Annotated in this window: 115 protein-coding genes, 2 tRNA genes and 1 pseudogene (1 of these 118 running past the window's edge); 61 read left to right on the top strand and 57 right to left on the bottom strand. The window is 71.5% G+C overall.

Annotation, left to right across the window (positions count from 1 at the left end):
• The 7 genes from ABZT18_RS08610 to ABZT18_RS08580 form a co-directional block, all read right to left on the bottom strand.
• Positions 1–208: the 5' portion of a YciI family protein gene (locus tag ABZT18_RS08610; RefSeq protein ID WP_354996680.1), read on the bottom strand. Its footprint begins 173 nt before the window's first position; 208 of the gene's 381 nt are visible here — the first part of the coding sequence; it begins with the start codon at positions 206–208; the stop codon falls past the left edge of the window.
• 185 nt (positions 209–393) lie between these two features.
• Positions 394–699 (bottom strand): AzlD domain-containing protein, encoded by a 306-nt coding sequence (locus ABZT18_RS08605; RefSeq protein ID WP_354996681.1) that lies wholly within the window; start codon positions 697–699, stop codon positions 394–396.
• Positions 696–1,451 carry an AzlC family ABC transporter permease gene (locus ABZT18_RS08600; protein ID WP_354996682.1) on the bottom strand — a complete coding sequence of 252 codons (756 nt, stop codon included), beginning with the start codon at positions 1,449–1,451 and terminating at the stop codon, positions 696–698. Before ABZT18_RS08600 ends, ABZT18_RS08605 begins: the two co-directional genes overlap by 4 nt.
• A complete protein-coding gene (locus ABZT18_RS08595) occupies positions 1,448–2,047 on the bottom strand; it encodes a histidine phosphatase family protein (protein ID WP_354996683.1) in 600 nt (199 codons plus the stop codon). Before ABZT18_RS08595 ends, ABZT18_RS08600 begins: the two co-directional genes overlap by 4 nt.
• A gap of 11 nt (positions 2,048–2,058) precedes the next feature.
• Entirely contained in the window at positions 2,059–3,570 is a 1,512-nt protein-coding gene (locus ABZT18_RS08590) for an NERD domain-containing protein kinase family protein (RefSeq protein ID WP_354996684.1), read from the bottom strand.
• Positions 3,571–3,657: 87 nt separating this feature from the next.
• A complete protein-coding gene (locus tag ABZT18_RS08585) occupies positions 3,658–3,789 on the bottom strand; it encodes a hypothetical protein (RefSeq protein ID WP_354996685.1) in 132 nt (43 codons plus the stop codon).
• Positions 3,790–3,909: 120 nt separating this feature from the next.
• Positions 3,910–4,266 carry a DoxX family protein gene (locus ABZT18_RS08580; RefSeq protein ID WP_354996731.1) on the bottom strand — a complete coding sequence of 119 codons (357 nt, stop codon included), beginning with the start codon at positions 4,264–4,266 and terminating at the stop codon, positions 3,910–3,912.
• 541 nt (positions 4,267–4,807) lie between these two features.
• Here ABZT18_RS08580 and ABZT18_RS08575 point away from each other — a divergent pair.
• Complete coding sequence (locus ABZT18_RS08575) at positions 4,808–5,710, top strand: hypothetical protein (protein ID WP_354996686.1); 903 nt, start codon at positions 4,808–4,810, stop codon at positions 5,708–5,710.
• A 24-nt stretch (positions 5,711–5,734) separates the two neighbouring features.
• On the opposite strand, the gene ABZT18_RS08570 is transcribed toward ABZT18_RS08575, so the two are convergent.
• From ABZT18_RS08570 to ABZT18_RS08550, 5 genes are all read right to left on the bottom strand, one after another.
• Positions 5,735–6,781, bottom strand: a complete 1,047-nt coding sequence (locus ABZT18_RS08570) for an NlpC/P60 family protein (protein WP_354996687.1) — start codon at positions 6,779–6,781, stop codon at positions 5,735–5,737.
• Between the two features lie 25 nt (positions 6,782–6,806).
• Positions 6,807–7,292, bottom strand: a complete 486-nt coding sequence (locus ABZT18_RS08565; RefSeq protein ID WP_354996688.1) for a poly-gamma-glutamate biosynthesis protein PgsC/CapC — start codon at positions 7,290–7,292, stop codon at positions 6,807–6,809.
• A complete protein-coding gene (gene pgsB, locus ABZT18_RS08560) occupies positions 7,289–8,566 on the bottom strand; it encodes a poly-gamma-glutamate synthase PgsB (RefSeq protein WP_354996689.1) in 1,278 nt (425 codons plus the stop codon). The genes ABZT18_RS08565 and pgsB overlap by 4 nt, the downstream gene beginning before the upstream one ends.
• 2 nt (positions 8,567–8,568) lie before the next feature.
• Positions 8,569–10,773: a HAMP domain-containing protein gene (locus ABZT18_RS08555; RefSeq protein WP_354996690.1), complete on the bottom strand. Its 2,205-nt coding sequence runs from the start codon at positions 10,771–10,773 to the stop codon at positions 8,569–8,571.
• Positions 10,774–10,926: 153 nt separating this feature from the next.
• Positions 10,927–11,973 carry a CapA family protein gene (locus tag ABZT18_RS08550; RefSeq protein WP_354996691.1) on the bottom strand — a complete coding sequence of 349 codons (1,047 nt, stop codon included), beginning with the start codon at positions 11,971–11,973 and terminating at the stop codon, positions 10,927–10,929.
• Positions 11,974–12,552: 579 nt separating this feature from the next.
• Here ABZT18_RS08550 and ABZT18_RS08545 point away from each other — a divergent pair.
• The 9 genes from ABZT18_RS08545 to ABZT18_RS08505 all read left to right on the top strand — a co-directional run bounded on the left by ABZT18_RS08545 (position 12,553) and on the right by ABZT18_RS08505 (position 22,198).
• A tRNA-Arg gene (locus tag ABZT18_RS08545) sits at positions 12,553–12,625 on the top strand.
• 508 nt (positions 12,626–13,133) lie between these two features.
• Positions 13,134–13,886, top strand: a complete 753-nt coding sequence (locus ABZT18_RS08540; protein WP_354995597.1) for an MBL fold metallo-hydrolase — start codon at positions 13,134–13,136, stop codon at positions 13,884–13,886.
• A 177-nt stretch (positions 13,887–14,063) separates the two neighbouring features.
• Positions 14,064–14,816, top strand: a complete 753-nt coding sequence (locus ABZT18_RS08535) for an ABC transporter ATP-binding protein (protein ID WP_354995596.1) — start codon at positions 14,064–14,066, stop codon at positions 14,814–14,816.
• On the top strand, positions 14,816–17,350 hold the full coding sequence (locus ABZT18_RS08530; protein ID WP_354995595.1) for an ABC transporter permease: 2,535 nt from the start codon (positions 14,816–14,818) through the stop codon (positions 17,348–17,350). The genes ABZT18_RS08535 and ABZT18_RS08530 overlap by 1 nt, the downstream gene beginning before the upstream one ends.
• 110 nt (positions 17,351–17,460) lie before the next feature.
• Positions 17,461–18,678, top strand: coding sequence for a sensor histidine kinase (locus ABZT18_RS08525; protein ID WP_354995594.1), 1,218 nt, complete (start codon positions 17,461–17,463; stop codon positions 18,676–18,678).
• Positions 18,678–19,322, top strand: coding sequence for a response regulator transcription factor (locus ABZT18_RS08520; RefSeq protein ID WP_354995593.1), 645 nt, complete (start codon positions 18,678–18,680; stop codon positions 19,320–19,322). The genes ABZT18_RS08525 and ABZT18_RS08520 overlap by 1 nt, the downstream gene beginning before the upstream one ends.
• Positions 19,323–19,551: 229 nt before the next feature.
• Positions 19,552–20,388 carry a CPBP family intramembrane glutamic endopeptidase gene (locus tag ABZT18_RS08515; RefSeq protein ID WP_354995592.1) on the top strand — a complete coding sequence of 279 codons (837 nt, stop codon included), beginning with the start codon at positions 19,552–19,554 and terminating at the stop codon, positions 20,386–20,388.
• Positions 20,388–21,542, top strand: coding sequence for a histidine kinase (locus tag ABZT18_RS08510; RefSeq protein WP_354995591.1), 1,155 nt, complete (start codon positions 20,388–20,390; stop codon positions 21,540–21,542). The genes ABZT18_RS08515 and ABZT18_RS08510 overlap by 1 nt, the downstream gene beginning before the upstream one ends.
• Positions 21,539–22,198: a response regulator transcription factor gene (locus ABZT18_RS08505; protein WP_354995590.1), complete on the top strand. Its 660-nt coding sequence runs from the start codon at positions 21,539–21,541 to the stop codon at positions 22,196–22,198. Before ABZT18_RS08510 ends, ABZT18_RS08505 begins: the two co-directional genes overlap by 4 nt.
• Positions 22,199–22,215: 17 nt before the next feature.
• Here the strand turns inward: ABZT18_RS08505 and ABZT18_RS08500 are convergent, their stop codons facing one another.
• From ABZT18_RS08500 to ABZT18_RS08490, 3 genes are all read right to left on the bottom strand, one after another.
• Complete coding sequence (locus ABZT18_RS08500) at positions 22,216–22,815, bottom strand: ATP-dependent Clp protease proteolytic subunit (protein WP_354995589.1); 600 nt, start codon at positions 22,813–22,815, stop codon at positions 22,216–22,218.
• Between the two features lie 135 nt (positions 22,816–22,950).
• On the bottom strand, positions 22,951–23,448 hold the full coding sequence (locus tag ABZT18_RS08495; RefSeq protein WP_354995588.1) for a helix-turn-helix transcriptional regulator: 498 nt from the start codon (positions 23,446–23,448) through the stop codon (positions 22,951–22,953).
• A 291-nt stretch (positions 23,449–23,739) separates the two neighbouring features.
• Positions 23,740–24,087, bottom strand: coding sequence for a hypothetical protein (locus tag ABZT18_RS08490; protein WP_354995587.1), 348 nt, complete (start codon positions 24,085–24,087; stop codon positions 23,740–23,742).
• Positions 24,088–24,273: 186 nt separating this feature from the next.
• Between ABZT18_RS08490 and ABZT18_RS08485 the strand changes: the two genes are divergently transcribed.
• Positions 24,274–25,287, top strand: coding sequence for a potassium channel family protein (locus ABZT18_RS08485; protein ID WP_354995586.1), 1,014 nt, complete (start codon positions 24,274–24,276; stop codon positions 25,285–25,287).
• Between the two features lie 22 nt (positions 25,288–25,309).
• On the opposite strand, the gene ABZT18_RS08480 is transcribed toward ABZT18_RS08485, so the two are convergent.
• Positions 25,310–25,789: a MarR family winged helix-turn-helix transcriptional regulator gene (locus ABZT18_RS08480; protein WP_354995585.1), complete on the bottom strand. Its 480-nt coding sequence runs from the start codon at positions 25,787–25,789 to the stop codon at positions 25,310–25,312.
• 82 nt (positions 25,790–25,871) lie between these two features.
• Here ABZT18_RS08480 and ABZT18_RS08475 point away from each other — a divergent pair, with 82 nt between their 5' ends.
• A complete protein-coding gene (locus tag ABZT18_RS08475) occupies positions 25,872–26,516 on the top strand; it encodes an NAD(P)H-dependent oxidoreductase (RefSeq protein ID WP_354995584.1) in 645 nt (214 codons plus the stop codon).
• Positions 26,517–26,585: 69 nt separating this feature from the next.
• Here ABZT18_RS08475 and ABZT18_RS08470 read toward each other — a convergent pair whose 3' ends face one another.
• The 3 genes from ABZT18_RS08470 to ABZT18_RS08460 form a co-directional block, all read right to left on the bottom strand.
• Positions 26,586–27,620: a 2-oxoacid:ferredoxin oxidoreductase subunit beta gene (locus tag ABZT18_RS08470; protein ID WP_354995583.1), complete on the bottom strand. Its 1,035-nt coding sequence runs from the start codon at positions 27,618–27,620 to the stop codon at positions 26,586–26,588.
• Positions 27,613–29,460 carry a 2-oxoacid:acceptor oxidoreductase subunit alpha gene (locus ABZT18_RS08465; protein WP_354995582.1) on the bottom strand — a complete coding sequence of 616 codons (1,848 nt, stop codon included), beginning with the start codon at positions 29,458–29,460 and terminating at the stop codon, positions 27,613–27,615. The genes ABZT18_RS08470 and ABZT18_RS08465 overlap by 8 nt, the downstream gene beginning before the upstream one ends.
• A gap of 313 nt (positions 29,461–29,773) precedes the next feature.
• Positions 29,774–31,243, bottom strand: coding sequence for a hypothetical protein (locus tag ABZT18_RS08460; RefSeq protein WP_354995581.1), 1,470 nt, complete (start codon positions 31,241–31,243; stop codon positions 29,774–29,776).
• Between the two features lie 130 nt (positions 31,244–31,373).
• On the opposite strand from ABZT18_RS08460, the gene ndhC reads away from it, so the two are divergent.
• The gene (gene ndhC, locus ABZT18_RS08455; RefSeq protein ID WP_354995580.1) at positions 31,374–31,751 is read left to right on the top strand and encodes an NADH-quinone oxidoreductase subunit A; all 378 of its coding nucleotides are present in this window, start codon (positions 31,374–31,376) and stop codon (positions 31,749–31,751) included.
• Positions 31,752–31,818: 67 nt separating this feature from the next.
• On the opposite strand, the gene folP is transcribed toward ndhC, so the two are convergent.
• The gene (folP, locus tag ABZT18_RS08450) at positions 31,819–32,688 is read right to left on the bottom strand and encodes a dihydropteroate synthase (protein ID WP_354995579.1); all 870 of its coding nucleotides are present in this window, start codon (positions 32,686–32,688) and stop codon (positions 31,819–31,821) included.
• 156 nt (positions 32,689–32,844) lie between these two features.
• Between folP and ABZT18_RS08445 the strand changes: the two genes are divergently transcribed.
• Both ABZT18_RS08445 and ABZT18_RS08440 read left to right on the top strand, forming a co-directional pair.
• On the top strand, positions 32,845–33,465 hold the full coding sequence (locus ABZT18_RS08445) for a DivIVA domain-containing protein (protein WP_354995578.1): 621 nt from the start codon (positions 32,845–32,847) through the stop codon (positions 33,463–33,465).
• Entirely contained in the window at positions 33,462–33,959 is a 498-nt protein-coding gene (locus ABZT18_RS08440; protein ID WP_354995577.1) for an SRPBCC family protein, read from the top strand. Before ABZT18_RS08445 ends, ABZT18_RS08440 begins: the two co-directional genes overlap by 4 nt.
• Here ABZT18_RS08440 and ABZT18_RS08435 read toward each other — a convergent pair.
• Positions 33,904–34,797 carry a sterol desaturase family protein gene (locus tag ABZT18_RS08435; protein ID WP_354995576.1) on the bottom strand — a complete coding sequence of 298 codons (894 nt, stop codon included), beginning with the start codon at positions 34,795–34,797 and terminating at the stop codon, positions 33,904–33,906. The two genes, ABZT18_RS08440 and ABZT18_RS08435, sit on opposite strands and share 56 nt — an antisense overlap.
• 137 nt (positions 34,798–34,934) lie before the next feature.
• On the opposite strand from ABZT18_RS08435, the gene ABZT18_RS08430 reads away from it, so the two are divergent.
• Both ABZT18_RS08430 and ABZT18_RS08425 read left to right on the top strand, forming a co-directional pair.
• On the top strand, positions 34,935–35,516 hold the full coding sequence (locus tag ABZT18_RS08430; protein ID WP_354995575.1) for a DNA-3-methyladenine glycosylase I: 582 nt from the start codon (positions 34,935–34,937) through the stop codon (positions 35,514–35,516).
• A gap of 13 nt (positions 35,517–35,529) precedes the next feature.
• Complete coding sequence (locus ABZT18_RS08425; RefSeq protein WP_354995574.1) at positions 35,530–36,153, top strand: hypothetical protein; 624 nt, start codon at positions 35,530–35,532, stop codon at positions 36,151–36,153.
• A gap of 15 nt (positions 36,154–36,168) precedes the next feature.
• Here the strand turns inward: ABZT18_RS08425 and ABZT18_RS08420 are convergent, their stop codons facing one another.
• Both ABZT18_RS08420 and ABZT18_RS08415 read right to left on the bottom strand, forming a co-directional pair.
• Positions 36,169–36,960 (bottom strand): enoyl-CoA hydratase-related protein, encoded by a 792-nt coding sequence (locus tag ABZT18_RS08420; RefSeq protein WP_354995573.1) that lies wholly within the window; start codon positions 36,958–36,960, stop codon positions 36,169–36,171.
• 3 nt (positions 36,961–36,963) lie between these two features.
• Positions 36,964–37,782: a PaaX family transcriptional regulator C-terminal domain-containing protein gene (locus tag ABZT18_RS08415; RefSeq protein WP_354995572.1), complete on the bottom strand. Its 819-nt coding sequence runs from the start codon at positions 37,780–37,782 to the stop codon at positions 36,964–36,966.
• A gap of 189 nt (positions 37,783–37,971) precedes the next feature.
• On the opposite strand from ABZT18_RS08415, the gene ABZT18_RS08410 reads away from it, so the two are divergent.
• Together ABZT18_RS08410 and ABZT18_RS08405 are read left to right on the top strand one after the other, a co-directional pair.
• Positions 37,972–38,139 (top strand): DUF3117 domain-containing protein, encoded by a 168-nt coding sequence (locus tag ABZT18_RS08410; protein WP_007455245.1) that lies wholly within the window; start codon positions 37,972–37,974, stop codon positions 38,137–38,139.
• A gap of 147 nt (positions 38,140–38,286) precedes the next feature.
• Entirely contained in the window at positions 38,287–39,762 is a 1,476-nt protein-coding gene (locus ABZT18_RS08405) for a leucyl aminopeptidase family protein (protein WP_354995571.1), read from the top strand.
• A 6-nt stretch (positions 39,763–39,768) separates the two neighbouring features.
• Here the strand turns inward: ABZT18_RS08405 and ABZT18_RS08400 are convergent, their stop codons facing one another.
• Complete coding sequence (locus tag ABZT18_RS08400; RefSeq protein ID WP_354995615.1) at positions 39,769–40,338, bottom strand: O-methyltransferase; 570 nt, start codon at positions 40,336–40,338, stop codon at positions 39,769–39,771.
• Positions 40,339–40,814: 476 nt separating this feature from the next.
• Here ABZT18_RS08400 and ABZT18_RS08395 point away from each other — a divergent pair, with 476 nt between their 5' ends.
• Positions 40,815–42,095 carry a trypsin-like peptidase domain-containing protein gene (locus ABZT18_RS08395; protein WP_354995570.1) on the top strand — a complete coding sequence of 427 codons (1,281 nt, stop codon included), beginning with the start codon at positions 40,815–40,817 and terminating at the stop codon, positions 42,093–42,095.
• 76 nt (positions 42,096–42,171) lie between these two features.
• Positions 42,172–42,594, top strand: coding sequence for a preprotein translocase subunit TatB (locus ABZT18_RS08390; RefSeq protein WP_354995569.1), 423 nt, complete (start codon positions 42,172–42,174; stop codon positions 42,592–42,594).
• Positions 42,595–42,673: 79 nt separating this feature from the next.
• Here the strand turns inward: ABZT18_RS08390 and ABZT18_RS08385 are convergent, their stop codons facing one another.
• The 3 genes from ABZT18_RS08385 to ABZT18_RS08375 all read right to left on the bottom strand — a co-directional run bounded on the left by ABZT18_RS08385 (position 42,674) and on the right by ABZT18_RS08375 (position 45,838).
• Positions 42,674–43,822 carry an Mrp/NBP35 family ATP-binding protein gene (locus tag ABZT18_RS08385; RefSeq protein ID WP_354995568.1) on the bottom strand — a complete coding sequence of 383 codons (1,149 nt, stop codon included), beginning with the start codon at positions 43,820–43,822 and terminating at the stop codon, positions 42,674–42,676.
• Between the two features lie 86 nt (positions 43,823–43,908).
• Entirely contained in the window at positions 43,909–44,559 is a 651-nt protein-coding gene (locus ABZT18_RS08380; RefSeq protein ID WP_354995567.1) for a DUF1003 domain-containing protein, read from the bottom strand.
• Positions 44,552–45,838 (bottom strand): CBS domain-containing protein, encoded by a 1,287-nt coding sequence (locus tag ABZT18_RS08375; protein WP_354995566.1) that lies wholly within the window; start codon positions 45,836–45,838, stop codon positions 44,552–44,554. Before ABZT18_RS08375 ends, ABZT18_RS08380 begins: the two co-directional genes overlap by 8 nt.
• 33 nt (positions 45,839–45,871) lie before the next feature.
• Between ABZT18_RS08375 and ABZT18_RS08370 the strand changes: the two genes are divergently transcribed.
• Both ABZT18_RS08370 and ABZT18_RS08365 read left to right on the top strand, forming a co-directional pair.
• Positions 45,872–46,741, top strand: a complete 870-nt coding sequence (locus tag ABZT18_RS08370) for a PhzF family phenazine biosynthesis protein (protein WP_354995565.1) — start codon at positions 45,872–45,874, stop codon at positions 46,739–46,741.
• A gap of 12 nt (positions 46,742–46,753) precedes the next feature.
• Positions 46,754–47,284 (top strand): hypothetical protein, encoded by a 531-nt coding sequence (locus ABZT18_RS08365; protein WP_354995564.1) that lies wholly within the window; start codon positions 46,754–46,756, stop codon positions 47,282–47,284.
• A gap of 16 nt (positions 47,285–47,300) precedes the next feature.
• Here the strand turns inward: ABZT18_RS08365 and ABZT18_RS08360 are convergent, their stop codons facing one another.
• On the bottom strand, positions 47,301–48,020 hold the full coding sequence (locus tag ABZT18_RS08360; protein ID WP_354995563.1) for an HAD family hydrolase: 720 nt from the start codon (positions 48,018–48,020) through the stop codon (positions 47,301–47,303).
• A gap of 105 nt (positions 48,021–48,125) precedes the next feature.
• Between ABZT18_RS08360 and ABZT18_RS08355 the strand changes: the two genes are divergently transcribed.
• From ABZT18_RS08355 to ABZT18_RS08345, 3 genes are all read left to right on the top strand, one after another.
• Positions 48,126–49,070 carry a DMT family transporter gene (locus tag ABZT18_RS08355; protein ID WP_354995562.1) on the top strand — a complete coding sequence of 315 codons (945 nt, stop codon included), beginning with the start codon at positions 48,126–48,128 and terminating at the stop codon, positions 49,068–49,070.
• A gap of 96 nt (positions 49,071–49,166) precedes the next feature.
• Complete coding sequence (locus ABZT18_RS08350) at positions 49,167–49,691, top strand: SigE family RNA polymerase sigma factor (protein WP_355250804.1); 525 nt, start codon at positions 49,167–49,169, stop codon at positions 49,689–49,691.
• Entirely contained in the window at positions 49,688–51,088 is a 1,401-nt protein-coding gene (locus tag ABZT18_RS08345) for a hypothetical protein (protein WP_355250801.1), read from the top strand. Before ABZT18_RS08350 ends, ABZT18_RS08345 begins: the two co-directional genes overlap by 4 nt.
• On the opposite strand, the gene ABZT18_RS08340 is transcribed toward ABZT18_RS08345, so the two are convergent.
• Positions 51,085–51,360, bottom strand: coding sequence for a hypothetical protein (locus ABZT18_RS08340; RefSeq protein WP_354995559.1), 276 nt, complete (start codon positions 51,358–51,360; stop codon positions 51,085–51,087). The genes ABZT18_RS08345 and ABZT18_RS08340 overlap by 4 nt on opposite strands.
• 10 nt (positions 51,361–51,370) lie before the next feature.
• Entirely contained in the window at positions 51,371–52,195 is an 825-nt protein-coding gene (locus ABZT18_RS08335; RefSeq protein WP_354995614.1) for an SDR family NAD(P)-dependent oxidoreductase, read from the bottom strand.
• 127 nt (positions 52,196–52,322) lie between these two features.
• On the opposite strand from ABZT18_RS08335, the gene ABZT18_RS08330 reads away from it, so the two are divergent.
• Positions 52,323–53,276, top strand: coding sequence for a CoA ester lyase (locus ABZT18_RS08330; RefSeq protein WP_354995558.1), 954 nt, complete (start codon positions 52,323–52,325; stop codon positions 53,274–53,276).
• A gap of 46 nt (positions 53,277–53,322) precedes the next feature.
• Here the strand turns inward: ABZT18_RS08330 and ABZT18_RS08325 are convergent, their stop codons facing one another.
• Positions 53,323–53,865 carry a DUF4190 domain-containing protein gene (locus tag ABZT18_RS08325; protein ID WP_354995557.1) on the bottom strand — a complete coding sequence of 181 codons (543 nt, stop codon included), beginning with the start codon at positions 53,863–53,865 and terminating at the stop codon, positions 53,323–53,325.
• Positions 53,866–54,050: 185 nt separating this feature from the next.
• Between ABZT18_RS08325 and ABZT18_RS08320 the strand changes: the two genes are divergently transcribed.
• The gene (locus ABZT18_RS08320; protein WP_354995613.1) at positions 54,051–54,887 is read left to right on the top strand and encodes an SDR family NAD(P)-dependent oxidoreductase; all 837 of its coding nucleotides are present in this window, start codon (positions 54,051–54,053) and stop codon (positions 54,885–54,887) included.
• A gap of 28 nt (positions 54,888–54,915) precedes the next feature.
• Here ABZT18_RS08320 and ABZT18_RS08315 read toward each other — a convergent pair whose 3' ends face one another.
• Entirely contained in the window at positions 54,916–55,371 is a 456-nt protein-coding gene (locus ABZT18_RS08315) for a DUF4190 domain-containing protein (protein WP_354995556.1), read from the bottom strand.
• Between the two features lie 177 nt (positions 55,372–55,548).
• Between ABZT18_RS08315 and ABZT18_RS08310 the strand changes: the two genes are divergently transcribed.
• A complete protein-coding gene (locus ABZT18_RS08310; protein ID WP_355250798.1) occupies positions 55,549–56,745 on the top strand; it encodes an acyl-CoA dehydrogenase family protein in 1,197 nt (398 codons plus the stop codon).
• A 159-nt stretch (positions 56,746–56,904) separates the two neighbouring features.
• Here the strand turns inward: ABZT18_RS08310 and ABZT18_RS08305 are convergent, their stop codons facing one another.
• The 3 genes from ABZT18_RS08305 to ABZT18_RS08295 all read right to left on the bottom strand — a co-directional run bounded on the left by ABZT18_RS08305 (position 56,905) and on the right by ABZT18_RS08295 (position 60,132).
• The gene (locus tag ABZT18_RS08305) at positions 56,905–57,129 is read right to left on the bottom strand and encodes a hypothetical protein (RefSeq protein ID WP_354995554.1); all 225 of its coding nucleotides are present in this window, start codon (positions 57,127–57,129) and stop codon (positions 56,905–56,907) included.
• Between the two features lie 502 nt (positions 57,130–57,631).
• Positions 57,632–58,039: a CoA-binding protein gene (locus tag ABZT18_RS08300; protein WP_354995553.1), complete on the bottom strand. Its 408-nt coding sequence runs from the start codon at positions 58,037–58,039 to the stop codon at positions 57,632–57,634.
• 26 nt (positions 58,040–58,065) lie between these two features.
• Complete coding sequence (locus ABZT18_RS08295; protein WP_354995552.1) at positions 58,066–60,132, bottom strand: intein-containing Rv2578c family radical SAM protein; 2,067 nt, start codon at positions 60,130–60,132, stop codon at positions 58,066–58,068.
• A gap of 93 nt (positions 60,133–60,225) precedes the next feature.
• Between ABZT18_RS08295 and ABZT18_RS08290 the strand changes: the two genes are divergently transcribed.
• Positions 60,226–60,645 carry a DUF393 domain-containing protein gene (locus ABZT18_RS08290; protein WP_354995612.1) on the top strand — a complete coding sequence of 140 codons (420 nt, stop codon included), beginning with the start codon at positions 60,226–60,228 and terminating at the stop codon, positions 60,643–60,645.
• On the opposite strand, the gene ABZT18_RS08285 is transcribed toward ABZT18_RS08290, so the two are convergent.
• The 3 genes from ABZT18_RS08285 to trxA form a co-directional block, all read right to left on the bottom strand.
• Entirely contained in the window at positions 60,609–61,586 is a 978-nt protein-coding gene (locus ABZT18_RS08285) for an HTTM domain-containing protein (RefSeq protein ID WP_354995551.1), read from the bottom strand. The genes ABZT18_RS08290 and ABZT18_RS08285 overlap by 37 nt on opposite strands.
• The gene (locus tag ABZT18_RS08280; protein ID WP_354995550.1) at positions 61,583–62,023 is read right to left on the bottom strand and encodes a hypothetical protein; all 441 of its coding nucleotides are present in this window, start codon (positions 62,021–62,023) and stop codon (positions 61,583–61,585) included. Before ABZT18_RS08280 ends, ABZT18_RS08285 begins: the two co-directional genes overlap by 4 nt.
• Positions 62,024–62,177: 154 nt before the next feature.
• Positions 62,178–62,540: a thioredoxin gene (gene trxA, locus ABZT18_RS08275; protein WP_354995549.1), complete on the bottom strand. Its 363-nt coding sequence runs from the start codon at positions 62,538–62,540 to the stop codon at positions 62,178–62,180.
• 548 nt (positions 62,541–63,088) lie between these two features.
• Between trxA and ABZT18_RS08270 the strand changes: the two genes are divergently transcribed.
• The 11 genes from ABZT18_RS08270 to ABZT18_RS08220 all read left to right on the top strand — a co-directional run bounded on the left by ABZT18_RS08270 (position 63,089) and on the right by ABZT18_RS08220 (position 71,498).
• Entirely contained in the window at positions 63,089–63,604 is a 516-nt protein-coding gene (locus ABZT18_RS08270) for a MaoC family dehydratase (protein WP_354995548.1), read from the top strand.
• 91 nt (positions 63,605–63,695) lie between these two features.
• Positions 63,696–64,232 carry a hypothetical protein gene (locus ABZT18_RS08265; RefSeq protein WP_354995547.1) on the top strand — a complete coding sequence of 179 codons (537 nt, stop codon included), beginning with the start codon at positions 63,696–63,698 and terminating at the stop codon, positions 64,230–64,232.
• A 51-nt stretch (positions 64,233–64,283) separates the two neighbouring features.
• Positions 64,284–64,907: an RNA methyltransferase gene (locus ABZT18_RS08260; RefSeq protein ID WP_354995611.1), complete on the top strand. Its 624-nt coding sequence runs from the start codon at positions 64,284–64,286 to the stop codon at positions 64,905–64,907.
• 11 nt (positions 64,908–64,918) lie between these two features.
• Positions 64,919–65,665 carry a DUF6758 family protein gene (locus tag ABZT18_RS08255; RefSeq protein WP_354995546.1) on the top strand — a complete coding sequence of 249 codons (747 nt, stop codon included), beginning with the start codon at positions 64,919–64,921 and terminating at the stop codon, positions 65,663–65,665.
• A 116-nt stretch (positions 65,666–65,781) separates the two neighbouring features.
• On the top strand, positions 65,782–65,940 hold the full coding sequence (locus tag ABZT18_RS08250; RefSeq protein ID WP_007455302.1) for a hypothetical protein: 159 nt from the start codon (positions 65,782–65,784) through the stop codon (positions 65,938–65,940).
• 6 nt (positions 65,941–65,946) lie between these two features.
• A complete protein-coding gene (locus ABZT18_RS08245; protein ID WP_354995545.1) occupies positions 65,947–66,822 on the top strand; it encodes a PH domain-containing protein in 876 nt (291 codons plus the stop codon).
• Positions 66,823–66,925: 103 nt separating this feature from the next.
• On the top strand, positions 66,926–67,684 hold the full coding sequence (locus ABZT18_RS08240; RefSeq protein ID WP_354995544.1) for a SigE family RNA polymerase sigma factor: 759 nt from the start codon (positions 66,926–66,928) through the stop codon (positions 67,682–67,684).
• A gap of 56 nt (positions 67,685–67,740) precedes the next feature.
• Entirely contained in the window at positions 67,741–68,943 is a 1,203-nt protein-coding gene (locus ABZT18_RS08235; RefSeq protein ID WP_355250795.1) for a hypothetical protein, read from the top strand.
• A gap of 62 nt (positions 68,944–69,005) precedes the next feature.
• Complete coding sequence (locus tag ABZT18_RS08230; RefSeq protein WP_354995542.1) at positions 69,006–69,878, top strand: PHP domain-containing protein; 873 nt, start codon at positions 69,006–69,008, stop codon at positions 69,876–69,878.
• Between the two features lie 40 nt (positions 69,879–69,918).
• Positions 69,919–70,533, top strand: coding sequence for a MarC family protein (locus ABZT18_RS08225; RefSeq protein ID WP_354995541.1), 615 nt, complete (start codon positions 69,919–69,921; stop codon positions 70,531–70,533).
• Between the two features lie 44 nt (positions 70,534–70,577).
• Positions 70,578–71,498 carry a PD-(D/E)XK nuclease family protein gene (locus ABZT18_RS08220; RefSeq protein ID WP_354995540.1) on the top strand — a complete coding sequence of 307 codons (921 nt, stop codon included), beginning with the start codon at positions 70,578–70,580 and terminating at the stop codon, positions 71,496–71,498.
• A gap of 22 nt (positions 71,499–71,520) precedes the next feature.
• Here the strand turns inward: ABZT18_RS08220 and ABZT18_RS08215 are convergent, their stop codons facing one another.
• Together ABZT18_RS08215 and ABZT18_RS08210 are read right to left on the bottom strand one after the other, a co-directional pair.
• Positions 71,521–72,372, bottom strand: coding sequence for an oxygenase MpaB family protein (locus ABZT18_RS08215; RefSeq protein WP_354995539.1), 852 nt, complete (start codon positions 72,370–72,372; stop codon positions 71,521–71,523).
• A gap of 59 nt (positions 72,373–72,431) precedes the next feature.
• Positions 72,432–72,860 carry a Fur family transcriptional regulator gene (locus tag ABZT18_RS08210; RefSeq protein ID WP_354995538.1) on the bottom strand — a complete coding sequence of 143 codons (429 nt, stop codon included), beginning with the start codon at positions 72,858–72,860 and terminating at the stop codon, positions 72,432–72,434.
• 202 nt (positions 72,861–73,062) lie between these two features.
• On the opposite strand from ABZT18_RS08210, the gene ABZT18_RS08205 reads away from it, so the two are divergent.
• On the top strand, positions 73,063–73,545 hold the full coding sequence (locus ABZT18_RS08205) for a DUF2231 domain-containing protein (RefSeq protein ID WP_354995610.1): 483 nt from the start codon (positions 73,063–73,065) through the stop codon (positions 73,543–73,545).
• 19 nt (positions 73,546–73,564) lie between these two features.
• Here ABZT18_RS08205 and ABZT18_RS08200 read toward each other — a convergent pair whose 3' ends face one another.
• Complete coding sequence (locus tag ABZT18_RS08200) at positions 73,565–73,897, bottom strand: hypothetical protein (RefSeq protein WP_354995537.1); 333 nt, start codon at positions 73,895–73,897, stop codon at positions 73,565–73,567.
• Between the two features lie 104 nt (positions 73,898–74,001).
• Here ABZT18_RS08200 and ABZT18_RS08195 point away from each other — a divergent pair, with 104 nt between their 5' ends.
• Positions 74,002–74,184, top strand: a complete 183-nt coding sequence (locus ABZT18_RS08195) for a hypothetical protein (RefSeq protein WP_354995536.1) — start codon at positions 74,002–74,004, stop codon at positions 74,182–74,184.
• A 54-nt stretch (positions 74,185–74,238) separates the two neighbouring features.
• On the opposite strand, the gene ABZT18_RS08190 is transcribed toward ABZT18_RS08195, so the two are convergent.
• The gene (locus ABZT18_RS08190) at positions 74,239–74,853 is read right to left on the bottom strand and encodes a flagellar biosynthesis protein FlgA (RefSeq protein WP_354995535.1); all 615 of its coding nucleotides are present in this window, start codon (positions 74,851–74,853) and stop codon (positions 74,239–74,241) included.
• A 281-nt stretch (positions 74,854–75,134) separates the two neighbouring features.
• On the opposite strand from ABZT18_RS08190, the gene ABZT18_RS08185 reads away from it, so the two are divergent.
• Positions 75,135–75,350, top strand: a complete 216-nt coding sequence (locus ABZT18_RS08185) for a hypothetical protein (protein WP_354995616.1) — start codon at positions 75,135–75,137, stop codon at positions 75,348–75,350.
• A 14-nt stretch (positions 75,351–75,364) separates the two neighbouring features.
• Here ABZT18_RS08185 and ABZT18_RS08180 read toward each other — a convergent pair.
• Positions 75,365–75,571 (bottom strand): annotated as a pseudogene (locus tag ABZT18_RS08180) (FmdB family zinc ribbon protein); the annotation flags it as partial.
• Positions 75,568–76,245, bottom strand: coding sequence for a 5-formyltetrahydrofolate cyclo-ligase (locus ABZT18_RS08175; protein WP_354995534.1), 678 nt, complete (start codon positions 76,243–76,245; stop codon positions 75,568–75,570). The gene ABZT18_RS08175 and the pseudogene ABZT18_RS08180, both read right to left, overlap by 4 nt.
• A gap of 85 nt (positions 76,246–76,330) precedes the next feature.
• Here ABZT18_RS08175 and ABZT18_RS08170 point away from each other — a divergent pair, with 85 nt between their 5' ends.
• From ABZT18_RS08170 to ABZT18_RS08145, 6 genes are all read left to right on the top strand, one after another.
• Positions 76,331–78,661, top strand: coding sequence for a diguanylate cyclase (locus ABZT18_RS08170; protein ID WP_354995533.1), 2,331 nt, complete (start codon positions 76,331–76,333; stop codon positions 78,659–78,661).
• Positions 78,662–78,670: 9 nt separating this feature from the next.
• Complete coding sequence (locus ABZT18_RS08165) at positions 78,671–79,633, top strand: UTP--glucose-1-phosphate uridylyltransferase (protein ID WP_354995532.1); 963 nt, start codon at positions 78,671–78,673, stop codon at positions 79,631–79,633.
• Positions 79,630–80,943: a gephyrin-like molybdotransferase Glp gene (glp, locus tag ABZT18_RS08160; protein WP_354995531.1), complete on the top strand. Its 1,314-nt coding sequence runs from the start codon at positions 79,630–79,632 to the stop codon at positions 80,941–80,943. The genes ABZT18_RS08165 and glp overlap by 4 nt, the downstream gene beginning before the upstream one ends.
• Positions 80,944–81,127: 184 nt before the next feature.
• Entirely contained in the window at positions 81,128–81,778 is a 651-nt protein-coding gene (locus tag ABZT18_RS08155) for a GNAT family protein (protein ID WP_354995530.1), read from the top strand.
• A gap of 177 nt (positions 81,779–81,955) precedes the next feature.
• Complete coding sequence (locus ABZT18_RS08150) at positions 81,956–82,738, top strand: hypothetical protein (RefSeq protein WP_354995529.1); 783 nt, start codon at positions 81,956–81,958, stop codon at positions 82,736–82,738.
• 510 nt (positions 82,739–83,248) lie between these two features.
• Positions 83,249–83,322: transfer RNA gene (locus ABZT18_RS08145), tRNA-Ala, on the top strand.
• Positions 83,323–83,407: 85 nt separating this feature from the next.
• Here the strand turns inward: ABZT18_RS08145 and ABZT18_RS08140 are convergent.
• Together ABZT18_RS08140 and ABZT18_RS08135 are read right to left on the bottom strand one after the other, a co-directional pair.
• Entirely contained in the window at positions 83,408–84,319 is a 912-nt protein-coding gene (locus ABZT18_RS08140; protein ID WP_355250792.1) for a hypothetical protein, read from the bottom strand.
• 78 nt (positions 84,320–84,397) lie between these two features.
• Complete coding sequence (locus tag ABZT18_RS08135; RefSeq protein ID WP_354995527.1) at positions 84,398–85,285, bottom strand: hypothetical protein; 888 nt, start codon at positions 85,283–85,285, stop codon at positions 84,398–84,400.
• A 226-nt stretch (positions 85,286–85,511) separates the two neighbouring features.
• Here ABZT18_RS08135 and ABZT18_RS08130 point away from each other — a divergent pair, with 226 nt between their 5' ends.
• Positions 85,512–86,597, top strand: a complete 1,086-nt coding sequence (locus ABZT18_RS08130) for a Gfo/Idh/MocA family oxidoreductase (protein ID WP_354995526.1) — start codon at positions 85,512–85,514, stop codon at positions 86,595–86,597.
• An 89-nt stretch (positions 86,598–86,686) separates the two neighbouring features.
• On the opposite strand, the gene ABZT18_RS08125 is transcribed toward ABZT18_RS08130, so the two are convergent.
• Genes ABZT18_RS08125 through ABZT18_RS08115 form a run of 3 tightly spaced genes read right to left on the bottom strand, consistent with a single transcriptional unit; the run spans position 86,687 to position 88,375 of the window.
• Positions 86,687–87,160, bottom strand: a complete 474-nt coding sequence (locus ABZT18_RS08125; protein ID WP_354995525.1) for a hypothetical protein — start codon at positions 87,158–87,160, stop codon at positions 86,687–86,689.
• Complete coding sequence (locus tag ABZT18_RS08120) at positions 87,147–87,668, bottom strand: hypothetical protein (protein ID WP_354995524.1); 522 nt, start codon at positions 87,666–87,668, stop codon at positions 87,147–87,149. Before ABZT18_RS08120 ends, ABZT18_RS08125 begins: the two co-directional genes overlap by 14 nt.
• Positions 87,665–88,375 (bottom strand): hypothetical protein, encoded by a 711-nt coding sequence (locus tag ABZT18_RS08115; RefSeq protein WP_354995523.1) that lies wholly within the window; start codon positions 88,373–88,375, stop codon positions 87,665–87,667. The genes ABZT18_RS08120 and ABZT18_RS08115 overlap by 4 nt, the downstream gene beginning before the upstream one ends.
• 181 nt (positions 88,376–88,556) lie before the next feature.
• Between ABZT18_RS08115 and ABZT18_RS08110 the strand changes: the two genes are divergently transcribed.
• Positions 88,557–91,679, top strand: coding sequence for a BTAD domain-containing putative transcriptional regulator (locus tag ABZT18_RS08110; RefSeq protein ID WP_354995522.1), 3,123 nt, complete (start codon positions 88,557–88,559; stop codon positions 91,677–91,679).
• Between the two features lie 249 nt (positions 91,680–91,928).
• Here ABZT18_RS08110 and ABZT18_RS08105 read toward each other — a convergent pair whose 3' ends face one another.
• Positions 91,929–92,861, bottom strand: a complete 933-nt coding sequence (locus ABZT18_RS08105) for a hypothetical protein (protein ID WP_354995521.1) — start codon at positions 92,859–92,861, stop codon at positions 91,929–91,931.
• Positions 92,862–93,005: 144 nt separating this feature from the next.
• Positions 93,006–93,662 carry a 4'-phosphopantetheinyl transferase superfamily protein gene (locus ABZT18_RS08100; RefSeq protein ID WP_354995520.1) on the bottom strand — a complete coding sequence of 219 codons (657 nt, stop codon included), beginning with the start codon at positions 93,660–93,662 and terminating at the stop codon, positions 93,006–93,008.
• Between the two features lie 198 nt (positions 93,663–93,860).
• On the opposite strand from ABZT18_RS08100, the gene ABZT18_RS08095 reads away from it, so the two are divergent.
• Complete coding sequence (locus ABZT18_RS08095; protein ID WP_354995519.1) at positions 93,861–94,130, top strand: hypothetical protein; 270 nt, start codon at positions 93,861–93,863, stop codon at positions 94,128–94,130.
• A gap of 52 nt (positions 94,131–94,182) precedes the next feature.
• On the opposite strand, the gene ABZT18_RS08090 is transcribed toward ABZT18_RS08095, so the two are convergent.
• From ABZT18_RS08090 to ABZT18_RS08080, 3 genes are all read right to left on the bottom strand, one after another.
• Positions 94,183–94,965, bottom strand: coding sequence for a peptidase (locus ABZT18_RS08090; RefSeq protein WP_354995518.1), 783 nt, complete (start codon positions 94,963–94,965; stop codon positions 94,183–94,185).
• Positions 94,965–96,248: a VWA domain-containing protein gene (locus ABZT18_RS08085; protein WP_354995517.1), complete on the bottom strand. Its 1,284-nt coding sequence runs from the start codon at positions 96,246–96,248 to the stop codon at positions 94,965–94,967. The genes ABZT18_RS08090 and ABZT18_RS08085 overlap by 1 nt, the downstream gene beginning before the upstream one ends.
• 366 nt (positions 96,249–96,614) lie before the next feature.
• Positions 96,615–98,276, bottom strand: a complete 1,662-nt coding sequence (locus tag ABZT18_RS08080; RefSeq protein ID WP_354995516.1) for a phospholipid carrier-dependent glycosyltransferase — start codon at positions 98,274–98,276, stop codon at positions 96,615–96,617.
• Positions 98,277–98,408: 132 nt separating this feature from the next.
• On the opposite strand from ABZT18_RS08080, the gene rsmI reads away from it, so the two are divergent.
• Complete coding sequence (gene rsmI / locus ABZT18_RS08075; RefSeq protein ID WP_354995515.1) at positions 98,409–99,257, top strand: 16S rRNA (cytidine(1402)-2'-O)-methyltransferase; 849 nt, start codon at positions 98,409–98,411, stop codon at positions 99,255–99,257.
• 55 nt (positions 99,258–99,312) lie between these two features.
• Here rsmI and ABZT18_RS08070 read toward each other — a convergent pair whose 3' ends face one another.
• Positions 99,313–100,365 carry a hypothetical protein gene (locus ABZT18_RS08070; RefSeq protein WP_355250789.1) on the bottom strand — a complete coding sequence of 351 codons (1,053 nt, stop codon included), beginning with the start codon at positions 100,363–100,365 and terminating at the stop codon, positions 99,313–99,315.
• 242 nt (positions 100,366–100,607) lie between these two features.
• Between ABZT18_RS08070 and metG the strand changes: the two genes are divergently transcribed.
• Positions 100,608–102,410, top strand: a complete 1,803-nt coding sequence (gene metG, locus ABZT18_RS08065; RefSeq protein WP_354995513.1) for a methionine--tRNA ligase — start codon at positions 100,608–100,610, stop codon at positions 102,408–102,410.
• Between the two features lie 43 nt (positions 102,411–102,453).
• Here metG and ABZT18_RS08060 read toward each other — a convergent pair whose 3' ends face one another.
• A complete protein-coding gene (locus ABZT18_RS08060; RefSeq protein WP_354995512.1) occupies positions 102,454–103,701 on the bottom strand; it encodes a hypothetical protein in 1,248 nt (415 codons plus the stop codon).
• A gap of 140 nt (positions 103,702–103,841) precedes the next feature.
• On the opposite strand from ABZT18_RS08060, the gene ABZT18_RS08055 reads away from it, so the two are divergent.
• From ABZT18_RS08055 to ABZT18_RS08030, 6 genes are all read left to right on the top strand, one after another.
• Entirely contained in the window at positions 103,842–104,741 is a 900-nt protein-coding gene (locus ABZT18_RS08055) for a TatD family hydrolase (RefSeq protein WP_354995511.1), read from the top strand.
• 46 nt (positions 104,742–104,787) lie between these two features.
• Positions 104,788–105,657, top strand: a complete 870-nt coding sequence (rsmA, locus tag ABZT18_RS08050) for a 16S rRNA (adenine(1518)-N(6)/adenine(1519)-N(6))-dimethyltransferase RsmA (RefSeq protein WP_354995510.1) — start codon at positions 104,788–104,790, stop codon at positions 105,655–105,657.
• Between the two features lie 86 nt (positions 105,658–105,743).
• Positions 105,744–106,694, top strand: coding sequence for a 4-(cytidine 5'-diphospho)-2-C-methyl-D-erythritol kinase (locus ABZT18_RS08045; RefSeq protein WP_354995509.1), 951 nt, complete (start codon positions 105,744–105,746; stop codon positions 106,692–106,694).
• Between the two features lie 120 nt (positions 106,695–106,814).
• Positions 106,815–108,620: an ABC-F family ATP-binding cassette domain-containing protein gene (locus tag ABZT18_RS08040; protein ID WP_354995508.1), complete on the top strand. Its 1,806-nt coding sequence runs from the start codon at positions 106,815–106,817 to the stop codon at positions 108,618–108,620.
• A gap of 101 nt (positions 108,621–108,721) precedes the next feature.
• Positions 108,722–109,177 (top strand): DUF4383 domain-containing protein, encoded by a 456-nt coding sequence (locus ABZT18_RS08035; protein WP_354995507.1) that lies wholly within the window; start codon positions 108,722–108,724, stop codon positions 109,175–109,177.
• Between the two features lie 208 nt (positions 109,178–109,385).
• A complete protein-coding gene (locus tag ABZT18_RS08030) occupies positions 109,386–109,862 on the top strand; it encodes a DUF4383 domain-containing protein (RefSeq protein WP_354995506.1) in 477 nt (158 codons plus the stop codon).
• 6 nt (positions 109,863–109,868) lie between these two features.
• On the opposite strand, the gene ABZT18_RS08025 is transcribed toward ABZT18_RS08030, so the two are convergent.
• On the bottom strand, positions 109,869–110,564 hold the full coding sequence (locus ABZT18_RS08025) for a TetR/AcrR family transcriptional regulator (RefSeq protein ID WP_354995505.1): 696 nt from the start codon (positions 110,562–110,564) through the stop codon (positions 109,869–109,871).
• Positions 110,565–110,692 lie beyond the last annotated feature (128 nt).

The raw sequence follows: 110,692 nt of genomic DNA, 5'->3' as shown, positions 1-110,692 counted from the left end.
GGCCGTCGGTGAAGACGGGACTGCCATCAACCGGCTCGACACTGCACACCGCGGTAGACCGGTCGAGCCCGCCGTTGGTGAAGATCAGGACACCGTCGGCCAGCATCTCCTCGAGCACGGTCCGGGCGGCCGTGCCCTTCTCGCGCAGCTCCTCCGCCGTGTGGTCGGGCACCCACTCATCGTTGAAGGTGATCAGGTACTCCGTCATGGTCGTCTCCTCTCCGGGCCCTTCTTTCACGAGTTCCACGAGCGGCTGCGCCCTGATACGACACCATCCCGGAAACTCCTCTTCGATGCAGCCCCGGTGTAGTGCCTGGAAGAGGATCGACCTTCGGTGCTCTCGAAACGCACACTCGCCCAACGGATTATCCGTTCGACGTCCCAGGACGGGCCCTAGAAGATCAGCCGCGTGAGCGCGGTGGCCGCCGCGGCGCAGACGATGACGACGAGGAAGGGCGCCCGGAGCAGCACGGCGACGAGCGCGGCCGTCACCCCGACGAGCCGGGCGTCCAGCACGATCCGCTCATTGCCACCGACGGTCTGCACGACGATCAGGCTTACCAGCACTCCGACCGGCAGGAGGGCCGCCGCGGCCGTGATCCGCGGATGTTCCAGCAGCGTGGCCGGCATCAGGAAGCCGAGCAGCTTCAGCGCGTAGCACCCGGCCGCCGCCAGCAGGATCGCCACCCACATGCTCATTGGTCCACCTCCGTCGTCGTGCCCCGTTCGGCGGTGGCCACCTCGGCGAGCCTGGGCATGAGCGTCACGACGGCCATCACCACCGCCGCGGCCGCCAGCACCACCACCCCGGCGGGCTGGAACGGGACGAGGCAGAGGGCAACGGCGCCGGTGGCTGCGGCGACCAGCCACGCCGGCCGGGTGCGGATCCGCGGCGCGACGAGGGCGACGAAGGCCGCTGGCGCGACGGCGTCCAGCCCGATCGCTGCCGGATCGGCGATCATGTCGCCGCTGAAGGCACCGAGCAGCGTGGCGAGGTTCCACAGGACGAAGACCGATCCGCCGGTCGCCCAGAACGCCAACGACGCGAACTCCGCGCGCCGCTGCCCGATGGTCATCGCAGTGGACTCGTCGATCACGAGTTGCGCGCCGACCAGCCTGCGCAGCCCTCGCAGCCGCAGGAGCCTGTCCAGGGAGAAGCCGTAGAACGAGTTGCGCAGGCCCAGCAGCACCGCGGGGAAAACCGCCGCGAGCGGCGTGCCGCCGGCGGCCACCGCACCCACGAAGGCGAACTGTGACGCTCCGGTGAACATCAGCGCGGAGAGCGCGACCGTCTGGGCGGTGGAGAGCCCGGCGGTGTTGGAGAGAGCCCCGAAGGAGAAGCCGTAGGTGCCGGTGGCCAGCCCCACCGCCAGGGCGTCGCGGACGACGGTACGCCGCCGGGGCGGCTCCGCCGACGCTTGAGCGGTCGCCGGCAGCGCGCACTCGCTCACGTCAGCACCCCGGCGTACGGTGGCAGCCCGGTCCACCGCTGGTCCGGCGGCAGGTGGCTGACGTCGTTGTACGCCACCAGCGCGGCCGGGCGGTCGGGACGGTACAGGATGACGGTTAGCGCACAGTTCGCCGCGTTGAGGCCCAGCCAGCGGGCGTTCGGCGCGTCGAGGGCGTGCCGGACGAGCCAGGCGATCAGGAAGTTGTGGGTGACGATCAGTTCGTGGGTCTCCACAGTCGCGGGCGTGGCGAACCGCTCGACGGCGGCTGCGGCCAGCCGGGCGCCAGCGGCGCGCTCCGCCGGGGAGACGCTGCCGAGGAACTGGGCGTACGGTTCCGGCAGCGCCCCGAGGTCGGGCAACGGCGGGACGTAGTCCCCCACCACCGGGGACGAATGCAGGGGAACGCCCGAAAGTTCCCGGCCGACCAGTTCCGCGGTGTGGGTGGCCCGAGGCAGCGGCCCGTGGTGGACGGCGCTCAACGGCACGGCGGCGAGTCGTCGCCCCAGCGCCCGCGCCTGCTGCCGTCCCCGGGCGGTCAGGTCACCCTCGTCGACGGCTTCACCGTGTCGGGCCAGGTAGAGAAATCGGTTCGGCACGCTTCTCCTCGTCAGCGAGAGACGGTCGACCGGCCGGAGCCGGCCGTTCGGGCGACCATGGACGACGGACGTTCGGGCGGGGTCACCGCGGCCCGCAGCTCGTCGGCCCGCTGTCGCGGCAGATCGCGCAGGGACGTCACCACGGTCGCCGTTTCGATCTCGTCGCCCTGTCGGACCGCGGCGACGAGCCGGTCGGTGAGATCCGGGATACCCGCGGAGGGGTGGACCGGGCCGCCGTCGGGGAGCAGGTCCGCAGGCCGTGGCGGCGCGTCGTCGGTCACCCGGCCGGTCTGCACCGCCCGGGCCAGCGCCGCCAGGCCGAGCAGGTCGGCCGTCACGTTCCCGGCCCGATCAGCTGGCGACGTGCGGTGGGCCGGTTCCTGACTCGCCAACGCGGAGGCGAGGCCGGCGGCGTGCCAGCCGGTGATCCGAATCCGGGGGTCGAGCCAGCCCTGCTCGACCGTGCCGCCTCGGGGCGGCCGGGGCGTGACGACGACGGACGACGGCGACAGGGCGGTGTGCTGCACGTCCTGCGCGTGAGCCTCGGCGAGCGCTTCGCCCAACTGGCGGATGATGCCGGCCCGGCCACGCTCGTCGAGTGCCGCACCATGCAGCGCGAGAAAGTGGTCGAGCCGCAGCGCCCGCAGCTCCTGGTGCATCAGCAGGGCCGGACCGGACCGGTGGTGGCCCAGCGTCACCACCTCGACGATGCCGGGATGCCGGAGGCCGCGCAGCAGAAGGTGCTCGCGCAGCGTCGCCTCCTCCAGCAGGGCCCGGCGCTGCTCGCCACCGAAGTGGCCGGACACGTAGACCCGCACCAGGCGGGAGACCTTGTCGAGCGTCGTGCTCCAGGCCGTGTAGTCCTGCCAGGCGGGGGCCACCTCGATCGGTTCCTCGGTGACCTGCCAGGTGCCGATCCGGCTCCAATCCTCGACCGGCGCGCAGCCGCCCAGGCGCAGCAGCTCCGGCATCGCCCGGGAGACGGCGACTGCGGCACCCGCCCACTCTGGCGGCGCGGGCCGGCTCAGCAGGTCGGCGTGCAGCCGGGGGAGCCCGGCGGGTCCGGTGGTGTCCGGGCCGTACACCCGGTTGGCCTGATCCGGGGTCAGTTCGACGTCGAGGTTCGGCTCCGGCAGATAGACCGCGCCGTGGACGACGGGCGCCGGCAGCCCCAGGGTCGCCGCCGCCCGGCCGAGCACGGCCGACAGATGGGCCGCCTTGATGTCGGCGGTCCGCCGAGGGCTGTCGACGGCGCGGGTCCGGCCGCCGGTGGTCAGCAGCCATGTCCCGCCGACGTTGCGGACCTGGCCACGGAGCGTCTCCACCTCCACCAGGCACAGCCCGGTGGGCGTCGCCACCAGCAGGTCGACGCTGTGCACGTGGCCACTGTCAGCGACGAACGAGAAGTGCGCCCAGCTCCGGTACGGCTCCTCGTCGGGGAGCAGCCGATGGATCCCCTCGATCGCTCTCGGCTCGTCCGAGAAACGCCACGGCGTGACGGTCCAACAGTGGTCTTCCCGCATGTGATGTCGTCCCTTCGGGCTCTACGCGTGCACGTCACCGGTCGGCTCGACCGGAGTCGATGGCGGGAACCGCCGCGATCGCCACGCTCAGGCCGGGCCGCTCTCTCCCAGCAGCTTCGGGTAGCCCGTCTCGGCCGCGACGAACCGGCCCGGGCCGACCGAGACCGCGGCCGGACAGCGCGACGTGACCTCGTTGAGGAACGTCATCGTGTCCAGCACCGGGTCGCAGGCTGCCGTGCAGGTCGGAGACGTGCACCGTACCGACGGGCCCGTGCCCCGGTCGACCGACCGGCGCGTCCGTGGCAAGTTCCCGGCAGTCTCGGCGGTAGCCGTTGTGGATCACCAGGGGCCGTGGTAGGCCAGGTTCACCACGAGAGCGGCCACGACGGTCACGAAGAAGACGGCCCATCCGACGAGTTTGCGCGATCCCACCCGCATGTGGGCGATGAAGGCGCCGATGAAGTACAGCACGAGGCCGAGCGAGGCGAGCGTACCCAGCACCGGCACCGAGAAGCCGGCCAGCAGGCCGAGTGAACCCACCGCGAGCGTCGCGCCCAATCTGGGCATCCAGGAGATCGGCAGGCGCTTCATCTCCATCTGTTCCCTGGGGTAGGCATGATTGATCAAATACGTGACGGCGGCGATGGCGGTGAAAAGCGAAGCGAGGATGTTGATCGTTACGTAGGCGGCGAACACGTGATTCCCTTCCGTTGAATTGAGGGACACCGGACGGCATCTTCCGGTGTCGATTCGTGGGATCGACGCGAACTTCGGCGTATGACGTGGGTTGGAATCAGGCCATAGCATCCATTGTGGAGCTAATGCGGTCGCGGACCACTCAATTGCCACTGTCTCGGCACTGGGTCACGAGCCTGTCCAGGCGAGCCCAGGTCGGCCTCGGGCCGGCACGAACGGGGCGCGGAGTCCAGCAGGGAACCGCTGGGAGATCGGCGAGGTCGGCATCAGTCACACGACACCTCGGTAAACCGTCGGATGAACGGAACCGTCAACCTATAGGCGTGGCGAGGACTTCGTTGGCCTATATGGCCTTTGGTGCTATTCGCCCCGTAATCGGACAGGTCGGGGGATGTGGTGCGATCGGGCGCCCCCATCTTCGCTGTCGGTGCGGCGTCGTTGTCGCCGGGTCAGGTCAGCTCGGTACTGCGTCGGGACGAGCCGGAGCAGACGCCCGGGCATGATCGGATAGCCTGCACGGGTGCGTACACCGCTTCCGGCTGTGAGTTCAACTCGCCGCGGACTGTTCGCGGCGGCGACGCTGGCAGTGCTCGGGTCGGGGGCGTGCGCCGACGCCGAGCCGGAGTTTGAACAGCAGCGAGGGCCTGATCCTGAGCTTCTGCTCGATGAGCTGACCGCCGGCCTTTCCCGGGACAATCCCTACCGTGACCCGGACACGGAGGAACGGGCGGCGGCCCGGCGGGCAGCGCGATCGCTGGTCACCGCTCCGAATGCCGGCGCCGACCTGGATCAGGTCTTCGGCGACCTCGGCTTCCGGGCTCACCGTGGGGCGGACCCGGTCACCGGTCGACCGTTTGACCTCTACCTCGCCGAGGGGTCCGACGACCGTTCCTGGGGTGCCGTGCTGGTGGACCGGAGCGCGACCCCGCGCACGGTGATCGAGGTGCCGCACCCCGGCTTCGACATCAACACGGAGAAGCTGGGACTGGCGTTGTACCGGAAGGCGCCGGCCAGCGTGCTGCTGGTCGCTGGGGCACACCGACAGGCCGCCGACGGCGACGCGGACGTTGCCCACAACGATCGGTCGCTGTTCCACGCCCTGGCGGCCGAGTTCGCCAAGAACGGCCTGGATCAGATCCAACTGCACGGCTTTGCCGATCGGAACCTGCCCACGTCCGACGCGGTGGTGTCGACCGGTTCGGCTCCGGTGACCCCGGTGGCCCGCCGGATCGCGGATGGCCTCTCCGGGGCCGGGCTGAACACCTGCCGGGCGTGGGTGAAGAAGTGTGGCCAACTTGAGGGCAAGACCAACGAGCAGGGCCGGGCCGCAGCGGCACTGGAAGCCGTCTTCATTCACCTGGAGCTGAGCTGGTCTGTCCGGCGGGAGGCCGAGGCCCGTAACCGCGTCGCGACGGTGCTCGCGGCACAGCTCGCCGTGGCCTGACCCGCTGGTGGGTTGCTGTCGAGGTCAGATCCGGCGGGCCGTCCGCCAGCGCAGGGCCCAGTAGCCAGTACCGTCCAGGATCGACTCACCACCCAGGTCACCCATGGTCGGGCCGTTGGCGGTGGTGCGGCTGGAGATGAACCGGTGGTGCCCCCGGTCGTCCACGCCGAGGTACATGCCGGAGTGCTCGATATTCGCGCCCTGCACCGGCCCGGCGTTGAAGAATAGAAGATCGCCGGGGAGCAGCCGATCCAGCTCCCGGGCCCGCTTGCCGGTGTTCGGCATGAGCAGCGCCCCTGGTCCCACCGAAGCCATCGCGGTCGCCCGTCGGGGCAGGCCGGGGCCCGCGTTGTTGGTGCCGAGCAGCGGATAGCCCATCCGGTAGCCGTAGACCATGCGCAGGAAGCCCGAGCAGTCCAGGCTACGGATGTGCGACGCTGTCGGCTTCTCCTTCTTGTCGGGGAACTCCCACGGCACCCCGAGGTAGTCGTAGAAGTCGGAGTTTTCCGCGCGACCGTCCGGGTCGATGTCCGAGAGTGGCCCGAAGGCGGCGTCGCCGGAGTACTGCCGGCCCTTCGCATCCTTCTTCGGCACGGCGACGTAGGTGTACTCCCGGGCCACCGCCAGCACATCCGGCGAGCGGTCCGTGCGGGCCTTGAGGAACCAGTCGGTGAACCACTTCTCCTTCTCGGCCCCCGCCCGCCACTCTCGGGGGGCGAGTCGCACCCAGAAATTGGCGGGCACCTTGGCCTTGGTGAACCGTGCCTCGGCGAACGTCCGCTGCGGGCCGCTGATGTGCATCGTGCGGGAACCGTCGGTCATGATCGCGACGGTCTTTCCCTTGGCGTCGATCATCTGCGTCCGGTTCGGCTCGGTCAACCGTCGGTAGCTGTAGCCGGAGCGAGTAGGCGCGGCGGCCTGCGCGGCCTGCGCGCCGAGGCTCAGCTCGATCGGATCCGCCGCGGTGTGCCGGACGACGACGTAGGCGAAGGTGCTACCACCACTCAGCAACGCGAAGGCGGCGACGGTCATCAGCATGGCGCGGCTGCGGGAGTAAGTCCGGTAGTTCATGCCTGTCCCTCGTCGGTGTGTGGCCTCAGGTGACCGGCACGAAGCCGGCCACGACGCCGCTGAACGCCACCCCGTAGGTGATGACGGTGACCATGACGGTGGCCAGCACGGTTGCCTTCGGCGGCTGGCGCACGAGCTGGTAGGCGATCAGTCCCGGTGCCACGAAGCCCAGGGTCTGGTGCGCGAAGAGCAGCGGCAGGTCCCGTTGGACGATCACGAACAGCGTCATCTGGAGGAGGACGCTGAGTAGGACGATCGCGGCGAAGAGACGCTTGCCGTAAAGGATCACGGTGCGCTGCATCAGCCGGGTGAGGGCGTAGGTGACGACAGTCATCACCACGATCACCGCGGCTTGGAGCGGGTCCTCGATCAGCGCGAGCGCGATCCAGCCCGGCGTGATCATCCCGCCGGGCGAGAGGTTTGTGGTCAGATAGCAGAGCAGCGCGAAGACCAGACCGATGCCGAGGCAGGCGGTGGCCAGCTGAGCGCTGAGTTCTCCTCCGAATGTCACCGGTAGGTCCTTCCCAGGAACACGGTCTCGCCGTCCACGGCGGAACTGCGCGTGGTCGGCGGACGGAGCATCGATTCGGCACGGGTGCGGTCCTGCGGTTCCCAGCTCGGCAGGGCGGCCAACTCGTGCAGCAGCACCTCACCCTGCCCGTGGATGTTGCCGACGGCGACGATGGAGGCATCCTCCGGGGTTACCGCCATGACCTCGCTGATCAGCCGCTCCGATGGGAGCTTGCCGCCCAGGTCGACCACCCGGCTCTGCAACTCGGCGGGAACGTTGACCCGGGCGCTGCGGGTCATCTCACCGATCAGCACGATGCGTTGCGGCTGTACCCGGCCGGCGAGCGTACCCATCTGCCCGTTTCGTTCCACCCGGTCCGGTCGACAGTTGATCACCATCGTCAACGGCTTGCTGATCAGCCGCTGCTTCTCCAGTTGCTCAATGTTCATGTACGTCGACTCCGGGTCGTTGGCGGCGAAGATGTTGGCGAACCGGACGCGCTTGTCGCCGTACAGAACCCGGGCCACGGAGAGCACTCCCGGATCAGGCGGCGCCGACCACATGCCGGTGAGCGCGCTGTGCCGGTCGACGCCGAGCTGTTCGGCAACGGCGAGCGCGATGGCCACGTTCTCCTTGAAGGTGATCCAGCCGAAGCCCGACATCTCCTGGTCGGTCACCGACTCGGGGTCGACCGCGATCAGTCGGCAGTTCCGTTTGGCTGCCTCCTTCTCCAGGATCGCCAGCCGGTCCTTCTCCGCCGTGATGCAGATGCCGTCCTCGGGCATCGACCGGCTCAACGACCGGGCCACGTCGTCGAGGGTCGGCCCCATCTCCGCGAGGTGGTCCTCGCGGACGTTGCAGAGCACCCCGATGGTGGACCGGATGAGCTTGCTCTGGTTGATCTCCTGCAACGCCGGCATGACCGCCATGCACTCGATGACCAGCGAATCCGGGTGGTAGACGGCGGCCCGCCGGACGATGCCGATCTGCTCGACCACGTTGGCGATCCCGAACTTGCGGTGTACCGGCTCCTCGCTGGCATCCGGGAAGATGAACCTCGCGGCGGTGCCGGTGGTCTTGGCCACCACGACCTTGCCGCCGCCGCGCAGCGCGCCCGCACAGAGTCGTGTGATCGAACTCTTGCCACGGATCCCGTTGACCAGCACGCGGTGCGGGATGGTGTTGAGGTTGCGGTTGTGGTTCCGCTGTTCGATCACGCCAGCCACCAGGAGCGCGAGGCAGCAGAGACTGTAGACGGTGTAGAGGTAGAACATGCTCAGCCTTTCGTCGCCCGGCTGCGAGTCCCGGCCGCGTGCCGGACGCGGGCGAGGACGCTGGTCCGGTCGGCTCCCGCGCCACGCAGCCGCAGCGCACCACCGAACCGGGCGGACCCGGTGTGCCGGACCTGCCGACAGATCTCCAGGCACATCGCGATCGCGCCGATGTCGTCGTGCCGCTGCGGTGGAACGGGCAGTTCCACCGTCCCTTCGCTCATCTGCTCGGCGAAGGAACTCAACCTCCGCAACGGCCGGACGAAGATGTAGAGCTGCCACACGTGAGTGAGGAGGGCGATGCCCACCACGGCACCGGCCACCAGCAAGGTCCAGCGTCGCTCCACCATCGTCGGCAGGCGCAACCCGGCAACGTCCTGCTCCAGCACGACCGCCCACTCGAGGTGGGCGACAGTCGTCGGCACGGTCAGACCGGAGGCGGCGACCATCGCCGGGGCGCCATCCTCGGTGGTCGACCGGCCAACCGTGCTGCCTGGCAGCACGTCGACGGCGATGCTTCGGGCCAACTCGCCCTGTAGCGGCTGAAATGCCCGGTAGCCCTCCGAATCCAAAATCGTCCGCAGCTCGGCGTCGACGACCCGGACCCGGCCATCGACCCGACGGACCAGCCCGAGCAGACGGTCAGGGTCGAACTCACCAATCACCGCATAGCCGTCAGCGCGCTGGTTGAAGGCGTACACCAGCGGCAACCGTTCGGCCGTGTCGTCGAGATGGATGCCGACCTCGCCCGGCAGTGGCGCGAAGGCCCGCAACGGCTTCCGACCCGCGCCGGCCACCATCGTCCCGTCTCGGTCGACCAGGTACAACGCCCGAAGCCGCTGCTCGGCGGCGAGTTCCCGGTCCAGTGTCCGATCCGCCTGCGCGAGATCCTTCGAGGTGACCCCCTGCGAAACCCGGGAGACGGTGGCCAGGCCATCATCGAGCAGGTGTCCCAGGGCGTTGCTGGCCTCCTCGGCCCGGCTCTCCGCATCCCGCACCAACTGCACGGGAATCGTCGGTTCGGGCGCCTGCAACGCGAGCACCGTGGCCGCCACCGGCCAGAGCATCGCGACCACCACGGCTACGGTCAGGCCCTGTAGGACGGTTGGCCGCCAACGCTGGTCCGCCGGGTACTGGTCGCCGGAGGTCAGGGCCAACGCCCGCGTGATCCGGTGCGCCTCGCGGATGCGCGTCGGCGCACGACGCCGCGTCATCGCGCCGCAGGCGTCGGCCTTGGCCTGATTCAGCAGCGCCCGGACTGGTCGGACCAGCGACATGCGCATGAGTACGAAGCTGAGCAGAGTCACGACCAGCAGGCTGAGCCCGAGCAAAACCCCCTTGGTGCCCGAGGTCCCCGCGCTCACCTCCGCGGCGAGCAGGGAGACGACCACGAGCCCGGTCTCACCCACCGGCGCGGACGACACCACCAACCTGCGGTCCGCCCACTCCTTGACCACCACCTCACGGCTCTGCGGCGAATCGGGCCCGACCAGGCCGGCGAAGACCGTCGGCAGGTGCACGGCGTCGACGGCACTGGCTCCCTGCATCAGGCTGCTCTTGCCGTCGGGGGTGATCATGTGGATGCCGTGACCCGCGTCGGGGTTGAGTCGCAGGTTCCGCATGGTGACCGGCTGGATCGCGAGCACCGCCCGGGTGTCGTCCAGCGCGACGGAATAGACCAGCATGGGGCCATCCGGCGTGGTGACGGCGGTCGTCTCGTCAACTACCAGCACCGGCGGCAGCAGGTCGATCGGCAGCGCCGCGCCCTTGGCGGCGAGAGGTCGCCGGGAGGCGGTCTCAACGATCACCGCGCCGGTGAAGCCGGCGCCCTCCCCGGCCAGCCGGGCCAGCAGGTCGGCGTCGCTCGCGGTGCCGCGTTCCTGCACCGTCCGGCTGAGGTCGGTCGCCCGGCCGCGGGCTTCGACCTGCATGCCCGATGCCAGCTTGGACACGACGTCACGTTGAGAGTCGACGACAGCCGGGAGTACCCCGCGCTGGGCGCTGACCGCGAACCCGAGGATCGCCATGGCAACCACGAACATCGTGGTCCAGAGATAGACCAGTGAGGGCGCGCTCGTGCCGGCTGGGAAGGCCGCAGCTGGCAACTGCTGGTCGAGCGCCCGTCGTCGCCAGGCCAGCAGCTGTTCATGATCGTCTGCGGGCCCAGCCGTCGACTGCCATGGCGCGTACTGCGCCGACCTGCCTGACACGAAACGGCAACCTTCCCCGTGGAACTACTCCCTGGACCGCTGCCCATCCAGCTCGTCGGCCAGGCATGACCGCCGGCCGCCGCGAATGCTAGCAAGGCGCACCACCACGAGATCTGGGACGATTTCGCCCTTGTGTCGCCTGAAACGTGGCTGTTACTTGCGGGGTACGCCGCGTACCACCAGGCCCGCCGTGTCAGCGGCCCTGGTTAACAGGTTGCCCTCGATGCGCTCGACCGCGGCCTCGTAGATCCGACGCCGCCCGGGGGGCAGGGCTGGATCCGCCAGCGCCCGCTCAAGATCGACCAGACGGATGTCCGGGTTCAGATCAACGAAGGTGGGGATCGCCTCGATGGCTACCACCTTCCACCTTTTCGTCTCGCCGGCCGGACCGAACGTCACCCGGGTCATCGCACCGTCACGGTTGGCGTTGACCGGCTCGGCGTGCCGGGCGATCTGGTTGCCCATCCCGTAGACGATCCAGGTGTCGCCGATCCGCTCCACCGGCTGAACGACGTGTGCGTGATGCCCGAAGACGACGTTCACGTCGTCGATGGCGGCGATCTGACGGGCCCAGGTCTGCTGGTCGACGTCCGGCTCGTGCTCATACTCGGTGCCCCAGTGCAGGCTGACCACCACGATCTCCGCGCCCGCCTCCCGAGCCGCCGCCGCGTCCCGCCGGATCGCCTTCGCGTCGATCAGGTTCGCCACCCACTCCTTGCCGGCCGGCGGGCGCAGGCCGTTGAAGCTCTTGGTGAAGCTGATGTGCCCGATCTTCACGCCCTTGGCCCGATAGATCTTGACAGTGCGGGAGTCACGCTCGGTCCGGTAGCTGCCGGTGTGCCCCAGATCCGACTTGTCCAACGCGTCGAGGGTCCGCTTGACGCCGTCGTACCCCTGGTCGATGGTGTGGTTCGAGGCGGTGGAGCAACCGTCGTACCCGATGTTCTTGATGCCCTTGACCACCTCCTGCGGCACATTGAACTTCGGGAAGCCGATGTACGGGCCTCCCGGCGGTGCCAGCGGAGTCTCCAGGTGGCACAGGGCCAGATCCGCGCTGGAAACGGTCTCGCGCACGGGTGCCAGCATCGGGCCGAAGTCCAACTCGCCCCCGCCGTCGCGCCGGGCCTGGTCCCACAACTCGGGGTGCAGCAGGATGTCCCCCGCACCGAGCACGGACACCGTCCGTCCGGCGACCTTCACCGGGGCCCCCAACGCACGGGGTGGGTCAGTCGTCACGGGCGATTCAACCGACCACGGTCCGAGGACATAGATCGCGCCCGCCCCGACCGCTAGTGCGATAACGCAACTGAGGATCGCCCGTAGCGTGCCGGAGAACCCGCCGCTCGGCTGAGAATTGCTCGCCACTGCGACAGGCTAGTACGGACCGGACGGCGTCCGCCCGGGGGTTGGCCCGCCGTCCCCCGGCCGATCAGTGACGTCAGCAGCCCGAACGGCCGTCGACGTCGCCATGGCCACCGCCGCCGCCCCGACCTGTCTGCCCGGCATGCCGTTGGAGGTACCCGGTCGGGATTGTCGCGGGTCATCTGCTCGATCAGTCCGGCCACGACTGGATCGACTGGTGGGCGGCCCGGCGATGCCAAGCCGGGTGAACGGGCGCCAACGCGGGTCACCGCGGCCGACCGCCGGTCGCAAACCGGGGTTCGTGTGCTTCGGGGTGTGCTCCTGGGCTGGGAGAACGGGGTGCGGGGAACGTGGGTGGACGTGGGCCACTCCCTGCCACCCCAGGTGAACCCCCAGGTCGCTAGACTGGGCCCTCGCGCCCCCGTAGCTCAGGGGATAGAGCATCGGTTTCCTAAACCGTGTGTCGCAGGTTCGAATCCTGCCGGGGGCACCTCGATACTCAGCAGAAACGCTATCTGAGCTGGCAATACGCACGCTGCTCGATCGTAGGTCGCGGAACAGGCGCGGAATGACCTTGAAGGCATCTGCCCAGGTCAGGCGACAAGGCCGGGGCTGACGGTGAACGCGGCCGCGCTCGCCGCGACGCGCGGGTGGCGGCACGAGTCGGCCGTGTTGCTCGAGGCCGCCGCCCGGCTGCGGGGCGCGCACGACCACACCGATGCGTAGGTCCGCGAGCTCACCCGCCGGGGGTCAAGCTGCGCTGGGCGGGGAAGAGTTCGCCGCGGCGTACGCGAAAGGCTGGGAGCTGGACGGGAAGACGGCCGTGACCGCCGCCGACCCGGCCCGGCACCCCGGGAACTCAGAGCGAACGGATGACGACGTCGGCGAGGTCGGCTTCGAAGAAGGCCTTCGCCTCCAGGAGTTCGGCAGCGGAAGAAGCTGCGCGAGCTTGTCGACATTGCCGCGGAGAAGGCTTGCCCGGCTGAGATCCTTTACCGATGCGACAAGTCACCGTGCTGGGTAGTTGTGGTGCCTTCCCCGAGCCAGGGCGTGCCTGTAGCGGTTTCGCCCTGGACTGGGACGGCTACCGTCTGGTGCTGGACCTCGGCTACGCCACGCTGCCGCGGCTGCTCGCGCACTGGCCAGACGGTGCAGTGGACGGGGTGGTCATCACCCACGAGCACCCCGATCACTGCATCGACCTGCATGGGCTGTTCCGGATGCGACTCTACGGTGGTTCTGCTGGACCACGACTGCCGTTGTTCTGCCCGCCGGGCGTGCTCGACCGGCTCGGCGGCCTGGAGCCCGACGTCGACTTGCGCGACGTCTTCGACGTGCACCTTCTGCCCGGCAGTTACCGGCTGGGGCCGTTCGATCTGACGGGACTGCTACTGCCGCACTTCGTGCCCAGCACCGGCATCCGTCTTCAGGCCGACGGGTTCGTCCTGGCCTACTCCGGGGACACTGGCCCGACGCCGCTGCTGGCTGAACTCGGCCGCGACGCCGATCTGTTCATCGTCGAGGCAACCGACCGTGCCGGCGAGGCCGGCCGGCCCGTACGCAATCTCATGACCTCCACCGAGGCCGGTCTCTGGGCTCGCCGGGCGGGTGCCCGCCGACTGATGCTCACCCACTTTTGGCCAGGCAATGACCGGGCTGTCGCAGTAGCCGCCGCGCAGATGGAGTTCGACGGTGTTGTGCTGGCGGCCGAAGAAGACCTCACCGTCGTACTCGGGACACCAGGCCGCTGATGGGCTCTGCGGCAGTCCATGCTGGACGGCACCGGACGTTGGTGGACCGCGTTGGCCGGTCCAGGCTGCACTCGCCCAGTTCAAAGCGCGTCCCCGCCGACAGTAGGGGTTTCCCCACCACCGAGATCATGGGTCGCCGTGTGTTCCGGAAGCGCCGCCTGAACCAGGCTTTCCGTTATGCGAAACAGTGATGTGACCGCCGCTCGTGGGCCGGTCGTCGAGATGCTCGACGTGACGAAGACCTATGCCGACGGGGGCGGTGTCCGGGCGTTGGATGGTGTGTCGGTCGCCTTCGAGGCCGGTTCGTTCTGTGCGGTGATGGGCCCGTCGGGCTCGGGGAAGTCGACGCTTCTGCACTGCGCGGCGGGCCTGGATCGGCCGGACAGCGGGCGGGTGCTCCTCGCCGGTGAGGACATCGGCAGGCTGCGTGAGCCGCGGCTCACCCAGGCGCGGCGGCAGCGGGTCGGGTTCGTCTTCCAGTCGTTCAACCTGATGGACTCGCTGTCGGTCTGGAACAACGTCCTGCTGCCGCAGCGGCTGGCCGGCGTACGACCGGATCGGGACTGGGCGTCCGAGCTGATGCGCCGCGTCGGGCTCACCGGACGGGAGAAAGACCGGCCCGGCCAACTGTCCGGCGGTCAGCGGCAGCGGGTCGCGCTCGCCCGCGCCCTCGCCAGCCGGCCTGAGGTCATCTTCGCCGACGAGCCGACCGGGGCGCTGGATCTGTCGACCGGCCGCGAGGTGCTTGGGCTGTTGCGCGAAGCGGTGGACGGCATCGGTACGACGATCGTCATGGTGACGCACGACCCGGCCGCGGCGGCGTGGGCCGACCGCGCGGTGTTCCTCGCCGACGGTCGGATCGTCACGGAACTCGCCGACCCGACCGCCGAGAAGGTCGCGGCGCAGATGATGGCGGTGACCGTCCGATGATGCGGCTCGCTCTCGGCACCCTGCGCCAGCATCGCGGCGCCTACGCGGGCACGTTCTTCGCCGCGTTGCTGGCCGTGGCCCTGTTCGCCGGCGGCGGTCTGCTGCTCGCCTCCGTGCTCACCGCGAAGCCGCCGGCCGACCGGTTCGCGGCAGCGTCGATCGTCGTGTCGGGCGACCGCGACGTCACCCTCGAAGTGGTCACCACCAAACAGAAGAAGGACAAGGTCAAGGTCAAGCGCAAGGTCAAGTCCGAGCGGCTCACGGGTGCCGGCTCGTTGCCGGCGGACCTCGTCGGCCGGCTGGGCAACCTTCCGGGCGTTGCGGCCGCGGTCGCGGACGTCGCCTTCCCGGCCCAGGCAGGTACGCCGGACGGACGTCCACTGCACGGTGCCGACGACGCTCCCGTGATCGGACACGGGTGGGCCTCGGCACCGCTGACCCCGTACTCGCTGCGCACCGGTGAGGCACCCGGCCCGGGTCAGGTCGTCATCGACGCCGACCTTGCCAGCCGTTCGGGCATCACGGTGGGCGGCCGTCTCGTCGTCACCACGAAGACCGGTGTCCACACCATGATCGTGTCCGGTGTCGCCGCACCGCCCGGGCGGGACGGGCTGCCCGCCCAGGGCGCGCTGTTCGTCGCCGACAGCGAGGTGGCGTCGGTGTCGGGGCTGCCCGGCCCCACCGCGGTGGCCGTCCTGGCGAGCCCCGGCACCGACGCGGTCGCGCTCCGCAACGCCGTCGAAGGGGTCGCCGGGGAAGCGCCCGTACTCACCGGTGCCGACCGGGTCCGGGCCGACCTGCCGGGCGCCCTGCCGGACTACATCGGTCCCATCTCGATCTTCGGCTTCGTCATCGGCATCACGGCGTTCGCTGCGGTCTTCGTCCTCACCGGCACGGTCACGCTCGGCGTACGCCAGCGACTGCGTGAGCTGGCCCTGCTGCGCACCGCCGGTGCGACCCCCAATCAGCTGCGCCGCCTCCTCGGCGTGGAAAGCCTCCTGCTCGCCGGGGTCGCCGCGCTGCCGGGCGTACCGCTGGGTGTGGTGTTCGCCCATGTGGTGGCCGCCCGGTTCCGGGAGTTGGGTGCGGTGCCGGCCCAGTTCGTCGTACAGACCAACGTGATTGTGCTCATCGCCGCCACGGCGGCCGGGATGCTCGTCACCTTCCTCGGTGCCCGGGTCGCCGGCCGTCGAGCGGTGCGGATCGCACCCACGCAGGCACTCGCCGAGACCGCGAACGCACCGACCGGTGGTCTCGTCCTGCGGGCCGCCTCCGCGGTGGTGACCACGGCCGGTGCAATCGCCCTGCTCGTCTTCGTTCCGCTCGACGGACCGCTCGGGATGGGCATGAGCTTCGTGTCGTCCGCCCTGTTGCTGTGCACCGTCGCGGCCCTGGGCCCGCTGCTGGCCCGGGTGCTGACGACGCCCGTGTCCCGCCTCGTCGGCGTCGGCGCGATCGGCTGGCTGGCCGGCCTGGTCACCCGGGCCGAGCGGCGACGGGTCGCGGCGGTCGCGGTTCCGCTCGTGCTCATGTTCGCGATCAATGCCACCATGCTGCTCAACAGTGCCCTGCTGGACGAACTGACCGGGCGGGAGCAGGCGGACCGGACCGCAGCCGCGACGGCGCAGGTGACCGCACCGGGCGGGCTGCCGCTCAGTACCGTCGAAAAGCTCCTTGCTCTCGACGGGGTGACAGGCGCGGCAGCGACGTTGCCGACGCGGGCGATCGTCGAGCAGGGTGGCAAGCCCGAGGACTATGCGACGCAGGGTCTGCTGGTCGCCGGCACCGAGGCCGCGCTCGACCTCGATCTACGCGCCGGGACGCTGCCGGGCACGGGCAGCTTCGCCGCCAGCGAGTACGTGACCGACCAGTACGGCTGGCGGGTGGGTGACGACGTGCGGGTCTGGCTCGCCGACGGCCACCAGGTCCAACTGCGCCTCGCCGGGGTGTACGCCCGAGCCCGGGGCTTCGGTGACCTGGCGCTTCCCGCGGACCTGGTGGCGGCACACGACCCGCGCGGCCTGGTCAGCACGGTCGGGCTGCGCTACCGCGGTGACGTCCCGGACCGGATCGCCGCCTCGTGGCCCGGCTTGCGGGTGACCCCCACGCTCGGTGCGGCACCCGCCGGGGACGGTCAGAACCAGCAGGGCGCCTGGGAACTCATGGTGGTCATCTCCCTCGGCTTCACGGCGATCGCGGTCATCAACACCTTCGCCATCGCCACCGCCGCGCGCCGTCGTGAGTTCGCCGACCTGCGGCTGGCCGGGGCGACGACCGGGCAGCTCCACCGGCTCGTCGGACGCGAGGCGATGATCACGGTCATCGTCGGGCTGACGCTCGGTGTCCTGGTCACCGCGATCGTGGTCGGCGCGTTCAGCACAGCGCAGGACGGCACGTTGCGGGTGTTCGTCAACGCTGGCACGTATGCGGGGATGCTCGGCGGTGTCGCGGCGCTGGGGCTGGTCGCGGGTGCCGTACCGGCCCGGGTCCTGCTGCGGCGGCGCAGTCTGCCGGCCCTGAGCGACGGACACTGACGGTGCGCACAGCCGGATCACCGCTCGGACCCGCCCTCCGGATCGTCGGGGGCCGGGTCCGGCCGGCGGTCGCGGTCCTGTGCCGACGCGCCGCCGGTAGGATCGCCGCGATGATCCGCACAACGGCGTCGGCGCTGGCGTACCTGGTCAGCAGCATCGTTGCCGGCTTTGTCGGTCTCGCCTGGAGCCTGTCGGCCAGCCTCGGCGTCGGCCTGCTGTCGATCACGCACCTCGGTGGCCCGGTGTTCCTCGGCGCGGCCTGGGTGACCCGGCGCCTCGCGGACCTGGAGCGGCACCGAGCCCGTTGGGTGCTCGGCACCGCGATCGTCGCGCCGTATCTGCCGACCGAGGGCGGCACCATCCGACAGCGGGTCAGCGCGGTCGCCGTGCAACCGGCCACCTGGCGTGACCTGGCCTGGCTGGTCGCGCTGTTTCCGCTGGGCCTGGCGGGCGGGATCGTCGCCATCGTGGTCACCGCCGTCGATCTCGGTGCCGTCGTGGCACCGGCGTGGGCGTGGGCGGTGCCGAACCCGCACGCACCGTTCCCGATGCGTCCGCTCATGACGACGGTGCCGGGCCGGTTCGGCCTGACCGTCCTCGGCGTACTGCTGTTGCCGCTCCTCGCGTGGTTCCTGCGGACCGTCGCACTGGCCCAGGCCCGTACGGCCCGGGCCCTCCTGGCACCCGGCGCGCACCGGCACCTGGTCGAGGAAGCTGTCCGCCTCGCACAGACCCGCCGTCGGGTCGTCGATGCCCAGGCCGCTGAGCTGCGTCGGATCGAGCGGGACCTGCACGACGGCGCCCAGGCCCGGATCGTGGCCGCCGGCATGACGCTGGCACTGGCCGCCCGCAAGCTGCGGATGGGTGCGGCCGCCGCGACCGACGTCGACCTCGCCCGCCGGCAGCTCGACGACGCACTCGCCGAGCTGCGCCGGCTGGTCCGCGGCATCCATCCGCCGATCCTCACCGACCGAGGGCTGCACGCCGCCGTCGCCGCCCTGGCCGGCGACAGCCCACTCGCCGTCGAGATTCGGGGCGACCCAGACGACCGTTACCCGCCGGCGGTCGAGTCGGCGGCCTACTTCGTCATCGCCGAGGGCCTCGCCAACGCGGGCAAACACGCCGACGCCCGGACCTGCGTCGTCACCCTCGCCCGAACCGCCGGCACGGTCACTGTCACGCTCACCGACGACGGACAGGGCGGCGCCGACCCGTCCGGCTCCGGCATCGACGGTCTGCGCCGCCGGGTCGAGGCACTCGACGGCCGGCTCACCATCACCAGTCCACCCGGCGGTCCAACCGTCCTGTCCGCGGAGCTGCCCCACTGATGCGCATCGTGATCGCCGAGGACCTGCTGCTGCTCCGGGATGGCATGGTGCGGCTGCTGACCGACACAGGTCACACCGTCGTCGCCGCCGTCGACACCGCCCCCGCCCTGCTGGCTGCCGTCACCGAGCACCGACCAGATCTGTCCATCGTCGACGTTCGACTGCCACCCGGCTTTCGCGACGAGGGACTACGCGCCGCTCTGACGCTGCGTGCCACGGACCCGGACACCAAGGTGCTCATCGTCTCCCAGTACGTCGAACGGGCCTACGCCGTGGAACTGCTCGCCGACGGCCGAGGCGGTGTCGGCTACCTCCTCAAGGACCGCGTGACCGCCCTCGATGATTTCCTTGACGCGGTGGAGCGGGTCGCCAACGGTGGCACCGCCCTGGACCCGGAGGTGGTGCGGCAGCTGTTCACCCGCAACAGCCGTAACCACGGGGTCGACGGGCTCACCGCACGGGAACGCGAGGTGCTCGGCCTCATGGCCCAGGGCCTGTCGAACGCGGCCATCTGCGCGGCGCTCGTCCTGGCGCCGGTGTCGGTGGAGAAGCACATCACCAACATCTTCGCCAAGCTCGATCTGCCCCCGGCCGAGGATGCCAACCGGCGTGTTCGTGCGGTCCTCGCCTACCTCAACCACTAGCGGCTCCCACCGCAGACTCCGAGCCGGTGGATCGGTGCGGTGCTGTTACCGGCCGCGCTGGCCCTGATCGTCACCCGCTCGTTCGTACTGAGCCGTGTGCCGCAGGTGCTTGTCCCCCGTGCGAGCTACCCGCAAGTGTCCACCGCACGGTGACGATTCCTCACCGGCGACTCCATAGCGTTTGACGTGGCCGCTGCGCTTCAGCCTCGGTCTCGTTGAGGGAGTCATCATGCGTCTGTTGAAACAGCTCGTGGCCGTTGCGGCGGTTGCCTTCGTCGGTGGTCAGGCCATCGTCGCGGTGGAGGGGAACGCCTGGCTCACTCTGGTCATCGGTGTGTTGACGGCCGTGGTCGCGGTCCTCGTCTACCGCTGGGTGGTAGGGCGTACCGAGCGTCGCGCGGTCACTGAGCTGGCGCGAGCCGGTGCCGGCGCTCGGATCGCCCGAGGGGCGCTGATCGGGTTCGGGATGTTCGCCGCGGTGATCGTGAACATCGCCTTCGTCGCCGACTACGACATCAACGGCCTGGGCTCGGTGTCGGGCGCGTTGGCGCTGTTCGGGTTCATGGCCGCCGCCGCGGTGACCGAGGAGTTGCTCTTCCGGGGCGTCCTGTTCCGCATCATCGAGGAACGCACGGGCACCTGGATCGCACTGGTGCTCACCGGCGTGGTGTTCGGCCTGATGCACCTGCTCAACCCCGACGCCAGCGTGTGGGGCGCGATCTGCATCGCGGTGGAGGCCGGCTTCATGCTCGCCGCCTGCTATGCGGCCACCCGCAACCTCTGGGTGCCGATCGGCCTGCACTTCGGTTGGAACTTCGCCGCCGGCGGCATCTTCAGCGTCGTGGTTTCCGGCAATGGCCAGTCCGAGGGGCTGCTGGACACCACGATGTCCGGCCCGACCCTGGTCACCGGCGGCGACTTCGGCCCGGAGGGCAGCCTCTACACGTTGGCGGCGGGTGTGGTGCTGACCCTGGTGTTCATGTGGTTGGCGCACCGCCGCGGTCACATCGTCCCGCGTCGCCGCCGCGCGGTCGACGTCCAGCCGGCGACGGCTACGGTTTCCTGATGATCGGCCTTCGGAGGGTCCCGGACTCGTGGCGGCGGTGGGACGTCACGGTCCGGGATTTCCCGGTGGCGCTGCTCCTCGCCCTCGCGTCGGTGGTGCCGGCGCTGCAGAACCACGGCACGCAGCTCGGGGATCTGCCGGCGCGCCCCTTCGACGCGCTGACCGTCGCGGTGCTCGCCCTGGAGTGCCTCCCGCTCGCAGTCCGCCGACGCTGGCCTGCCCTCTGCCTCGCCCTGGTGTCGGTCGGCTTCGTCATCGACCAGCTCCGCGCCTATCACACGGTCGCGGGCTCCGCGCTGGCCATCGCGCTGGTGAGCGCGGGGGCACACCTGGAACGTCGTCGGCGTACCACCATGGTCCTGGCCTCCGCCGCGTACGTGGCGTTGGCCGTGGCTCTCGACCGGCAGGGGTCGACCGAGGGCGTGACCGGGTTCGCCACTTTCTATCTGTTGCTGGTCCTGGCCTGGGGCATCGGAGCCTGGCTGCGGCAGGCTCGGGCCGCCGAAGCCGAACGCCGCCGCCACGTCGCCCTGACCGCCCGCACCGCCGAACGCACCCGCATCGCCAGCGAACTCCACGACATCGTGACCCACCATGTGACGGCGATGGTCGTGCAGGCCGAGGCGGCCCGCTACCTGACCGCCGCCCCCGAACGCCTCGACACGACCCTGACCGCCATCACCGACACCGGCCGCCGGGCCATCACCGACCTGCGTCACCTGCTCGACCTGCTCAACCCCGACCACAGCACCGATCCGCGTACGCCGTCCGTCGGCGAGCTCCGCGCCCTCGTCGAGCAGACCCGGCAGGCCGGGCAGCCCGTGGACTTCACCGAGGATGGCAGCCCGGCGGACACGACCGGCGGTGCCGAGGTCGCGGCCTACCGGGTGGTGCAGGAGGCGTTGACGAACGCCCTCAAATACGCCCACGGCATGCGCACCACTGTCCACGTGCACCACGGCGAGAGGGAGACCACTGTGGAGGTCAGCACCGAAGGTTCGGGCGCGTACGCCGGAGCCCCCGGCGGGAGTGGACGCGGCCTCGCGGGGCTCCGCGAACGGGTCGGCGTGCTGGGTGGCGAGTTCAGCGCGGGACGGCGTGCGGACGGCGCGTTCGTCGTACAGGCCCGCATTCCCACCGGGAACCCGTCGTGACGACGCCGATTCGGGTGCTGGTCTGCGACGACCAGGCATTGATCCGCACCGGCTTCGCGACGATCATCGGCGCTCAGCCCGATCTCGAGGTGGTGGGCGAGTGTGGGGACGGGCGTGCCGCGGTCGACCTCGCCAGCCGGCTGCATCCGGACGTGGTCGTGATGGACGTACGGATGCCCGTGCTCGACGGCATCAAGGCGACCCGCCTGCTGGCCGGTGCCGGAGTGGCCCGACCCGTCAAGGTGCTCGTGGTGACGACGTTCAATCTCGACGAGTACGTGTACGAGGCGTTGCGCGCGGGAGCAAGCGGCTTCCTGCTCAAGGACGCCCCTCCGACCCAACTGCTGCACGGTATCCGCACCGTCGCGACCGGTGCCGCGCTGCTGGCGCCCGAGGTGACGAGGCAACTCGTGGGACGGTACGCGGCGCGGATCCGTCCCGCCGAGGGCACACCGGACGACGTAGGGCTGACCCCGCGCGAACTGGAGGTGTTGCGCCTCATCGCCAACGGCCTGTCCAACAGCGAGATCGCCGCGACGTTGGTGATCAGCCAGGAAACCGTCAAGACGTACGTGTCGCGCATCCTCACCAAGCTCGACCTGCGCGACCGCGTGCAGGCGGTGGTCTACGCCTACCGCGCGGGCCTGGCCACCTGAGGCGCAGGTGCTGAGCGTCAGACCGCCGGTAGCTGCCCGGCTCGGGTGAGCACCTGGTCGACCAGGCCGTACTCCCGGGCCTGCTCTGCCGTGAACCAGCGGTCCCGGTCCCAGTCGCGTTGGATCTCGTCGAGCGTCCGTCCACTGTGCTGGGCGATCAGCTCCTGCATCGTCCGCTTCACGTGCAGCATGTTCTCCGCCTGGATGGTGATGTCGGAGGCGGTCCCGCCCATCCCGCCGGACGGCTGGTGCATCATGATCCGAGAGTGCGGCAGCGCGTACCGCTTGCCCGCCGTGCCGGCGCAGAGCAGGAACTGCCCCATCGAGCCGGCGAACCCGAGCGCCAGGGTGGCCACGTCGTTGCGGACGTAGCGCATCGTGTCGTAGACCGCCATCCCCGCGCTCACCGAGCCGCCCGGCGAGTTGATGTAGAGGTAGATGTCCCGGTCGGCGTCCTCGGCGGCGAGCAGCAGGATCTGCGCGCAGATCTGGTTGGCCGACTCCTCGGTTACCTCGGTGCCGAGGAAGACGATGCGCTCTCGCAGCAGCCGCTCGAAGACTTGATCGCCGAAGGACGGCTGCCCACCATCCAGCATCCGCACGCCGTACCCGATCATGTGCCGCCACCTTCCACCGTGCCGGCGGGCGGTGGGACCGCCCGGTGGACCGACCCCTTCAGCGTGCGCGCGAAGGCGTTGGTTGGCCCAGTGATTCTGCCGCCGGCAGATCCGCCGACGGCAGAACCGCGCGGCCTACGCGGCGGTCAGCCGCCGCCCACCAGCCTGGGCCGCGTCGCCGCTGGTCAGGAAGGGGGTACGCGGACCGGTGCGCAAGCCACCAGCGGAGGCCAGCGCGCCGAGGCGCAGGGTTGGCTCACCAACCTTCGGCACGCAGTGCAGGACCAGCCCGCCGGTGAGCGGACCCACCAGCAGGGTCGCGTTGCCGATCTCCCGTCGAGCGGCATCGACCCGCTCCAGGTGGGTCAGCGCGGCGCGCGGCGCGACCGGGAGGCGGGGCTCGACCCGGCGCATGTCATCGCGGGCCTCCCCGAGCAGGTCGGCGAGGCTGATGCCGAGCGCCCGGCAGATCGCCGCGAGCACCTCCGAGGAGGCCTCCTTGCGGCCCCGCTCCACCTCCGACAGGTAGGGCACCGAGACATCGGCCGACTCGGCCACCTCGCGCAGCGTGCGGCCCTGACGCTGGCGGTGGCGGCGCAGCACCCCGCCGATCACTCGTCGCAGTAACGACATACGGACCTCACCCTCGCGGTCGGGGAAACACCCCCATCATGCCCGTCTCCGGCGTTCCCGACCGACCCATGCGGGCCCGCGCCGCTCGACGGCACGGGCCCGAGGCCTCACGGGTGCAGGTGGGTGTGCCAGGCGGCCGGCTCGGCCACCAGCGTGATCGCCGGGAACAGCGCCCGGGTGCCACCGGTGGGAAGCAGCGCGTCGTCGTTGATCGTCACGGTCGCCCCATTGACGTCGTAGACGGTCAGCGACTCGTTGCCGTTCTCTCCACCGAACCGCGCCGGGTGTCCGTCAAAGGTGGTGTTCGGGTTGACGTACGCCTTGTCGGTGGGATCGGTGACGTTGCGGTAGCGGGAGACGCCGACGCTCAGCGTGCGGGCCCGCTGCCACCGCGGACCGCCGCTCGTCGATCAGCCGCCGGAGCAGCATGGTGCGTACGAGGGCGTCCAGGTGGTGGGCCTGCCGCGCTCGTGCCCAGGAGCGGTACAGCTCGGTGAGCACTCGTTGCAGGATGTCGTCGCCCCGGTCCCAGTCCCCGCACATCAGGTAGGCGGTCCGTCGCCACTGGACCATCCGGGATCGGACGTACTCGGTGTATTCGTCGTCGGCCTCGGCTCGCCGTCCGCCGCTCGTCGTCACGAGGGTTGCGCCCCCTCCGTCAGCCGGCCTGCACCGGTTCGGTGTTGTCGTCAGGTAGTCGGTTGCGGGGACGGTCTCGGTTGTCCGCTGCGCAACTCGGACCTGCGGTGCAACCCCGACGTGCGGCCCGGGGCGTACCCGCTATGTTGTGGGCGTGCAGGCGACGGTGGCGGAGCAGGTTCGACGGTGATCCATTTTCCCGCGCAGCGCCGGGGCCCGCTGAGCGCGCTGAGCCTACGGCTCGCCGCCGCCCTGGGCCTGGTCCTCGCCGTTGTCGCCGCGGTCTACCTGGGCCGGGACGGCTACCGCGATGTCAACGAGGACGGCCTCACCCTGCTCGACTGCTTCTACTACGCGGTCGTGTCGCTCTCCACGACCGGCTACGGCGACATCACGCCGGCCGCGCCGTCGGCCCGGCTGGTCAACGTCCTCTTCATCACCCCGGCCCGAGTGATCTTCCTGATCATCCTGGTTGGTACCACCCTGGAAGTTCTGACCGAGCAGTACCGGACCGGCCGTCGCCTGTCGCGGTGGAGGAGAAGCGTGAAGGACCACGTCATCATCTGCGGCTACGGCACCAAGGGGCGCAGCGCGGTATCCGCCCTGATGGAGAACGGTCTGGACCGGTCGCGGATCGTGGTGGTGGAGCGCAGCGCCGCCGCACTGCGGCAGGCCACCTCCGCCGGGCTGGTGGCCATCGAGGGTTCGGCTACCCGGTCGTCGGTGTTGAACGAGGCGCACGTCAAGAACGCGAAGGCCGTGATCATCGCGACCGACAGCGACGACGCGTCCGTGCTGGTCGCGCTGACGGTACGGCAGCTCACCGCTGGGCAGGTCCGCATCATCGCGGCGGCACGGGAGGCGGAGAACGCCCCGCTGCTCAAGCAGAGCGGCGCGCACCACGTGATCGTCTCGTCGGCGACCGCGGGCCGGCTGCTCGGCCTGTCCACCTCCGCCCCGCCGCTGATCGACGTGGTGGAGGATCTGCTCACTCCGGGCCAGGGCATGGCGCTGGCGATGCGTTCGGCGGAGCGGGACGAGGTGGGTCGCTCGCCGCGTGAGCTGGAGTCGTTGGTGATCGCCCTGGTGCGGCGGGGCAAGGTGGTCTCCCTGGCCGACCGGGCCGGTGCGGTGATCGAGACCGGCGACATGCTGGTGCACGTGCGCGACGACCGGCCCCAGTCGGCCACGACCGCCTGACCGTCTCGCCGCTGCGGCGGCGTCAGCAGGCGTCGGCGTCCCGGCGGATCGCCTCGGTGCAGGCGACCGGTGTCGTGTTGGCGGCGCGCCGGAGCAATTCGTAGAGAGTCTCCCGCTCGGCGGGTGCCAGCACCCCCAGCACCTCGTCCTCGACGCCCGCGAGGGCACATTCCGCGGCGTTGAGGCGGTTTGCCCCGTCTTCGGTGAGTTCGACGACGTGTCGCCGACGGTCTTCGGGTGATCGGCGCCGCTCGACCAGCTGCTCCGCTTCGAGGTCGTTGAGCAGCCCGACGATGTTGGTGCTGTCCATCGCCAGGGTGGTGGCGAGCGACTGCTGGCTGGTCCCGCCGCTGTCGCGCAACACGGTGAGCGCGACCAGGTGCCGGGGGCGCAGCCCCAGTGGCGCCAGCACCGACTCGGACCGAAGCCGCATCCGCCGGGCCAGATGGTCCAGCAGTGCGCCTGAGCGGTGCTCTGCGGGATCCAGGGGCGGGGCGGACATGTGAGCCAGTCTACCGACCCGACGGAACATCTACCTGCTATAAATAGTTGGCGCTACGCAGACGATCCTTGGAGGAGGAACAATGCATCTGCTACATATCGATTCGAGCATTCAGGGTGAAATGTCGGTCAGCCGGCGGCTCACCGCCCGCGCCACCGCCGCCTGGTGTGCGGCTCATCCAGGCGGCACCGTGACCTACCGTGATCTTGAGGCCGAACCGCTGCCACACCTGGACTCGGTGGCCGGCCTGGCCCGGATGACGCCGCCAGATCAGCACACCCCGGCACAGCGCGCATCCTGGGAGCTCAGCGAGCGGCTGATCGACGAGGTGAAGCAGGCCGACGCGGTGCTGCTCGGGCTGCCGCTCTACAACTACGGCGCACCCAGCAGCGTCAAGGCGTGGGTCGACCACCTGATGGTGGCTGGCCTGGCGTACGACCCGACGACCCAGCAGGGCCTGCTCGGCGGCCGCGAGTTCGTCGTGCTGGCCAGCCGGGGCGGCGGCTACGGCGAGGGCACCCCGCGCAACGGTTGGGACCACGCCGAGCCCTGGCTCCCGCACGGCCTGTCCCTGACCGGCATGCAGCCCCGCTTCATCAGCGCCGAGCTGACCCTGGCCCCCGCGGTCCCGGCGATGGCCGAGCTGATCCCGCTGCACGAGGCGAGCCTCGCGGCGGCCGAGAAGGAGATCGACAACCTCTGGTTGCCTGCCTCCGCCCAGCGCTGAGCGGCACGGTACGACGAGAGCGGCCGCCCCCGATTCCGGGGACGGCCGCTCTCGTCACGAAAGTACGGGTCAGAGAATCGTCCAGGTGTCGCCGCTGCCCAGCAGGCCGGCGAGCTGCTGCTCGGAGGTCTCGGTGACCTTCGCCTTGGCGGCCGCGAGCTGGCTCTGCACCACGCTGTCGTAGGACGGTCGGTCCACCGAGCGGAACACCCCGATCGGGGTGTTGCGCAGGTCCAGGCCGGGGAGCCGGGACAGCGCGAAGGCGTACGCGGGGTCGGTCACCGTCGCGTCGTGCACGACGATCTCCTCCGGGCGGACCGAGCTGGTCTCCCGGACCTCCAGGCCAAACGCGCCCGGCGGGTGCACCACGCAGAACTGCCCGTCGGCACCGAAGGTGATCGGCTGCCCGTGCTCCAGGCGAATCAGGTAGTCGTCCCGGGTGGTCGGGTCCTTGAGCTGGTCGAACGCCCCATCGTTGAAGATGTTGCAGTTCTGGTAGATCTCCACGAACGCCGAGCCCTGGTGCTCAGCGGCGGCCCGCAGCACCGACTGCAGGTGCTTGCGGTCGGAGTCGATGGTGCGGCCGACGAAGCTGGCCTCCGCGCCGAGGGCGAGCGAGAGCGGGTTGAACGGGGCGTCCGCCGAGCCGGCCGGAGTCGACTTGGTGACCTTGCCGACCTCGGAGGTCGGCGAATACTGCCCCTTGGTCAGCCCGTAGATCCGGTTGTTGAACAGCAGGATCTTGAGGTTGACGTTGCGCCGCAGTGCGTGGATCAGGTGGTTGCCGCCGATGGAGAGCGCGTCACCGTCGCCGGTGACCACCCAGACCGACAGGTCCGGCCGGGACACCGACAGGCCGGTCGCGATCGCCGGGGCGCGGCCGTGGATCGAGTGCATCCCGTACGTGTTCATGTAGTACGGGAAGCGGGACGAGCAGCCGATCCCGGAGACGAACACCGTCCGCTCCCGGGGGATGTTGAGCTCCGGCATGAACTGCTGGATCGCCGCCAGGATGGCGTAGTCACCGCAGCCGGGGCACCAGCGCACCTCCTGGTCGGACTTGAAGTCCTTCGCGGTGAGCTTGAGGGCGACGGGCTCAGACATTCTTCAGCACCTCTTCCAGCGTCGTCTCCAGCTCGGCGGACGTGAACGGCAGGCCGCGGACCTGGTTGTAGCTGATCGCGTCGACCAGGTAGCGGGCCCGGATGACGTGGGCGAGCTGGCCCAGGTTCATCTCCGGGATGACCACCCGGTCGTAGGAGCGCAGCACCTCGCCGAGGTTGGCCGGCATCGGGGCCAGGTGCCGCAGGTGCGCCTGGGCCACGGACAGGCCCCGCTGGCGCAGCCCACGGCAGGCCGCGCCGATCGGCCCGTACGTCGAGCCCCAGCCGAGGACCAGCACCCGGGCGTCGCCGTCCGGGTCCTCCACCTCGATGTCCGGCACCGGGATGGCCTCGATGCGGGCGGCCCTCGTACGCACCATGAAGTCGTGGTTGGCCGGGTCGTAGGAGATGTCCCCGGTCTTGTCGGCCTTCTCCAGCCCGCCGATCCGGTGCTCCAGCCCTGCGGTGCCCGGGATCGCCCATGGCCGGGCCAGGGTCTCCGGGTCGCGCAGGTAGGGCAGGAAGGTGGTGCCGTCCTCGCCGTTGGGCTTGGTGGCGAACTCGACGCGCAGGTCGGGCAGCGACTCGACGTCCGGCAGCAGCCATGGCTCCGAGCCGTTGGCGACGTAGTTGTCGGACAGGAGGATCACCGGGGTGCGGTAGGTCAGCGCGATCCGGGCGGCCTCCAGCGCGGCGAAGAAGCAGTCCGACGGTGACTGGGCCGCGACCACCGCGATCGGCGCCTCGCCGTGCCGGCCGTAGAGCGCCATGTTGAGGTCGGCCTGCTCGGTCTTGGTCGGCAGGCCGGTCGACGGGCCGGCGCGCTGCACGTCCACGATCACCAGCGGCAGCTCCAGCGCCACCGCGAGGGAGATCGTCTCGCTCTTGAGGGCCACGCCGGGGCCGCTGGTGGTGGTAACCCCGAGCGACCCGCCGTACGACGCGCCCAGTGCGGCGCCGACCGCGGCGATCTCGTCCTCTGCCTGCATGGTGAGCACGCCGAAACGCTTGTGCTTGCTCAGTTCGTGCAGGATGTCCGAGGCCGGCGTGATCGGGTACGCGCCGAGGAAGACCGGCAGCCCGGAGCGGACTCCGGCGGCGACCAGCCCCAGCGAGAGTGCCGCGTTGCCGGTGATGTTGCGGTAGGTGCCCGGCTTCATCTTCGCCGGCTTGATCTCGTAGCGGACCGCGAAGTCCTCGGTGGTCTCGCCGAAGTTCCAGCCGGCCTTGAAGGCGGCCACGTTCGCCGCGACCAGTTCCGGGCGGGCCGCGAACTTGCGCTCCAGGAAGCGCAGCGTCGACTCGAAGGGCCGGGAGTACATCCAGGAGAGCAGGCCGAGGGCGAACATGTTCTTCGACCGCTCGGCGTCCTTCTTGGACACCGCGTGGGTGGCGAGCGCGCCGATCGTCATCGAGGTCAGCGCCACCGGGTGCACGACGTAGCCGGCCAGCGAGTCGTCGTCGAGCGGGCTGCTCTGGTAGCCGACCTTGGCCAGGTTGCGCTTGGTGAACTCATCGGTGTTGACGATGATGTCCGCGCCGCGCGGCAGGTCGGCCAGGTTGGCCTTGAGGGCCGCCGGGTTCATCGCCACCAGCACGTTGGGCGCATCGCCCGGGGTGAGGATGTCGTAGTCGGCGAAGTGCACCTGGAAGCTCGACACGCCGGGCAGGGTGCCGGCGGGAGCCCGGATCTCGGCGGGGAAGTTTGGCAGCGTGGAGATGTCGTTGCCGAGCTGCGCCGTCTCCGACGTGAACCGGTCGCCGGTCAACTGCATGCCATCGCCGGAGTCACCGGCGAACCGGATGACCACCCGGTCGAGTTGACGGATCTGCTTGGTCACGACTGCACCTCGCTTCGCTGCGCCCGGTCACGCGGGCGGCTGAACATGATGCTGACCTCGCCTTGCCCGGCCACGGGACCTCCTTGACGCGACGTCTCACCGCACCGCTCCAGGCTGGTCCGGCCGCTGTCGTTCCTCACCTGAGAGCCTACGTCGAACGGACCCCCGACCCTCCCCGGAGGTCCGCCGACTGGGACCCGACTGGGCTGAGAAATGGCCAGGTTTGCGGTGTTATGCCCCGCCCGCCGTAATTCAGATCACCACCGGGTCCCTCCGGCGACCCCGGCTGTGCGCGGCCGGGGTCGCCGGAGGATCAGTCGGCGGGGCTGGGCGCAGGCTCGGGCGCCGGGCCGGTGAGCCGGCGGCGCAACGAGGTGGTGGCCAGCATGAGCGCCAGCACCACCAGCAGCGCGGAGACCGCTATCAGGATGGTCGCGGTGCGCTCCACCGAGGTCATCCCGCCCTCGTCGGTGGCAGCGCCAGCAGGGAGTACGCCCTGGGAGCCGGTCGGCGCCGGCGGTGAGACCACCGGCGTGGCCAGGGCTGCCGCCGCGGTGATCCGGAAGCTCATCTGCACCTGGCGGGTCGGGCCGCTGCGCGGATCGAGTTGGCCGACAACGGCGCCGGACAATGGCGCTTCCCGCTGGGCCTGCGGTGTCGCCTCCACCGGCAGCCGCAGTTCGGCGGTCTCGCCCGCCGCCACCAGGCCCGCGTCGCAGCGGGTCCGGGACGGGTCGACCGCCACGCAGCCGAGCGGCGGGGTCGGTACGGTCACCCCGGCCGGCAGGATGACCTCGACCCGCCCGGCGGCGTCCACCGTGCCGGTATTGCCCAGCCGGAGCGCGAGAGTGCTGGCCGCGCCGCTGATGTCGAAGGTCACCTCGTCGGCGTCCAGGGCGATCCCGGGCACCGGCGGGCCGGGCGGGAAGAGCACCGCGAAGCCCTGGTCGTCGATCGCTTCGCCGGGCACTCCCGGCGCGTCCGCGACGACCTGCACGGAGCCGCCGAGCGGCATCCGCTTCCACGCGGTGCTGTCGACCCGCAGTCGGAGCAGAGTGCTGAACCGGACGCCGGCCTCGGCCGTCCAGGCCCCACAGCGGTACGCGCCGCCACCGGCGGCGGCGCAGCCCTTCGTCCCGGTGTCGGTCAGCCCGGCCGGCAGCGTGTACGAGAGCCGGACCCGTTGCGCGGTCGTGCCGGTGTTGCTCACCGTGACCTGCAAGGTGGTGGCCGTGCTGGCCGCGTTCCAGTACGCCTCGGTGAGGGTCACGTCCTGGGTGGTGACCTGGACGCCCAGCGGGTTCGGCGGTGGCGCCTCGGGCCCCGGAGCGGGCGGGCGGACCGGGGGAACCGGCGGAACCGGGGGAACCGTGGGCACCGGGGGCGCCGGGGGCGCCGGGGTGGGCGGTCGGGTCGTGCCGCCCGGTACGGGCGCGGTGGTGGTCGGCGCCGGCGGCACGTCCGGGGCGGTGGTCACCGGTGCCGCCGGTGTCGTCTCCGGCGGCGGCGCGGTGGTCTCCGGTGCCGGGTCGGTCGGCACCGGATCACCCGGCTCCTCGGTCGGGGTGGGTTCCTCCGCCGGGGTGGTCTCGGGGTCTGCCCCCGGTTCGCTGACCGGGTCGGTCAGGGCCACGACCGGTTCCCCGTCCGGCTCTGCCGCGCTGGCCCACGCCGGGCCCGCGCCGAGCGCCGCGAGCAGACCGAGGGCGAGCACGGTCGCCAGCAGGGGCGTGGAACGCCGCCCCTCCGCCCGTTTACCGGGCGCTGCCTTGACGCGGGCCATCTGTCCTCCGGTGACATGGGTGGGTGTCCAATATTCGGTAACAGTTGCCCCTGTGCACTAGTCCCATGCGGAAACAAATCCGTAACGTGTTTGTGACGGACCCTTCCGGGCGGACGGTAGGCTCCCGACTGTGACCGGATACCTGGGCTCGTACGCGACGCTCGGGCTATTACTGCTCGCCAGCGTGCTGTTCTTCGTTACGGCGTTCTCGGCCAACCGAGTGTTACGCCCCGCGCATCCGGCCGATCCGCCCGGCAAGCGGGCCACCTACGAGTCTGGGATCGACCCGGTCGGCGCGGACTGGGCACAGATGCAGATCCGCTACTACGTGTACGCGTACCTGTATGTGCTGTTCGCGGTCGAGGCGGTGTTCCTCTTCCCCTGGGCGGTGGTCTTCGACCGGCCTGGCTTCGGTCTGGTGACGGTGGTGGAGATGGCGGTGTTCGTGGCGGTGCTCGCGCTCGGCATCCTCTATGCCTGGCGTAGGAACATCCTCCGCTGGACCTGAGCGTCGCGACCTCCGGCGATCGTGCCGGCCCGCCCGGCCGTTCGCGGTCGGTTACGGCGACGACCGGTCAGGCCAAGCCCCGCCGGGTCGCCGCGGGCGGGCGGTCGCCTCGGATCGAGGCCACCATGTCCAGCACCCGGCGGGTCGGGCCGACCTGATGGGCCCGGAACACCCGGGCGCCCAGCCAGGCCGAGACCGCCGTCGCGGCGAGCGTCCCCTCCAACCGTTCGGCCACCGGCAGGTCCAACGTCTCACCGATGAAGTCCTTGTTGGAGAGCGCCACCAGCACCGGCCAGCCGGTTCCGGTCAACTCGCCCAGTCGCCGGGTGATCTCCAGGGAGTGCCGGGTGTTCTTGCCGAAGTCGTGTGCGGGGTCGATGAGGATGCCGTCGGGGCGTACCCCTGCGGCCACCGCACGCTCGGCGAGCCCGGTCACCGTCGCGACCACGTCAGCGACCACGTCGTCGAAGGCGGCCCGGTGCGGCCTGGTCCGCGGGACCAGGCCGCCGGCGTGCGAGCAGACCAGGCCCGCGCCGGTCTGCGCGGCCACCTGGGCCAGCGTCGGATCGGCGCCCGACCAGGTGTCGTTGAGCAGGTCGGCACCGGCTGCCACGGCCTCCGTCGCCACCTCGGCACGCCAGGTGTCGATGGAGATCACCACCTCCGGAAACGCGGCCCGGACGGCGGCGATGGTGTCCACCGTGCGCCGGATCTCCTCGGCGACGCCCACGTCCACGCCGGGGCCGGCCTTGACCCCGCCGATGTCGATGATGGCCGCGCCCTCGTCCACCGCCCGCTCCACCGCGCGCAGAGCGCTGTCGGCGGCGAAGGTGGCCCCCCGGTCGAAGAACGAGTCCGGTGTGCGGTTGACGATCGCCATCACCACCAGCTCGCCGGGGGCGAACGTGCGCCCACCCAGCCGAAGCGCCCCGGCCATGCCCGCCTCCTGACAGTCCGCACCGTCGCCGCCGCGTCGGCCGGTCCCGACGCTAGTCGGTCGCCCGACCGGAACTCCGGGCGGGCGTCGGCGCAGATCGTGATCGGGACGGGTGGCGGGGTCGCTCCAGGCCCGCTGCCGTGCCACGATCAGTGCATGGGTCAGCTTCTGCTCCTCCTGGTCGTGGCGTTGACCGTCGCGGCGGTGATATTCGGCGTGACGGTGCTGGTCAGCGGCCGTGATCCCGGCCTGGTGCCCGCCGAGCCGGATTCGCAGGCCGTGGCGTTGCCGGGCACCCGGCCCTTGCGCGAATCCGATGTGGGGGCGGTCCGTTTCGACACCGGGTTGCGCGGGTACCGGATGGCCCAGGTCGATCAGGCGATGCGTCGCGCCGCCTACGACATCGGCTACAAGTCGGAGTTGATCGGCGTCCTGGAGTCGGAGGTCATCGCGTTGCGTGAGGGGCGCACCGACGACGCGGACACGCTGCGCCAGGCCCGTGAGCAGTCCGCCAGCAAGGTGGCGACCGCGGACTCGGCGGAGCTGGACGCGGATGTGCCGCTGAACGCCGAATCCGACGCCGAGGCGGCTCCGATCGCCTCGGCCGACGCAGGCCCGCTGCCCGCCGCCACCTCGTCCCCGGCGGATTCCGACGGCGTGGCACCGGCCGACGGCGAGCCGGCCGACGGCGAGCCGGCCGACCGTGAGCAGACCGAGGGCGCACCCGCCGACGGCACCGAGCGACATGGCGCGGTGGTTCGGTCGGAGTCGGCGTGACCGGCCCGGAGGGTGCCGACGATCTTCGAGAGGCAGCCCAACCCGGTGCCGGTGAGGTGACCGCGACGGTGATCGTCGACGCCCCGGCGGAGCGGGTCTTCGCAGCGTTGCTCGCCTGGGAACGCCAGTCCGACTGGATCCCGTTCACCCGCGTCCGGGTGGTCGAGGGCGACGGGCGCGAGGGCAGCCGGATCGAGGCGGTGACCGCTCTCGGCCGGGCGACGCTGCGCGACGAGATGCGGGTGGTCCGGGTCGACGAGCCGTACGAGATCGGCGTGGTGCACCACGGCCAGCTGCTGCGCGGCCCCGGCGTGCTGCGCTGCACCCAGCTTGGCCGCGCTCGCACCCAGGTGGTCTGGCACGAGTGGTTCCACCTGCCGGGTGGCCGGGCCGGTCGACTGGCGTGGCCGGTGCTCTGGCCCGGCTCCAAGCTCGGCCTCACCCAGGCGCTGAAGAGGTTCGCCCGCCTGGTCGAGCAGGGCCGGCTGCCCTGACCACGCCCGGCGTCGGCTGCCAGCCCGGCGCTCGGAAGAGATACCCGGCGCGGTGCCGCCAGCTCACCGCCGCGCGGAGGTCCCGGGCGATCGAGGCGTACTCGTGGAAGGCCACCCGGGCCGGGTTGTAGCTGCCGACGTTCTTGGTCAGGCCGTACACGCAGCGCTCCCGCTCCGGCGCGAACGAGCCGAACAGCCGGTCCCAGACGATCAGGATGCCGCCGAAGTTGCGGTCCAGGTAGCCACCCTGCGAGGCGTGGTGGACCCGGTGGTGCGACGGGGTGTTGAACACCGCCTCGTACCAGCGCGGCATCTTCTCGATCCGCTCGGTGTGGATCCAGAACTGGTAGAGCAGGTTGACCGAACCGCAGAACGCGACCACCGCCGGGTGCACGCCGGCCAGGATCAGCGGGATGTAGAAGACCCAACTGGTCAGGCCGGTCCACGGCTGGCGCAGCGCGGTGGAGAGGTTGAACCGCTGTGACGAGTGGTGCACCACGTGCGAGGCCCAGAGGATCCGGATCACGTGGTGGCCACGGTGCGACCAGTAGTAGAAGAAGTCCTGCGCGAGCAGGATCAGCGGCCAGCTCCACCAGACCTCGGCCGCCCGCAGCGGGGTGAGCGCGTAGAGCAGCGCGTACGCGGCGGCGATCGGCACCTTCCAGAGCAGGTCGGTGAAGACGCTGCCCAGCCCCATCGCCAGGCTGGTCGCGGTGTCCGCGCCGCCGTAGCCGACCTCGTCCTCGTCGCGGTGCAGCAGGTAGGAGACCCGCTCCAACACGATGAGCAGCAGGAACGCTGGGATCGACCAGGCGATGACGTCCGGGAATTCCTTCATCGCGCGGCCTCCGCTCGCCGTCACCGGCCGGGGCGCACCGCTGGGTGACCATGACCTACCGGTCGGTAACAAGCACCATAGGCAGCCGGGCGGCCGGTGGCAATGGGGTGTCGGTCCGATGCCCTAGCGTGTACGAGGTGACTGACCTGGTGATCGGTGCCGATGGGCTGCCTCGCTGCGCCTGGGGGTCGAGCACCCCCGACTACGCCATCTACCACGACACCGAGTGGGGGCGGCCGCTGCGCGGCGACGACGCGCTCTACGAGCGGATGACGCTGGAGGCGTTCCAGTCCGGGCTGTCCTGGCTGACCATCCTGCGCAAACGCCCGGCGTTCCGGCTGGCCTTCGACGAGTTCCACATCCCGACCGTCGCCGGCTACGACGAAGCCGACGAGACCCGGCTGCTCGCCGACGCGGGCATCGTCCGTAACCGGGCCAAGATCGAGGCGGCGATCGCCAACGCCCGCGCCGCACTGGAGCTGCCGGAAGGGTTGTCCGCGCTGCTCTGGTCCTTCGCACCGGAGCCCCGGCCGACCCGCCCCACCTCGTTCGCCGAGGTCGCGCCGATCACCCCGGAGTCGACGGCGATGGCCAAGGCACTCAAGAAACGCGGCTTCCGGTTCGTCGGCCCGACCACCGCGTACGCGCTGATGCAGGCCACCGGCATGGTCGACGATCACATCGTCGGCTGTCACGTCACACTCCCACCGGCGACATGATGGGATGGCAGGCATGACGACCGAGACCGCGTACCGGGCCGGCGGGGCCGGCCGTGCCGACGGGGTGGGCACCTGGGCCGTGCTGCTGCCAGCCGAACGGTACGAGACCGAGCGGCTCGTGCACCACGACACGTTGGAGCTGACCGGTCTGACCGACGTCGCCCGGCCTGGGCCGGGCGACCAGGTGGCGGTGCTGGTCGAGGCGCCGCCCCGACTGGTGGCGCTCGGCCGGGTCACCACGCCGGGTCAGCGCCACCGGGAAGACCCGGACGACCCGCAGTCCCCGGTCGCGCCGGGCACGCTCGTCGTCGCGTACACCCGGCGAGCCTTCGACGAGCCGGTGCCGGCCGACCTGCTGACGCTCGACGGGCCGGTCACCGAGTTGGAGCCGGCGGCCTTCCGGGCGCTGGCCGACCAGCTCGGCCCGCCCCCGGCGCGGAGCACGTGGCTGGTCAGCCTCGACCTGCCGATCGAGGCTGGCACGCCGGCCGAGGCGGTTCGGCTGTTCTGGTCGTACGTGCAGGAGCTGGGCCCGCGTGAGCTGCCCGCCTTCGTCTCGCCGTCCGGCGATGAGCTGGCCATGCAGGCGTTCGTGCTGGGCGCGGAGGCCAACCAGGACCCGGAGGAGGACGACTAGCGGGTCCTGCCGCCTTCAGCGTCCCTCGAAGACCGGTTTCTGCTTACCGACGAAGGCGAGCGTGGCCGCCCGGTGGTCGGCGGTGGCGCCGCAGATCGCCTGCGCCTGCGCCTCGGCCGCGAGGGCGTCGGCCAGGGTGCCCGCGTCGGCGATGGAGAGCTGCCGCTTGATCGCCCCGTACGCGATGGTCGGGCCGGCGGCGAGGCGGGCGGCCAGCTCCTGGGCGGCCGGCAACACCTGCTCGTCGTCGTCCATCAACCGGTTGAGCAGGCCCAGCCGGCAGGCCTCCTCGGCGCGGACCGGCTCGGCCAGCATCAGCAGCTCCACCGCCTTGGCGTGGCCGACCAGCCGGGGCAGCGTCCAGGACGCGCCGGTGTCGGCGGCGAGGCCGACCTTGGCGAAGGCCATCAGGAAACTGGTCGTCGGGCCCCCGATGCGGATGTCGGCGAGGAATGCCAGCGACGCCCCCGCCCCGGCGGCCATCCCACGGACCGCGGCGATCACCGGCTTGGGCAGGTTGGCGAGCCGGGCGGCGATCGGGTTGTAGTGCGCCCGCACGGTGCCCAGCGGGTCGCTGGCGGAGTTTTCCAGGGTGGACACGTGCTCGCGCAGGTCCTGGCCGGCGCTGAACGACCCGCCGGCCCCGGCCAGCACGACCGCGCGGCAGGACCGGTCGGTCTCCAGCTCGGCCAGGGCGTCCCGCAGCGCCTCCTTGAGGGCCACGTCGAGCGCGTTCATGGCCTTGGGCCGGTTCAGCGTGAGGGTGACGACGGCGTCGGTCCGATCGACCAGCAGCGGCTCGGTCACGTGTCAACGACCCTTCTGTCGGACGATGCGGTTGCCGGAGTCGAGGCACTGCTCGACGTACCGGTCGGCGGCCGGACGCAGGCGGGCCGCGTGCCGGTCGAAGAAGCTGGCCGCGGCGGTGCCGGGCCAGCGCTCGGGCAGCAGCGCCGGGGGCAGCTGCGGGTCCCGGAACAGGAAGGTACGCCACGCGTGCACGAGCCGGAACCGGGTCGCGTACGCCTCCTCGTCGGTGCTGCGCACGGTGACCGCGCCGAGCAGCGGGCGCTGGTCGGCGACGAACCGCTCGTAGGCGCGGCCGATCTCGGTGAGGTTCCACGCTCGCCGGACCACGCCCATCGCGCCGGGCGTGCCGGAGTAGTGCGCGGCGGTGAACCGCTCGAATCGGATACCGGACTCAGCGAGCAGCAGGTCGACGTCCTCGGCGGGCCGGGTGGCCACCCAGGTCTGCTCGTCGAGCGTGCCGTAGCCGAGGAAGCTCAGGGTGCCGGCGAGCCGCTGCCGATCCCGTCGGGAGCCCGGGGCCTCCAACACCAGCAGATCGAACCGGCCGTCCCAGGTGACCCGGCCGGTCCGGTAGATCCGGGCCGCTGCCTCGTCGAGTCGCCGGGCGGCTTTCGGTGTGATCGAATATCCCGGTCCGGAGACCAACCGGAGTGGCTCGAGCCAGCCCTGGCGCACCATCCGGGAGACGGCGGTGCGAACAGCTGGTGGCGCGATTCCCAGCGGCGCCAGCAGCTTGACCAGGGCGGCAACGGGTGCCCGGCCACCCCTCGGACGGAGGTGGTCGCCGTACAGGTCGAAGAGTGCCGACCGTGCCTGCATGACCGCACATTGTGACAGGCCTTCTCAAGATAAGCTAGATGCTGTTACATCAATGCTGCTCCGGTTTGGGTCCGGCGGTGTTCATCAGGGAAAATCGTTGGTCGACACCCCCGCGACCGTTGCGGGTGGTCGTGAGAAGTGGCTGTGGGGCAACCCACCGACCCTGGTGTAGGTCTGAGGGGAGACAACATGGCGGCGATGAAGCCGCGGACGGGCGACGGTCCGCTGGAAGTCACCAAGGAGGGGCGGGGCATCGTCATGCGGGTCCCGCTGGAGGGCGGTGGCCGGCTCGTCGTCGAGATGACTCCCGACGAGGCCAACGCGCTCGGTGACGCGTTGAAGGCAGCGGCCGGCTGAGTAAGGAGTGGTCCGGGCGGCGTATGCCGCCCGGAACGTTCTTTGGACCCTGAGCCACCGGTATCGCCGGTGGCTCAGGGCCTTCATCGGTGCGGGCATGCGGGCCTGGTCCCGCTCCGCGACACTTTCCTGGAGGTACGGTTCCGCGTGCTCGCCATCCGTCTGATCGCTGAGCCCGACCGGCTCGACGTCCTCGTCCTGCCTGTCCGTCCCACCGATCCGGCAGGGGAGGGTGGCACCCCGGCGGAGCCGATGTCGACCGCCGTGGCACCTCCGGACAGCACGGCCGACGAGGCCGCCGCGCTGGTGCCGGCGGCCCGACTGACCGGCCGAGCCGGCGAGATCCACAACCAGTTGCGTCCCGGGCGTACCCCCGGCCGGCTGATGCTGCTCGGCATCGGCGCCGGCGACGAGGCGGCCTGGCGGACGGCTGGGGCGGCCCTGGCCCGCTCTGCCACGGATGAGACGCATATCACGATCGCGCTACCGGCCGAGGTGACGCCGGCCGCCGTCCGCGGGTTGACCGAAGGGCTGCTGCTCGCCCCGTACCGGTTCCGGCTGACCGAGGCTGTAGACCCGCCGGCGCTCAGCAGCGTCGATCTTCTGCTCGCCGACCCGACCGCGTACGAGGCGACCGTCGCCACGGCCCGGACCACCGCGGCGATGACCCATCTCGCCCGTGACCTGACCAACACCCCCTCCTCGGTGAAGAACCCGCAGTGGTTCGCCGACCAGGTGGCCTCCGCCGCAGCCGACCTGCCGGATCTGCGACTGCGGGTCCGTGGCCCGGCCGAGCTGGCCGCCGAGGGCTTCGGTGGGATCCTCGCCGTGGGCGGTGGCTCGGCCAGCGGCCCCCGGCTCGTCGAGCTGGACTGGCATCCCGCCGACGCGCGCACACACGTGGTGCTGATCGGCAAGGGCATCACCTTCGACACCGGCGGCATCTCGATCAAGCCGGTGCCGGCCATGAAGCTGATGCGCAAGGACATGGCCGGCGCGGCCGCGGTCGTCGCCGCCACCCTGGGCGCGGCCGCGCTGCGGCTGCCGGTCCGGATCACCACGCTGGCCCCGCTTGCCGAGAACATGGTCAGCGGCTCGGCGTTCCGCCCCGGCGACGTCGTCCGGCACTACGGCGGGACGACCAGCGAGACGACCAACTCCGACGCCGAGGGCCGACTGGTCCTCGCCGACGCACTGGCGTACGCGGTGCAGCAGCTCAAACCGGACCTGCTGCTCGACCTGGCCACCCTCACCGGAGCCAACGCCGTGGCGCTGGGCAAGCGCACCGCCGCCCTCTACAGCGAGAACGACCAGCTGGCCGCCGACGTGCTGGCCGCGGCCGAGGCGGCCGGCGAGTCGGCATGGCGGATGCCGCTGCACACCGACTACGTCGAGTACCTGGGCAGCGAGATCGCCGACCTCTACAGCGCGCCGGCGCAGGGCGCCGGCTCGGTGCTGGCCGCGCTCTATCTGCGCGAGTTCACCGGCGAGTTACGGGACCGCTGGCTGCACCTGGACATGTCGGCCCCGTCCTGGGCGGACGGCGACCACGCCGAGGTCAGCCGCGGCGCCACCGGCTGGGGCGTCCGGTCGTTGCTGCGCTGGTTGGCCAGCGTCGACTGAGCGAGGTCAACACTTCACCGCGGCGAGGACCCCGTGACCGACCGGAAGCAGCGCGGGGATCCAGTGCTCCGACTCCCGAACCGCCTTGATCGTCTCGCGGACCGTCACCGTCTCCGCGTCCCGGGCGGCCGGGTCACCGATCCGGCCACCGGCCAGCACGCCGTTGAGCGCGAGCACGCCCCCCGGGCGCAGCAGCCGCAGCGCCGCTTCCACGCAGGCATGGAAGCCGGTCGCCTCCGCGTCCACGAAGACCAGGTCGTACGCACCGTCGGCGAGCCGGGGCAGCACGTCGAGCGCGCGACCGGTGATGATCCGCGTACGGCCGGCCGCGAAGCCCGCCTCGGCGAAGATCCGTCGGGCGATCCGCTGGTGCTCCACCTCCACGTCGATGGTGGTGAGCACACCGTCGACGCGCATGCCGCGCAGCAACCAGACCCCGCTAACCCCGGTGCCCGTGCCGATCTCCACCACCGCACGGGCGTTGCCGGCGGCGGCCAGGAGCCGCAGTGCCGCTCCCGCGCCGGGGGTGACCGCGTCGAGGCCCACCTCATGGGCCAGGCTGCGGGCGGTGCGCAGAACGAGATCCTCGGTAGCGTACGACTCGGCGAACTGCTGAGCCTGGGTCGTCGAACTGCCGGAACCGGCGACCGTGGCGATGGGGCACCTCCGGGGGCGGTGCGTGGTGCGGGGGCGGGTTGGCACTGTGAGCGTAGAGGCGACCGCCGTCGGGCGCAGCCGCGCCTCCGCCTGTTGCGATCACAGGGGCAACCGCTGACTCCACCGCGTGCATCCGTGCAATCCTGGAGGCGGTATCCCGTCAGCCGCGACCAGACCGGCCCGTGGCCGGGCGACGCGGTGCGGGATCCGGGGACGGACTGGGAGGCACCGACGTGACCGACGGCTGGGACTGGCGCCGGGGCGGTGAGACTCCGGCTCCGGCGCGACCGCCCGGGGCAGGGGCCCCGCCGGCGGGGCCGCCGACCATGCCGGGGGCTGGCAGCGCGCCCACTGTGCCGCCAGGCGGCACACCGACATCCGGGCACCCGCCCGCGATGCCCGTGGCGGGTGTGCCGACCGCCGGGCCGTCGCCGAGCTGGCCGACACCGATCGCGGGCGGGCCCGCCCCTGCCGGCGCGTCGCCCTGGTGGTCGGACGCGCTCGCCGATCCATGGCGGGATCCGGCGGCGCCGACCGCGGTGGTGGTGCCCGGGGTGGTGGCGGCCGGCACCGAGCCAGAGCCGGTCACCGATCCGGACGCGCCAGGCCGGCCGGCGCTGCGCCAACTGCTGCTCATCTCCGTGATCACCGCGCTGTTGGCCGGCACCCTCGGCGGCGCGCTGGGCTACGCGTTCGCGGTACGCGGCGGGGCTGCTGGGACGGTGCTCGGCGGTGCGCCGGCGGAGGTCCCCGCACTGGCCCAGCGCAGGCCCGAGTCACTGGCCGGGGTCGCCGAACGTGTCCTACCCAGCGTGGTCACCGTGCGGGTGAGCAGCCTCGGCGGGACCAGTGAGGGCTCCGGCTTCGTCGCCACCGCCGACGGCCATGTGATCACCAACGACCACGTGGTGGCCGGTGGCACCGGCAAGGCATCGGTGGTCTTCAACGACGGCAGTACCGCACCGGCGACCATCGTCGGTCAGGACCCGGAGTCGGACATCGCGGTGATCAAGGTGAGTCGCCCCGGGCTGCGACCGGTGGAGTTCGGCGACTCCGACGCGCTGGCGGTCGGCGATCCGGTGCTCGCCATCGGCTCGCCGCTGTCGCTGGCCAACACGGTCACCGCCGGCATCGTGAGTGCCCTGGACCGGACGATGCAGGCCGGCGAGCCGGGCGGCCCGGTGCGCTACTACGCGGCCATCCAGACCGACGCCGCGGTCAACCACGGCAACTCGGGCGGTCCGTTGGTCGACGGCGCCGGGCGGGTGGTCGGGGTGAACTCCACCATCAAGTCACTGGTGGCCGAGGGGCAGGAGGCGGGCAACATCGGGCTTGCCTTCGCCATCCCGATCAACCAGGCCAAGCGGGTGACCCAGGACATCATCGGCACCGGCAAGGCGCGGCGTACGGTGATCGGCGCCCGGGCCGAGGGCCCGAGCGGGGTTGTCGGGGGTGGCCTGCGGCTCGCGGAGGTGGAGCCGTCCGGGCCGGCGGACGGCGCCGGGTTGAAGGTCGGCGACGTGATCCTCAAAGTCAACGGTCGACCGATGACCGAGCCGACGGACCTGACCGCGTTGGTCCGCAAGTTCGCGCCCGGCTCGGTGGTGACCGTCGAGTTTCGGCGGGGCTCCTCCCGCCAGAACACCTCGGTAACTCTCGCGGCGGACGCCAAGTGAACAGCGGCTCACCCCTTGCCCGAACGCCGTCCGGCGTGCGTAGTCTTGCTGCTGACGCCGAGAGGAGGCCAGCGGGATGTTCGAGAACCTGAACTGGTGGGAGATCGGGGCGCTGCTGCTCCTGGCGCTGCTGATCTTCGGTGACCGCCTGCCCGCAGTCATCTCCGACGGCCTGCGGTTGGTGCGCAACCTGCGCAACATGGCGCGCAACGCCACCGGCGACCTGAGTCGCGAGCTGGGCACCGACATCCAGCTGGAGGATCTGCACCCGAAGGCGTTCATTCGCAAGCACCTCCTCAGCGAGGAGGACGAGGCGGCGATCCGCAAGCCGTTGCAGGGCGTCTACGACAACCTGCGTGCGGACGTCAGCGGCGTGCACAACGACCTGAAGGACGTGGCCAGCGCCGCGGACGTGCGGTCGAACGGGACCCGGTCCGGCACGGCCACCGGCACCCCCTCGGCGCCGGCCCCCCGCGTCAGCTACGACGACGCCACCTGACCGACCCGCCACCTGACCGACCCGTCATGTGATCAGCCCGCCGGCCGATCGGCCAGCGGGCTGATGGTGTTCCAGACGGTCAGCGCCCGGCGGGCTTGAGGCCGAGCGGCTTGCCGAGCAGCGACTCACGGCGCAGAGCGAGCCGGTCGGCGATCGTGCCGAGCGCCTTCGCGGCCGGGGACTCCGGCGCGGCCAGCACGATCGGGTTGCCGGCGTCGCCGGCCTCGCGGACCCGGGTGTCCAGCGGGATCTGCCCGAGCAGCGGCACCTGAGCGCCGATGGTCCGGCTCAGCGACTCGGCGACGGCGGCGCCGCCCCCGGCACCGAAGATCTCCATCCGGGAGCCGTCCGGCAGCTCCAGCCAGGACATGTTCTCGATGACGCCGACCACCCGCTGGTGGGTCTGCAGGGCGATCGAGCCGGCGCGCTCCGCCACCTCGGCGGCGGCGGTCTGCGGGGTGGTGACGATCAGGATCTCCGAGTTGGGCAGCAGTTGGGCCAGTGAGATGGCCACGTCACCGGTGCCCGGGGGCAGGTCGAGCAGGAGCACGTCCAGGTCGCCCCAGTAGACGTCGGCCAGGAACTGCTGCAATGCCCGGTGCAGCATCGGGCCACGCCACACCACGGCGGCGTTGCCGGAGGTGAACATGCCGATCGAGATCACCTTCACGCCGTGCGACTGCGGCGGCATGATCATGTCTTCGACGCGGGTGGGCCGGGCCTCCGTGCCGAGCATCCGGGGCACCGAGTGGCCGTAGATGTCCGCGTCGACCACGCCCACGGAGAGCCCACGGGCGGCGAGCGCCGCAGCCAGGTTGACCGTCACGCTGGACTTGCCGACGCCACCCTTGCCACTGGCCACCGCGTACACCCGGGTACGCGAGCCGGGCTGGGCGAACGGGATGACGGGCTCCTCGGTGGCACCACCGCCGCGCAGCTGCGACTGCAACGACTGCCGCTGCTCAGGGCTCATCACACCGAAGTCGATCTCCACGCCGGTAACCCCGGGTACGGCGGCGACCGCAGCGGTGATGTCCGTACGCAGCTTGTCCTTGAGCGGGCAACCGGCGACGGTGAGCAGCAGCTCGACCCGTACGACACCGCTGGCACCCATCGTGGCGGAGCGGACCATGCCCAGGTCGGTGATGGGCCGGCGGATCTCCGGGTCGTTGACGGTGGCCAGGGCGGCCTGGATCGCGTCCTCGACGGTGCTCACGGGTGCTGACATGCCCGCAATGCTACGTCGCGGGGCATCCGCTGCCGCTGCTGCCCGGGGCGGTGTGAGCCAATCGATGGCCCGCCTCGACCCGCCGGTCAGCCGTCCGACAGGCGCGGACCGGTGCCGTCCGGTCGGGCGTCCCGGGCGAAGTCGCCGTCCAGGTCGTCGCGTGGTTCGTCCAGGCCAACACCGTCGGTCGGCCGCTGGCCGCGCTTCTCCTGCCGGCTGTCCTTCTCCTGCTGGCGGCGCTCCAACCGCTGCCGGCGCTGCCCCGCCTCGTCCAGCTCCTCGGCCAGCCGGGCCAGCTCGGAGCGGAGGAAGTCGCGGGTGGCCACCTCGCCCAACGCGATTCGCAGTGCCGCGATCTCCCGGGCCAGGTACTCGGTGTCCGCCTTCTGCGCGGTGGCGCGCCGCCGGTCCTCCTCCAGGGCCACCCGGTCCCGGTCGGCCTGTCTGTTCTGTGCCAGCAGGATCAGCGGCGCCGCGTAGCTGGCCTGCAACGACAGCACCAGGGTCAGGAACGTGAAGGTGTACGGGTCGAAGCGCAGGACCGCCGGGGCCAACGTGTTCCAGACGAACCAGATCGCGATCACCACGGTCATGACGACGAGGAAGTTCGCGGTGCCCATGCCCCGGGCGATGCCCTCCGACCACCGGCCGAACGCCTCCGCGTCGAACCGGGGCAGCTTGATACCCCGGGGCTCGCGTGGCTGGTCGAGCCGCTCCGCCCGCCGCTGGTCAGCCATCTGCGCCATCCAGCATCGCGTCGGTGGTGCCCGGGGCGGCCAGGGCGTCGCGGTCCCGCCAGTCCCGGGGCAGCAGGTGGTCCAGCACGTCGTCCACCGTCACAGCGCCGACCAGCCGGTTGTTCCGGTCGATCACCGGCATGGCGACCAGGTCGTAGGTGGCCATGCGGCGGGTGATCTCCGGCAGCGGGGTGGTCGGGCGCAGCGGCTCGATGTCGTTGACCACCACCTTGCCCAGCAGGTCGGCCGGCGGTTCGCGCAGCAGCGCCTGGAAGTGCACCATGCCCAGGTAGCGGCCGGTCGGGGTGTTCTGCGGTGCCCGGGTCACGAAGACCTGCGCGGCGACGGCGGGGGAGAGCTGTGGCTCCCGGATCCGGGCCAGCGCCTCGGCGACGGTGGCGTCCGGCGGCAGGATGACCGGCTCCGAGGTCATCACACTGCCCGCCGTGCCGGGCGTGTACTTGAGGAGCTGACGCACCGGATCGGCCTCGTCCGGCTCCATCAGGTCCAGCAGCACGTCCTGCTCCGGCGGGGGCAGTTCGTTGAGCAGGTCCGCGGCGTCGTCCGGGTCCATCTCCTCCAGTACGTCGGCGGCCCGCTCCCGATCGAGGGCGGCGAGGATCTCCACCTGGTCGTGCTCCGGCAGCTCGCTGAGCACGTCGGCCAGCCGCTCGTCGTCCAGTGCGGCCGCGACCTCGTTGCGCCGCGCGTCGGGCAGATCCTGCAGCGCGTTGGCCAGGTCGGCGGGGCGCATGTCCTCCAGGACGGCGAGCAGGTTCGCCGTACCCCGGTTGTCGGCGATGCCGCTGAGCCCGCGCACCCGGTCCCACTCGACCTGGTGCAGGTGGCCGCGGCGGGTCAGCCGCCCGGTCTGCTCGCGTACGGCGACACGGGTCAGCGACCACTCACCACCCCGGGTGCACTCCATCGCGACGTCCACGACCGCGCCGGGCTGACCGCCCGGGTCGAGTTGCACCCGCCGGTCCAGCAGTTCCTGGAGCACCAGCAGCTCGTTCGGGCGCTTCTCGAACCGGCGCAGGTTGAGGGTGCCGGAGCCGAGCACGACGGCGTCCACGTCGATGGAGGTGATCCGGTTGATGGACAGGAAGATCCGACGACGCATCGGCATCTCCGCGACCAGGCCCACCACCTCCGGCGGACGCTTGGTCGCCCGTAGCCGTCCCACGGCGTCACGAACTCGGCCCACCTGATCGCCGTTCGGGTCAAAGACGGCGACTCCGGCGAGGCGGGCGATGTAGACCCGGGTCGGCGTGCTCACGGGCACCAGCCTAAGCGCCTAGTGTTTATCAACATGTCGACCTTGGCCTACGAGATCGTGGACGTCTTCACCGACCGGCCCTTCGCCGGCAACCCGCTGGCCGTGGTGTTCGGCGCGGAGGCGCTGGCCACCGAGCAGATGCAAGCGCTCGCGCTGGAGTTCAACCTGTCCGAGACGGTGTTCGTGCTGCCACCGACCCAGGTCGGCGCTACCTACCGCGTCAGGATCTTCACCCCGGTCGAGGAGTTGCCGTTCGCCGGGCACCCGAGTGTCGGCGCGGCGGTCACCGCGAGCCGGCGCGGCATGTTCGGTGTGGGGCAGGTCACCCAGGAGTGCCAGGCCGGGGTGCTGCCGGTCGCGGTGACCGCGACCGGGGCGACGCTGACCGGTGGCGCCCCTACCCTCGGGCCGGAGTTGGACCCGGAGCCGTTGCTGGAGATCGCCGGGCTGGTCGCGGACGACCACATCGGGCCCGCCCCACGAGTCGCCGGCTGCGGGCTGGAGTTTCCGTACCTGCCGGTGCGGCCGGAGGCGGTGGCCCGGGCGCGGGTGAACCCGGCGGCGGCCGAGCGGTACGGGGTGGCGCATGTCAGCGTCTTCTCCTGGGACCCCGCCAGCCAAACCGCACACGCCCGGGTGTTCGTTCCGGGGCTCGGCGTACCGGAGGACCCGGCGACCGGCTCGGCGGCGCTCGGTCTCGGTGTCTGGTTGGTGGCCAGCGGCCTGCTGCCCGGCGAAGGGCTGTCCCGCTACGCGGTGCGCCAGGGTGTGGAGATGAACCGTCCCTCCGCGCTGGCGTGCACGGTCACCGCGGCGAACGGCGCGACGGTCGGCGCGACGGTCGCCGGCCAGGTGATGCCGGTGGCGCGGGGCGAGATCGCCGTGCCGCCGTTCGTAGGCTGAGCGGAGGCGCCGATGCGGGAGGATGCGGGTGTGACGGACGAGGATGCCCCCGGGAGCACGCCGCTGGTCGACGAGGCGATGAAGAAGGCCGCCGTGGCCTGGGTCAGCGTGCCCGGTGGCCCGGCGCTCGCGCTCTGGTGCGCCCCGCTCGAGGGCACGCTCCTGGTGGTCAGCGGGCCGGGCGAGCAGGCCGCGCCGGGTCTGGCCGACGCGACCGAGGCCCAGGTCACCCTGCGCGGCGACCACGGTGGTCGGATCGTCACCTGGTCGGCCCGGGTGACCCGGGTGCAACCGGGCACCGAGGCGTGGGACACCATCGCGCCACTGGTGGCGGCGAAGCGCCTCAACGCGTCCGGCCCGACCGCCGATCTGGTGGCCCGGTGGGCAGCCGACGGGTGTGCGGTGAACCGGCTCGCCCCGGCCGGTACGCCGCTGGCCGGCGCCGACCTGCCGGCCGACGCGCAGGCCGAGCCGCCCCGGCCCACTCCGGCGGTCCGGGTCACCCGCAAGCCGTTCCGCCTGCACCGGGTCCGTCGGCGCTGATCGAGTCGCCCGCGCGTCAACCCGCCCGACCGCCGGCGCCCACCACCTCGGCGTCGGTGTCGACGAGGGCGAGCACCTCGCGCAGTGTGCCGAGCGTGGGGCCGCGCCAGTCCAGGTCGGCGTTGAACACCATGTGCGTGGCCAGGTCCGGTGCGGCGAGCCGGACGGCGGTCATCCCGGCCCGCTCGGCACCGGTCAGCTCCTGGCTGCCGCCGTCACCGACGTACAGGCAGTCACCGGGCGCGAGCCCGAGCCGTTGGCTGGCGGTCAGGTAGAGCGCCGGATCCGGCTTGCACCGTCCGACCTGCACCGAGAAGACCCGCACGTCGAGCAGTGGGGCGACCGCGAGCTGTGGCAGGAAGGCCGGCAGCTCATGCGTACAGTCGCTGATCACGCCGGTTCGCAGTCCGCGCTGGCGCAGCGCCGCCAGCACCGGCACGGCGTCGGGGCGCAGCCAGGTGTCCGCGCGGACCGCCCGGTGCCGGGACGCCACCGCCGCCCTCACCGCATGGTCGCTGGGGTGTACGCCGGCCTGGGCGCACACCCAGCGAAGGGTCGCCTCCGCGTTGCCGAGTCGACCGGTGGCCCGCTCGTAGTAGGTGCGGTCCAGCACCTCGGTCAACGTGTCGGTGTGGCACCCGAGCAGCTCGGCGGTGCCGACGTGCGCGACGCCGCGCTGCACCGAACGGGTCAGGGTGCCGAAGAAGTCGAACAGCACCGCCTGGTAGCTGGGCATGGGGAGCGCCTCCGGGCGGTCGAGGGTCGCCGGCGCGGACCCGCGTGATCGTAACGGAGTGCTGACGTTCCGTGCTGTCCGTGATACGTGTGAGGATTACTTCCCGTGTCCCCGCCTTCACCCCGCCCGTCCCTGGATCCACTGACCACCGGCGCGGTCGGTCTGGCCGTGGTCGCGGTGTCGTCGTCCGCGCCGCTGATCGCGTACGCCGCCGCCCCCGCGCTGGCCATCGCGTTCTGGCGCAACCTGCTCGCGGTGGCCGTGCTGAGCCCCTTCTCGCTGGCCCGGCGCCGCGCCGAGTTCCGCAGGCTGACCGTTGGTGTGGGCCGGCGGGAGGGCCTGTTCTGCGTCTTCTCCGGGGTCGCGCTGGCCGCGCACTTCGCCACCTGGATGCCGAGCGCCCAGCTCACCTCCGTCGCGGCGGCCACCGCCCTGGTCGCCACCCAACCGGTCTGGCAGGGGCTGATCGCCCGCGCACAGGGGCGTCGGCTGCCCCTGGTCGTGTGGATCGGCATCGCGGTGGCGGTCGGCGGTGCGGTGATCGCGACCGGGGCCGACGTGGGTGTCTCCGGCAGGGCCGTCCTCGGCGACGTGCTGGCGCTGACCGGTGGCATGTTCGCCGCGATCTACACCGCCTTCGGCGAGCGGGCCCGGGCCAGCATCAGCACCACCACGTACACCACCATCTGCTACGGGATCTGCGCGCTGATCCTGCTGGTCATCTGCCTGGTCGGCGGCGTACGGCTGACCGGGTTCGACGGGCGTACCTGGCTGGCCATCCTGGCCCTGGTGGCCGGAGCCCAACTGCTCGGGCACTCGATGTTCAACTACGCCCTGAAGAAGATTCCGGCGACCACGGTGAGCGTGCTGATCCTGCTGGAGGCGCCGGGCGCGGCCCTGCTCGGTTGGGCCTGGCTGGGTCAGATTCCGCGCCCGTACGCGCTGCTCGGGATGGCGTTGCTGCTGGTCGGAGTGGCGGTGGTGGTGCTCGGTGGCCGCCGGGTCGCACCCACCGCGCTGCCGACCGACCCGACCCCGTTGGACGACTGATCGCACGACGGCGGGGGGACGACGTGAGGAATATGGACGCCGGTTCCCTCCGCGGCGGGTCCGCCCGGCGTCTGTCCGGGTGAGGAGGGCGATCCGTTGACAACTGAGGACCGCACCCGGGACGGCTTCGCCGACTTCGTCCGGGCCGAGATTGCCGGGCTGACCCGGTTCGCATTACTGCTGACCGGCGATCGGCACCACGCCGAGGACCTGGTCCAGGTGTCGCTGGCTCGGGTCGCGGTGCGCTGGGAGCGGGTCGAGGACCCACACGCCTACCTGCGTCGGGTGCTCTGCACCCAGGCGGCGAGTTGGTGGCGCTGGCGGCGGGCCCGTCCGCCGGAGCGGCTGGGCGGGGCATTGCCGGAACGGCCCTTCCCGGGTGACGACACCGACCTGCGGCTGGTGCTGTGGGCGGCGTTGGCTCGGCTGACCGTGCGACAGCGTGCGGTACTCGTGTTGCGCTACTACGAGGACCACACCGAGGCCGAGACGGCCGCACTGCTCGGCTGCCGGGTCGGCACCGTGAAGAGCCAGACCCGACACGCTCTCGGCCGACTGCGCGTCCTTGCCCCTGAGCTGGCCGAACTTGTCGGCCGTAGTACGCAGGAGGTGACCCGGTGACCGGCCAGCTCTCCGAGGCGCTGCGCCGCCTCGCCGACGACGTGCCACCCGCGCGCGTACCGGACGGGCTCTTCGACGCGGCGCGCACCCGGCACCGCCGTCGCCGGGCCGTCGCCGCAGGCGCGCTCGCCGTCCTGGTCCTGCTTCTCGGCACCGGGTACGCGCTGTACCCCGTGGCGCTGCCGATGCCCGCCAGCCCGCGTCACGACGCCCCTGGCCTGCCCACCCGACTCGTCGACCCGCCGCTGCGTACCGCCTCGGTACGGGACTCGGCACCCGGCTCGGCGGCGATGCTCTTCGGCGGCCCGGCCGTGCGCACCGACTGGTTCGAGACCCGGATGGGCCTGGTGGCCGCCGACGCCGATCGGTACCGGGTGCTGGACGCCGGTCCGTTCGTCCCGGGTTTCGACGCGCTGCTCTCCCCGGACGGCAGGTACGCCTGGGTCGGCGCGTCACTGCTCGACCTGAAATCCGGCAGGTTCACCCCGGATCGGACGGATGGTTACCCGCTCGCCTTCGCGCCGGACGGTGGGCGGCTCGTCTACGCTGACGACGAAGCCGCGTTCACTCCGCCGAACACCTACACCACCCCGTACGTCGGGGTTTACGACCGGGAACGCGGTACGGACGTGCTGCGTGTACGGGTCGACACGGCCTGGATTCCGCCGGGACGCACGGCGGCGCTCTCACTGGACGGCGGTGAGCTGGCTCTCCAGGTCCGTGACGAGGTCTGGTTCGCCCGGGTCGCCGACGCGGGGGCCGGCGGCGTCGCCGAGCCGTACCGGAAGCTGCCGTTGGCCGGCGGGCGGCTTGCCGGGGCCGGTTCCTGGCTGCCGGACGGGCGGTCGGTGGCCGTCCTGGACCGGTCCACCTGCACCGGCTGCCCGGTGCCGTCCTACCCGCGCACCTGGACCCTCGCGCTGCGGTCCACCATCGACAGCGCACCGCTGGCCGGCGCGGCGTTCCCGTCGTTGCCCTCCCGTACGTTCGTCCAGCTCCTCGGCTGGCGCTCGGCCGACGAGGCGGTCGCGCTGGTCGGCGTGCCAGGCCCGACGGCGGTCGACCGGCCGGAGGACCACGACATCGCCTGGGGGCCCTATCACGAGCCCGGCACGGAGGCGGTGGAGCTCGTGGTGCTGCGCCGGGGCGCAGCCGCGCCGGAGGTGCTCTTCCGCACTCCCGAGGGCATCACCGACCTGTCGGTCGCCGCCGACCTCGCTATCGACGGCGCGGTACGCCAGTCGGACCGCCCCGACTACGGGCCGCTGCCGTTCTGGCTGCTCGCCGTGGGGTTCGTCCTGGCGGTCCTGGTCGCACTGCCCGTGCTGGCGCTGCTGCGGCGGTGGCGCGGGTGGCGTCCGCGTCGGCGCGGACGGACCGCACGGCCGCCGGTCTAGCCCTCGTGGACCTCGATGACCCGGGTGGTCGGTGCGGATTCGCCGAGCGCGGCGCGCAGTGCCGCCCGGTCCGGGTCGACGAGGAACGACTCGTACCCGGCCCGGGCATCGAACCGGATCACGTGCACCTCGGTCTGCCCGTCGGTGCCGCGCAGCCGTCGTTCCAACTGACCGCCGTGCCGGCCGAGCAGGGCCAGCACCTCGTCCTCGTAGCGTTGCCCGGCGGCCTCGGCCCCGACGGAAAACTCGACCAGCGCGACAAGAGTCAGCATGATGACCCCCTCATTCGGTGATGCCGACGGCGTTCGCACTCGCCGCCCAGAGCCGGGCGGCGAGCTGCGGATCGGCGGCCTTTCGATATGGCCGACGGAGCCGACGGTCGGCGTAGTAGCCCCCGTCGACCAGCCGGGAGCGGTCCTGGTTGGCCAGCCACACCAGTGTCTCGGCGCCCTTCTCGGGGCTGCGGAACGGCAGGATCCGCATACCGAAGGCGACCAGCCTGCTGTCGTTGGCGAACCGGGTGCGCACCAGCCCGGGGTGGAAGCTGTACGCGGGGATGCCCGGCCAGCGGCGGGCCGCCTCGGCGGTGAACAGGATGTTCGCCTGCTTGCTGGTGCCGTACGCGCCCATCGGCTGGTAGCCGCGCAGCGGCGCGTTGAGGTGGTCCGGGTCGAGCGCGCCGAAGCGGTGCGCACCGGAGGCGGTCACCACGATCCGGCCCACCCGGTCGGCGAGCAGGTTGGTCAGCAGGAACGGGGCCAGGTGGTTGGCCTGGATCGACATCTCGAAACCGTCGACGGTGGTGAGTGGTTGCAGCGCGATGGCGCCGGCGTTGTTGGCGAGCACGTCGATCCGGTCGTACGCGTCGCGCAGCCGCTCGGCGAGCCCGCGTACGTCGTCGAGCACCGCGAAGTCGGCCCGGAACAACTCCGGACGCTCACCCGAGTTCTCGCGTACCCGTTCCGCCGCCGCCTGGAGGCGGGCCGGGTCCCGCCCGACCAGCACCACCTGGTCACCCCGGCAGGCCAGGTGCACGGCGGCGGCCAACCCGATGCCGGAACTGGCCCCGGTCACGACCACCAGCCGACGCCCAGTGAGATCTTCCACAGGTCCATTCACCCCGGTCATGGCGCGAGGTTACCGTGGCGTCACAACGCCCTTTGGGATCGTTAAGTTCTCGGATCTGTCATCAGTGGCGTCGGCATGCCCGCCGGACGCTGGAAGGAGCGCATCCATGGCCGCAGTCGGTCGCCCCCGCAGGTCCTGCCTCGCCGTGCCGGGTTCCAGCGTCAAGATGCTCGGCAAGGCGCAGGGACTTCCGGCCGACCAGGTCTTCCTCGACCTGGAGGACGCCGTCGCCCCGCTGGCCAAGCCCGACGCGCGCAAGAACATCGTGGCCGCGCTCAACGAGGGCGACTGGGCCGGCAAGACCCGCGTGGTGCGGGTCAACGACCTGACCACCCCGTGGACCTACCGGGATGTCATCGAGGTCGTCGAGGGTGCCGGCGCGAACCTGGACTGCATCATGCTGCCAAAGGTGCAGAATGCCGAGCAGGTGCACTGGCTGGACCTGTTGCTCACGCAGATCGAGAAGACGCTCGGCCTGGAGGTCGGCCGGATCGGCATCGAGGCGCAGATCGAGAACGCCGCCGGCCTGGTCAACGTGGACGCCATCGCGGGCGCCTCGCCGCGCGTGGAGACCATCATCTTCGGCCCGGCCGACTTCATGGCGTCGATCAACATGAAGTCGCTGGTGGTCGGCGCGCTGATCCCGGACTACCCGGGAGACCCGTACCACTACATCCTCATGCGGATCCTGATGGCCGCCCGGATGCACGACAAGCAGGCCATCGACGGCCCGTTCCTGCAGATCCGGGACGTGGACGGCTTCCGCGAGGTCGCCAAGCGCTCGGCCGCGCTGGGCTTCGACGGCAAGTGGGTGCTGCACCCGGGCCAGATCGATGCCGCCAACGAGGTCTACCAGCCGGCGCAGGCCGACTACGACCACGCCGAGCTGATCCTCGACGCGTACGAGCACTACACCTCGGAGGCGGGCGGCAAGCTCGGCGCGGTGATGCTCGGTGACGAGATGATCGATGAGGCGTCCCGCAAGATGGCACTGGTGGTCGCGGCCAAGGGCCGGGCCGCCGGGATGAGCCGCACCTCGTCGTTCACCGCACCGGAGTGACCGGCCGAGTCGCCCCCGGGTCGCACCCGGGGGCGGCTCGCCGAACTCAGTAGGTGCCGCTCTCGTAGCTGGACGAGTCCTGGTTCGCCACCCAGACAATGAAGATCACGATGGCGATGGTGGCCAGCACGGCCAGTGCGGTGGCGACCCAGCCGACGATGATGCCGGCGGTGGCGAAGCCCTCGCCGCCCTCGCCGCGCTCCCTGATCTGCTTGCGGGAAACGTGGCCGAGGATCGCGCCGATCGCGCCGATGTAGCCACCGAGGCCGTAGCCGCAGAGGCCGAGGGCGCCGATGATCGAGACGACCATCGCGGCGATGGCCAGGCCGTTCTGCTTCGGTGCGGGCGGGTAGCCGTAACCCGGGTAGCCGACCGGTGGCGGGTAACCGGGTGTGGCCGCGTACGGGCCGGGCTGGACCGGTATCTGCGGCGCGCCGCCCGCGTACGGGTCGTTCGGTGCGTACGGGTACGCGGCGGTCGGCTGGGCGGGTACCGGTTGGCTGCTCACCGGGAGGGTGGGGTCGTCGAATTGCTGTCCCGACGACGCCGGGTCGTGCCAGCCGCCGGAGGGCGGGGGATTATTGGTCATGCGAACTCTCCGTCAGGTCGGGTGCGCCGTCAGGGTAGCCACCGCAGCCCAAACCCGACGCCCCCGCTACCGGGTGCCGCATTGCTCGGGCCGGTCGTAACGGGCAGGATCCTGGCATGGCATTCGACGCGCGCGCCGCGGACCGCTCCGGCAGCCGACCCAGACGGGACGTCAGCCGCCCGGGCGTGGCCCGACGTGCCCGTGCGGCCACGCCGGCCGGCAGCCCTGGTCCTGACGAGCCGGTCGCGCTCGCCGACCCGGTGACCATGCGGCTCGACGGGCGGGTCGCCCTGGTGACCGGGGCGGGCAGCCCGGACGGCATCGGGTACGCCACCGCCCGGCGGCTCGCCGATCTGGGCGCGCGGGTGGCCATCGTCTCCACCACCCGGCGCATCCACGAGCGGGCCGGCGAGCTGGGGGTGACCGGCTTCGTCGCGGACCTGACCGACGAGTCCGAGGTCGGTGCCCTGGCTGACGCGGTCGCCGAGCAGTTGGGCGACGTCGAGGTGCTGGTCAACAACGCCGGCCTGGCCAGTCGGGCCAGCCAGGGGGTGCTGCGACCAGTGGCGCAGCTGACCTACGACGAGTGGCGCGGCGAGATCGACCGCAACCTGTCCACCGCCTTTCTGTGCAGTCGGGCGTTCATCGGTGGGATGGCAGAGCGGGGCTGGGGTCGGATCGTCAACCTGGCGGCCACGGCCGGCCCGGTCAACGCCCTGCCCACCGAGGCCGCGTACGCCGCGGCGAAGGCCGGGGTGGTCGGGCTGACCCGGGCGCTGGCCATGGAGATGATCGCCGACGGGGTGACCGTCAACGCGGTGGCGCCCGGCACCATCTACACCGCGGCGTCCACGATGGCCGAGATCAAGCAGGGGCTGGGCACTCCCGTGGGTCGACCGGGCACTCCGGACGAGGTCGCCGCGGCGATCAGTTTCCTGTGTTCTCCGGCCGCCTCGTACATCACGGGTCAGATGCTGGTGGTGGACGGCGGCAACAGCGTCCGCGAGGCTCGGTTCCGCTGACCGCGCTGGTCCAGATCGGCCCGTCGGGTCAGTAGCCCCCGCTGTTGCCGGAGTTGCCGAGGGCGACCAGGGCCAGCCACCCACAGCAGGCCAGCACGGTGAGCCCGGTGAAGACGTAACCGAGGATCAGCCCCCAGGTGGCGAGCTGGTCGCCCTCTTCGCCGCTGGTACGGATCTGCCGCTTGGCCACGTGGCCGAGGACGGCACCGGCCGGCGGAAACACGAAGGCGAACACCAGCGACAGGATCGCCAGCACGTTGGTGGCCCGACCTGGGCCGGACGGCGGTGGGCCGTACTGGCCGTAGGGGCCCTGCGGGGGGTACGGCGGCTGTTGGCTCCAGTGCGCCGACTGGTGCGGCCCCTGCTGCCCGTACGGCGATGGTTCGTCCGCCGGTGGCCCGTACGGCGACTGGTCCCGGGGTGGCTCGTAGGGTGACGGCGGCGGCTCGTCCCCGGGCGGTCCCGACGGCGGCGGGTAGCTCACAGCTGTCCTCCTCCTGCCGGTGCCGGAAAAGTCCCTCTTGCCGGACGCTACCCGCAGCGGTGAACCTTTTCACAGCGGTTGTGTGGACTGGTCACCTTGGCCTTGCCGGCTCCGGAGGCCGATACTGACCCAGCGTTCAGTTACTCATGAGTAGTGCGCTGATCCCCGGAGGCTGAGATGGCCAGACTCGCCCAGACGCCCGGCCTGACCGATGTGCAGCTGTCGATCCTTGAGACGGTCCGGGAGTTCGCCGACAAGGAGATCATCCCGCACGCCCAGCGGCTGGAGCACGCCGACGAGTACCCCACCGACATCCTCGACGGCATGCGCGAGATGGGGCTGTTCGGCCTCACCATCGACGAGGAGTACGGCGGGCTCGGCGAGTCGCTGCTCACCTACGCGCTGGTGGTCGAGCAGCTGTCCCGGGGCTGGATGTCGATCTCCGGGATCGTCAACACCCACTTCATCGTGGCGTACCTGATCTCCCAGCACGGCTCGGCCGAGCAGAAGGCCAGACTGCTGCCGAAGATGGCCACCGGCGAGGTGCGCGGCGCGTTCTCCATGTCCGAGCCGGAGACCGGCTCGGACGTCTCGGCGATCAAGTCTCGGGCCGTCCGCGACGGCGACAGCTACGTGCTCAACGGGCAGAAGATGTGGCTGACCAACGGGGCGTACTCCTCGGTGGTGGCCACCCTGGTCAAGACCGACACCGGCGCCGAGTCGGTGTACGGCAACATGAGCACCTTCCTGTTGGAGAAGGAGCCGGGCTTCGGCGAGACCGCACCCGGCCTCACCATCCCGGGCAAGATCGAAAAGATGGGCTACAAGGGCGTCGAGACCACCGAGATGGTGCTCGACGGGGTGACCGTGCCCGACTCGGCCATCCTCGGTGGCGCCGACAAGGTGGGTCGCGGTTTCTACCAGATGATGGACGGCATCGAGGTGGGCCGCGTCAACGTGGCCGCCCGCGCGTGCGGCATCTCGATCCGCGCCTTCGAGTTGGCGGTCAGCTACGCCCAGCAGCGCAAGACCTTCGGGCAGCCGCTCGCCAAGCACCAGGCGATCGCCTTCAAGCTCGCCGAGATGGGCACGAAGATCGAGGCCGCGCACGCCCTCATGGTCAACGCCGCCCGGCTCAAGGACGCCGGTCAGCGCAACGACGTCGAGGCCGGGATGGCCAAGCTGCTCGCCTCCGAATACTGCGCCGAGGTCGTCCAGGAGGCGTTCCGCATCCACGGCGGCTACGGCTACTCCAAGGAGTACGAGATCGAGCGGCTGATGCGGGAGGCCCCGTTCCTGCTCATCGGCGAGGGCACCTCGGAGATCCAGAAGACCATCATCTCCCGCGGCCTGCTCAAGGAGTACAAGCTCTGATCCGCGCGTCAGCCGGCTCCCTGGCCAGGTCCTGCGGTTGGAACCGGTACTCCTCGAACGCCGCGATCAGCCGGTCCTCCGGCACCGCCGTGTCCCTGCCGAAGACGACCGGGGCGGGCTGCAGCGACCGCCAGACCGCGGGCCGCAGCCGTACGCCGTTCAGCCGAACGTCGCGCCGGTGCGGCTGACCCGGTCGATGTTCGTCCAGTCCAGGACCTGGCGGCCGTGCCGGATCGCGCGGGGAGTCAACGCCAGCTGACACGTGAACCGCGCCTGCGCGTAGGCCGTCCGACCGAGCCATGCCGCGACTCCGACGACGAGCACCGGCCGGACGATGTCGACCCAGAGGCCCTGCTCAGGGGTCGCACCGATCACGGTCAGCATGACCCACTCCGCCGCCAGATCGACCCAGCCGGCGAGCGACCGGCGTGCCACCAGGTCGGGTTCGACCTGTCCATGCCGGTGACCCGCTCCCGCCAGTGCAGTCGGCCGTCCCGCGGCGGCCACCACCGTCCGGCCAGCAGACGGACGCCGATGGACACCCAAACCGCCAAGCTCACTGCGGAGGAGTCCACCTGGGGCACCCGGAGCAACCCGCCGGCCATCACCCCCGCTACCAGCGCCGCGACCGTCAGTGCCAGGAACCGGCGAGGCAGAGCCCGTCGTCCAGCGAAAGCCCACAACAGCCGCGAAAAGAACACAACGCAGCGTGCGACCGCCACGCAGCCATACCGCCACCCCGCCCCCGCCCCCGCCCCTGCCCCTGCTCCGTCGATCATGGAGTTGTGGTGGGGGACAGATGCGGTAAAAAACCGCGAATCTGGCACCACAACTCCATGATCGACGTGGGGTGGGGTGGGGCGGGGTGGGGTGGGGTGGGGTGGGGTTAGGGGAGGCGGGTCAGGTTGGCGGCTGCTCGTTCGACTATTAGGCAGCGGTCTTCCACGTAGTCCATTCCGGCCTCTTCGGCGATCCGCCGCGCTTCGGCCGAGACGATGCCCAGTTGCAGCCAGACCGCCGGGGCGCCGATCGCCACCGCGTCGCGGACGACCTGCACGGCGTCGGCGGCCGGCCGGAACACGTCCACCAGGTCGACGGGGTGCGGGATGTCGGCGAGCGTCTTGTACGCCCGTTCCCCGAAGAGTTCGTCGACGGTCGGGTTGACCGGGATGATCCGCCAGCCGTGCTGCTGCATCTGCAACGGCACGCGGTGCGCGGCCTTCAACGGGTCGCGGGAAGCGCCCACGACGGCGATCACGGTGGAGTCGGCGAGGATCTGCTGAGCGGTACGCACCCGCCGACTGTAGCGCCGCCCCGAGGCTAGAGCAGGGTCAGCTGCTCGCCGGCGGGCGATGGAGGAGGCTCGGGCACGCGGCGGTTGTCGCCCAGCTCACCACGGTGCAGCCCGTGCCGGCGGGCGGCGATCCGCACCCGCGCCGTCAACTCCCGCTGGTACGCCTGCGGGGCGTAGGAGCCCGCCCGGTAGAGCTCGCGGTAGCGGGGCACGAGGTGCGGGTATTCCCGGGCCAGCCAGTGCGCGTACCACTCCCGAGCGCCGGGACGCAGGTGCAGGGCCAGCGGGGTCACGCTGGTCGCCCCGGCGGCGGCGATCGCCGAAACGGTGGCGTCGATCGACTCATCGCTGTCGCTCAGCCCCGGCAGGATCGGGGCCATCAGCACCCCGAGGGAGAAGCCGGCGTCGGCGAGCGCCCGGACCGCGTCCAGTCGGCGACGCGGGTGCGGTGTGCCCGGCTCGACGGCACGCCAGAGCTGCTCGTCGACGAAACCCACGGAGTAGGAGATGCCGACCGTGGTCACCTCGGCGGCCTCGCGCAGCAGCGGTAGGTCTCGCAGGATCAGCGTGCCCTTGGTGAGGATCGAGAACGGGTTCGCGAAGTCTCGCAGAGCCGCGATGATCTGCGGCATCAGCCGATAACGCCCCTCGGCCCGCTGGTAGCAGTCCACGTTGGTGCCCATCGCGACGTGCGCGCCCCGCCATTTCGGCGCGGCCAACTCCCGCCGGACCAGCTCACCGGCGTTGACCTTGACGATCACCTTCCGGTCGAAGTCCGCACCGGCATCGAGGTCGAGATAGGTGTGGGTATTTCTCGCGAAACAGTTGTGGCTGACCACTCCGTTGGCGATGAAGTCCCCGGTGCCAGTGGTGATGTCCCACAGAGGCAGCTCCAGCCCGAGTGCCTTGATGCCGGCAACCCTGAGGGCGCCCTGATGCTTCAGTGCGGCACCCTCGATCGACCGCTTCCGAGTGATGGCCGGGTCGGTCATGTGAAAGAACCGGAGCCGGGCGGCCAGGCCGCCGGTCAGCCTGATCTCTCGCACGCGGTTGGGTCGGCCGCGATCTTCTCGAACGCAGGAGAACCCGAACCGGTGTAGTGCCTCCGTCGTCTGGTCGAGGATGGCGTCGTTGCTGTTGCTGATGCGCAGGACACCTCTGCTGCAACTGCCCTCGGCGTCGAAGATGCCTGCCAGGAAGCCGAGTCGCCACTCGTCGCTGGGGCTGACCGGCCATTGGATCAGGCCGGTGATCGTCTCGATGTCACGCTGCTTGGAGGTGCGGATGGCGGACAGAGCTTGGCGGGTGGCGCTGGCCGATGTGAACAAGAAGCGCTTTGTCTCGATGCCCTCCTGGGCAAGGTAGCGCTCACTTCGACTCAACGCCTCATCGTCGACCAGCGCCAGACGGAACCGATGCACGATCCCGTAGGAGTACGAGAAGGTGCCGAGATGCGCGTCCCCGCGGACCATCCCGCAGAGGTATCCCCGTCGATAGTCGGGTGACTCCTTCGGCTCGGCTGCGAAACGGCCTGTGCCGATCAGGCGGTTGTTGGTGGTCAGGTAGGGGCGCTGGCCGACGCCCTGCATGGCTCCGGTGACGTACTTCCAGCCACGGTCCGAAAGGAAGCGGTGGTCGCCGCTGGCGATCAGCGTCGTGCCGTCCTCCAGGGTGACCCGGTAGGCCGGCTTCACCGTGGACCACTTGTCGAGGACGGTGGTGACGACGTACCGGAGGTAGGCGCCACGTCGCTCCGTCCCGTAGATGCGGTCTCCCGGCTCCAGTTCGCTGATCGGCTTGGTGCGCCCGTCCGCCATGAGGATCGGCGTGTCTCCGGCTAGGCAGTAAACACATGCATGAGAGCAGCCTCGGTACGGGTTGACCGTCCACTCGAAGGGGACGCGGGACTGCCCGGGCACCCGGTTGATGATGGATTTGGCCCGAACCTCGTAGAAGGTCATCCCGGCGAACTCGGGGGTGTCGAAGGTGCGGGCGATGGCGCCGGGCAGCGCCAGCGGCAGGGGTGGCGTCGCTGGCGCTGCCCGCTCGGGGTCTCCCTCAACCGGGGGAGCGGTGAGGTTGTCCCAGCGCATGGGCACTATTCGAACACGTGTACGAGTCGAGCGCAAGTGACCCGCCGTACACCGGTGGTCGTTTCGGTGGTCGGGGAGTGGAGGATGGACACCATGGAGACGTCGACCTTCGTCTACGACGGCGACTGCGCGTTCTGCACGCGCTGCGCGGAGTTCATCGAACGCCGTATTCCCACCGGCGCGCGGGTGGTGCCCTGGCAGTTCGCCGACCTGGACGCGCTCGGCCTCACGGCTGACGAGTGCGAGGAGGCCGTGCAGTGGGTCGGCGCGGACGGCTCACGCGCCGCCGGGCCGGACGCCATCGCGAGGCTGCTCGCCGCGAGCGGCCCGTTCTGGCGGGTCGCCGGGGCCGGCCTGCGGTTTCCGCCGGCACGTGCGGCGGCCTGGCCGGCGTACCGCTGGGTGGCCCGCAACCGGCACCGGCTTCCCGGTGGCACGCCGGCCTGCTCGCTACCGCAGGAGGCCCGGGAGCGGCTCTACGGGCCGACCGGCCGGCCGAGCACCGGGGCCTGATCGCCGAGCGGCGCCCGTTCCGCACTCGCTCCCACCGGAGCCTGACCAAGCGGCACCGGGTCCGTGCCGGCGCCCGCCGGGTCCGGATCTGCCGCGTCCGTCGCCGGCCCGGAGGTGTCGCGACCGGCCAGCCGGCGGGCCCAGACCAGCGGGCGGACGCGCTCCAGCGGCAGGAAGCTGGTCATCGCGGCCAGGTGCGGCGCGAACGAGATCGTGATCGTCGCGATGGTGACCGCGTGGAACGAGTAGAAGAAACCGACCATGGCGAGTCGCCAGCGGGGCGGTAGCAGGAAGACCACCGGGCTCAGCAGTTCGAAGGCCACGATGCCGAACTGGGCGACGATCAGCAGGTACGGCACCTGGGCGATGAGGTCCGCCAGATCGGTGCCTCGTCGGATGATCGCGCGGGCCAGGACCGAGCCGGTCACCCAGTCCAGGCCGCCGAAGCGCAGCTTGGCCCAGGCGGCGAGGAAGTACGTGCAGATCACTGCGATCTGGGTGACTCGAAGCGCCCAGCCACCGGCCTCGGTGCGGGTGGTGTCGCCGTGGCGGGCCCGACCGGCGGTGGGCAGCACGGCCAGCGCGATGAGCAGCCCGAACCGGTCGTGGTCGACCTTCCCGTAGCTCATCGCGATGATCATCCACTCGAGGTACAGCGCGAAGACCGCCCAGCCGAGCAGTCGAGGCGCGCGTCCGGTCGCGGCGAGGAGAGCGAGCACCAGCAGCGACCAGAAGATCACCGCCACCAGCGCCGACGTCGGCGTCGGCAGCTGGAGCACACGTCCGATCAACAGCGGCTGGTACAGCTCGCCGGGCACGCTGACCCGGGTGCGTACCCAGGGGGTGAAGATCACCAGGTCGGCGGCGACGAAGAGGTAGATCAGGGTGCGGAACGCGGCCACCCGGCCCCGGGGCACGGCCTCGGTCAGCCAGCGGCTCATCGGGGGGCCTGCCAGCGGACCACGGTCTCATCGGTGTGTTGGCCGGTCGGTCGGCCGGCGCGGATGCCGTGCCAGCGGATGACGATGCGGATCTCGACCAGCGCGGCGGCGTCCGGGTGGCGTTCGGCGTACGCGTCGGCGACCTCGGTGAGCAGCGTCGGGTCGGCGGCGTAGCGGGCCTGCTGACCCTCGATCTCGGCGCGGCGGATGCCGGTGGCGGCCTGGTCGAGGTCGATCACCGCACCGGAGCTGTTCACGCCCTCGACGCGGGTGTCGGGGGCGGGTGCGTTCGGCGGATTGGAGGTGGAGTACATCCGGAACGGGCCGAACGGGAAGTCGTCGTCGCTGCCCCAGAAGGTGCCGACCAGCAGCAGGACGAGACCGAGTGCGGTCGCGCCCAACCGGGTCACGCGCCCGCGGGTGGTCAGATTCTCCATCGGGTCGTGACGATACGGGATGTACCGGCCGCCTCGGGTCCCACCGTTGGTCAGTCCCGCCTGACCGGGCAGGTGATCATGCGTGCGCTTCCGGGGGTACGACGAAGGCCGGGCCCGTACCGGGCCCGGCCTCGCGTTCCGTCGTGGAGACGGCTCAGTGGTTGTGCTCGGCGAGCTGCTTGCGGACGTCGTCCATGTCCAGCGCCTCGACCTGCTCGATCAGGTTCTCCAACGCGGATTCGGGAAGGGCGCCCGGCTGGGAGAAGACGATGACGCCGTCACGGATCGCCATGATCGTCGGGATCGACCGGATGTCGAACTTCGCGCCCAGCTCCTGCTGAGCCTCAGTGTCGACCTTGCCGAAGACGATGTTCTGGTGCTTCTCCGAGGAGCGCTCGTAGACCGGGGCGAACCGCTTGCACGGACCACACCAGTCGGCCCAGAAGTCGACCAGGACGATGCCGTCGTCGCCGGTCACCTCGTCGAAGTTCACCGAGGTCAGCTCAACGGTTGCCATTGCACTCTCCGATCACCGCGGTTTATCTACGTCCCGTAGAACCAGGGCTGACCGTATCGAATTCCCGGACGGTGGGGCACGAAACGTGCTCGGGGCTGCCGGGGTGTGCCAGGGGTCATCGACCCACGTCTGTTTTCGTCGATGTGCGGAACGCAAGTGCATGACGCACTTGCGTGACCTGCGGTGATGGGAGCGTTTCCAAGGAGATCCACCGGATTGAGCGCTACGAATCGGTAACTTGCGCCTTGACGAGGAGGTATCCGGCCTGCAGAGATCGCTGATCAACCTCCGCTTCGTTACTCAGAGTAGTGTTACAAAAAGATAAATGTGACGCCGATCTCTGTTGAACCTACGGTGCCGTAGGGCAGACTTCCTGACATCAGAGCGTGGGCGGCGGGTGCCGGGGAGGGCCCCGCCGCTCATTGCGTCTCCCCCCGTTTGAGTGACCGGTGTGACATTTCCGCCGCCGTCGCGCCCCGCCGGTCGCCTTAACCACCGGTAAGGCATGCTGTGCCGAACTCCATCGCCGCCCGTCGAAGGGGACCAGCATGCAGTTCGGCCGCTACTACGAGGAGTTCGAGGTCGGCGCGGTCTACCGGCACTGGCCGGGCAAGACCGTCACCGAGTACGACGACCACCTCTTCTGCCTGCTCACCATGAACCACCACCCGCTGCACATGGACGCGCACTACGCCGAGACGTCCAGCCAGTTCAAGCGCAACGTCGTGGTCGGCAACTACATCTACTCCCTGCTGCTGGGCATGTCGGTGCCTGATGTGAGTGGGAAGGCGATCGCCAATCTGGAGGTCGAGTCGCTGCGGCACGTCGCGCCGACCTTCCACGGCGACACCATCTACGGCGAGACCACCGTGCTGGACAAGCGCGAGTCCGGCTCCAAGCCCGACCGGGGCGTGGTGTCGGTGGAGACCCGCGGCTACAACCAGGACGGCACCATGGTCTGCGTCTTCCGGCGCAAGGTCATGGTCCCCAAGCGGGAGTACGCGGCAAGCGCCGTCCCCGACGGAGTGGATCCGGAGCGGCCCAGCTTCCCCGAGCCGCGCTGAGCATCGCGGCGGGTCGACCGTCGTCGGGCTCTGGGCTCCTTCCCGCAGCGGGTTCTGCTGGGGAAGGGGCCCTGTTCCCATTTCGGGGCATATGCTGGCGCCGGAGGTTCCGATGAGCCACTCCGTCGCCGGAGAGCCGCCCTCTGCCGGTCGCCGAGCCGCACCCTTGACCACCGCTGTCTACTCCGCTGCCGAGTGGGACCTGCTCACCAGCCTGCCCGGTCGGGTCCTCGTGGCCGCTGCCGCTCCCGGCCCCGGCCGCGCGGAACGGGGGGTCATGGCGGGCCTGGCCGGCCTGGATGCGGTGGCGGCGGGGCGAGCCTTCGACAGCGATCTGGTCCGTGCGGTGGTCGCCGCGATCTACGCCCGTCACGACGGCACCCCGCAGCCCGCCGAGCGACTCACCGATCTGGTGGACCTGCTGGCCGCCTGCCGGGCGGCGAGCCGGGTCCTGGGGCGGCGCGCCGACCCCGCCGACTCGGCCGCGTACCGCCAGTGGGTGCAGTCGGTCGCGGCCCGGGTCTGCCGCGCGGTGCCCAGCCCCGGCGAACGCCGGGTGGACCACTTGGCCAGCCCGGCGGACCGGCGCTTCCTGGACCGACTCGGTGCCGCGCTCGGGCTGGGCTGATCGGCGGGCCGGCGCGGCGAGCCTCGGCGCGGTCCGTACCCTCTGATGACCGTGACCGACGACCAGCTTGAGGTGGGCGTGGGCCCCTGGCCGGGGGACCCGCCGGATGACCCGCGTTACGACCCGCAGTTGCTGGCAGAGGGGGACCGGCGCAACGTCGTCGATCGCTACCGCTACTGGCGGCACGAGGCGATCGTCGCCGACCTGGACCGGCATCGGCACGGCTTCCACGTCGCGATCGAGAACTGGCAGCACGACTTCAACATCGGCACGGTGGTCCGCAACGCCAACGCGTTCAACGCCGCCGAGGTGCACATCGTCGGGCGGCGACGGTGGAACCGGCGCGGCGCGATGGTGACCGATCGCTACCAGCACGTGCGGCACCACGAGACGATCGAGGAGTTCGTCGCCTGGGCGGCCGAGCGGCGGCTGCCGGTGTTCGGCATCGACAACCTGCCCGGGTCGCGTCCGCTGGAGACCGGTGCCCTGCCGCGGGACTGCGTGCTGCTGTTCGGCCAGGAGGGGCCCGGACTCTCCGCGCCGGCCCGCGCCGCGTGCCACCAGCTCTACTCCATCGCCCAGTACGGCTCGACGAGGTCGATCAACGCGGGCGTGGCCAGCGGCATCGCGATGCACGCCTGGATCCGTGCCCACGCCGGCGCGCCGCCGGACTGACCCCCACCGGGGTGCCGAATCGGACGGTCCGGCTTGACGTGCCGGCGGTCCGGGGCGACGGTGGGGATGTGAGTGTCGCGGTGAGTTGTCCGAGATGCGGGGGCCCGGTACGGGCACCGGATCTGATGCACAGCGACTCGAGGTGTCTGCGCTGCGGCCCGGTGCCGCCGCTGCACGTGCCCGAGCACATCGGAGCGGAGATCATGGCGAGCGTGGTGGAGCGGATCACCGCGACCGCGGAGCCGCCGGGGATGCCGTTGTGGTGCCCGTGGCCGCTGCCGTCCGGCTGGACCCTCACCGGCGTGGCGTACGCCGGGGACGACCGGACGGGAGTGCGGGCGACCGCCGTGGCCTGCGCGGGCCCGGCGCCACTGGGTGGTGGTCCGGCCGACCTGGTGTTCGTGGCCGAGGAGCCGGGCGTCGGCCTGGGTACCCGGCTCGCCGGACTGGCTGGCCCGGACCCGGGACCGGAGCTGGTCGGCGCGCTGACCGACCCGGGGCCGGGCCACCCCGACCACGTCGGGCAGGCCAGGATCAGGGTCGGTGGGCACCCCACTCCACTGTGGTTGGTGAATTCTCCGACGGATCGAAGCGCGTACGCGGGCGAAGCTCGGGGAATGTGGCTCCATGCGATAGCCTGGCCGGCGAGTGCGGGACACCTGCTCGCGGAAGACGTCGTGCTACACGACCTGACCGAGTGGACTCCGCCCGAGCTCGTGTACGGCGCACCGTCCCCGCATCTACCCGGGAGGGGTTGACAACCCATCCGGATTGACGGAGAACGGACGCAGATATTCACTGTACGACACCACACTGATACTCTGGGTGCCGCTGCGGTAATGGGACCCGGCGCCGCGCGAGAGGATGGCCCGCCATGGTCAAGAAGGTCCTCACCTGGGCCGGTATCGCGTTCTTGATCTTCTTCGTCGCCTACCGGCCAAACTCTGCGGCGGACGTGTTCAAGTCGCTCGGCGGCGGGATCATGGACATCGCCCAGGGGTTTGGCGACTTCTTCACCAGCCTCGTCGCCTAGCAGCCGATGGGCAGCCCCTCCGGTCCACCCTTTGACCCGGACGACCCCGACCGGGAACGCCGTGAGCGTGACACCGAGCCGATTCCGCGGATCGGGCCTGATGACGGCCCGGGCTACGGAGCCGGGCCCAGCCTGTCCGACGGTCCGTCCCTTTCGGACGACGTCGGCTATGGCGACGGGCCCGGCTATGCCGGCGAGGGTCGTTCCGGTCGGGCGTGGATCCGTGATCCCGAGGCCGGCTACCAGCCGCCGCAGATCTCCGAGGACGAGCTGGCCGGGTTGCGCGCCGACGCGACCGGCTCGTCCCCTCGACGGGTGCTGCCACTGGAAGACGAGCCCAGCTCGCTGGTTGCCCGCTACCTCTTCCCCACCGAGCGCTACCGGGGTGAGTGGAAGCGGCACTGGATCCACCTCACCACCCCGCTGCTGATCGGCATCGCGGCGACCTTCGTGCTCGGCTACCTCTCCGGCTTTCTCGCCGGGCAGAACGTGGGCGTGCTGACCACCATCGCCGTGCTGCTCTGGTTCGCCGTCATGGGCTGGGTGGCCTGGAAGGTCGCAGACTGGTGGTATGACCGTTTCATCCTGACCAACAAGCGGGTCATGGTGGTCAACGGCATCATCACCCGCCGGGTCGCCATGATGCCGCTCGTTCGGGTCACCGACATGAAGTACGAGCAGACGCCGACCGGCCGAGCGCTCAACTACGGCACGTTCGTGCTGGAGTCCGCCGGCCAGGAGCAGGCGCTCCGCGAGATCAAGAACCTGCCCAACCCGAACGAGCTCTACCTGCGCGTGGTCGAGGAAATGTACGAGCCGCAGGCAGTCGAGGCTCGGCTCGGCAAGGAGGCCGACGAGGCCAAGGCCGACGACGGGGCGTGAAGGTTTTCGACCGAACATCGGAGCAAGTGCGCACCTTTCGTCATGGACCGGAGCGCCTCTGACGTGGCACTCTGCCAGGACAGCTGGGGCGTGGAGGTGGGCGGTGGCGAGCAAGGACTCGTTGGAGGAGCAGTTCCGCGAGTTCGTCGCGGCCCGCTCCGCCGCGCTGCTTCGCACCGCTTACCTGCTCACCGGGGACTGGGCCACGGCCGAGGATCTGCTCCAGACGGCGCTGACCAAGACCTATCTCGCGTGGAAGCGGCTCGGTGGGATCGAGGCGGTCGAGCCGTACGCCCGACGGGTAATGGTCAACACCTCGACGAGTTGGTGGCGGCGGCGCTGGCACGGTGAGCGCCCCACCGAGGTGCTGCCCGAGCGGGCTGGTGTCGACGAGATCGAGCAGCAACTTGATCGTGACCTGCTCTGGCGGCATCTCAAGGAGCTGCCCAACCGGCAGCGGGCGGTGTTGGTGCTGCGCTACTACGAGGACCTGTCGGAGGCGCAGACCGCCGCGATGCTGAACATTTCACCGGGCACGGTGAAGAGTCAGGCGTCCCGAGCGCTGGCCACACTGCGCCGGCGAATGGGCGCCGACGCACCGGATCTGGCCGCCGCAGCCGGCATTGCCGGTCGGTCGGGCGCAGCCGGTGCCGCTCGGGCTGGGGCCTCGGGTGCCCCGACCGGCCAGGTCCCAGCCTCCGGTGCCGCCGCGTCGTCCCGACCCCGGCAGGCCACTGGCCGACCCGTGCCCCGCCCGGCCACTCCCCGCTCCGCCGCGCCGCGTCCGATCGGCCCGCAGGTCGTGCTGCCCACCGCCCCGGCGGCCGTGCCCGTCGGCACGGGCTCCGGGGAGCAGCAGTGAGCGGATTCCCTGGTCGGCCTGACAACCGGACGGGCGACCCGCGGCGTTCATACCAGGTGCGACCTGACGAGCTGGAAGGTGCGGTGCGGGAGACTCTCTCGCGCCAGGTCGTCCTTGCCCGCCCACTGGGCGCCGACCCGGCCGGCCAGGCCATCCGCCGCGCGAACCGGATCCGGCGGCGACGCACCGCCGCCGGCCTCGCCCTCGCGACGGTCACCACCGTGCTGCTCAGCGTCGGCATGGCCCAGCTCGGTGCCGGGCCCGGCCAGGACGGGACACCCATCGTGGTGATCGGTGACCCGGGCCCGTCCAGCCGCCCGGGCCCGACGGCCAGCGTTCGCGGCTCCACCCCCTCGCCCGGAACGTCCGCAGCCCTGATCACGAGCGAGACACTGGTCAGCGCCGACGGACGGCGACTGGTGCTGCCCGACGTCGGGCCGGCCGAACGCGCCCAGGTCCTGCCCGGCGGCGGCGGTTGGCTGGTGGTCAGCACGCCGACCACCGCGGGTCGTTCCCTCTGGGTGGTGCAGAACGACGGCCTGGTGCAGGTGCTGCTGGCCGGTGCGGGCCCGATCGTCCTGGCAGACGACAGCCGTCAGGTCGCCTGGCGCGATGGTGGTGACCTGCTGATGGCGGGTGTGGTCGGCACCCAGCTCATCGGGGTGGTGCGCACCCCGGCGCCCGCAGACGCGGCACCCGTCCGGTTCGTCGGTGACAGCGTCCTGGTCCGACTCGACCCGGCCGACGGTGGCCATACCCTGTGGCGGCCCGCAGCCGGGCAGTTGCCCGAGGCCGTCGACCAGAAGACCCTCAACGTCTACGGGGGTCTCCCCGACGGCCGGCTGGTCGGTCAGATCTCCACGATCGATCCGGGCGGGACCTGCCTGGCCGTGCTCGACCCGACGCGTCACCTGGATCCGGTACGCACGGGCTGCGGTCCGGACCTGAGCCAGGACGGAGTCGGCGGGGTCTCCGCTGACGGGCGGTGGCTGCTGGTGAACGGGTGGGTCGGCAAGGTCAGCCGGTCCCTGCTGGTCGACCTGCAGGGGCTCGGGCCGGACACGGCCGCCGTTTCGGCCGGGCCGCCGATGACCGGCGCGATCGTCTGGAGCGACGAGTCGAAGGCCTCCTATCTTGATGACACCGGCAAGCTGGTCCGGGTCGACGTCGGCGAGGTGCGGGCAGGAAAGCCGGCCAGCCCTGCTCCGGTGCCCGGCGTGCCAGCTGGCGAACGGCCAGTCCTGGTGACCCAATTCTGAAGCCTCACGGCCGGGGTGACCTCCGTGAGCCGGGCTCCGTGGTCCCTCGGTAGCGTCGGATGGTGACCTCGCGTACCGGCTCCGCCCCGCGGATCGACCTGCACACCCACTCGACGGCCAGCGACGGCACGCTGAGCCCTGGTGAGCTGGTCCGCGCGGCATCCGAGGCCGGGCTGGACGTGCTGGCCATCACCGACCACGACACCACCGCCGGCTGGGCGCCGGCCGTGGACGCGCTTCCGCCGGAACTACGCCTGATCCGAGGCGCGGAGTTGTCCTGTCGCTGGTCCGGTATGCAACCGGCGGTGCCGCTGCACCTGCTGGCGTACCTGTTCGACCCGGACCACCCGGAGCTGGTGGCCGAGCTGGCCCGGGTGCGGGCCGCCCGGGAGGAGCGCGGCGAACGGATCGTCGCGCTGCTGCGCGCCGACGGCATCGACGTGAGCTGGCCGGACATCCTGGCCGGTGCGGGCGGCGGCACCGTGGGCCGCCCGCACATCGCACAGGCGCTGATCCGGGCCGGCCTGGTCGGCAACACGCGGGAGGCGTTCGGCCCGGACTGGCTGGGCGAGCGGTACCGGCTGCCCAAGGAGGACATCGACGTGTTCCGGGCGATCCGGCTGGTCCGGGAGGCCGGCGGCGTGCCGGTCTTCGCCCACCCCCGGGCCACCCGACGAGGCCGGGTGGTGCCCGACGAGCTGATCGTCGAGCTGGCCGCCGCCGGGCTGGCCGGGCTGGAGGCCGACCACGAGGACCACAGCCCGGCCGAGCAGGCGCACGTTCGGGCGCTCGCCGCCGAGCTGGGCCTGCTGGTCACCGGCTCCTCGGACTTCCACGGCACCCACAAGACCGTCCAGCTCGGAGAATTCAGCACCAGCGTCGAGGCGTACGAGCGGATCGTCGCCGAAGGGGTGACCGAGGTCGCTTCCGGCTGATCCCAGTTTCGGCGAATCGCGGCGCGGCTAGGTTGATCACGTGGATCTGAAGCTGTTCGGCGAGGTTTTCGTGACCCTGCTGGTGATCACTGACCCGCCGGGCATGATGCCGATCTTTCTGGCGCTGACCGGCCCGTTGCCCGCCCGGGACCGCAACCGGGCGGCCTGGCAGGCCGTCGCGCTGGCGCTGGGCGTCATCGTGATCTTCGCGGTAGCGGGGCAGACCCTGCTGGACTATTTACACGTGGATTTGCCGGCATTGCAGGCGGCCGGTGGGCTACTGCTCGTGCTCGTCGCCCTGGAGCTGCTCACCGGCAAGGCCGACGACCCCAGCCAGCAGGTCACCTCGAACATCGCGCTGGTGCCGCTGGGCACCCCGCTGCTGGCTGGTCCGGGCGCCATCGTGGCGACCATGCTCTTCGTCCAGCAGGCCGACGGGCTGGGCGACTTCACCGCCATCGCCCTGGCGATCCTCGCCGTGATGCTCGCGGTCTGGATCGTCCTCCGCTTCTCCGGCGGCATCGTGAAAATCCTCCGGCCGGGCGGGATCGAGGTGCTGACCCGGATCGCCGGCCTGCTGCTGGCCGCGATCGCCGTGCAGCTCATCGCCGACGCGGTGGCCGCCTTCGTCACGCAGTACGTAAACATGACCTGACCGGCACGCCCACGGTGTCGGAGGTGGATGGCAGGATCGCAGGCGTGCGACGATCCTCCTCAGCAGGACGGCCCGCCGCTGGCGGCCGAGCCCCCCAGCAGCGCGCCGGCGGCGCCGAGCAGCTCGGCTTCGAGGGCATGCCGGAGCGGCTGTTCGTCTGCACACCCAGCAAACTCGGCGCGTACGCGGACTGCCCACGTCGCTACCGCTACTCCTACGTCGACCGGCCGGCCCCGCCCAAAGGCCCGCCGTGGGCGCACAACTCGCTCGGCGCCAGCGTGCACACCGCACTGAAAAACTGGTATGCGCTGCCCGCCGACCGGCGCCGCCCCGAGGCGTTGGCCACCCTGCTCAAGGGCACCTGGGTCCGCGAGGGCTACCGCGACGACGAGCAGGAACGGGCCGCCTACCTGCGGGCGCTGGGTTGGCTGGAGTCGTACATCGAGACGCTGGAGCCGGATTCCGACCCGCTCGGCGTGGAGCGGGTGGTCGCCGTCAAGACCGCCGTGCTGGCGTTCAACGGCCGGACCGACCGTATCGATTCACGGCTCGGGCCGGAGGGTCCGGAGCTGGTCATCGTCGACTACAAGACCGGCCGCACCGGGCTGGACACGGACGACGCCCGGGGTTCGCAGGCGTTGGCGCTCTACGCGTACGCGGCCGAGCGGGTGTTCCGCCGGCCGTGCCGTCGGGTGGAGCTGCACCACCTGCCGACCGGCACGATCGCCGCCCACGACCACACCGTCGAGTCGCTGGCCCGTCAGTTGACCCGCGCGGAGGAGACGGCCCGCGACATCATGGCCGCCGAGCGGGCGGTCGCGGACGGCGCCGACGCGGATGAGGCGTTCCCGGTGGCACCCGGCCCCCGCTGCGGCTGGTGCGACTTCCGGCGGCACTGCCCGACCGGCGCGCAGACACCGGGTAAGGAGCCGTGGGCGGCCGTGGACCGGCCCACCGCCGGTTGATTCCCGGGCGGTGCGGGTCGGGTCAGCCGGCCAGCGCCGTCGCGGCCCGCTCCTTGGCGGCCTGGATGAACGGCCCCTCGATGTAGCGACGGGGCACCGCGGCCAACGCGAGCCGCAGGGCGCGCACGGAAAGGTTCGCCGACAGGGCGGTGGTGGGCAACCCGAGCCCGCCGTACAGGCGGCGCGCCCAGGCCGGCAGCAGCGCGAGCGCGGTGCCGGCGATCCCCAGGTACGCCCAGCGCGGTGGGCCGAGGGTGAGCCCCAACCGGGCCGGCAGGCTGAGCTTCCAGGGCAGCGGCGGGGCGGTGAGGAAGAGCGCCGTCTCGGCGGCCTCCCGGGTCATCCGTAGCTGCGGCCGTACGGCGCGGTAGTACTCCGCGACCTCCGCCGCGGTGCCAGGGACGGTGGCCGGGTCCAGGCCGACCAGAGCGGCAGAGTGGCGCTGCTCGGTGTAGTAGCGGTCCACCTCGTCGTCGGTGAGCGGCAACCCGGCACGCCGGGCCGTGCTGAGGAACGACTCGACCTCGGTGACGTGCACCCAGCGCAGCAGGTCCGGCTCGTCGATCCGGAACTCCACGCCGGTGGTGGGGTCGGTGGCCCGTAGCCGGGCGTGCAGCCGACGCAGCCGGGCCCCGGCCGCCTCCGCCTCGGCGGTGGTCCCGTAGACGGTGGTCGTCACGTAGGTGCTGGTGCGGGCCAGGCGGCCCCAGGCGTCGGTGCGGTAGTTGCTGTTCTGCGCGACCCCGGCCATCGCCTGCGGGTGCAACGCCTGGAGGTAGAGCGAGCGCAGGCCGGCGACGATCAGGATCGGCTCCTCGTGCACCTTCCACGTGACCGAACCCGGACCGAAGAGGCCGAGGTCATCGGAGTTCACCGCCCAAGAGTGCCACGCTCGGGACGACCCCGTCGGAAACGGTCCGCCTGGGCCGCCGGTCAGACGTCGGCGGAGCGGCGGGCCCGGCAGCCCGGGCAGAGACCCCAGAAGGTCACTTCCGCCTCGTCCACCTCGAACCCGTGCGCGACGTTCGGCTCCAGGCACGGGGCGCTGCCCACCGCGCAGTCGATGTCGGCGATCTCGCCGCAGCCCCGGCACACCACGTGGTGGTGGTTGTCGCCCACGCGCGCCTCGTAGCGGGCGGGACCGCCGGCCGGCTCGATCCGGCGGGACAGCCCGGCCCGGGACAGCGCACCCAGCACGTCGTAGACCGCCTGGGTGGAGACCGAGTCGAGGCGTTCGCGGACGCGCCGGGTGATCTCGTCGACCTCCAGGTGGCCGCCGCCGGCCAGCACGTCGAGCACCGCGAGACGGGGCCGCGTGACACGCAGGCCCTTTGATCGCAGCAGCTCCTCGGTACCGGACATTCGCCAATGACAGCACGCCCGACCAGCATCGACAACCGTTGCCCAACCCGGGTGGCCACCGACACAGCCAGGAAGATCAGGAGGGCGGCCCGCGATGGTGAACCCTATCGAGGCGGCGCGCGTGTCTCCGGTCGAGAGCCTGGGGACGACCGGCGGAACGTACGCTGACCATCTCCTGACCATGATCCACCTGGAGGGTGCGATGTTCGAGGAGATCCTGGGTCTACCGGCACACGTCCTGGTGGTCCACGTGGTTGTCGTGTTCGTGCCGCTGCTGGCGGTGCTGGCCATCGCGTACGTGGGGCTGCCGCGGTGGCGACACCGGCTGGACTGGGCCCTGGGCATCCTCGCCGTGGCCGCGCCGGTGACCGCCTTCGTGGCGGTCGAGTCGGGTGAGGCGTTCACCGACGCGCTGGTCGCGCGGGGCTTCCAGGGTCAGATCCTCGACCAGATCTTCGAGCACTCCCGCTACGGCGACATCCTGTTCCGCATCGTGGTGCCGCTCGGGATCGTGGCCATCCTGCTGCTGGTGGCGACCAGTGGGCACCCTCGGGTGCCGCGGCTGCCGGCGCTGGTCACCCCGGTGCTGGCGGTGGCGGTCGTGGCGTTGTCCATCGCCGCCCTGGTCTACGTCTACCTGACCGGCCACTCCGGCGCCGAGGCCGTCTGGGGCACCACCCTCTGACCGGCGGTCGTGGCGGACATCAGAAGATGAGCCGCGAGCAGAGCAGGCAGACCAGGAACACCAGCACCACACCGGCCGCCGCGCCGAAGCCGTAGGTGACCCGCTGCGAGCGCTGCTCGGCCGCGTCCAGGTCGGCCATGTCCTGCGGCGGCAGCCGTCGCGGCGGCGCCGGCTGCAGGTGTACGGGTGGACGCCAACCAGTCGGCGGCGGCACGCTCGGCGGCGGCCCGGAATATCCGCTCGCCGGTGTGGTCGCGGGCGCTGCGGGGGGTCGGTTTGCCACCGCGTCGTCACCGGGGCCGGGCCGTCGCCAGTAGTCGTCCGGGATGCTGCCACCGCTGGGGGTCGTCACGCCGTCCGACGCTACCAACGACGCTGGCGGCCGGGTCGTTTCTGGCCGGCGTGCCACCGTCGGCGACCGGTCCGCTGCCGTCGGCTGCGCTAGTCTTGCCGCTCGTGAGCACCGAGGACCCCGGCCCGCAGGGCGCGCGCGGCGACGAAGACCGCACCGTCGACCTGAGCGAAGACTTCGTGGTGCTGCCCGAGCAGACCTCCGACGACACCGACCGTGGTTGGGGCGAGCGGACGGACGGCAACGACGACTGGCTGCTCGCCCAACGCCCTCCGCACTGGGAGTGACCCCGGCGGCCCGGTGGCCTTATCGCCAGGGGACCCGATGGTGAGGGCTAGCGCTCAGCCGCGGACGACGATGGCGAACCGGGTGTTCTCGGGAAGCCCGACGGTGCGTTGCGCCTGGTCAGGGCGGAGTGCCAGATAGAGCGCCGACGACCCGTCGGTCGCGCCGGCGCCCAGCACGTCCAGCACCAGCGCCGCGGGTGCGAGCAACGTTGCCTCGGTGGCCGCCCCGCCCGGCGTCGCCGCGAGCAGGTCGACCCGGGCTCCGGGGCGGACCACTGCCAGCGCGGCCGGCTCGGCCAGCCGGACCGGCACCCCGACAGCGCCAGCGGGCAGTGGCAGCGGGCTGGTTCTTCCGTTCGCGCCGCTGCCGTCGGAGGCACCCGGTGTGCCGGTGGACAGCGCGTCGGAGGCACCTGGCGCGTCGGTGGGCAGCGGCCCGGCCTTTTCGCTTCCGTTCGTGGGGCGTGCCCGGTCGGGGTCGCTCGACCCGCCTTCGCCGGTAACTCCCGCCGGTGCCCGGGACGGCGGGCAGCCGGTAGGGGTGTGGAGAACGGCGGCGGCCAGGCCGAGCAGCGCGGCGACCAGACCGGCCCGGAGCAGGGCGCGCCCGCCGGGCAGGGTGAGCCGGCGCAGCGGACGCAACGCCCGCGCGGAGTCTGGATCACCCATGGTCTCTGCCGCCTCCCGTCCACGGGTGTCGCAGCGACACCCGTGGCGGCAGGTTAGGCCGCTCCAGCCTGGTCGGCCGGCCGCCGGCCGGTGCCTGTGGACAACCGGCCGGCCTGTGGACAACGCCCACCGGTCGGCTAGACCTGCTATGGCACCGACCTTGATCGACTCACCGTCGGGGGAGGCGGGCTGTCAGGTCAGCCGGGACAGGCCGACATCCGTGAACCCGAGTGGATCAAGGCCCTGCCGGCGGGGGTGGGTCGACGGGTCAGGACGCGGAGTTGGCCGCCGGAGCCTTGCCGCCGCTCGACCCGCCGGATGACGAGGAGCCGGATGACGAGGAGCCGGACGACGACGAAACCGACGACGAGGACGAACCACTCGACGAGCTCGAGGACGACCCGGAGTCCCCACCAGAGGACGACTCGGACTTCGCTGGCTTCGCCGTGCCGCCGGCCGCCGTCTCGGAGCCGGACGCCCGCGAGTCGGTGCGGTAGAAGCCCGAGCCCTTGAAGACGATGCCGACGGAGTTGAAGACCTTGCGCAGCCGCCCCTCACACGCCGGGCACTCGGTCAGCGGCTCGTCAGAGAAGGACTGCACCGCCTCGAGCTGGTGACCGCACGTGGTGCAGGCGTACTGGTACGTGGGCACGTTCTCCTCCGGATGTGGGCTCGGCCAGTTGGCACTCGACCTATTCGAGTGCCAATGGTGCGTCATTCGCCCCGGGTTCGTCCAGCGGACGTGTGGGGCGTGACACCATGCGGCGCGCCCGGGCCGTCGTCAAGCCTACGCACCCCGTCGGCGGGGGTGACGACCGCGCGGACAGGGCGGTCGTGCGGCTCCGCCGGCAGCGCCTCGACCAGCTCGCCGTCATGCAGAGGCACCACCGTCAGCGTCGCCTCGGGCACCCGGGCGAGCGCCCGATCGTACGAGCCGCCGCCGCGTCCGAGCCGCCGACCGTGGCGGTCGACCGCGAGAGCCGGTACGACGACCAGCTCCGCGTCCGCCACGGCGGCCACCCCGAGACGGGCACCGACGGGTTCTCGGATACCCCGACCCGCGGCGATCAGGGCGTCCGGCCCGGTATAGGGCGCCCAGTCCAGATCCAGGTCGGCGAGGAGCACCGGGAGCAGCAACTCGGCGCCGGCCGGCAAGGCCGCCCGCAGCACCTCCGGCAGGTCGGCGCCGCCCGGTTCGGAGCCGACCGGCACGTACGCCGTCATTCGGTGCGGGCGCAGCCGGCGTACCAGCGCGACCAGCTCGGCCTGCACGCGCCCGGCGGCGGCGGCCCGGGCCGGACCGGTCAGCGCCCGGCGGCGGGCGAGCAGCTCGACGCGGGCGTCCCGCTTCGCCATTCGGGTCACTTCCGCTTCATCAGAAAATTCCGGCACGCAACACTCCTGACGCAACGCCTCTCCCACGGTTGCTCTGTGTCAGCATCGCAAGCAACGGAGGCGGAACTTCCGGGGGGACCGAGTGACGCTACGCGGGCGGTTGACAGCAGCCTTCCTCGTGGTGGTGCTCGGGCCGGTCCTGCTCGGCGCGCTCTTCGTCGCCTACACCGTCGCCGCCGTCGACAACAGCCGCTCCACCGAGCGCCTGGCCGTGGCCGCGTCGACCGTGCGTACCTCGGTCGACGCTCTCTGCCAGCAGCTGCGCGCCACCGCCGACGCGGTGGCCCTCACCGCCGATCCGGCCGTCGCCGCCGCCCAACTGGTCGGCCGGGGCCTGGCCGCCGCGGTGCTGATCACCGACGTGACCGGCCAGGTCACCTACGTCTCGCCCGGCGCGCCGTCGACCCCGTGGCGGGACTGCTCCGGCTCGACCACGGGCGCGACCGGGCCGGTCCACGCGCTGGCCGCCCACGTCGACCTGCGCGACCGCGCCGGCACCCTGCTGGGCACGGTGACCGCCGCGCAGCTGGTCGACCCGGCCTTCGTGGCCCGGCTGGCGGCGGTGACCGGGGTGGCGGTCACCCTGCTCGACAGCGAGGCGAGCGCCGCGCGGGTCACCTACACCACCGAATCCCGCGAGGTACGCGACGCGGTGCTGGCCGCCGCCAGCTCCGTCCACGGCGAGCGGGTCACCGAAACCACCGACGGTCGGTACGTGCGACGGATCGGACCGTCCGACGGGCAGCCGCTGCCACTGGTGCTCTCCGTGCCCAGCGAGCGGCCACCCGGGCTGCACGCCACGCTGGTCGGGGTGGTCGTACTGGCCGGGCTGCTCGCCGTGCTGACCGCCTGGCGGCTGGCCCGGATGACCACCCGGCCGCTGATGGAGTTGGCCGGCGCGGTCGACCGGGTGGCCCACGGCGACCTGACCGCCCGAGTGCCGGTACGCAGCCGCGACGAGCTGGGCCGGCTGGCCGCCGCGTTCAACCGGATGACCCGGGAGACCGGGTCCTACGTCGCGGCGCTGACCAGCAACCGGGACCAGCTCCGCGGGCACCTCGCAGTGCTCGGTGACACCCTGGCCAGCACACACGACCTGCAACGCATCCTGCGGGTGATCCTGCACAGCGCCATCGGAGCCACCGGCGCGCGGGCCGGCGCCGTGCTGCTGGTGGAGACCGGCGGGGTGCTCGTCGCACAGTGCACCGAGGGGCTGGACGGGCGCTGGCCGGAAGGGGACGCGGACGGGCCCCAGACGCTGCGGGTGCCGGTGGGCGTCGGCGTGGTCGGCGCCGTCGCCGCCACCGGGGAGCCGCAGCGGGGGAGGGGGGAGCCGACCGGGGCCCCGTCGGGTGAGCCGCGCTGTCGCACATACGTCGCGGTTCCGTTCGCCGCCCCGGGCGGCGGTACGGCGGCCACCCTCATCGGGTCCTCCGGGACGACCGACGAGGCCGGCGCAGCGGCGGCGCTCGGCGTGCTGGCCCTCTACGACCGGCTCGGCGCGGACGAGTTCGACGACGACGACCTCGTCACCCTGCGCACCTTCGCCGGCCATGCGGCCGTGGCGGTGGACAACGTCCGGGTGCACGAGGAGGCGCAGCGGCTCTCACTCACCGATCCGCTCACCGGGCTGTGGAACTACCGGTACCTGCGCGAGTCGATCCGGCGTGAGGTGGAACGGGCCAGCCGCTTCGGGCGGATGCTCAGCATCCTCGCGCTGGATCTCGACCGGTTCAAGGACGTCAACGACACATACGGGCACGCTGCGGGGGACACCGTGCTGGCCGAGTTCGCCCGGCGGGTGCGCGGCGAGATACGTGAGGTCGACCTGGCCTTCCGGCAGGGCGGTGAGGAGTTCGTGCTGCTGCTGCCGGAGACCGACGCGCGGGGCGCGGCGATCGTGGCCGAGCGACTCGGCGTGGTGGTCCGCGAGACGCCGATCGCCGTCGAGGCGTACGCCGGCCCGGTCGTGGTGACCGTGTCGGTGGGCATCGCCGTCTACCCGGACAACGGCAGCACCGGGCGGGAGGTGCTGGAGGCCGCCGACGACGCGCTCTACGCCGCCAAGGCAGCCGGCCGCGACACCTACCGGGTCGCCGAGGTACGCCAGGACGTGCCGACGCGGGAGATACCAGTGCTCGCGGGTGCCGTGAGCCCACCCGACGGGCTGCCGCGCGCCGGCCAGCCCGTGCAGGCCACCCGGGAGCCGGGCGGGCCCGCCCGGTCGGAGCCGGCTGTGGGCGTACCGGAATCATCGCCGGCCGGCCCGGCGCACGCCCGGCCGGAGTCGGCCGACGACCCGGCGGACAGCGCGACGGGCGGGGCACGGGCCGGCCCGGACGCCGCGCGGCCGGGGTCGGGTGGCGGCGCGTCTTCTGGGCCACACCCGCCGCGGCAGAGCCGTGGCCGATAGTCTCGCGGCATGTCGGAGCACTCAGCGAACCCCTCATCGACGGTCGCCGCAACTGGCCGTCCCCTGGCGGTCAAGGCCGTCATCCCGGCCGCCGGACTGGCCACCCGGTTCCTGCCGGCCACCAAGGCGGTGCCCAAGGAGCTGCTGCCAGTGGTGGACCGGCCGGTCCTGCAGTACATCGTCGAGGAGGCCACCCAGGCCGGCATCGGTGACGTGTTGCTGATCACCGGTCGGGGTAAGACCTCGATGGTGGACCACTTTGACCGTCGCCCCGACCTGGAGACCAGGCTGGAGGAGAAGGGCGACACCGAGCGGCTGGCCGCCGTGCGTCGGCCCAGCGAGCTGGCCGAGATCTACACCGTGCGGCAGCCGGAGCAGCTCGGGCTTGGCCACGCCGTCGGGTACGCCGAGTCCCACGTCGGCGACCAGCCCTTCGCGGTGCTGCTCGGCGACGAGTTCGTCAAGCCATCGGAGCCGCTGCTGCCGGCAATGCTGGAACTACAGGCCCGCACCGGCGGCGTGGTGCTCGCCTTCTTCGAAGTCGACCCGGCCGAGACCAAGCGGTACGGCATCGCCTCCGTCGAGCCCGCCGAGTCGGAGCTGAGCGACATCGGTGAGGTCGTCAAGGTGACCGGGATGGTGGAGAAGCCACAGCCGGAGGACGCCCCGAGCAACCTCGCGGTGCTCGGCCGCTACGTGCTGCCCGGCACGATCTTCGACGCGATCCGGCGGACCAAGCCGGGCAGCGGCGGCGAGATCCAGCTGACCGACGCGATGGAGTTGCTGCGCACCGAGGGCACTCCGGTGCACGCGATCGTCTACCGGGGCACCCGCTACGACACCGGCATGCCACTGGGCTACCTCCAGACGGTGGTGCAGATCGCCGCCGAGCGCGAGGACCTCGGCACCGAGTTCCGCTCCTGGCTGGCCGACTTCGTCAAGGCCGACGCGGCAGGCGGATCTGGTACATGACCGCGACGGCCGACGCCGAGGCGGCCGCGAACGAGTTGACGCCGCTCGCCGACTACCTGGGCAGCGTGCTGCGCAGGTTACGAGCGCTGCCGCCACTCGACCTCGACCTCACCCAGGCGCACGGCAACGTCCTCGCCGACGACGTCGTCGCGCCGCACGCCTTCCCGGCCTTCGACCAGGCGGCCGTGGACGGCTATGCCGCCCGCTGGGAGGACATTTCTGGAGGGGGCCGGGGCCCGAGCTATGTCCCGGCCCCCTCCGGCACGCCCGGCGGTCGGACCATCCGGCTCAACGTGGTCGGCGATCTTGGTGCCGCGAGCTGGCGGCCGGTCCGGCTCACCCCCGGTTCGTGCTTCTCGGTGGCCGCCGGGGCGCCGCTGCCGATCGCCGCGGACGTGGTGGTCCCGGTGGAGTGGACCGACCAGGGCATGGCCGCGGTGGAGATCTTCCGCACCCCCAAACGGGGGTACGGGGTCCGCCGCGCCGGTGAGGAGCTGCCAGCCGGCACTCTGCTCGCCCGCGCCGGCACGTACGTCTCCCCGGCCCTGGTCGCGGTCTTCGCCGCCACCGGCATCGGGCACGTGGTGGTCCGGCCCAGCCCACGGGTGGTCATCGTGGCCACCGGCGACGAACTGGTCGACGTGGGTCGGGGCAGCCAGCCCGGTCAGGTGGTGGACGCGAACTCGCACGCGCTGACCGCCGCCGCCGCCGAGGTGGGCGCACTGGCGTACCGGGTGGGTATCTGCGACGACGACCCGGAAGGGCTGCGCGGGCTGCTGGAGGACCAGACCCTGCGCGCCGACCTGATCATCACCACCGGCGGCACCGGCACCGGCCCCGGTGACATGGTGCGCCGGATCCTGTCCCGCCGGGAGGGCAGCCGCGCCGGGCCGGTCACGTTCACCGACGTGGCGCTCTATCCCGGCACCGCGCTCGGGTTCGGCACGGTCGGCGCCGAGGAGGTGCCGGTGGTCTGCCTGCCCGGCGACCCGGGCGCCGCGCTGATCGGTTTCGAGGTGCTGGCCCGCCCCGCCATCCAACTGCTCGCCGGCGCGGAGCCGGTGTTCCGACCCAGTGTGCGGGCGCACCTGCTGGAGACCGTGTCGTCCCCGACGGGGCTGCGCGAGTTCCGGCCGGCGCACGTCGCCGAGCGGCGCGGCGGCGGATACACGGTCCAGCCACTCAGCGGCGGGCCGTTCACCCTCTCCGGGTTGGCCGAGGCCAACGGGCTGCTGGTGCTCGGCGAGCGGGTCACCACCGCCGCCGCGGGATCCACCGTGGACGTCCTGCTGCTGGACCGTCGCCGGTGACGGTGCCCCGGTCTGTTCGCCGACGGGCTGCGTCGGGCGGTCGCCGGGTCGTTCCGATGGGTGCGGTCGTTCCGATGGGTGCGGTCAGCGCGGTGAGCTTGGCCGGTGCGGTCAGTTCGGTGGGTGTGGTCAGCACGGTGGGTCCACTTGCGCGCGACACGGTCCCGCGCGGGAGACTGTGCGGGTGAGTCTCTTTGGACCCGCGCGGGCACCGGGCTGGCCGGTGGAGTTGGCGGACGGCCCGGTGTTGCTGCGGCCCTACCGACGCTCCGACGCTGCGGCGTGGTCGGAGGTTCGGCGGGCAAACCGGGCCTGGCTGGCACCCTGGGAGTCGTCGCTGCCCGGCGGTTGGGACGAGCTGAACTCGCCGGCCGCGTTCCGCTGGGTGCACCGTGACCAGCGGCGCTCGGCCCGTGAGGGTGAGGGCATGCCGTTCGCGGTCTGCCTGCGCGAGGCCAACCGGGACCGGCTGGTCGGGCACATCAACGTGGGCAGCATCGTGCGGCGGGCGCTCTGCTCCGGCTACGTCGGCTACTGGGTGGACGCCCGGGTCGCCGGCCAGGGTGTGATCCCGACGGCGCTCGCGCTCGCCGTTGACCACGCGTTCGGTCCGGGCGGGCTGCACCGGGTGGAAATCAACATCCGTCCGGAGAACCGGCCGTCCCGGCGGGTCGTGGAGAAGCTGGGCTTCCGCGAGGAGTCGTACCACGTGCGCTACATGCACATCGACGGTGCTTGGCGTGACCACATCGGATACGCGATGACGAGCGAGGAGATCGCTGCCGAGGGTGGCTTGCTGGCCCGCTGGCACCGGGTACGCGCCGACGCCCGGTGAGTCGTCCCACGGACGGGATCGGCGCGGCGCGGTGGCATCTCGGTCGGCGCGCCGTAACCTCAAGTAACTGCAAGCTGCGGCAAGCGCTCCCCGTCCGGACGATCTACGCACCCAGGCGCGATCGGTGGAAGATCCTGCGGTCGGGTGGCGGTTGCTTCGAATTCGGTGACGGGAGGGGTGAGGGTGCCGACCTCGGTGCTCCTCGCCGTCCTCGCCGCCGCCGGCCTGCTCGCCCTGGCCCCGGCGCTCGTTCGCCGGTACGACGCCACCGAGCGGCTGGTGGCGGAGCGGGCGCTGTCGACGGCGCGGGTGCTCCAGCGCCGCCGACGGCGCCGTACTGTGCCGGGACGGCGACCCGTCCACCCTCCGCGCTCACTGGTCGTCACCCTCAGTGAGGATTCGACTACCGGAGCGTTGACCGCGCCGGTCTCCGCGCCCCCGGCTGCCCGCCGCTCCGGTCGGCTGCGCGCCGTGCCGCCCGCACCGAAGCGGTCCCGCCGCCGCCCGCCGCCCCGCGGGCAGCACACCCCCGCCGTGTACCGGCGTCGCCGGGTGCTCGCCGCTCTGCTGCTGCTCAACGTCGTCGAGTTGATCGGCGTGCTGTTCGTCAGCCCCGGCTTCTGGATCAGCTTCTCGGTCACCTTCATGCTGCTGGCCGTGTACGTCGTCCACCTGCGGGGTCAGGCCCTGGCCGGCCGCCGCCGACGCCGCGCCCGGGCCCGTGAGGCGGCCTGGTTGGCCGCCCGGCAGGCCGAGGTTCGCCGCGAACAGGCCCGCCGCGCGGCGGCCCGCCGAGAGGCGCAGCGTCGCCTGGCCGCCCAGCGCGAGGGGGTACGCCGAGCCGCGATGGGCCTCGACCGGCCGGGGGACCTGCCGGCGGCCGTCAACGGTGGCTCGGTCTCGTACCGGCGGTCGGGCGGGCTACGCGGGCGCCCCTACGAGGCCGGCCGAGGAGCCTGACCGCCCCCAGCCCGACCGAGGCGCCTGCCGCCCGCCCGGGCCGTGCTCCGGCGCGCTCGACGTGCTCGGGCGTACCCCGACGTGCCCGGGCGTTTCCGGGCGTGCCCGGGCGTGTCCGGGCGTGCTCGTTGGGCTTGATCCACTCCATGTCGCCGGTCTGGGGGTATCCCCGGGGGCGGATACCGGCATGTCGGCGATACGGAGTCGATCATTACCTCGGCGTGGGCGGCCGGCGGGTGATCGACTCGGTTTCAGCCGCCGCGACGCCCCCACCGAGGCTCCGGTGGGCCTCGGATGGGACTGCCGGGGGCGGTTGGGGTGGTGTCTTCGCGGGAAGGCGGGGGTGTCGAGGCGCCCCCGATGTACTAATTCTCGGGAAGCCGAGTGGATCTTGGGTGGGCTGGAACGCCGTGCCGGGGGCGGATTCGCGATGGGGGCCAGCGACCTGTTAGCCTTGCTGCCGGCCCGCCCGGTGTAAGCCGGGTGGGACCGAAGCCGGTTCGCCGGCGGGGGGCTGTGGCGCAGACTGGTAGCGCACCTCGTTCGCATCGAGGGGGTCAGGGGTTCAAATCCCCTCAGCTCCACCCCAGGTCAAAGGCCGTTTCCGCGCGTCGGAGGCGGCCTTTTCCGATCTTGCGGAGCGCAGCCCGACCCACGCTGGACGGGAGGTCAGCTCCACTTCAAGCTGGCAAGTTCTGCGCGAAACTGCTTGAAACTCAATGTCTCGCCCTCCGAGGGCCTCAGCTGCAGCGAGTACGTCAGGTCCCCGACCGCCCACTGCACCTGCCAAAAGGTTCCTGCGCTCCCGGTGATGGTGCCCTGACGCGAGCCGATCTGGACGGTGTCGACAACGGAGGGGCGCTTCCCTCCGACTGTGCGGCCTGCACTGGTGAGCAGCGCGGAGCCGTTCGGGCCGTTGTAGCCCTGACACAAGCCCTCATCGCAGTGACTCGAATGCGGGCTCCACCTCTGGTCGGAGGCCAGGTCTGGTAGCTCGCGTTCGGAGAAGGTCGGTGGTGGCAGCGGGCTGGCGTCGCCGCGGAGCATCCGACCGCCGAGGGGCTTCGGCAGCGACACGACGAGGGGCACCCGGAGGCCGCTGGTCGTGCAGTCGGTGGCGTTCACGATCCGACCGCCCACCGCGACGGTCACCTGGGTGTCGGTCTGCTCGGTGATCCTGGCCTGCGGCTGCACGAGCTCCTTGCAGGGCAAGTCACCCGGGGTGGCGTACACGGTGATGGTGGTGTCGTCGCGGGCGACCATCGCGGCGTTCCAGCCCATGGTCGGTGCCGCCGGTGGTGCCATCGTCGCGACCGCGCCCTGCGCCGTGGCCCGGTCAGGCTCGCGGCGGCTGAGATAGATGCCGCCGACGACCGTGAGGGCGAGGGCGACGCCTACCGCTGCGGCAACGAGCCGCCGCCTGCGAGGGCTGGCAGGATCATCGCTGCCCGTGCCCTGGGCGAGATGGTCGTGGGTCTGCACAGCTGCCTCACCTGCCGGTGGAACACGCGGAAACGGATCGTACGCGAGCGTCCGGCGCTCGCGCGGCCCCTCGAATGGGCCGCTGGTCGACCAGGACATCCTCGGTCGTCCGTCGCGGGCCGGGGCACCCGTAGTGCCTGGCGGCCGGCCCGTGACCGGCCGCCAGGCGTCAACGCGTCAGGACTTGGACAACGTCACGACCGAGGTGTCGTTGACGGTGACGTACTCGTCGTATTCGCTGTCGTAGCCGGCGGCCTGGGTGATGACCTCAGCTTTGCCCTTGGCGAACGGGGTGTTGCCGCCCGGTACGGCGGCGGCCGTCCACGACACCGGGCTGCCCGGAGTGCAGGTCACTCGGGTCGAGAAGGTGCCGCGGACCAGCACCTTCTTGACGATCTGGGTGACCGCACCGTCCAGCGACACGGAGGTGGGCTGGCTGCAGGTCACCGTGCCATGCAGGACAGCGTTGCCGTTCACCCGGTCGGCCCTGCCGTCGGTCGCCACGGCGAGTTCGAGGTCCAGCGGCTCGGGCGGCGCCGGGTTCGAGATGTGCACCTCGCCGCGCGCGGCCGTTTCACCGCCCTCACAGTGCTGCTCGTACGTGGCGTCGAAGGTCTGCACGTAGCCGTTGGGCCCGAACACTGCGTTGATCACGGTGAAGGTGCCGGTCAGGGTGTTGCAGCCCCGCCCGTTGCCCGACAGGCTCAGGCCGGGGCCAGCGCCGTTGAACGGGTATCTGGTTGCTTCTTCATAGGTGCCCGGAGCGAGCGCGTCGGCGCCTGGAGCATCGAAGTCCAACGACCACCAGTCGCCGTTGTAACCGTTGATGCTGACCGCCACGTGGCTGTTGTCGGTCGAGCCGTACGTCGTGAGTTGGTCGCCGTTGTCGGTGGAGTAGGAGTAGGACTGGCCACCGGTGATGTAGTCGCCGAGGTCGCCGCTGAAGGAGACCGAACCGGACTCCACGGTCTGTGCCTGTGCGGGTGCCGCCATGGCCAGCCCACCCAGCACTCCCGTGATCGACAGGGCGGCTGCGAGCGCCGCCTTACGCCAAGATCCTTGCATCCCCGTTCCTCTCTGGAAGACGAGACAGCCGGGCGATCGATCGCCCGATAGTTGCTGTCGGTCAATTACCGCACGGTCCAATGCTTCTGTTACGCCGCAGCGACGAAACGTACAAAATGGACGGCCTGGCGGTGACGGCTGCGAATGGCGGAGGAGAGCGGTCCCGACGCGGGCGGGCAGCGCTTTCCGACGGCTAGCATCCGGAATCTCGACGTGAGGAGCCCAGATGACATCGGTGGCCCAGACCCGGTTCGGCATCGTCGGCAGTGGCTGGCGGGGTGAGTTCTTCCTACGCCTGGCTCGGCTTCTGCCGGAGCGGCTGCGGGTGACCGGGGTGGTCACGCGTACCGAATCGCGTGGTGCCGCGGTGGCGGCCGAATGGGGCGTGCGGACCTTCCGCACGACGGCCGAACTGCTCGCCCACGAGCGACCGGACTTCGTCATCGTGTCGGTGCCCTGGCCCGTGACCCCCGACGCGACCCGGGAGTTGGTCGCGGCCGGCGTCCCGGTGCTCGCCGAGACGCCACCCGCCCCCGACCTGGCGGGGTTGCGCTCGCTCTGGGCCGACGTCGGAGGCAGCGGGTTGGTGCAGGTCGCCGAGCAGTACCTGCTGATGCCCGGGCACGCGGCCCGTCTGGAGTTGATCCGCGCCGGGGTGCTCGGGGAGCCCACCTCCGTGCAGATCTCCTCGACGCACCTGTACCACGCGGTCTCGCTGATCCGTGGCCTGCTCGGCGTCGGTTACGAGACCGCCGAGGTCGGCGCGCGCGCCTTCGTCGCGCCGCTGGCCAACCCGCTGTCGCCCGCCGGCTGGAGCGGCGACGCCGCCCCACAGCAGCTCTCCACCACCCTCGCGACCATCGACTTCGGCGGACGGATGGGGCTGTACGACTTCACCGACAACCAGTGGTGGAATCCGCTGCGTACCCGCCGGTTGGTGGTGCGGGGCTCGCTCGGCGAGTTGGTGGACGATCGCGTCGTCCGCCTGGTCGACCCGACCACGCCGGTGGAGTCGCCCCTGGTGCGGCGGCAGACGGGCATCGACCTCAACCTCGAAGGGCTCGACCTGAAGCACATCAGCTTCGACGGCAGGGTGGTCTACCGCAATCCGTTCGTCGGCAGCGGAATGTCCGACGACGACATCGCCGTGGCCGACATCATGGTCCGCGCCGGCGCCTGGTCGCGGGAGGAAGGCCCGGCGCCGTATCCCCTCGCGGAAGCCTGCCAGGACCACCTGATCAGCCTCGCCATCGAAGAATCGGTACGCACCGGGCAGCCGGTCGTCACCGCCGAGGAGGCCTGGGCGCGGTAGTCGGCCCGACCGACCCGGACGCGTGGTCCGGGCCGGCCGTCCCCCGTGGTACGCAGACTGTCTTACACCCCCAGGCAACCCCCGGTCGGTCAGGTGCGGATGTTGGGCAGATTGACCCCGCAGGTGCGTTCGATGAACTCACCCGCGCGGCGTCCGCTCGCCTCCACCGCCTCCGCGTCCGCCGGGGAGACATCCGCGCCGGACACGGGTTCGTGCTCGTGTGCAGCCGTACCTGCGTCGTGCTCGTGCGTAGCAGTGCCGTGGTCGTGCGCGGTGGCCGGCTCGTCGTGACCCCCCAGTGCGCCAGCGAGCCGTTGCAGATCCGGGGCAAGCTCCGACGGTGCGGAGCGAATCAGCGCGGTCATTGCCTCGACCCGCTGATCACCGGTGATTGCGCCCTGGTTGGCCAGTGCGAAGGTCTGCGCCTCGGCGCAGAACTGACTCCGGCCTGACCAGTCCGAGGGCAGGTCCGGTCGGGACATCCACCAGCCGCCCAGTGCGACCGCGGCCACTGCGGCCACGGCCCCACCGGAGAACAGCAGACGACGGTCAGACGTTGTCATTGATCGCGTTGATGTCATGAGTGTCGAAGTTCTTGGGCCAGATTTCGCTGCGCATACAGGAGTTGTTGTCCGTGTCGGCGGCCTTCGAGCGGTGGCCCAGCGAACCGGTGTGTCCGAGTTCGTGGCAACCGAGGCTCTGCCAGTAGCCAGTGGACTTGCCGCTCATCGTCCGGGTGTTGAACTTGACGTCGTACTGGTCGCACAGCCCGTTCCACCAGTTGGTGTCGGTGCAACTCGTCTGGCCGTACCAGGAACTGGAGTACGACTTGTCGTAGACGTGGATGTCCCCGCCGCCGGTCGAGGTGTTGATCTGCGAACGGTCGAGCTGCGCCCGGCCGTGCGAGACCGCCGCCTTGCCGGCGTTCGTCAACGAGTTCGACTCCACCGCCTGGTCCTTGTTGTCGGGCTTACCGCTGTTGGCCTTGCCGCCGTGCCCCGCCATGGCCGGTGGTGCGAACGCCACCACAGCGATCAGCGTGGCACCGAGGACAGTCGTCGTACGCTTCATTCCCCACTCTCCTCGGGAGGCAGCGGCAGGTCCGCGGTCGGGATCGACTCGGTCAACGTGCCCGCGGCGACCTGCCCGCTCGCCGCGACGACCGTGTTGTTCAGGAACGACGGCACCATCGTGGTGATCGACGTGGCGAGCTCGGTCTCCACGTTGCTGGGCCGGAGTGCGCCGTCGACCACCAGCGCCCGCCCGTCGGAGCTGGCGAGCTGGTAGGTGTACGGGTCGCTGACACCGGCGGCGCGACGCAGGAAGAAGTAGCCGGTGTCGCCCACCTCGCTCCACGCCACGTTGTTGGAGAGGTAGCCGCGGCCCTCCTCGTCCCAGCCCTCCTCCTCCAGCGTGATGGACGCAGGGATGATCAGGTTCTTCGGGTTGTGCAGGATGTCGGACCGGCTGATCGTCACCGTCCGCAACCGGATGTCGCCACCGACCGCCGCCGGGTCCTCGTCGGTGCTGGCCATCCGGCCGGGCTGTACCGAGGTGACCGTGCCGAAGACCACCAGCTGTGAGGTGGCCGTCATCTGCTCGATGGTCTGGAAGTCGTACATCTCCTTGCCGAAGGCCAGCGCCTCGGGGTGCGCGTCGTAGCGCACGCCGGGGTCGGCCCGACCGACACCTACGGCCGCCACGAGCGCGGCCACCGCGACCGCGCCCGCCGCCGTCAGGCCCAGCCGGCGTAGGCCGGGCCGCCTGAGTTTCTCCACTCGCCGATCTCCTTTTTCGAGGTGACACGCGGTCGATGTCGACCGTGCGTCCCAACCCGACGGCCACAGGACCGCCGGGTCGGGATGGGAATGATCCACAGACGTGGATGCAGGCAGCTTGCAGCCGGCTTGCAGGCAGTCCACTGCGGACCGGCATACTCGCGGGCGGGGAGGTGGGTCGATGGAGTTCCGCGTGTTGGGCCCGGTCGAGGCGTGGACGCACGGTGTCCGGGTCGACCTCGGTGGGCGCCAGCCACGACTTGTCCTCGCAGCGCTGCTGCTGGAGCCGGACCGAGTGGTGGCGGTGGACCGGCTGATCGACCTGGTGTGGGATCAGGCACCGCCCCGCAGTGCCCGGGGCACCGTGCAGGCACTGGTCTCACGGCTGCGCGCCGCGTTACGGCGGACGGAGGCGCCCGTGGAGCTGATCGGCCGCGAGCCCGGCTACCTGCTACGGGTCGACCCACTGACGGTCGACGCCCACCGGTTCACCGCACTGATCGGACAGGCCCGGGCGGCCGGCGACGACGACGCCGTGGGTCTGTTCGATCAGGCACTGGCGCTCTGGCGCGGGGAGCCGCTCGCCGACGTGGCCGACGAGCAGGTGCGGAACCGGCTGTGCGCCGGCCTGCGCGAGGCCCGCTGGACGGCAGTCGAGGAGCGGGCCGAGGTGCTGCTGCGACGGGGGCGTTCCCGACAGGTCGCCGACGAGTTGACCGACGCGGTCGTCCGGCAACCCGGCCGCCAGCGGCTGGTCGGTCAGCTCATGCTCGCCCTGTACCGGGAGGGCCGCGCCGACCGGGCGCTGACCACCTACCGGCAGGTACGCGATCGGCTCGCCGACGAGCTCGGCATCGACCCGCCCCCGGCGCTGCGCCGCCTCGAGGAGCGGATCCTGCGCGCCGACCCGACGCTGGGGTCACCCACCGACGTCCCCGGACCGGGCAAAGGAGCCGACGGTCCACCGGTCCGCCCCGCCGGGCTTCCCCACAGCAGCACGACCCTCACCGGCCGGGACGCCGAGCTGGCCCAGCTCGACGTCGGGTTGACCGAGCCGGCCGCCCGTACCCGGATCTGGGTGATAAGCGGCACCGCCGGGGTGGGCAAGACCGCCCTCGCGCTGCACTGGGCGCACCGCGTCAGCGCGGCGTTTCCGGACGGGCAGCTCCACCTGGACCTGCGTGGTTTCGACGCCGACCGGGAGCCGATGCCGGCGGAAACGGCGCTCACCCACCTGCTGACCGGGCTCGGGGTCGACCCGAGGGCGGTGCCGGACGGGCCGGACGGCCGAGCGGCACTGCTCCGCTCGCTGATGGCCGGCCGGAACGTGCTGCTGGTGCTGGACAACGCTCGCCACGCCGACCAGGTGCTGCCGCTGATCCCGTCCTCCGGCACCGTGCTCGTCACCAGCCGGCACCGCCTCGGTGAGCTGGTGGTCCGAGCCGACGCCCGGCCGCTCCCGTTGGACGTGCTCACCCCGCCGGCCTCGATGCGCCTGCTGGCGACGCTGCTGGGTGAGGCGGCCGTGCTGACCGATCCGGGTGCGGCCGCTGAGCTGACCCGGCTCTGCGGCCACCTGCCACTGGCACTCCGCATTGCCGCGGCCAACGTTCAGGCGGCGGGGAAACCGGATATCCCCGCTCTGGTCCGCGAGTTGACCGACGGCGACAGGTTGGCGGGGCTGACCGTCGACGGTGCCGAGGAGAGTGCGGTGACGAAGGCGTTCGCCCTCTCGTACCGAGTGTTGTCGGAACCCCAGCGGGAACTGTTCCGCCGCCTCGGTCTGGTACCCGGACCGAGCATCACCGCCGGCCCGGCGGGCGCGGTCGCCGGCGTGCCGGTGGCCACCGCCACCCAGCGCCTGCGCGCCCTGGCCGCAGCACATTTGCTGGAACGGCACCCGGGGGAGCGCTACCGCTTCCACGACCTGCTGCGCCGCTACGCCGTGGACCGCCTCACCGGGGAGGAGGACGAGACCGCCCAGGAGGAGGCTCGGAGGCGGCTGTTCGACCACTACCTGGACACGGCCGACGCTGCGGGCCGCCGGATCATCCCGCACTTCGTGCGGCTACCGCGACCGGTCGCGGTGGATCCCTTCACCGACAACGACGCCGCCCTGACCTGGCTGGACGTCGAGCTGGCGAACCTCACGGCAGCGGTGGAGCAGGCCACCCGGAGCGGCCCCCGCCCGTACGCCTGGCACCTCACCGACGCGCTGCGCGCCTACTTCCACCAGCGGGGCCGGCGCGAGGAGTGGCTGACCGCGGCGACGGTCGCGCTGGCCGCGGCTCAGGCCGAGGGCGACGCCCGCGCCCAGGCCGCGATGCACCAGAGCATCGCGCTCGTGCAGGTCAACAGCGGGCGGTACGAGGAGGCTCGTGAGCATCTGCTCGACGGGCTGCGGTGCACCGATGTGGACAGCTGGGAGGAGGGACGGACCGGCATCCTCAACAACCTCAGCGCGGTGCACCAGCGACTCGGTGACCCGCAGGCGGCGATCAACTGTGCCCGTCTCTCGTTGGCGCTCAGCCGCCGATCGGGCAACGACGGCGGGGAGGCGATGTCCCTGGCCAACCTCGGGTTCTCCCACTGGCAGCTCGGCGCGTTCGAGGAGGCGGACGCCCACTTCCGGGCCGCGCTGGAACGCGGTGAGCGGGCTGGCGCGCACTACAACGTGGCCGTCCTCCTGGTCGATCTGGCCAATGTGCGCCGGGATCGGGGCGACCGGCGCGGCGCCGATGACCTCTACGCCCGAGCGCTCACGGCCAACCAGGACCTCGGCTACCGCTACGGTGAGGCGACCGCCCTCGCCGGCCGTGCCGTGCTCTGGTGCGACACGGATCGAGCGGAGTTGGCCCGTGCCGACGCCGAACGGGCGGTGGCTCTGACCCGGGAGATCGGCGACGCGGGGACCGAGGCGTGGGCGGCGGACGCGCTGGGGCGGGTGCTGCTGGCGTTGGGACACCCGGGCGACGCGGCCGAGCAGCACCGCCGCGCGCTCGAACTGGCCCGGCGTACCAGGTTCTGCTGGTGCGAGGCGACCGCCCTGACCGGCCTCGCCGCCGCCGAGCTGGCCGGGGGTGACCCGGAGGCCGCCGGGCGGCACGGGCGGGCGGCGTTGGTCCTGGCGGCCCGCTCGGGCTACCGGCCGGTCGAGATCCGGGCGTCCCGGATCCTCGCCCGTGTCGCCGAGGAGTCCGCAGACGTGGCCGAGGCAGTGCGGTTGGACGACCGGGCGGCGCGGCTGGCAGCCGAGACCGGGTACGCGTTGCCGGGCTGCTCGGCTCCGCAGCCGCCCCGGTAGCGCGGCCTGCCTGGCCCCCGATCTGTCTCCTCCCTCCAGCGGGGCAGGCAACGGCGCCTCCCGCGTGCTGCCGGGGGCGGCGACGGGGTGGGCATTGGCGCCCGGTCCGTCTCCGACAGGGGCACCATCGTCGGGTTCCGCAACGCGGACCGTGTCACCGCGCTGGACAGGCTGCTGACCTCCGGCCCGCGATGGCGAGGACGGGCACGGGCGGGGCTGGCGTGGTTGGGCCAGCCCCGCACCCGGGCGTTATGGCTTCCAGGTACCGGCTGTCCTGAATTCGTGCCGGTACTCCAGGACGCCGTTGGTGTCGGCCACGTTGAACACGAGGTTGCCGGTGCGCGTGGTGCCGCTGGTCAGGCCACTGCCGGACGGCAGGGCCGTGCCGCAGCCGGAGAGGGTCCCGGAGATCGGGGTGGTCGTGGTGCCGTCGGCGGCGATCCATCGGAAGTACAGCGGGTTCGTCGAAGCGGTGCCCATGGTGACGCGCACGTTCACATCGGCGATCACGTACAGACCCTTGCTGGGCTTGAAACCGTTCGCCCTGCAGGCTGTGGTGGATGTGCTGAACTTCGTCACGGTGATCTCGATGGTGCCGCGGCTGTTGTCGATGACCAAGGTGTCCCCGACCGACATGTTCCGGGTTTCGCCGGTGGCGGACGGCCGAGCTGACGACGGGGTGGGGGCTGGCGGTTGCCCGACGCCCCGGGTCACGTCCGGGGTAGGCAGGGCCTCGACCTCGGACGCCTCGTCCGCGGCGCGGTTCGCGCCGACGACCACCGCCGTGATGCCACCCACGCAGCACAGCAGGGCGAGGATGGCCACGGTCACCGCGACGATCACCACGGTCTTCTTGGAGTTTTTCGTTGGCGCGGGCGGCGGCATGGTGGGCGGGTAGCCCGGCCCGCCGGGCGGCGGCGGGTACGCACCACCAGAGAACGGCGGCTGCTGCGGGTACGCGCCGCCAGAGAACGGCGGCTGCTGCGGGTACGCGCCGCCAGAGAACGGCGGCTGCTGCGGGCTCGCCGGTGCCGACCACGGGTTGGGCGGCACGGGGGCTTGCGGGACCGTCGGGTCAGCGGCGGACTGCGGCTGCGGTGTCGGCGGGAACGGCTGGGTCGGCGGCTCCGGGTTCGGCTGCTGGGGGTCCTGCGGCCCGAAGGGGGGCTGGGGGTGGGTCACCGTACTCCTTGACGCCTCGGTACACGTGGTTCGGGAACCCGCGAACGCTACCGTGCGTCGCCGACGAGGTGATCTCCGCGCCGTGCCCGTCCCACGGTCGACGTGTGGGAGGCGACGGGCGGCCAGTGTGGACGGTGTGCGAGGTTAGCGCAGCGTGATCACGGCGGCGGTGCGAACCAGCCCGTCGACGACCACGAATCGGCCGCTGACCGATGCGGGTGGGTCGTCGACCGTTGCCGCGTCCACCCGGGCCTGCGCGATCCGGGCCGTGAACGTGCCGGCATCCGGATCAAGGTCGAGCCGGGCGTCGTGGAAATCCAACCAACTCCCGACGACCGGATACCAGGCCTTGTAGACGGTCTCCTTGGCACTGAACAGCACGACCGGCCAGGAGATGCCAGCGGGCAACCGAGCGCAGCTCGCCTCCTCCTCGGGCAAGAGCACGAGTCTGCGTACTCCCGGATCGACCTCGCGGTGCTGCTCCGCGTCCATCCCGACGGACCTGATGTCGGTGGTGTGCGCCGCCGCGGCGGCGCAGTAGCCGGTGGTGTGGGTGATGGTGCCGACCACCCCGGCCGGCCAGACCGGCGCACGGTCGGCGGCGGCGGGTACGGCGGTCGGAGGCAGACCGAGATCGGTCAAAGCCCTGCGGGCGCAGGCCCTCCCGGCGGTGAAGTCCCGCCGACGGGTCTGCACGGCCCGCTCGCCGAGGCACGCCTGCTCAGCGGGGAGCAGTTCGCCGGCCCAGTCGTCCGGCCCGGCGACGGCCACCGCGACTGTCGACGGCAGCAGGTCACGCATCGCTGTGTCCTACCGATCGGTAGAAATGGAGCATCCCGTCAAGCGTCAACTTTCCGACTCTCACGACCGGAGAAAGTACCGCAAAGATGTAACACCGGAGGGACGCGTCGCGCCCCCCTGATGGCTCCGGGGGGACCACCATCAAACACTGGCCGGCACGGCAGCCGCCAGTCCCGTGGACATCTGGAAGGACGTGCGATGACCGATGGTGCGGAACGGCCGGGGGTGCGGGCTGACGATCACGTCCCGAAAACCCCCTGCTGGAGCTGCGGCTCCTGCGGTGACGAGTGGCCGTGCGCGACGAAGCGCAGCCGGCTGCTGGCGGAGTACGGGGGTGACCGGGCGATGCTCAGCGTCTATCTGGGCTCCTGTCTCGCCGCCGCCACGGAGGACCTGCGCGCCGCCCCGGTGATGTCGCTCCAGGACCGGTTCATCGGCTGGTTGCCGCGCGGCTCCCGGCGTGGCTGAACCGCCGGTGGCCCCGCCGCCGGGCGGGGCCACCGGCGGGGCCGGGCGGAGTTCAGCGACGCCGGGGCCGCCGGGTCACCGCGAAACCGACCACGCCAGCCACCGCGGCGAGCACGCCGCCGATGCCGGTCCAGACCCAGCGCGAGCCGAGATCCGGCAGCCAGTCCGCGGGCGGGTCACCCTCGTCGTCGGCCTCCGGGTCCACCGGGGGTACGGCGTTGAGCACCGTGCCCGCCTTGGTGTTCGGCACCAGCGGTGCGGCCAACTCGCCGTCGTCAGCTGAGGCGCCCCGGTCGGCGATGACGCCGACCAGCAGATCCACGTCGACCGGCGCGCCCAGATCCGGTTCGGGCAGGTCGATCACGGAGAGCCGGATGACGTACGCGCCGGGCAGCGGATCGGCCGACCAGGGCTCCGCCCACGGCCGCACCTCGCGCAGCGTGCAGCCCAGCGCCACGCTCGACGCCTGCGCGTCCACCGTTGGGGTCTGCGCCCCCGCGGTGCACGCTTGGCGCCGGCGCAACCCGTCGAAGACGTCGACCGTCCAGGTCGAGGCGCCGCTGCGGCCCTTCGGGAAGGTGACGGTGGCGTTGATCTCGTGCACCTGACCGGCCGTCGCCGGGAACGACCAGTAGAGGTGGTCGCCGATCGAGGCGTCCACCCGTACCGGTTGCCCGGCGGTGATCGGGGTGGCGGTGAGGAACGACGTGCCGGCCCGGTTCACCGGCGTGGCACCGGGGGACGGGGTCGGGGCGGCGACGGCCGTGGCGGGGAGCAGCGCGGCCCCGCCGGCGGCGAGCAGCGCGGCCAGCGACCGGAACAGTGCGGTACGCATCAGTTCTCCCTCCAGGTGGCGACCCACCAGCGGGTGAGCAGGCCGGCGAGCAGGCCGGCGATCAGCCCGACGACGGTGAGCAGGGCGAGCAGCACCCAGCCCCGGCCGAGGTCCGGTCCGTCCGGTGCGGGCGCGGCGGCGACCACGTCGATGGTCAACTCCACCGGCATGCCCGGGGTCGCCGCGGTGCCGGGGCGCGGGGCGAACGAGTTGCTCACCACCAGGCAGACGGTGGTGGGTTCGATGACCGGTGCGGAGGTCTCCTCGGCCTTCGCGGCGTCCTCATCGTCGGCGGTGGCCGACCAGCGCAGCCCGGCGGAGAGCACATCGGCCCGCCCGCTGCCGGCGTCCGCGCCCCGGACCAGTTCCCGGCCGTCGGACGCGGTGGCCCGCAGCAGCACCCCGTAGTCCCGGTTCACGGGCCGGTCCAGCGCCATGCTCACCGAGGCCCGCAGCTCCTGCCCGGGGCGTACCGGCACCCGGTAGTAGCGGTGCTCGGAGAACGCCTCCCGGTCGGCGTAGACGCCGGGAGCGAGCAGCGGCGCCGAGTCGCAGGCGTTCGCGCCGCCGACCACGGTCGGTGCCCGGGTGTGCGTGTCGCTGGCCCGCTCGACGAGCTGTTTGATCCGGTCGGTCAGCTCCTCGGCGCTCTGCGCGGCGGTGTAGGTGCCGCCGGTCGCGCTGGCGATGCAGAGCAGCTGCCGGCGGACCTTCTCGTCGGGGGCCAGGCCGAGGGTGTCGACGACCAGGCTGGTGCCCTGGGCGGCCAGCTCCCGGGCCACCTCGCACGGGTCGGGTGGGGCGCAGGTGTCCTCGCCGTCGGTGATCAGCACGATCCGTCGGGTGGTGGCCCCGCTGCCCAGATCCTGTGCGGCGGAGCGCAGTGCGAGACCGACCGGTGTGAATCCGGTCGGTCGCAGCGTCGCCACCGCGGCCTTGGCGGCGGACCGGTCCACCGGGCCGACCGGCACGATCTGCTGTGTGTCCTGGCAGCCGACCTTCTTGTCCTTGCCGCGGTAGGTCGCGCCGAGCACCCGGATGCCGAGCTGGGTCTCCTCCGGCAGTGCGTCCACCACCTCGTTGAAGGCCTGCTGGGCGACTGCGATCCGGCTGCGTCCGTCGATGTCGGCGGCGCGCATCGAGCCGCTGACGTCGAGCACCAGCTCGACCCGGGGCGGCTCGGGCACCGGCTCCTCGTCGGCCTGCGCCGGGGCTGGCCCGGCCAGTGCGGTGGTCGCCAGCAGTCCGAGAAGGACGGCCGTCGATCGTTTGAAGTTGATCACGGCCCGCAGTGTAGTGAGATCCACTTTGGATGATCGTTTGGGTGGCCGCGGTTCTACTCCGGGTGCCTCCGACCAGGTCGACGACAGCCTCTGACCGGCCGTTTCCGCGCTCTGGGTCCACGCCGGGTCACCCTCGGTCAACTGTTGGAGGGGAGGTGTCGGCCCGGCCAGCATTCGTCGGAAATCTGACCCAAGTCGACCCGTTGTGCCGGTGGTGCGCGGTGGTTAAGCTCTTCATGCGCGCCCCAATCGCCCGCTTCCCCCGTGGCAGGCGATCGGGGCGCGCGTCTTTGTCAAACGGGCCCGCACGCTTCAAGCGTGCGGGCCCGTTTCCGTCGCGCTGTGCGGCGCGTCGCCTGTCGGTGCTTATATCCACCGACCGTCGAGCCACATCCGGGACAACCAGTCCGAGTACGGAATCAGCTTGCCGACGAAGATCGGATAGAAGTACGCGAAGCAGAGCGCCACCAGCAGCACGTACGCCCCAGCCGCGATGCTGCCCACCAGTCGGCGTTCGTAACCCGGGTCGCCGGGCACCAGAGGCGCCATCTCACCCACGTCACCCCCGGCGGGGGCGATCAGCGCGCCCAGCACGTACACCACGGCCAGGACCAGGAACGGCAGCGCCGGAGCAGCGTAGAACGAGAACATCGTTCGACCGTCGAGGGCGAACCAGAACCAGGGCAGCAGCCCGGCCGCCACGCTGAGCAGGATCGCACCGGCCCGCCAGTCCCGACGGGCCACGCCCAGCCAGGCCAGCGCCACCAGGGCGGGCAGGAACGACCACCAGAGCAGCGGAGTGCCGAGCAGCAGGATCTCCGAGGCGCAGCTCGGCGCACCACAGGCGCCGTCGCCGGACCAGTGGAACGCCACCGGGCGACCGAGCAGCAACCACTGCCACGGCCACGACTGGTATTTGTGCGGCTCGTCGAGCGTGGAGTGGAAGCCGTACGCCGCGCGGTGGTACTCGAAGAGGTTGATCAGCGGGCCGATCACCGGGCGGTCACTGAGCGGGGCATTCGGGTAGGACGACGCGAGCCGGTAGTAGCCGTCGTCGCTGAGCAGCCAGCCCGACCAGGTGGCGAGATAGGTGCCCACCATGAGCACGCCGGCGAGCACCAGCCAGGGCAGCTCGTCGATCAGGGCGTCCCGCCAGGGCCGGCGGACCCCCGCCGAGCGGCGGACGCCGACCTCCCAGAAGAGCACCAGCAGCGCGAAGACCGGTACGAAGTACAGTGCGCTCCACTTCACCGCGCAGGCGCAACCGATCAGCACCCCGGCTGCCAACCGCCACCACGGCCAGGTGCGCCACCCGGTCGGCGGCCGGCCGGCACGGCCCGGCTGGCTCGGGTCGAGCCCGTAGTCCAGCGCCCGCGCCCACCGACGGCGGCGGGCGTCCCGATCGAGCACCAACGCGCCGAACGCGGCCAGCACGAAGAAGAGCAGGAAGATGTCGAGCAGCGCCGCGCGGGACAGCACCAGGTGGAAGCCGTCCAGGGCGAGCAGCAGGCCGGCCGCGCAGCCGAGCACCGTCGAGCGGAACATCCGCCGACCGATGCGGACCAGCAGCAACACCGACAGGGTGCCGACCACGGCCGCCGAGAACCGCCAGCCGAACTCCGGCGCGGTGGTGATCAGGTGCCCGGGGACGGAGACCTTCGAATCCGCGTCCTGATACCCGAAGGCCCACTCGCCGAGGCCGATCAGCCACTTGCCCAGCGGGGGGTGCACCACGTACGACGGGACGTTGTCCTTGTAGTTCCACTCGAAACCGCGGGCGATCAGCCCGTAGGCGTCCTTGGCGTAGTACGTCTCGTCGAAGATCTTGCCCTTCGGGCTGGACAGCCCGACGAAGCGCAGAATCGCCGCGATGGCGACCACCACGGCGGTGGCCAGCCAGGAGAACCGGTCCAGGTGGGTGTCGACGGTGGCGAACCGTCGCCGGACCACGGCGGACACACCGCCGCCACCGGCGCGCGGTGCGGTCGGCTCCTGGTCAGGGCTGGGCTCGCCCGTCACGTCGACCATTTTTGCAGGGTCGGCGCTCGGGCTCTGCGCTGTCGACGCACTCGTCACCCGGCGATCGTAGGCTGCCAAGGTGTCCAGTGGCGCCCGTCGTCTCTGATACCGGTATTCGCTGTCGATGAAGGAGACGATTTCGTGGGTGAAATGTCCGAAGCTGGGCGCCTGATCCTGCTCGGTGCCCCGCTCGGCAACCCCGCCGATGCCTCGGCCCGATTTCGGGAGGTGCTGAGCAGCGCCGACGTGGTGGCCGCCGAGGACACTCGCCGGCTCACCCGGCTGGCCCGCGATCTCGACATCACCGTCGGCGGTCGCATCGTCTCCTACTTCGAGGGCAATGAGGAGCGGCGCACCCCCGAGCTGGTCGAGGTCATCCTCGGCGGGTACGTGGTGGCGCTGGTCACCGACGGGGGGATGCCGAGCGTCTCCGACCCTGGCTACCGGCTGGTCCGGGCCGCATTGGAGGTCGGGGCGCCGGTCACCGTCGCCCCCGGGCCGAGCGCTGTCACCACCGCACTGGCTGTCTCCGGGCTGCCCTGCGACCGGTTCTGCTTCGAGGGCTTCCTGCCCCGCACCCCCGGTGCCCGCCGATCCCGGCTGCGCGCGCTCGCCGCCGAGGAACGCACCCTGGTCTTCTTCGAGGCCCCGCACCGGATCGGTGCGGCGCTCACCGACCTGGCCGACACGTTCGGCGCGGACCGGCCGGCCGCGCTCTGCCGCGAGCTCACCAAGACCTACGAGGAGGTGCTCCGCCGCCCCCTCGGCGAGCTGGCCCGGTGGGCCGCCGACGGGAACCCGCGCGGAGAGATCACCCTGGTGGTGGGCGGGGCGCCCGTGACCACCCTGGAACGCCCCGACGACGACACCCTGCGGGCGGCGGTCGCCGAGCGGGAGGCCGTCGGCCGGTCCCGCCGGGACGCCATCACCGAGGTTGCCACGGAGTACGCGCTGCGCCGCCGGGACGTCTACACGATCGTGCACAGCTGACCGAGGCTCCCGGCGGCGGTGGGGTTCACCAGGCATGGGCTCACCGGGCATGGGTTCACCAGGCGGCGGTCAGGAAACCGACGGTGATCAGCACCGGGCCGGCGATGGCGGCGGCCACCGCCCAGCGGCGGTGCCGGCGGCCGGGCAGCCGGGCCGACCCGGTCCACCGGACGATGCCGGCGGTGCAGCCCAGCACCACCAGCAGGCCGGGCAGCCAGCGCAGGTGTCGGCCCACGCCGGTGTCGGCGTACGCGGTGGCGCCGTCCGGGCCGGTCATCCGCGCCGGTAGCGCCGTACCGGGCGCGTCGCCTCCGGCGGGCACCCCGCTGACCCGCACACCGTGCACCATGAACCGCCCGTCCTCCGCCGTGAAGATCCCCCGGCACCGCTGGTTGAGCCCGCCGCCGGTGCAGTCGTCGATCACCACCGTGCCGATCCGGGCGTGCCCGACCGCGAGCCAGAACGGGCCTGCGCTGACCCAGGCGAAGAAGGCCACGACCAGGCTCAGCGCCACCAGCGCGGCGAGCCCGGGCAGCGGATCAGGCGGTCGGGCCGTACGGCTCGGTGCCCGACGCCCCGCCGGGCGGGAGCCGCGGTCCCGCTCCGGCGCCGGGTCCTCCCGGACCGGGGTGCCGTCCCAGTGCACCTGCTCGATCGGTGCCCAGAAGGCGCCGTCGTCGTCCGGTGTGTCGCCGTCGGCCTGGCGGCCCCGGGGCCGGCGACTCTGCTGCCGGACCGGCACTCGACGCGGCACCGCGTCCACCGGTGCCCCGGTGGTCGGCTCCACCTCGACGGTCTCCGCGGCTTCGGGTGCCGAGCCGACCGTCGGGCCCGGTGCGCCGGGCCGGGCCGGGCTGGGTACGGGTGCCGCCGGGGTCGGACGGGCCGGGGTGGGCGTCGGCGCGGCTGGTGTGGGCCGGGCCGGGGTGGCGGCGAGCTCCGCGGAGCCGTCGCGCCTCGGCGTGGCCGCCCGCCCTGGCGGCGCGGACTGCTGCTCCGCTGGCCGAGCGGCGGCGGGCCCTGGCGTGGGACTCGGTCGCGGTGCGGAACCCGGGCCGGCGCCGGGCACCAACCGCGGCTGGGGTGCGACCCCGGTATTCCGGGGCACGGCGGATCCGGGCCCGGGGTCGTCGCCGACCGCCGGCCCGGTGGGACGGTCCTCGTGGCCCCGTGCCGCTCGTCTGCCAGTCACGACGTTCATTGCACACCTGTCTTGGAGGCGGAACGGGCAGCTGAGCCGCGTGTCGGCGACAAATCGGACCAATGGGCGGGGTGGTTGGCCCGGTCCGCCGGCCCGGCACCCCCTATTGGTTCGCGGACGCCCCGGACGGGTCACTAGGCTTGCTGCTCATGAGTCACGTTCTCGCGGCAGTGGCCTGGCCGTACGCCAACGGCCCCCGCCATATCGGCCACGTCTCCGGTTTCGGCGTTCCCTCCGACGTCTTCGCCCGGTACATGCGGATGGCCGGCCACGACGTGCTCATGGTCTCCGGCACCGATGAGCACGGCACCCCGATCCAGGTGCAGGCCGACGCCGACGGGGTGACCCCGCGCGAGCTGGCCGACCGGTACAACAGGGTGATCGTCGAGGACCTGCACGGCCTCGGCCTCTCCTACGACCTCTTCACCCGCACCACCACCCGCAACCACTACGCGGTGGTGCAGGAGCTGTTCGAGGGGATGCACCGCAACGGCTACATCGTGCCGAAGACCACCATGGGCGCGATCTCCCCGTCCACCGGGCGCACCCTGCCCGACCGCTACATCGAGGGCACCTGCCCGATCTGTGGGTACGACAGCGCCCGTGGCGACCAGTGCGACAACTGCGGCAACCAGCTCGACCCGATCGACCTGATCGACCCGAAGTCACGCATCAACGGGGAGACTCCGAAGTTCGTCGAGACCGAGCACTTCTTCCTGGACCTGCCCGCCCTGGCCGACGTGCTGCGGCAGTGGCTGGACACCCGGGAGGGGTGGCGGCCCAACGTGCTGCGCTTCTCCCGCAACCTGCTCGACGATCTCCAGCCCCGGGCGATCACCCGGGACCTGGAGTGGGGCGTACCCATCCCGCTGGACGGCTGGCGCGACCGGCCCGACAAGCGGATCTACGTCTGGTTCGACGCGGTGATCGGCTACCTGTCCGCCTCGATCGAGTGGGCCCGCCGCACCGGCGACCCGGAGGCGTGGCGCAGGTACTGGTCCGCCGACGGCGAGGGTAAGGACGCCCGGTCCTACTACTTCATGGGCAAGGACAACATCGTCTTCCACTCGGTGATCTGGCCGGCGCTGCTCTCCGGGTACTCCGGCGAGGGCTCCCGGGACGGTGAGCCGGGGCAGCTGGGTCGGCTCAACCTGCCGACCGAGGTGGTCTCCAGCGAGTACCTGACCATGGAGGGGCGCAAGTTCTCCTCGTCCCGCAAGGTGGTCATCTACGTCCGGGACTTCCTGGAGCGCTACGACGCCGACGCGCTGCGCTACTTCATCGCCGCCGCCGGCCCGGAGAGCAACGACACCGACTTCACCTGGGCCGAGTTCCTCCGCCGCAACAACGACGAGCTGGTCGCCGGCTGGGGCAACCTGGTCAACCGGTCCGTCTCGATGGCGGCGAAGAACTTCGGGACGATCCCGCCGGTCGACCCGGCCGGCCTCACCGAGGCCGACGAGGCGCTGCTCGCGGTGGCCCGGGCCGGCTTCACCACGGTCGGTGACCTGATCGGCCGGCACCGGCAGAAGCAGGCGATCGGTGAGGCCATGAAGGTGGTTGCCGAGGCCAACAGGTACCTCTCCGAGCAGGCGCCGTGGAAGCTCAAGGACGAGGCCGACAAGCCCCGGATGGGCACCATCCTGCACGTCGCCCTCCAGGTGATCAGCGACGCCAACACGATGCTCACCCCGTTCCTGCCGCACTCCGCGCAGCAGGTGCACGAGTTGCTCGGCGGCACCGGCGTGCACGCGCCGATGCCGGTCATCGAGCAGGTCGACGACCTGGACGGCGGTCCGTCGTACCCGGTGCTCACCGGGGACTACACGGTCGGCACGCGCTGGGAGTCGGTGTCGATCGAGGCGGGTCGACCGCTGGCGACGCCGAAGCCGGTGTTCCGCAAGCTCGACCCGTCGATCGTCGACGAGGAGCTGGCCCGACTGGCCGACTGAGCGCACGACGCGCGGCGGTAGGGCGCCCTACCGCCGCGCGTCGTCACATCGGGTACCGGGTGTCCATCACCTGGTCGTCGGTCACCTCGGCGCCCGGAGCCCAGGCCTCGTAGACGCCACGTTCGTGGCACTGCGCGCCGGTGGTGACCACCGCGTCCGGGTTCGGGTGGCGCAGTCGCATCCGCAGCCAACCGGCCTCCTCCCGCAGCACCAGGCACGGCACGCCCCGCCACTGGGCGAACCGGAGCCGACGGGCCACCGCATCCACCGGGTACCGAGCCGCCCGCGTCATCGCCAGCACCCGGAACCCGCCTGGCAGGTCGGCCACCGCCTCGTACTCGTTGTCGCCGTGTACGCCGACCAGTTGGGTGGAACGCGGCGCGTCCCCGTTCGGCACGTACTCCTGGTCCGGGGAGAGGCCCGGCACCGAGGCCAGCAGGTGCCGCCACTGCGGGCCCACCATCCGCAGCCACCCGCGCTGCTCGGCCTGGTAGGTGTAGAGCACCACCTCCACCCCCTCCGCCGGGTAGGCGATCAGGGCGGCGTTCGCCGGCATCGGCAGGTCGGCGAAGTCCCGGGTGATGAACTCCGGGATGAGCTGACCGTTGCTCGGCACGAAGCCAGTGCCCAGCACCGGTGGACCGATCCGGTCCCGGGACGCCAGCGAGGTCAGGCCACGGTGTGCCTCGCCCACCGGCACGTCGTAGTCGCCCGGGTCGGACGCCCGCCAGCGCAGCGCGTACGCCACCTCCGGGCCGTCGCGGCCGACCTCACCGTCGGAGCGCAGCACCGTTGTCGTCACCGGCGTACGCAGATGCGCCACATCGTGCTCGCGGTAGCAGAAGCCGTGCGGCAGCCAGCCCCGTACGTAGCCGGCGAGCTGCTGGGCGGAGAGAACCTTCACCATCCGGGTGCCCCGCCGGACCACCGCCGACGCACGCGCCACGGCCAGCATCGGGTCACTCGCCGCCGCAGGCTGCTGGCTGAGCTGGTGCAGGTACGCCCAACCCCGCTCGCGGTGCGCGGGCATCATCAGCGGTGTCTCCGGCTCGTCGACCGGCTCGGTCGCCCCGTGCACCGCGGTCACCTCGGTGACGTGCACGAACCGGCGCCACGGCAGGGCGCTGCCCGGTCGGGGCGCCCACTCGAAGCCGGCCACCTCGTCGGTGCTGAACAGCTCGTAGGCGGCGCCTCGGGCGATCTCCTCGGCCGGGTAGACGCCGCCCCCGAACGCCACACGCAGCCCGGTACGTTCGCCGGCGGTGCCGCCAACCTGGGGGGTGACGTTCATGCCGTCACCTCCAGCTCGGTGAGATGCGGGCCGTCACGGCCCGGTGGCGCACTCGGTCCACTCACGCCGCGACGGTAGAGTCGCGCGGCGTAGTCGAGGTGAACGTCGGGTGGCGGGCGGATGGACAGGCCCGGTGTGTGATGCTGTCGCTGATGAGCGAGCCCACTGAATCCCGTCGAGAGCGTGCCGCCCGGCGGGCCGGAGAGTTTCCGCCCGCCCCTGAGCCGTTGCCCCGGCCGGTGCTGGACAGCCACACGCACCTGGACATCACGGTCAGTGAGGCCGGTGTGCCCGGCGGCGGGTCGGCCGACGACCCGGTTGCCGTGGCGATCGCGCTGGCCACCAAGGTCGGTGTGGACCGGCTGGTCCAGGTGGGGGTGGACGTCGCTTCCTCGCGGTGGGGCGCGGACACCGCCGACCAGCATCCGGCGGTGCTGGCCACCGTGGCGCTGCACCCCAACGAGGCGCCTCGGCTGACCGACCTCGACGAGGGGCTGCGGGAGATCGAGTCTCTCGCCGCCCGCGACCGGGTCCGGGGGATCGGCGAGACCGGAATGGACTTCTTCCGTACCGGCGACGAGGGGCGTGCCGCGCAGGAGGCGAGCTTCCGGGCGCACATCGCCATCGCCAAGCGGTACGGCAAGGCGCTGGTCATCCACGACCGGGACGCGCACGCCGACGTGCTGCGGATCCTCGACGACGAGGGCTCCCCGGACACGGTCGTGCTGCACTGTTTCTCCGGTGACGCCGACTTCGCCCGTGAGTGCGTCCGCCGCGGTTACCTGCTCAGCTTCGCCGGCACCGTCACGTTCGGCAGCGCCACCGCGCTGCGCGAGGCTGCCGCGCTCACCCCCGTGGACCAGATCCTGGTGGAGACCGACGCCCCCTATCTGACGCCGATGCCGCATCGGGGCCGGCCGAACGCGTCGTACCTGATCCCGCTCACCGTGCGCTCGCTCGCCGCGACCACCGGCACCGACCTCGACGAGCTGTGCGTGGCCATCTCCGCCACCGGCGACCGGGTCTTCGGCCCGTGGTGAGCCCGGCCCGGCGGTCGGCCCCGACGACGTCGTTACGCTCCCAGCCATGACCGGTCTCCTCGGCCCGGCGGAGATCCGGGAACTCGCCGCCCGGCTGGGCGTCGCGCCCACCAAGAAGCTGGGCCAGAACTTCGTGCACGACCCGAACACCGTGCGCCGGATCGTCACGGCCGCCGGCCTGACCCCGGACGACGTGGTCCTGGAGGTCGGCCCCGGGCTCGGCTCGCTGACTCTGGGGCTGCTGCCGGTCGCCGGGCACGTGCACGCCGTGGAGATCGACCCGGTGCTCGCCGGCGCGCTGCCGGAGACCGTCGCCCGGCACGCCGTGGCGGACGCCGGCCGGCTCACCGTGCACCGCGCCGACGCGCTGCGCATCGAGGCCGCCGAGTTGGCCGACCCCCCGCCGACCGCGCTGGTGGCGAACCTGCCCTACAACGTGGCCGTGCCCGTGGTGCTGCAGCTGCTCGCCAAGCTGCCCAGCCTGCGGCACGGCCTGGTGATGGTGCAGAAGGAGGTCGCCGACCGGCTCGTCGCCGGTCCCGGCTCCAAGGTGTACGGCATCCCGTCGGTCAAGCTCGCCTGGTACGCCCAGGCCCGGGGCGCCGGCCGGGTGCCGCCGAACGTGTTCTGGCCGGTGCCCAACGTCGACTCCGGCCTCGTCGCCTTCACCTGCCACGAACCACCCCGTACCGACGTACCCCGGCAACGGGTCTTCGCCGTGGTGGACGCGGCGTTCGCGCAGCGACGCAAGACGTTGCGCGCCGCGCTGGCCGGCTGGGCCGGTGGCGCGGACCGGGCCGCCGCCGCGCTCATCGCGGCCGGCGTCGACCCCGGCGCCCGGGGGGAGTCGCTCACCGTCGAGCAGTTCGCCGCCATCGCCGCGTCGGCTCCGGCAGGTACGCCGGCCGCGACGTAGGCTGACGCCGTGCCCGCCGAGGACGCTGAGGAGCTGATCGTGGCCAAGCCGTTCGACATTCGCCTGCGCGTGCGGGACATCACCCCGTGACCGAGGCCTGGCGACCGGACGACGAGGACGAGCGACGCGGGGCCATCGGGCCGGTGAAGGTCCGGGTGCCCGCGAAGGTCAATCTGCACCTCGGGGTGGGTCCGCTGCGCCGTGACGGCTACCACGAGCTGAACACGGTCTACCACGCCATCTCGATCTACGACGAGCTGACCGCCCGCCGGGGCGACACTCTCGCCCTGACCATGGAGGGCGAGGGCACCGGCGAGTTGGCGTTGGACGACTCCAACCTGGTGATCCGCGCGGCGCACGCTCTCGCCGGGTACGCGGGCGTGCTTCCACACGCCCGACTGCACCTGCGAAAGCAGATCCCGCTCGCTGGTGGGCTGGCCGGCGGCAGCGCCGACGCGGCCGCCGCGTTGGTGGCCTGCGACGCGCTCTGGGGCACCGGGCTGTCCCGCGACGAGTTGGCCGGGATCGCCGCCGACCTCGGCTCCGACGTGCCGTTCCTGATCTACGGTGGCACCGCGCTGGGCACCGGCCGAGGCGAGGCGGTCAGCCCAGTGCTGGCCCGCCCCACCTCCTGGCACTGGGTGGTGGCGATCGCCGACGGTGGCCTCTCCACCCCGGCCGCGTACCGCGAGTTGGATCGGCTCCGCGACGCCGGCACCGCCGGTGCCCCGCTGGGCAGCACCGACGCGCTGCTCGGCGCCCTGCGCCAGCGCGACCCCCGGGTGCTCGCCCGTACCCTCGGCAATGATCTTCAGGACGCCGCGCTGGCCATGCGCCCGGCGCTGGCCGACACCCTCAAGGCCGGCGAGGCCGCCGGTGCGCTCGCCGGCATCGTCTCCGGCTCCGGCCCGACCTGCGTCTTTCTCGCCGCGGACGCGGCCGACGCCGAGCGGATCGCCACGGACCTGACCATGGCGGACGTGTGCCGGGAGGCGCGGGTCGCGCACGGCCCGGTCGTCGGCGCCCGCGTCGGCTGACGTCACCTCCCACCCGGCCTCTGGGCGTGCGGCGCGGGAGGCCGGGGCGTCCGCGTACCCTTGGGTCAGGCGTCCAGGTGCCCGCCGGCACCGGGACGCCTTGATCATGAAGGGTGGAACGTGGCGAACATCGTCAATCTGGACCGGGTGTCCAAGGGGTACGGCGCCGCCGGGCGGCTGCTCACGGACGTCTCGCTCGGCCTGGACGACGCCGACCGGATCGGCGTGGTCGGCCTCAACGGTGCTGGCAAGTCCACCCTGCTGCGGTTGCTCACCAAGCAGGAGGACCCCGACGACGGCCGGGTGACCCACCGCCGCGACCTGCGCGTGCTCTGGCTGCCGCAGCAGCTCACGCTCGCCCCCGACGCCACCGTCCGGGATGTTGTGCTCGGCACCGCCTGGCTCGACGAGGGCATGGGTGCTGAGCACGAGTGGGCCGGCGACGCCGGGGTGCGCGCCATCCTCGACGGCCTTGGCATGCCGCACCTCGGCCTCGACCAGCCGGTCGGCCCGATGTCCGGTGGCGAACGGCGCCGAGTGGCGCTCGCCGCGCTGCTCGTCCGCGACTCCGACCTGCTCATCCTCGACGAGCCCACCAACCACCTCGACGTCGGCGGTGTCGACTGGCTGGCGCGGCACCTGGTCGGCCGCAAGGGTTCCCTGGTCGTGGTCACCCACGATCGGTGGTTCCTGGACGCGGTCTGCACGGACACCTGGGAGGTCGCCGACCAGACCGTCCGCGTCTACGAGGGTGGCTTCGCCGCCTGGATCCTCGCCCGTGCCGAGCGCGAGCGCGTCGCCGCCGCCACCGAGGCCCGCCGGCAGAACCTGCTCCGCAAGGAGATCGCCTGGCTGCGCCGTGGGCCGCCCGCCCGGACCTCCAAGCCCCAGTTCCGCATCGACGCCGCGAACGCGTTGATCGCCGACGTGCCGCCGGCGCGCGACACCATGTCCCTGCAGCGGATGGCCACCTCCCGCCTCGGCAAGCAGGTGTACGACCTGGAGAACGTCGAGCTGCACGCCGGCCCGAAGGAGATCCTGCGGGACGTCACCTGGCTGGTCGGCCCCGGTGACCGGATCGCCATCCTCGGTGCCAACGGCGCCGGCAAGACCACGCTGCTGCGGATGCTCGCCGGCATCACCCGCCCCGACGGTGGCCGTCTCGGCACCGGCTCCACCGTGCGACCCGCGTTCCTCTCACAGGAGCTCGCCGAGCTGCCCGGGCACCTGCGGGTGCTCGAAGCCGTCGAGGAGGTCGCCCGCCGGGTGCAACTCGGGGACCGTGAGGTCTCCGCCGCGCAGCTCGCCGAGGTGTTCGGCTTCGACGACCGCCGACTCTGGACCCCGGTCAGTGATCTCTCTGGCGGAGAGCGTCGCCGGTTGCAGATGCTGCGGCTGCTCGCCGGTGAGCCCAACGTGCTGCTCTTCGACGAGCCCACCAACGACCTGGACACCGACACGCTCGCCGCGCTGGAGGACCTGCTCGACTCGTGGCCCGGCACGATCATCGTGGCGAGCCACGACCGCTACCTGATCGAGCGGGTCACCGACACGGCGTACGGGATGTTCGGCGACGGCCGGCTGGTGCACCTGCCGGGCGGTGTCGACGAGTACCTTGCCCGGACCGCGGAGCGGGCCGGCACCGTCCGGGTCGGGGCCAACCCGACCACCGCGCCCACCGGCCCGACCGCGAGCGGCATGTCGGCCGCCGAGGTCCGCCAGGCCCGCAAGGACCTGACCCGGCTGGAACGCCAGCTCGCCAAGCTCGACCAGCGCGAGGTTGTGCTGCTCGATCAGCTTGCGGCGGAGGCCACCGACTACGCCCGGGTCGCCGAGTTGGACACCCAGCTCAAGGATCTGCGCGCCGAGCGGGAGCGGATCGAGGAGAGCTGGATGGCCCTCGCCGAGGACCTGCCAGAGAGCTGACCGGGCCAGGCGCGCCGGCCGGGGACCGTGTGCGGCGTCACACCGCCACATGCGAGACAATCGTCGGCGACACCTCACCCCACGGCGTTGGAGACACTGACATGGCCCACACCCCCGTCAACCACCCCGCGCGGCCGATCTACCGGGCGATCGGCGGGCTGACCGGTCTGTACCTGGTGGTCTTCGGTGCGCTCGGCATCATCACGAGCGCCGGCAACGAGATCCTCGCCCAGGACGACACCCGGGTCCTCGGTCAGGGCACCAACCTCGGCTTCTCGCTGCTCAGCGTGCTGCTTGGGATCATCGTGCTGGCCGGCACCGCGCTCGGCCGCAACATCGACGTGGCGATCAACCAGTGGATGGCGTACGCCCTGATGGTGGTCGGCCTGGCCGGTCTCGCGTTCATCCGGACCGACGCCAACATCTTCAACTTCAGCATCAGCACTGTGGTCGTGGTGATGACGGCAGCCCTGGTGCTGCTCATGGTCGGCATGTACGGCAAGGTCGGGTCGGAGGACGAGGCGGAGGCGTTCCAGAAGGCTCGCTTGGTGCTCTGAGCTTCTTCTCTGGTTGCTGCCGTGGGTTTTCGCCGGAGCCCGAGCTGCTCCGGGCGGTCAGGCTTGATCCCTGCGCAGCTCGGCTCCGGCGAAAACCTGACTGGGTCCAGCCTGCGGCGGACCCTTTCGGCTTTGTGGTTCTCCGGACAGTCTGATCTGCCTTGGGCGACAATCCTCCTGAAACGGTCAACTCAGGGGGGTCAGGGGTATGCCGCACTTTCCGGTGAACCATCCGGCACGGCCGCTCTACCGGGTCCTCACCGGTCTGATCGGCGTCTACATCCTGGTCTTCGGCGTCTGGGGCGTCGCCGAGACGATCGGCAACCCGCTCTTTGACCGGAGCAGCACCTGGGCCCTGGGGCTACGCACCAACCTGGCCTTCTCGCTCGCCTCGGTGATCTTCGGAGTCGTCCTGATCATCGGGGCTTCGCGGCGCACCAACCTCGGCCACTACATCAACCTCACGGCCGGGGTGGTGTTCCTGGTTACCAGCATCCTGATGATGTCCGTGCTGCAGACCGAGGCGAACTTCCTCAACTTTTCGATGTCGACCGTGGTCGTGTCGATGCTGTTCGGCCTGATCCTGCTCGGCACCGGCCTCTACGACAAGGTCGGCCCTCCGGAACACGCCGAGGCGGAGCGGGAGCTCCGCAAACACCCGGTGGCCGACGCGCACCGCCGCTGATCGGGGTCAGCGGCGCCGAGCGGTGATCAACGTCGGCTTCGCCTCCAGGTGCGACAACCCGTTCCAGGCGAGGTTGACGAGGTGCGCCGCCACCGTCTCCTTGCGGGGCTTGCGCGCCTCCATCCACCAACTGCCGGTCAGCGCCACCATGCCCACCAGCGCCTGTGAGTACAGCTCGGCCAGCTTCGGGTCGTACCCGCGGCTCTTGAACTCGGCGCCCAGGATGTGCTCGACCTGGTGTGCCACGTCGTTCATGATGCTGCTGAAGGTGCCCGTCGCGGACATCAGCGGCGACTCGCGGACCAGCACCCGGAAACCGCTGGTCTCCTCCTCGATGTAGCCCAGGAGGGCCATCGCCGCCTGCTCCAGCAGCTCCCGCGGATGCCCGGCGGTCAACGCCGTGGTGATCCGGTCCAGCAGGGCCCGGACCTCCCGGTCCACCACCACCGCGTAGAGCCCCTCCTTGCCGCCGAAGTGCTCGTACACCACCGGCTTGGAGACCTTGGCGCGGGACGCCACCTCCTCGATGGAGGTGGCGTCGAAACCGCGCTCGGCGAAGAGCTGCCGACCGGTGGCGATCAACTGCTCCCGTCGCTGGGCCGCCGACATCCGAACACGAGAGGCGGGCTTGGGTTTGGGTGCTGGGGCCGGCGGGGTCGCCCGTCGGCCGCCAACACTGTCACCGTCACTGATCTCGGGCATGTCGCCGCCTTGCTGGCGCTCGGTGACGCCCTGCCGTGGGATGGTGCCTCCGCTGTGCCCGTTCACGTCGTCGCCTCACTGGCGGGCGGTCCGACCGCCCTGCCCCGCCGTCCGACCGTGCCCGGATC

The organism is Micromonospora sp. NPDC005291 (genome assembly GCF_040607415.1).
Classification (GTDB): Bacteria; Actinomycetota; Actinomycetes; order Mycobacteriales; family Micromonosporaceae; genus Micromonospora.
This window is presented reverse-complemented; position numbering and strand designations above follow the sequence as displayed.

Bases quoted from the DNA above. Each gene is read 5' to 3' on its own strand.
- ABZT18_RS08605 (WP_354996681.1), bottom strand. From the start codon at position 699: ATGAGCATGTGGGTGGCGATCCTGCTGGCGGCGGCCGGGTGCTACGCG.
- ABZT18_RS08590 (WP_354996684.1), bottom strand. From the start codon at position 3,570: ATGCGGGAAGACCACTGTTGGACCGTCACGCCGTGGCGTTTCTCGGAC.
- ABZT18_RS08570 (WP_354996687.1), bottom strand. From the start codon at position 6,781: ATGAACTACCGGACTTACTCCCGCAGCCGCGCCATGCTGATGACCGTC.
- pgsB (WP_354996689.1), bottom strand. From the start codon at position 8,566: ATGTTCTACCTCTACACCGTCTACAGTCTCTGCTGCCTCGCGCTCCTG.
- ABZT18_RS08540 (WP_354995597.1), top strand. From the start codon at position 13,134: ATGCGACAAGTCACCGTGCTGGGTAGTTGTGGTGCCTTCCCCGAGCCA.
- ABZT18_RS08535 (WP_354995596.1), top strand. From the start codon at position 14,064: ATGCGAAACAGTGATGTGACCGCCGCTCGTGGGCCGGTCGTCGAGATG.
- ABZT18_RS08530 (WP_354995595.1), top strand. From the start codon at position 14,816: ATGCGGCTCGCTCTCGGCACCCTGCGCCAGCATCGCGGCGCCTACGCG.
- ABZT18_RS08525 (WP_354995594.1), top strand. From the start codon at position 17,461: ATGATCCGCACAACGGCGTCGGCGCTGGCGTACCTGGTCAGCAGCATC.
- ABZT18_RS08520 (WP_354995593.1), top strand. From the start codon at position 18,678: ATGCGCATCGTGATCGCCGAGGACCTGCTGCTGCTCCGGGATGGCATG.
- ABZT18_RS08515 (WP_354995592.1), top strand. From the start codon at position 19,552: ATGCGTCTGTTGAAACAGCTCGTGGCCGTTGCGGCGGTTGCCTTCGTC.
- ABZT18_RS08510 (WP_354995591.1), top strand. From the start codon at position 20,388: ATGATCGGCCTTCGGAGGGTCCCGGACTCGTGGCGGCGGTGGGACGTC.
- ABZT18_RS08500 (WP_354995589.1), bottom strand. From the start codon at position 22,815: ATGATCGGGTACGGCGTGCGGATGCTGGATGGTGGGCAGCCGTCCTTC.
- ABZT18_RS08495 (WP_354995588.1), bottom strand. From the start codon at position 23,448: ATGTCGTTACTGCGACGAGTGATCGGCGGGGTGCTGCGCCGCCACCGC.
- ABZT18_RS08480 (WP_354995585.1), bottom strand. From the start codon at position 25,789: ATGTCCGCCCCGCCCCTGGATCCCGCAGAGCACCGCTCAGGCGCACTG.
- ABZT18_RS08475 (WP_354995584.1), top strand. From the start codon at position 25,872: ATGCATCTGCTACATATCGATTCGAGCATTCAGGGTGAAATGTCGGTC.
- ABZT18_RS08470 (WP_354995583.1), bottom strand. From the start codon at position 27,620: ATGTCTGAGCCCGTCGCCCTCAAGCTCACCGCGAAGGACTTCAAGTCC.
- ABZT18_RS08460 (WP_354995581.1), bottom strand. From the start codon at position 31,243: ATGGCCCGCGTCAAGGCAGCGCCCGGTAAACGGGCGGAGGGGCGGCGT.
- folP (WP_354995579.1), bottom strand. From the start codon at position 32,688: ATGGCCGGGGCGCTTCGGCTGGGTGGGCGCACGTTCGCCCCCGGCGAG.
- ABZT18_RS08445 (WP_354995578.1), top strand. From the start codon at position 32,845: ATGGGTCAGCTTCTGCTCCTCCTGGTCGTGGCGTTGACCGTCGCGGCG.
- ABZT18_RS08435 (WP_354995576.1), bottom strand. From the start codon at position 34,797: ATGAAGGAATTCCCGGACGTCATCGCCTGGTCGATCCCAGCGTTCCTG.
- ABZT18_RS08425 (WP_354995574.1), top strand. From the start codon at position 35,530: ATGACGACCGAGACCGCGTACCGGGCCGGCGGGGCCGGCCGTGCCGAC.
- ABZT18_RS08415 (WP_354995572.1), bottom strand. From the start codon at position 37,782: ATGCAGGCACGGTCGGCACTCTTCGACCTGTACGGCGACCACCTCCGT.
- ABZT18_RS08410 (WP_007455245.1), top strand. From the start codon at position 37,972: ATGGCGGCGATGAAGCCGCGGACGGGCGACGGTCCGCTGGAAGTCACC.
- ABZT18_RS08395 (WP_354995570.1), top strand. From the start codon at position 40,815: ATGCCCGTGGCGGGTGTGCCGACCGCCGGGCCGTCGCCGAGCTGGCCG.
- ABZT18_RS08390 (WP_354995569.1), top strand. From the start codon at position 42,172: ATGTTCGAGAACCTGAACTGGTGGGAGATCGGGGCGCTGCTGCTCCTG.
- ABZT18_RS08385 (WP_354995568.1), bottom strand. From the start codon at position 43,822: ATGTCAGCACCCGTGAGCACCGTCGAGGACGCGATCCAGGCCGCCCTG.
- ABZT18_RS08380 (WP_354995567.1), bottom strand. From the start codon at position 44,559: ATGGCTGACCAGCGGCGGGCGGAGCGGCTCGACCAGCCACGCGAGCCC.
- ABZT18_RS08370 (WP_354995565.1), top strand. From the start codon at position 45,872: ATGTCGACCTTGGCCTACGAGATCGTGGACGTCTTCACCGACCGGCCC.
- ABZT18_RS08365 (WP_354995564.1), top strand. From the start codon at position 46,754: ATGCGGGAGGATGCGGGTGTGACGGACGAGGATGCCCCCGGGAGCACG.
- ABZT18_RS08360 (WP_354995563.1), bottom strand. From the start codon at position 48,020: ATGCCCAGCTACCAGGCGGTGCTGTTCGACTTCTTCGGCACCCTGACC.
- ABZT18_RS08340 (WP_354995559.1), bottom strand. From the start codon at position 51,360: ATGCTGACTCTTGTCGCGCTGGTCGAGTTTTCCGTCGGGGCCGAGGCC.
- ABZT18_RS08330 (WP_354995558.1), top strand. From the start codon at position 52,323: ATGGCCGCAGTCGGTCGCCCCCGCAGGTCCTGCCTCGCCGTGCCGGGT.
- ABZT18_RS08325 (WP_354995557.1), bottom strand. From the start codon at position 53,865: ATGACCAATAATCCCCCGCCCTCCGGCGGCTGGCACGACCCGGCGTCG.
- ABZT18_RS08310 (WP_355250798.1), top strand. From the start codon at position 55,549: ATGGCCAGACTCGCCCAGACGCCCGGCCTGACCGATGTGCAGCTGTCG.
- ABZT18_RS08305 (WP_354995554.1), bottom strand. From the start codon at position 57,129: ATGCTGACCGTGATCGGTGCGACCCCTGAGCAGGGCCTCTGGGTCGAC.
- ABZT18_RS08295 (WP_354995552.1), bottom strand. From the start codon at position 60,132: ATGCGCTGGGACAACCTCACCGCTCCCCCGGTTGAGGGAGACCCCGAG.
- ABZT18_RS08290 (WP_354995612.1), top strand. From the start codon at position 60,226: ATGGAGACGTCGACCTTCGTCTACGACGGCGACTGCGCGTTCTGCACG.
- ABZT18_RS08285 (WP_354995551.1), bottom strand. From the start codon at position 61,586: ATGAGCCGCTGGCTGACCGAGGCCGTGCCCCGGGGCCGGGTGGCCGCG.
- ABZT18_RS08280 (WP_354995550.1), bottom strand. From the start codon at position 62,023: ATGGAGAATCTGACCACCCGCGGGCGCGTGACCCGGTTGGGCGCGACC.
- trxA (WP_354995549.1), bottom strand. From the start codon at position 62,540: ATGGCAACCGTTGAGCTGACCTCGGTGAACTTCGACGAGGTGACCGGC.
- ABZT18_RS08270 (WP_354995548.1), top strand. From the start codon at position 63,089: ATGCAGTTCGGCCGCTACTACGAGGAGTTCGAGGTCGGCGCGGTCTAC.
- ABZT18_RS08265 (WP_354995547.1), top strand. From the start codon at position 63,696: ATGCTGGCGCCGGAGGTTCCGATGAGCCACTCCGTCGCCGGAGAGCCG.
- ABZT18_RS08250 (WP_007455302.1), top strand. From the start codon at position 65,782: ATGGTCAAGAAGGTCCTCACCTGGGCCGGTATCGCGTTCTTGATCTTC.
- ABZT18_RS08245 (WP_354995545.1), top strand. From the start codon at position 65,947: ATGGGCAGCCCCTCCGGTCCACCCTTTGACCCGGACGACCCCGACCGG.
- ABZT18_RS08210 (WP_354995538.1), bottom strand. From the start codon at position 72,860: ATGTCCGGTACCGAGGAGCTGCTGCGATCAAAGGGCCTGCGTGTCACG.
- ABZT18_RS08205 (WP_354995610.1), top strand. From the start codon at position 73,063: ATGTTCGAGGAGATCCTGGGTCTACCGGCACACGTCCTGGTGGTCCAC.
- ABZT18_RS08190 (WP_354995535.1), bottom strand. From the start codon at position 74,853: ATGGGTGATCCAGACTCCGCGCGGGCGTTGCGTCCGCTGCGCCGGCTC.
- ABZT18_RS08165 (WP_354995532.1), top strand. From the start codon at position 78,671: ATGTCGGAGCACTCAGCGAACCCCTCATCGACGGTCGCCGCAACTGGC.
- glp (WP_354995531.1), top strand. From the start codon at position 79,630: ATGACCGCGACGGCCGACGCCGAGGCGGCCGCGAACGAGTTGACGCCG.
- ABZT18_RS08140 (WP_355250792.1), bottom strand. From the start codon at position 84,319: ATGTCCTGGTCGACCAGCGGCCCATTCGAGGGGCCGCGCGAGCGCCGG.
- ABZT18_RS08135 (WP_354995527.1), bottom strand. From the start codon at position 85,285: ATGCAAGGATCTTGGCGTAAGGCGGCGCTCGCAGCCGCCCTGTCGATC.
- ABZT18_RS08130 (WP_354995526.1), top strand. From the start codon at position 85,512: ATGACATCGGTGGCCCAGACCCGGTTCGGCATCGTCGGCAGTGGCTGG.
- ABZT18_RS08125 (WP_354995525.1), bottom strand. From the start codon at position 87,160: ATGACAACGTCTGACCGTCGTCTGCTGTTCTCCGGTGGGGCCGTGGCC.
- ABZT18_RS08120 (WP_354995524.1), bottom strand. From the start codon at position 87,668: ATGAAGCGTACGACGACTGTCCTCGGTGCCACGCTGATCGCTGTGGTG.
- ABZT18_RS08110 (WP_354995522.1), top strand. From the start codon at position 88,557: ATGGAGTTCCGCGTGTTGGGCCCGGTCGAGGCGTGGACGCACGGTGTC.
- ABZT18_RS08100 (WP_354995520.1), bottom strand. From the start codon at position 93,662: ATGCGTGACCTGCTGCCGTCGACAGTCGCGGTGGCCGTCGCCGGGCCG.
- ABZT18_RS08095 (WP_354995519.1), top strand. From the start codon at position 93,861: ATGACCGATGGTGCGGAACGGCCGGGGGTGCGGGCTGACGATCACGTC.
- ABZT18_RS08090 (WP_354995518.1), bottom strand. From the start codon at position 94,965: ATGCGTACCGCACTGTTCCGGTCGCTGGCCGCGCTGCTCGCCGCCGGC.
- ABZT18_RS08080 (WP_354995516.1), bottom strand. From the start codon at position 98,276: ATGGTCGACGTGACGGGCGAGCCCAGCCCTGACCAGGAGCCGACCGCA.
- metG (WP_354995513.1), top strand. From the start codon at position 100,608: ATGAGTCACGTTCTCGCGGCAGTGGCCTGGCCGTACGCCAACGGCCCC.
- ABZT18_RS08060 (WP_354995512.1), bottom strand. From the start codon at position 103,701: ATGAACGTCACCCCCCAGGTTGGCGGCACCGCCGGCGAACGTACCGGG.
- ABZT18_RS08055 (WP_354995511.1), top strand. From the start codon at position 103,842: ATGCTGTCGCTGATGAGCGAGCCCACTGAATCCCGTCGAGAGCGTGCC.
- rsmA (WP_354995510.1), top strand. From the start codon at position 104,788: ATGACCGGTCTCCTCGGCCCGGCGGAGATCCGGGAACTCGCCGCCCGG.
- ABZT18_RS08035 (WP_354995507.1), top strand. From the start codon at position 108,722: ATGGCCCACACCCCCGTCAACCACCCCGCGCGGCCGATCTACCGGGCG.
- ABZT18_RS08030 (WP_354995506.1), top strand. From the start codon at position 109,386: ATGCCGCACTTTCCGGTGAACCATCCGGCACGGCCGCTCTACCGGGTC.
- ABZT18_RS08025 (WP_354995505.1), bottom strand. From the start codon at position 110,564: ATGCCCGAGATCAGTGACGGTGACAGTGTTGGCGGCCGACGGGCGACC.